Raw genomic sequence first — 108241 nt, forward strand, 5'->3', positions numbered from 1 at the left:
TGCAGCACCTTCGGCAGCACCGACTTCATGCGCTTGCCCGCGCCAGCGGCGAGGATGATGACGTGCAGGGGTTGGGTCATGGAAACGGCAGTCCGTGGTTCGTTGCCGATGATTCTAGAGCGTGGGCCGTTAACATGTGCATCCCACCTCCTTCACCGCACTGATGGGCCTCGTCCGCCAGGGAAGCACCTATCTCATCATCGGGCTCGTGCAGCTGCTGCTCGACTGGCTGGTGTTCGTCGCCGCGACCGCGCTGGGCCTGCCGGTGGTGCCTGCCAACATTGCCGGTCGCCTGGCCGGGATGCTGCTGGGCTTCTGGCTCAACGGCCGTTACACCTTTGCCAACGCAGGTGATGCGCGCCTTGGCTGGCGTCGATTTTCACGCTTCTTCGGGCTGTGGCTGCTGCTGACCGCGACAAGCACGTTGCTGGTGAGCCTGGTCGACCACGCGCTGGGCCTGCAGTACACCTGGCTGGCCAAGCCGCTGGTGGAAGGCGGGCTGGCGTGCGTTTCCTTCCTGCTGATGCGCTACGTGGTCTACCGCTGATACGGCGCTGGGATCGGGATCGGTAGAGTCGACTGTTGGTTGACTGCTCTTCCATCAGACTGCGGAAATCCCGCGCTGCGCGCGATAGTCGACTGACAGTCGACTCTGCCCAGCCGACACTCTACCCCGCACAAACAAAAACGCCGGCACAGGGCCGGCGTTCTCGTGGATGCAGCGCGAGAAACCTCAGTGCTTGAGGTTCTTGCGCAGGCGCTCCAGCGCCTGCAGCTGGACGACGGCTTCGGCCAGCTTCTGCTGGGCTTCAGCCACTTCCATCGCTTCGCCGCGGTTGGCCAGGATGCGCTCGGCTTCTTCCTTGGCCTTGCGGACCGAGGCTTCGTCGATGTCCTGCGCGCGGATCGCGGTGTCGGCCAGCACGGTCACCACCTGCGGCTGCACTTCCAGGATGCCGCCGGAAATGGCGAAATCCAGCTGCTCGCCGTTCGGCGTGGTCACCACCACCTTGCCCGGCTTCAGGCGGGTGATCAGCGGCGCGTGCTTGGGCGCGATGCCCAGTTCGCCCAGCTCACCGGTGGCCACGACCAGGGTCGCTTCGCCACGGAAGATTTCCTGCTCGGCGCTGACGATGTCGCAACGGATCGTGCTCATGCAAATCTCTTCGCTGTTCGCGGCGGCGCAATGCCACCGTGGGAGTCCACCGGCGCGGGCGGTTGCCCGGCGCCGGCGTCAGGTCGGGCAGGATCGCTCCCGCCCGTCCCGGATCAGGCCTTCTCGGCCATCTTCTTGGCCTTCTCGACCGCTTCTTCGATGCCGCCGACCATGTAGAACGCCTGCTCCGGCAGGTGGTCGTACTCGCCATCGACGATGGCCTTGAAGCCACGGATGGTGTCCTTCAGCGGCACGTACTTGCCCGGCGAACCGGTGAACACTTCGGCCACGTGGAACGGCTGGCTGAAGAAGCGCTCGATCTTACGGGCGCGCGACACGGCCTGCTTGTCCTCTTCGGACAGCTCGTCCATGCCCAGGATCGCGATGATGTCCTTCAGTTCCTTGTACTTCTGCAGGGTCTGCTGGACGCGCTGGGCGGTGTCGTAGTGCTCGTGGCCGATGACCAGCGGATCCATCTGGCGGCTGGTGGAATCCAGCGGATCGACGGCCGGGTAGATACCCAGCGAGGCGATCGAACGCGACAGGGTGACGGTCGAGTCCAGGTGGGCGAAGGTGGTCGCCGGCGACGGGTCGGTCAGGTCGTCCGCGGGAACGTAGACGGCCTGGATCGAGGTGATCGAACCGTTCTTGGTCGAGGTGATGCGCTCCTGCAGAACGCCCATTTCCTCGGCCAGGGTCGGCTGGTAACCCACGGCGGACGGCATGCGGCCCAGCAGTGCCGACACTTCGGTACCGGCCAGGGTGTAGCGGTAGATGTTGTCGACGAACAGCAGGACGTCCTTGCCCTTGCCGTTTTCGTCCTTCTCGTCGCGGAAGTACTCGGCCATGGTCAGGCCGGTCAGGGCGACGCGCAGACGGTTGCCCGGCGGCTCGTTCATCTGGCCGTACACCATCGCCACCTTGTCGAGGACGTTGGAGTCCTTCATTTCGTGGTAGAAGTCGTTGCCCTCACGGGTACGCTCACCCACGCCGGCGAACACGGACAGACCGCTGTGCGCCTTGGCGATGTTGTTGATCAGCTCCATCATGTTGACGGTCTTGCCGACGCCGGCGCCGCCGAACAGGCCGACCTTGCCGCCCTTGGCGAACGGGCACATCAGGTCGATGACCTTGATGCCGGTTTCCAGCAGCTCGGTAGCCGGGGACTGGTCTTCGTACGACGGGGCCGCACGGTGGATTTCCCAGCTGTCGCTGGCGGCCACCGGGCCGGCTTCGTCGATCGGACGGCCGAGCACGTCCATGATGCGGCCCAGGGTGCCAGCGCCGACCGGCACCGAGATGCCGCGGTCGGTGTTGGTGGCAACCAGGTTGCGCTTCAGGCCGTCGGTGGAACCGAGGGCGATGGTACGCACCACGCCGTCGCCCAGCTGCTGCTGGACTTCGAGGGTGATTTCGGTGTTGTCGACCTTCAGTGCGTCGTACACCTTCGGCACCGACTCACGCGGGAATTCGACGTCGACGACCGCGCCGATGATCTGAACGATCTTGCCCTGACTCATTGCTGCATCCTCTAAATGTGTGCTTTGAACGAACGCGGTCAGACTGCTGCCGCGCCGCCGACGATTTCGGAGATTTCCTGGGTGATCGCTGCCTGGCGTGCCTTGTTGTAGACCAGCTGCAGCTCACCGATCAGCTTGTTGGCGTTGTCGCTCGCCGCCTTCATCGCGACCATGCGTGCGGCATGTTCGGAGGCAACGTTTTCCAGCAGCGCCTGGTACACCAGCGACTCGATGTAACGCGTCATCACGTGCTCCAGCACGGTCGCGGCATCGGGTTCGTACAGGTAATCCCAGTCGTGGTGAGCGACCTGCTTCTCAGCCGGCGGCAGCGGCAGCAGCTGATCGAAGCTGGCCTTCTGCGTCATGGTGTTCACGAAGCGGTTGTAGACCAGGTACACGCGGTCGACCTTGCCTTCGGTGAAGGCGTCGAGCATGACCTTGATCACACCGATCAGCGATTCCAGCTTCGGCACGTCGCCGATGTGGGTCACGCTGCCGACCATGTTGACCTTTACGCGGCGGAAGAAGGTCGATGCCTTCTGACCGATGGTCACCAGGTCCACTTCCGCGCCCTTGTCCTGCCATGCCTTGGCTTCGCCCAGCATCCTGCGGAACAGGTTGTTGTTCAGGCCGCCGGCCAGGCCGCGATCGGAGGAGATCACGATGAAGCCGACCCGCTTGACCTGCTCGCGCTCGACCAGGAACGGATGCTGGTAGTCGGTGCTGGCCTGGGCCAGGTGACCGATCACCTGCTTCATCGCCTGCGCGTACGGACGCGAGGTCTTCATCCGATCCTGCGCCTTGCGGATCTTGGAGGCCGAGACCATTTCCAGGGCGCGCGTCACCTTGCGGGTGTTCTGCACGCTCTTGATCTTGGTTTTGATTTCGCGTCCGCTTGCCATCTCTTGTTTCCCGTGGCGCGGGGCTGCTGCCCCGCGTTGTTCAACCGTTTGTCATCTGGTCCAGCGGAGCCAGAGGCTCCGCTCTACAGGACCGCGATTACCAGCTGCCGGTGGTCTTGAACTCGGCGATGCCCTTCTTGAAGGCACCTTCGATGTCGTTGTCCCAACCGCCGGTGGCGTTGACCTTGCTGACCAGTTCGCCCTGGGTGTTGGCGAAGTGGGCGTGCAGGCCTTCTTCGAACGCCAGCAGCTTGTTGACCGGCACGTCGTCGAGGTAACCCTCGTTGACGGCGTAGATCGACAGCGCCTGGTTGGCGATCGACATCGGCGCGTACTGCTTCTGCTTCATCAGCTCGGTGACGCGCTGGCCACGCTCCAGCTGCTTGCGGGTGGCTTCGTCCAGGTCCGAGGCGAACTGCGCGAACGCAGCCAGCTCGCGGTACTGGGCCAGCGAGATACGGATGCCGCCCGACAGCTTCTTGATGATCTTGGTCTGGGCCGAGCCACCGACGCGCGACACCGAGATACCGGCGTTCACGGCCGGGCGGATGCCGGCGTTGAACAGGTCGGTTTCCAGGAAGATCTGGCCGTCGGTGATCGAGATCACGTTGGTCGGAACGAAGGCGGACACGTCGCCGGCCTGGGTTTCGATGATCGGCAGCGCGGTCAGCGAACCGGTCTTGCCGGTGACCTTGCCTTCGGTGAACTTCTCGACGTATTCCTCGGACACGCGGGCTGCGCGCTCGAGCAGACGGGAGTGCAGGTAGAACACGTCACCCGGGTAGGCTTCACGGCCCGGCGGGCGCTTCAGCAGCAGCGAGATCTGGCGGTAGGCGACGGCCTGCTTAGACAGATCGTCGTACACGATCAGCGCGTCTTCGCCGCGGTCCATGAAGTACTCACCCATGGTGCAGCCCGAGTAGGCGCTGATGTACTGCATGGCAGCCGATTCGGAAGCAGTCGCGGCCACCACGATGGTGTGGGCCAGCGCGCCGTTCTCTTCCAGCTTGCGCACGATGTTGGCGATGGTCGAAGCCTTCTGGCCGATCGCAACGTACACGCACTTGATGCCGGTGCCCTTCTGGTTGATCACCGCATCGATCGCCATCGCGGTCTTGCCGGTCTGGCGGTCACCGATGATCAGCTCGCGCTGGCCACGGCCGATCGGGATCATCGAGTCGACCGACTTGTAACCGGTCTGCACCGGCTGGTCGACCGACTTGCGCCAGATCACGCCCGGAGCAACGCGCTCCACCGGAGCGGTCAGGTCGGTGCCCAGCGGGCCCTTGCCGTCGATCGGCTCGCCCAGCGCGTTCACGACGCGGCCCAGCAGTTCCGGACCGACCGGCACTTCCAGGATGCGGCCGGTGGTCTTGGCGACGTCGCCTTCGCGCAGGTTTTCGTAGTCACCCAGGACCACGGCGCCGACCGAGTCGCGCTCCAGGTTCAGGGCCAGGGCGAAGGTGTTGTTCGGCAGTTCGATCATTTCGCCCTGCATCACGTCGGCCAGACCGAAGATGCGCACGATGCCGTCGGACACGCTGGTCACGGTGCCTTCGTTGCGCGATTCCGCGGCCAGCTTGACCTTCTCGATGCGGTTCTTGATCAGTTCGCTGATTTCGGAGGGGTTGAGCGTGGTTGCCATCGTCAAGTCCTAGTGCCGGCAGCGGGGCCGGACGTTAAATGAATTCAGTTAGCGAGCGCGGTCTGCAGACGGGCCAGCTTGCCCTTCAGCGAACCATCGATGACCACGTCGCCGGCGTCGATCACGGCGCCGCCGATCAGCGAAGCATCGACCGCGGTGGTCACGTCGACCTCGCGGTTGAAGCGCTTGCGCAGCGCAACCTTGATCGCGTCCAGCTCTCCGGCCGACAGCTCGGAAGCCGAGGTCACCGTGGCCTTGACCACGTGCTCGGCTTCGGCGCGCAGGGCGTCGAACATGCCGGAGATTTCCGGCAGCAGCGGCAGACGATGCGATTCGGCCAGGATGGCCAGGAAGCGCGAGTAGGTCTCGCCGTGGGACACCGGCGCCAGCAGGGCGACGGCGTCGTCACGACCCAGCTCCGGGTTGGCGAGCAGGGCCGCCACGCGCGGATCGGCGGCGACGTGGGCGGAGAACGCCAGGGCGTCCGACCACGGCGCGAACGCGCCTTCGTCGCGCGCGGTCGCGAACGCGGCGCGGGCGTACGGGCGGGCAAGCGTGAGGGCCTGGCTCATCCTTAGATCTCCGAGGCCAGCTCGTCGAGCAGCGCCTTGTGGGCGTTGGCGTCGATTTCGCGCTTGAGCAGCTTTTCGGCACCGGTCACGGCCAGCGCAGACACCTGCTTGCGCAGATCTTCACGGGCACGGTTGGCGGCGGCGTCGATTTCAGCCTGGGCCAGTTCCTTCTGACGGGTGGCTTCGGTGATCGCTTCGTTACGGGCAGCATCAACGATCTGGTTGGCACGTGCGTGGGCCTGATCGATGATCTCGTTGGCCTTGGTACGTGCTTCCTTCAGCGCTTCGTTGACCTTCTCCTGCGCCTGGGCCAGATCTTTCTGGCTGCGGTCGGCAGCAGCGAGGCCTTCAGCAATCTTCTGCTGGCGCTCTTCGATCGCGTTCATCAGCGGCGGCCAGATCTTGGTCGCGATGATCCAGATCAGACCAGCGAAGGCCAGCGCCTGCGCAAGAAGGGTGAAATTGATATTCATGGTTAGCTCGATCGCTGGTTTCGGGGTGGACGCGCCGCCGTAGCGGCGCATCCGGCCTTCATCCGAAACCGGGTGCATCAGCACCCGGTCGTCTCAAACCGCTGTATCAGCCGGCCAGAGCCTTGGTGACGGCGCCAGCGAAGGCAGCCGACAGCGGGTTGGCGAAGGCCAGCAGCAGGCCGACGGCGACCGAGATGATGAACGCGGCGTCGATCAGGCCGGCGGTGATGAACATGCGGACCTGCAGGACCGGGATCAGTTCCGGCTGGCGGGCGGCCGACTCCAGGAACTTACCAGCCATGATGGCCAGACCCAGACCGGCGCCCAGCGCGGCCAGGCCGATCATGATGCCGACGGCAAGGGCGGTGGAGCTCTGAATCTGCGCGAAGTTGGTCAGGACGGCGAAGTACATGGTTATCTCCAGGAACTTAAGTTGCTAAGGGTGATGAAACGGATGAAGGTTGAAACGCGTTGAAGCTTGAAACTCAGTGAGCGTCTTCCGACAGGCTCAGGTACACGATCGACAGCATCATGAAGATGAAGGCCTGCAGCGGGATCACCAGCAGGTGGAACAGCATCCAGCCGAGGCCGAACACACCACCGGCAATGGCACCGAAGAAACCGGCACCACCCAGCACCCAGATCAGCAGGAACACGATTTCGCCGCCGAACATGTTGCCGAACAGTCGCATCGCCAGCGAGATCGGCTTGCTCAGCCACTCGACGATGTTGAGGATCAGGTTGAACGGCATCATCCACTTGCCGAACGGCGCCGTCAGGAATTCCTTGATGAAGCCGCCCAGGCCCTTGGACTTGAGCGCGAAGAACAGCATCAGGAAGAACACGCTGATGGCCATGCCCAGGGTGGCATTGACGTCAGCGGTCGGGACCGGCTTCCAGTAGTGCACGCCCACCCATTCCAGCGGCTTGGCGATGAAATCGGCCGGGATCATCTTCAGCAGATTCATCAACAGGATCCAGAAGAAGATCGTGATGGCGATCGGCGTGACCAGCTTGCTCTTGCCGTGGTAGGTGTCCTTGGCCTGGCGGTCGACGAACTCCAGGCAGATCTCGACGAAGGCCTGCCACTTGCCCGGCACGCCGGCGGTGGCCTTGCGGGTGCCCAGCCAGAACGCGACAACGATCACCAGGCCCATCAGGACCGCGGTGAGGAAGGTATCGACGTGGATATGCCAGAACATACCCTCACCCTTGCCGACCGGCGCGGTCAGGTTGTGCAGGTGATGCTGGATGTAGCTGGTAGGGGTTAGAGCCTCGCCCGCCATGTGTCCGGAACCTTCAGTTAATTGAATTCTGTCAACGCCTGGCCATCGCCAGGACCTGGAACATCAAGCCGACGGCGATACCAGCCAATAGCGCCAATGCAGGCAGCTTGAAGACCAGGAACCCCACCAGCAGGACGCCGAAAACCACCACCCACTTGGCCACGATCGCAATGATCAGGCGAGCCATCGCCGATCCTGCGGCCAGTGCCCCACCGCCCAGTGCCATCCGTGCCGCCACCCAGCCACCGGCCGAAATGGCCACACCGGACGCCAGCGCGCCGAGGGCATATTTCGGACCTACCAGCAGGAAGGCCAGGGCCAGGACAGCCACTGCGGCCAGCGGGTAGACCGCGGCGCGCAGCATCAGTCGCCGACCCGCATCAACGGAGTTCAGCACAGGACGTCCCGCGTGGTTGCAAGTGGAGGGCTGAGGCGACTACAGCAGGGGGGGCCTCATCGAGCCGCCAAATTATAGCAATGGGACAATTTGCGAGACAACCGCTCCCTGTTCATCCCGGGAGGCCGCAAGTTGCGGTAACGGTTACATTTTTGCGTGCCACCCAGGGGACAATGACGTCCGTATGATGTTGCAGCGCAGTATTGAACTTTGGTCGCAGGCCGCGGAACTTTCACCGAATGCGCCGGTCCGATCTTTCGACCTGCCTGCAGCAACCTCGTCGACGCTCCGCCCCGCAGGTCCCACGATGGCCCCGAAGCCCGGCTCCGGGGCCATCTTTTTGCATCGTCGCGACAGCGCTGAACCGTGCACACTTCGTGGACCATACGTTCACGGATGGTGGACGGGCCTGTCCGGCACAGTGGTCTTCATTCTGATGAACCACTGCAAGGACTCTTCGATGCGCCCCGTACCCACCCTTCTCGCCCTCTCCCTGCTCGCCGCCGGCGCTTCGTTCGCCACTGCCGCCCACGCCGCTGAAGGCGACGACCGCTTCGCCCTGCGCCTGGGTGCGATGAACATCGACTCGGACAACACCCTTCGCGGCAAGACCAACGTCGCCGGCCAGGACATCGGCTTCTCCGAGGACTTCAAGCTGGGTGGCAAGGAGTGGGAACCGCGCATCGACGGCATGTTCCGCATCAGCAACCGCCAGCGCCTGCTGTTCAACTACTTCAAGTACGACAAGGACCGCCGCGAGACCCTTGGCCAGGACATCTCCTTCGGTGACGTCAACGTGCCGTCTGGCAGCTTCGTCAAGGGCGAACTGAAGTACCAGGTCGCCAGCCTGGTCTATGACTACTCGGTGGTGGACACCGATACCTTCGACCTCGGCCTGCAGCTGGGTGCCGAGTACGCCAAGGTCAGCACCAAGGCCTACGCCGATCTGGGTACCGTCTACGAAGGCCAGTTCCTCAATGAGAAGACGGACGGCGTGGCGCCGGTGGTCGGTGCGCGCCTGAGCTTCACCCCGTCGGAAAAGTGGATGATCACGCTGCAGGGCCAGTACCTCAACACGCGCTGGGGCAGCTTCGATGACTACAAGGGCGACCTGAGCCGCGCCAACGCCATCGTCGATTACCGCTTCACGAAGAACTTCGGTGTGTTCGCTGGCTACGACTGGTTCAAGCTCGACGCGGACAAGAAGGGCAGCGACGGCACCATCGGCCTGAAGCAGGAATTCAAGGGCCCGGTGGCCGGCGTCAGCTTCGTGTTCTGATCCCCCGCCCCTTCCACGGCACACTCTCTCCTGGCGCGGCCTCCGGAACATCGGGGCCGCGCTTTTTCTTTGCATCGTCGAGCAGAGAAGCAGGTTGGTCGAGCGCTGGGGGAAGAGGGGCTTGTGTGCGAATGTCCCCCGGCACCGGCCTGCGGCCGTCACCTCCTCCTTTACTTCGCACGCAAGCCCCTCTACCCCCGCGTGTCAGGCATCCAGGCGGGCCAAGCTGTGGCTCTCGACTATCCGCAAGCCGAGCCGCTGCGCGGGTGGCAGGCGCTTGGACAAAGTAAAGGAGGAGGCGACCGCCGCAGGCGGACGACGGGGGACATTTGTCCAGACGCCTGCCACCCGCGCAGCGGCCCCACCGCTCGCAAAAATCCGGAGCGGAGAAACAAAAAACCCCAGCAGATGCCGAGGCTTCTCGTTCGCGAAGGCGCGGGCGCCTTACTTCTTCTTCGGCATGTACAGATCGGTGATCGTGCCGTCGTAGATTTCCGAGGCCATCGCCACCGACTCGCTCAGCGTCGGGTGAGCATGGATGGTGTGGCCGATGTCTTCCGCCTCCGCACCCATCTCGATGGCCAGGCCGATCTCGGCCAGCAGGTCACCGGCGTGCACGCCGACGATCGCACCACCGATGATGCGGTGGGTCTCTTCGTCGAAGATCAGCTTGGTGAAGCCCTCGGTGCGGCCGATGCCGATCGCGCGGCCACTGGCGGCCCACGGGAACTTGGCCACGCCGACCTTCAGGCCCTTGGCCTTGGCTTCGGTCTCGGTCACGCCGACCCAGGCGATTTCCGGGTTGGTGTAGGCCACCGACGGAATCACGCGGGCCACCCACTCCTTCTTGTGGCCGGCAGCCACTTCGGCAGCCAGCTTGCCCTCGTGCGTAGCCTTATGGGCCAGCATCGGGTTGCCGACGATGTCGCCGATGGCAAAGATGTGCGGCACGTTGGTGCGCATCTGGCGGTCGACCGGAATGAAGCCGCGGTCGGTGACCTGCACGCCGGCCTTCTCGGCATCGATCTTCTTGCCGTTCGGCGAGCGGCCCACGGCCACCAGCACGCGGTCGAAGGTGCCCTGCGCCAGGGCCGGCGACTGGCCTTCCTCGGCGGCGTCGAAGGTCACGGTGATGCCCTTGGCATCGGCGGTGACGCCCGAGGCCTTGGTCTTCAGGTGCACTTCGATGCCCTGCTTCTTCAGGCGGTCAGCCAGCGGCTTGACCAGGTCCTTGTCGGCGCCCGGCATCAGCTGGTCCATGAACTCGACCACGGTCACCTTGCTGCCCAGCGCACCGTACACGGTAGCCATTTCCAGGCCGATGATGCCGCCACCGACAACCAGCAGCGAGCCCGGCACTTCGGCCAGCTCCAGCGCGTCGGTGGAATCCATCACGCGCTTGTCGTCCCACGGGAAGTTCGGCAGCTTCACCGCCTGCGAACCGGCAGCGATGATGCACTTCTGGAAGCGCAGCAGCTGGGTGCTGCCGTCAGCGGCAGTGATTTCCAGCTCGTTGGCCGAAACGAATTTGCCAACGCCCTGCACGCTGCGGACCTTGCGCTGCTTGGCCATGCCGGCCAGGCCCTTGGTCAGCTGGTTGACGACCTTTTCCTTGTACTCGCGCAGCTTGTCCAGGGTAATGGTCGGCTTGCCGAACTCGACGCCGAAATCACCGGCGTGGGCCACTTCGTCGATGACCGCTGCAGCGTGCAGCAGCGCCTTGGACGGAATGCAGCCCACGTTGAGGCAGACGCCGCCGAGGCTGGCGTAGCGCTCGACCAGCACCGTATCCAGGCCGACGTCGGCGGCGCGGAAAGCGGCGGTGTAGCCGCCCGGGCCAGAGCCCAGCACGACCATTTCGCATTCGATGTCGGCAGGCTTGCCGCTGGACAGCGCCGGCTTCGGCGCAGCCGGTTCAGCCGGGGCGCGGTGCGACGGGGTCACCGGCGGCTTGCTGGCCGGAGCGGCCGCTGCCGGGGCCGGCGCGGCGGCCTTGGCCGGGACTTCGGCGGCACCTTCGGCGTCCAGCACCACGACCACGGCGCCTTCGGACAGGGTGTCGCCCAGCTTGACCTTGATTTCCTTGACCACGCCGGCAGCCGAGGACGGCACTTCCAGGGTGGCCTTGTCCGATTCCAGGGTCACCAGACCCTGATCCTTCTTCACCGTGTCGCCGACGGCGACCAACACTTCGATCACCGGCACATCGCTGTAATCGCCGATGTCGGGAACCTTGACTTCAATCGTGGCCATGGTGGGTTTTCCTCGTGCCCGCGCGGCGGTACCGGCGGGCTGTCACTGCATCTGTTCACGCGGCCGCGCCAGGGGCGGCGGCCGCACGGTGGGGGCGAAGCGGTGCCTTACAGCAGCACGCGGCGCATGTCGGCCAGTACCTGCGACAGGTACGTGGTGAAGCGTGCGGCCAGGGCGCCATCGATGACGCGGTGGTCGTAGCTCAGCGACAGCGGCAGCATCAGCTTCGGTGCGAATTCCTTGCCGTTCCAGACCGGCTGGATGGACGACTTGGAGACGCCGAGGATGGCCACTTCCGGTGCATTGACGATCGGGGTGAACGCGGTGCCGCCGATGCCGCCCAGCGAGCTGATCGAGAAGCAGCCGCCACTCATGTCGGCCGGGCCGAGCTTGCCGTCGCGCGCCTTCTTGGCCAGTTCGCCGGTTTCCTGCGCGATCTGCACCACGCCCTTCTTGTCCACGTCGCGGATGACCGGCACGACCAGGCCGTTCGGCGTGTCGGCGGCAAAGCCGATGTGGAAGTACTTCTTCAGGGTCAGGTTTTCACCGCTGGCATCGAGCGAGGCGTTGAACTCCGGGAACTTCTTCAGCGCCGCGGCGCTGGCCTTGATCAGGAAGGCGAGCATGGTCAGCTTGATGCCGGCCTTCTCGTTTTCCTTGTTCAGCGCCACGCGCAGGCCTTCCAGGTCGGTAATGTCGGCCTGTTCGAACTGGGTGACGTGCGGGATCATGGCCCAGTTGCGGGCCAGGTTCGCACCCGAGATCTTCTTGATGCGCGACAGCGGCTGGACTTCGGTCTCGCCGAACTTGCTGAAGTCGACCTTCGGCCACGGCAGCAGGTTCAGGCCACCACCGGCAGCAACAGCAGCACCGCCGGCAGCCGGCACGCCACCGCTGAGTGCGGCCTTGACGAACTTCTGCACGTCACCCTTGGTGATGCGGCCACCCTTCTCGGTGCCGTTGATCTGCAGCAGGTCCACGCCCAGTTCGCGGGCGAACACACGCACCGCCGGGGTGGCATACGGCACCTTGGCCGGCAGCACGCCATCGGCGTTGAACTGCACCGGCGGGCTGGACGGGGTACCGGCCGAGGCGACCTCGCGGGCCGCCAGCTTGTCCGGCTGCGCCGGCACAGCGACCGGCTCGACCTTGGTGGCGGTCTCGGCGGCAGCCGGAGCGGCAGCAGCGGCTGCCTTGGTCGGCGCCGGCGCGGCAGCGCCCTCGGCCTCGATGATGGCGACCACATTGCCCTGCGACAGAGTGTCGCCGACCTTGACCTTCAGTTCCTTGACCACGCCAGCCACCGACGACGGCACTTCCATGGTGGCCTTGTCGCTTTCCAGCGTGACCAGGCCCTGGTCCTTCTTGACCGTGTCGCCGACGGCGACCAGCACTTCGATGACCGGAATGCCGGAATAGTCGCCGATATCCGGCACCAGCGCTTCAACCGCACCACCGCTGGCAGCCGGAGCGGCCGGCGCAGCTGCGGCCGGGGCCGGCGTGCTCTGGGTGGCAGCGGCCGGCGCTGCGGCCTTGGCCGGTGCCGGGGCGGCAGCGGCCGGCTTGGCAGCCTCGCCTTCAGCCACTTCGATCAGCGCCACGACCTTGCCCTCGGACAGGGTGTCACCGACCTTGACCTTGATCTCCTTGACCACGCCGGCGACGGCCGACGGCACTTCCATGGTCGCCTTGTCGCTTTCCAGCGTCACCAGGCCCTGGTCCTTCTTGACCGTGTCGCCGACGGCGACAAGCACCTCGATTACCGGGATATCGCTGTAGTCACCGATATCGGGGACAAGTGCTTCCTTGATTTCGGCCATGGGGATAACTCCGGCAATCTGGTGTAGGGAAACGTCTATTGTGCGGCCAGCGGGGGCCAGCGCCAACCGTTACAGGTGTTTTCAGTACTCACGCAGCCGGGACACGCTGTTGCTCATGGGTTGCGGCCGCGACCAGTCGGTAGCGTATTGTCCGGACGATGTCCGCTTCATGTCGCCAGTGCGTCGGCTACCGGCTGCCAGGCCTGGCGCAGCCGCGGCAGTGACCAGGCCGCGTTGGCCGGGCTGGTGGACGGCAGCGCCAGCAGCCTTGGCGGCGCCTCCAGGCCGGGCAGCACCCAACGCTGGAATGCCTTCAGCGATGCCGCACCGTTGCAGCCGATCAGCTCCAGCTCAGGAAGCGAAGCGATCAATGCCGGCAGCGCATTGGGTACTTCCGTGCCACGCACGATGTCGGCATCCAGGCTGCCACGCCGCTCGCACTGACCGATCACATCCCACAGACCCACACCGGCTGCCTGCAGTGCGCGCAGCCGTTGCGGGTACGCCAGGGCCACATCGAAGCCACAGATATCGGCCAGCACAGGCCAGAAGCGATTGCGCGGATGCGCGTAGTAGCGCTGCTCCTGCAATGACGCAACGCCGGGCATCGAACCCAGCAGCAGCACCCTGCAATCCGCCTTCACCTGCGCTTGCAGGCCGATGCACACCGTTGCTTCGCTCACATCTTCTCCAACTGCATGAATGTCGCCGAAGGCCGAAAAGCCCATGAAAACAGGCTTTTCGCTCCAGTCGCTGAACAAGGGAAACTATTTTTTAACGTGCGTCGGATTCGATTCATGTTGGGGCGACTACGGTGTGCTCGCCCCGCAACCGGGGGCCCAAAACAAGAAACATTAGGAGATACCCCCATGCGCTCCATCCGTATCCTGAGTCTCGCCCTGCTGACCTCCGCCGCCTTCGCGCCGGCCGCTTTCGCCCAGGACAGCAGCAGCACCGACACCGCTTCGGGCAAGCATTTTGCCGTTGTTGGCGGCATCTCGCTGCTGGAACCGAAGAACGACCCGATCACCGGCGTCAAGAAGACCGATGGTGGCCCGGCGCCGACCGTCAGCTTCAGCTACTACATCAACGACAACTGGGCCGTTGAACTGTGGGGCGCTGCCGACAAGTTCGACAACAAGTTCAAGGGCCCGAACAACGCCCGCCTGGGCTCGGTCGAGCAGCAGCCGATCGCGCTGAGCGGCCAGTACCACTTCGGTCAGGCTGACAACGTGTTCCGTCCGTTCGTGGGCGTGGGCTACTACCAGTCGAGCTTCAGCAACGAGAAGCTGGGCAACGGCGCTGACACCGACATCCGCTTCAAGGATGCCAAGGGCGTGATCGGCACCGTCGGCGTGGACATGAATATCAACTCCACCTGGTTCGCCCGTGCTGACGCCCGCTACATGCGCGCCCGCCCGGACGTGAAGGTTGGCGGCGAGAAGATCGGCGAAGCCAAGATGGATCCGTGGACCGTCGGCTTCGGCATCGGCGCCCGCTTCTGATCCAGGCTGCAACTGCTTCACTGATGTAACGCGACGGGCCCTTCGGGGCCCGTCGTCGTTTCCGTCACCCGCGTTCTGTAGAGTCGAGCTTGCTCGACTGCCTTTCGTAGAGTCGAGCTTGCTCGACTGCCTTTCGTAGAGTCGAGCTTGCTCGACTGCCTTTCGTAGAGTCGAGCTTGCTCGACTGCCTTTCGTAGAGTCGAGCTTGCTCGACTTTTGCAAGAGCAGTCGACTGACAGTCGACTCTACACACAGGATGCGGAGGCGCGATGCACGACGTCGACCTGCTGGTGATCGGTGGCGGTATCAACGGTGCCGGCATCGCCCGTGATGCCAGCGGCCGCGGCCTGCGCGTGCTGTTGTGCGAGCAGCACGACCTCGCTGGGCATACCTCCAGCGCCAGCAGCAAGCTGATCCACGGTGGCCTGCGCTACCTGGAACAGCGCGAGTTCGGTCTGGTACGCAAGGCCTTGGGCGAACGCGAGGTGGTACGCCGGCAGGCACCCTATCTGGTCCGCCCGCTGCGTTTCGTGCTGCCGTGGGAACCGCACCTGCGCCCACGCTGGATGCTACGCGTGGGACTGTGGCTGTACGACCACCTGGGCCCACGCAGCCCGGCATTTCCCGCCTCGCGCGCCCTGGACCTTCAGCATGATCCGCTCGGCCCCTGGCTCTCCCCGGATCTGCGGCAGGCCTTCAGCTACGCCGACGCGCAGGTCGATGACGCGCGTCTGGTACTGCTCAATGCCCTGGATGCTGCCTCGCGTGGCGCACAGGTACATGTGCGCAGCCGCTGCATCGAACTGCGCCCTGTGCAGGGCCGTTGGCAGGCCGTGCTGGAATCCGCCGATGGCCAGCAGCATGTGACCGCGCGCGCCGTCGCCAATGCGGCTGGCCCATGGGCCGGTGGTCTGCTGGAGCAGATGGAGGCCCGCAGCGGCGGCCCCGCGCTGCGGCTGGTACAGGGCAGCCACATCGTGCTGCGCCGCCCCTGGCCCGATGACAGTGCCTGCCTGCTGCAGCAGCCCGATGGCCGCGTGGTGTTCCTGCTGCCGTTCACCCACGATCATCTGCTGATTGGCACCACCGACACCGACTACCGCGGTGACCCGGCGCGCTGCAGCGTGCTGCCTTCCGAGGTGAGCTACCTGTGCGCGGCCGCCAACCGCTATCTGCGTGAGCCGATCACTCCGGAAGACGTGGTCTGGCAGTTCGCCGGTGTACGTCCCCTGCTGGCCGACCCGGACCCGCGTGCGGCAACGCTGAGCCGCGACTACCGCCTTCAGCTGCAGTCCAACCCGGCGCCGGCGCTGCATGTGCTGGGCGGCAAGCTGACCACCTACCGCGTGCTGGCCGAGGAAGCGCTGAACCTGCTGTGCCCTGCCCTGCCACAGATGGGACCGGCCTGGACGGCAGGCGGAGACCCGCTGCCGGGCAGCGACTGGGGTGACGCCACACAGGCGCGCTCCCGCCTGCAGGCGCTGGCACCGTGGTTGCCCGTGGAGATCGCACGGCGTTGGGCCGAAGCCTACGGCAGCCGCAGCGCCGCCCTTCTGCAGGGTGCACGGGGCATGGACGATCTTGGAGAGGACTTCGGCGGCGGCCTGCATGCGCGGGAAGTGGCTTTCCTGCGCGACCACGAATGGGCCTGGGACGCCGAGGACGTGCTGTGGCGGCGGAGCAAGCTGGGGTTGCGGCTGGATGCTGCGCAGGTGGCGCGGCTGCAGGCGTGGATCGATAGACGGTAGAGTCGAGCTTGCTCGACTGACATGAAAAGCAGTCGAGCAGGCTCGACTCTACCAACACCATCGCTACCGGAGACGCTGCATGACGCCCCGCTACGTGCTGGCCATCGACCAGGGCACCACCAGTTCGCGCGCGATCCTGTTCGACCGCGCCGGCGACATCGTCGGCAGCGCGCAGCGCGAATTCGCGCAGATCTTCCCGCAGCCGGGTTGGGTCGAGCATGACCCGCGCGAGATTCTCACCAGCGTCTATGCCACGCTGACCGAACTGCTCAGCCGCGGGCAGATCGACCCGCGCCACATCGCCGCACTGGGCATCACCAACCAGCGCGAAACCACCGTGGTCTGGGACCGTGCCACCGGACAGCCGATCCACAACGCCATCGTCTGGCAGTCGCGGCAGAGCCACGCCATCTGCGAGCGGCTGAAGTCCGAAGGGCATGAGGCGCTGATCCGCGAGCGCACCGGCCTGCTGATCGATGCCTATTTCTCCGCCACCAAGGTGCGCTGGATCCTCGACCACGTGGAGGGCGCGCAGCAGCGTGCCGAGCGCGGCGAGCTGCTGTTCGGCACCATCGACAGCTGGCTGGTCTGGAACCTCAGTGGTGGCCAGGCGCATGTGACCGACTACAGCAACGCGGCGCGCACGCTGCTGTTCAACATCCACACGCTGGACTGGGATGACGACCTGCTGGCGCTGCTGGACATCCCGCGCGCGATGCTGCCGCAGGTGCGCGATTCCAGCGCGGTGTACGCGCATACCCGGCCGCAGTTCTTCTTCGATCACCCGATTCCGATCGCCGGCATCGCCGGTGACCAGCAGGCGGCGCTGTTCGGCCAGGCCTGCTTCCAGCCGGGCATGGTCAAGAACACCTATGGCACCGGCTGCTTCATGCTGATGCACACCGGCGCGCAGGCGGTGCGTTCGCGCAATGGACTGCTGACCACCATCGCCTGGGGCCTGGACGGGCGCGTGGAGTATGCGCTGGAAGGCTCGATCTTCATCGCCGGCTCGGTGGTGCAGTGGCTGCGCGATGGGTTGCGCATGATCGAACGCGCCAGCGACAGCCAGGCGCTGGCCGCGCAGGTGCCCGACAGCGGCGGTGCTTACCTGGTACCAGCATTTGTCGGCCTCGGTGCGCCCTATTGGCGAAGTGATGTGCGCGGCGCGATGTTCGGCCTGACCCGTGGCACCCGCAAAGCGCACTTCGTGCGTGCCGCGCTGGAGTCGATGGCCTACCAGACCCGCGACGTGCTCGATGCGATGCAGTCCGATGCCGGTATCGCGCTGACCGAGCTGCGCGCCGATGGCGGTGCGATCGGCAACGACTTCCTGGCCGGATTCCAGGCCGACATCCTTGGCGTGCCGCTGCTGCGGCCGCGGCTGACCGAGACCACCGCACTGGGTGCGGCCTACCTGGCCGGCCTGGCGGTGGGGTTCTGGACCAGCCGCGAACAGATCGCCACGCAATGGGGCCTGGACCGGCGCTTCGAGCCACAGATGGAGGTGGCGCGGCGCGAGAAGCTGTATGCGGGATGGCAGCAGGCCGTGGCGGCCACCCTCGCCTTCCACGTCGACTGACGGTAGTGCCGGCCGCTGGCCGGCAACCCTATGATGTTTGGGGGCGCCTGGAGATTGCCGGCCAGCGGCCGGCACTACCACATGGCCAGCGGCCGTCAGAACGCCGGCAGCACCGCGCCCTTGTACTTGGTCTCGATGAAGGCCTTCACCTGCGGGCTGGTCAGGGCCTTGGCCAGCTTCTGCACGCGGGCGTCGTCCTTGTTGTCCGGGCGTGCGACCAGGAAGTTCACGTACGGCGAGTCCTTGCTCTCGATCGCCAGTGCATCCTTGGTCGGGTTGAGGCCAGCGTCCAGTGCGTAGTTGGTGTTGATCAGGGCCAGGTCGACCTGGTCCAGCACGCGCGGCAGCATCGCCGAGTCCAGCTCGCGGAACTTCAGGTTCTTCGGATTGGCGCTGATGTCACGCTGGGTCGACAGCGCGTTGGTCGGATCCTTCAGCTCGATCACACCGGCCTTGTGCAGCAGGATCAGTGCACGGCTGTTGTTGCTCGGGTCGTTCGGGATCACCACGTCGGCACCTTCGCGCAGCTCGGCCAGCGACTTGATCTTGCGCGAATACGCACCGAACGGCTCGATGTGCACGCCGATCACCTTCACCAGATCGGTCTTGCGATCGCGGTTGTAGGCATCCAGATACGGCTCGGTCTGGAAGTAGTTGGCATCCACCTGCTTCTGCACCAGCTGGTCGTTGGGCTGCACGTAGTCGTTGAACACGCGCACGTCCAGGTCCACGCCTTCCTGCTTGAGGATCGGCTTGACCACTTCAAGGATCTCGGCATGCGGCACGGCCGTAGCGGCCACCACCAGCTTCTGCGAGGGCTCGCCGGACTTGCCGCAGGCGGTCAGGGCCAGCGCAGCGGCGAGCAGGGGCAGCAACAGGGTCTTCTTCATGGGCGGAAGGGTTCTCGGGGGGAGTGTCAGGAGTTGTCGTAGTTGCTCAGGGCGAGCTCAAGCAGCGCCTTGGCCTGCTCGCGCAGCATCACCGGTTCGACGATCTCGGCATCCGAGCCGTAGTGCAGCACGTCCATCAGCAGCTCGCGCGAGACGCTGTACGGCACCTTCAGTTCATAGCGGCCATCGGCCAGGAAGCGGCCCTGCTGCTTGGAATGCCAGTGCTCGTCGGCCACCCAGCGGGCGGCCTTGGCGCTGAACAGGATGGTCGCCCAGCCCTTCGGCGCACCGGAGAAGATGCCGTAGCTGGCCCCGAGCTGCTCGTCCAGCTCGCTGTCGGCCACGTCGCGGGCGGTGCTGTCGATCACCCGCGCCTTGTGGATGCGATCCACGGCAAAGCTGCGCAGCGCCTCGCGGTCATGGTCCCAGGCATCCAGGTACCAGTTGTCGCGATAGTGGGTCAGGCGCTGCGGCGAAACGGTGCGCTTGGTCGGCTCGTCGGTGGAACGGGCGCGGTACTCGAACGCCAGCTGGCGGCGCTCCAGCACCGCCGAAGCCACGCTGCGGAAGCTGCCTTCATCGAACTTGCGGCCACGGTGCGGAATCACCCGCACCCGGTCCACCGGCCAGCTGGAAACGCCAGCCTGGGCCGCCAGCAGGCTCTCGATGCGCTGCTGCAGCGGTGCCAGCACCGAGGACAGCACGCCGCCGCCGGTCCGCGCCAGCAGGTGCTGCGAGGCCAGCAGGGCGTGCAGTTCCTCCGAACTCAGCCACAGGCCGGGCAGCTCGAAGCGGTCGCTCTCGTCGGCCTGGTAACGGAAGCCGGCTTCGCCGTCGCCCTCGATCGGTGCCATCAGCGCATCGCGCAGGAAGGCCAGATCGCGGTAGACGGTGGCACGGGAGCAACCGAGCTTGTCCTGCAGGGTCACCACCGTCACCGGATAGCGTGCGGACTTGAGCAGACGATGCAGGGCGGTGATGCGTTCGTATCGGTCCATACCCCCGATTATGTCCGAGTCGCGGGTCTTGTGTGGGACGTTTGGGCTATCGTGGTCGCCCCCACCCCTCTGGAACACCCGATGCGCCGGTTGCCTGCCCTGTCCCTGCTGGCCTGCCTGCTGCTGGCCGCCTGTGTTCGCGCGCCCGCCCCGGCCAGCACCGAAGCGCCCGTGCCTGCGGCGGATCCGGCGCTGGCGGTGCTGGGCGCCAGCCAGCGCTTCTCGGCCCTGCGCAGCTTCCACGCCGAACTGGAGGTGCTGGGCGCGCCGCAGCCGGTGCGCAGCGCCATGGACTTCGTCGCCCCCGACCGCTTCCGGGTGCAGACCCCGGCCGGTCCGCAGACGATCATCGGCGACACCATGTTCCTGCAGGCCGACGACGCGATCCGGCAGGTGCCGACCCCGCCGGGCCTGCTCGAGCAATGGCGCAACCCGCTGCCGGCCGATGCCCTGCCCGCCGATCTGCAGGCCGAAGACCTGGGCAGCCAGTCGCTGGACGGGGTCGAGACGCGTCACTACCGCCTGCGTGGCGCGCAGCCCGGCGAACGCCTGGAGTACTGGGTGGACGCGCAGGGCCTGCCGCGGCAGATCGTACGCAGCGGCAGCAGCAATGGCCGCAGCTTCCAGCTGCGCCTGCGCTATTCGCGCTTCAACGACCCGGCATTGCGCGTCGATCTGCCCTGAATAGGCGATCGCGGCAACGCCTGCTGAAGAAACCGTTTGGATCGATTCGGACCGCCATCACGCTTCCAGTATCATCACCGGCTGTCAACCGCTTCGGAGAAGCCCCGATGTCCCTGCGCGTGTCCCTGCTGATCCCCCTGCTGCTGTGCGCACCGCTCGCGTATGCGCAGGATGCCTCCGAACTGGCGGCGATGTCCTCGCCGTGGAGCGGCAGTGGCGGCGAGCTCGGTTTCGCTTCGGCACGCGGCAACAGCAGCACCGAGAGCTTCAACGGCCGCCTGCGCCTGCGCTACACCGATGGTGACTGGGTGCACAGCATGGATCTGGCTGGCCTGCGTTCCAGCTCCAAGGTGATCGAGACCCGCGACGACGGCTCCACCAGCCGCCGCAACAACACCACCGCCAACCGTTATACCGGCAGTGCCGGCAGCGCGCTGCAGCTGGGCGAGCACCGCCAGCTGACGGCCACGGTGCGTACCGAGCGCGATGACTTCGCCACCTACGACCGCCAGAGCTCGTTCGGTCTGGGTTACGGCACCCGCCTGTGGAACACCGAGCGTTTCTCGTTCGACGCGCAGATCGGCCCCGGTGTGCGCCGCACCCACAGCACCGAGGACGACCGCACCCGCACCGGCATGATCGGCCGCGGCCTGTTCGACATGAAGTACTCGCTGACCGACAACACCGACCTGGTCAACACCCTGCTGGTCGAGTCGGGTTCCTACAACACCTTCGGCCAGAACGACTTCGGTGTTTCGGTGAGCATGAACGAACATCTGGCGCTGAAGGCCGGCTGGCAGGCGCGTTACAACAGTGACGTGGCCGAGGACAAGCGCAAGACCGATTCGCTGACCACGATGAACGTGGTCTACAAATTCAAATAAGGAACGGGCGCCAAAGGCGCCCGTTCTTCTTTCGGTAGTGCCGGCCGCTGGCCGGCAACTGCATTCAATCGGAGCACGAGGTTGCCGGCCAGCGGCCGGCACTACCTGCGATGGCTCAGACGTTCAGCAGTTCGCCGGCACCGGCATCCAGCAGCATCTTCGCCACGCGCTGGCCCAGTGCTTCCGGGTCACTGACCGGGCCGATCGCCTCGGCACGCACCGCACGACCATCGCTGGCACTGCCGACCAGGCCCTGCAGGTGCAGGTCGGTCCCCTGCCACTGCGCGATCGCCGCCACCGGCACGTGGCAGCTGCCATGCAACGCACGGTTCATCGCTCGCTCGGCTTCCACGCAGGCACGGGTTTCCGCGTCATCCAAGCCCGCGAACAGCGCCATCAGGCGCGCATTGCCACCGTCGCACTCCACCGCCACCGCGCCCTGCGCCGGGGCCGGCAGCCACTGCGGCGGTTGCAGGCGCGCGACGATGCGCGCGCCCAGGCCCAGACGCTCCAGGCCGGCCACGGCCAGCACGATGGCGTCGTAGCCACCGTTGTCGAGCTTGGCCAGGCGGGTGTTGACGTTGCCGCGCAGGTCCAGCAGTTCCAGGTCCGGGCGCAGCGCGCGCAGCTGGGCCTGGCGGCGCAGCGACGAGGTGCCAACCCGCGCACCGATCGGCAGCGCATCCAGCGAGGCGTACAGGTTGGAGACGAAACCATCGGCCGGATCGTGGCGGGTCAGCATCGCCGGCAGCGCGAAGGGTTCATCCAGTTCCATCGGCACATCCTTCAGCGAATGCACGGCGCAGTCGGCCTCGCCACGCAGCATGGCCAGCTCCAGCTCCTTCAGGAACAGGCCCTTGCCACCGATGGCGGCCAGCGAACGATCGAGCACCTCGTCACCGCGGGTGCTCATCGGCACCAGTTCCACATGCAGGCCGGGGTGGGCCTGGCGCAGGCGATCGGCGACGTGTTCGCTCTGCCAGAGGGCGAGCGGGCTCTTGCGGGTGGCGATGCGGACGGTTTCCATCCGGTCATTATCGCGCCTTCGGCGCGGATACGGCCAACGGCGGAGCCCCTCGTGGCTGGTGCGTCGGCTGGATCTATCGCGCTTGGCCGGACGGGGTGGGTTCGCGGGGGACGCCGTGAATCCGTCCATGGAGGCTTGGCCGCGGCATCCATGCCGCGGACACCCCCGCGAACCCACCCCGCCCGGCCTATGACAGTTTCCGTGCGCGCCAGCCACGGAAGATCAAAAGAAGAGCAGAGCAACAGCGGGTCGCTTCGCTCTGAGTCGAGCATGGCTCGACTCTACATTTCTCTCCCCACCCGATAACAACAATGCTTTTGCTGTCCGATGCAGTGGAGAACGAGAGGGTTGGGCCGGGGTGGGGTGGCGGGACCGTTGGCGCCATGGATGGCGCCATCGAGCTTACAGGGATGTACTTGCAGCGTGTCCCGCCACCCCACCCCGGCCCGACCCAGCACGTAGAAATACCGAGCCATGACCCGCTGTTGCTGTTGATCTTGATGTTGATCTGTAAGCAGTCGCGGCCGCAGGCCGCGCGGACACCTCACAGGTGCCGCAACTCCTGCTTCAGCGTCGCCACGCAGCGGCGGCTGACTTCCAGCGGTTGCTTGCCATGGCGCAACATCGCCTGCACCTGCCCACCCGTGCCACGACGCAGCTCCACCAGCTCATGGCGTGCCACCAGGCAGTTGCGATGGATGCGGATGAAGCGGCTGGCGAACTCTTCTTCCAGCGACTTCAGCGACTCTTCGATCAGGTCTTCTCCGCGCGCGTGGTGCACCACCACGTACTTCTCTTCGGCCTGCAGGTAATGGATGTCGTCCAGCGGAATCAAGCGCAGGCTGCCGCGCAGGCGCGCGCACAGCATGCTGCGCGCCTGTTGCCCGCGGTGGTCCTGTGGCTGGCCATCGCGGCCGGCAAGGAACGTGCGCGCGCGCGCGATGGCCGCGGCCAGACGCTCGGCGCGTACCGGCTTCATCAGGTAATCAATCGCGGCCGCCTCGAACGCCGACAGCGCATGCGCATCGTAAGCGGTGCAGAACACCACCGCCGGCCGTGGCTCGAAGCTGGCCAGGTGGCGGGCGGCTTCCAGGCCATCCAGCCCGGGCATGGCGATATCCAGCAGGACCAGGTCCGGCTGCAGCTCCGCGCACGCGTGCAGGGCCTGCTCGCCGTTGCCGGCTTCGGCCACCACATCCACGCCGTCCTGCGCGGCCAACAGGCTGCGCAGGCGCTCACGCGCCAGCGGTTCGTCATCGGCGATGACTACCCTCACGATCGCTCCCTCACTGGATCGGCACTGTCACCTGGCAGGCATAGTAGCCCTCGCTCCAGCCAGCCGTCATCCGCGCGGCGCTGCCGAAGCGCCAGGCCAGCCGATGGCCGATGCTGTGCTGGGCATGGCCGGCACCGCGCGCCAGGGCCAGCCCGGGGGCCTGCGGGTCGGGCGCCGGATTGCGCACGCAGATCTGCAGTTCATTACCCTCGCGCATCAGCTGCAACTCGATGGTGCCACCCTCGGGCAGCCGCGAGATGCCATGCAGCACGGCGTTCTCCACCAGCGGCTGCAGTACCAGGCGAGGCAGGGGAAGATCCCAGGGCAGCGGTTCGTCGCGCTGCCAGCGCACCTGCAGGCGCTCGCCCAGGCGCAGTGATTCGATCGACAGGTAGCGCTCGGCCAGCTCGCATTCGTCACGCAGGGTGGAATCACCCTCGCCCGCCCCCAGCGCGGCACGGAACAGATCGGACAGGTCCAGCACCGCACGCTCGGCCACGACCGGGTCGCGATGCAGCAGGCTGGCGATCAGGTTCATGCTGTTGAACAGGAAGTGCGGGCGGATCCGCGCCTGCAGGGCATCGGCCTGTGCGCGTGCGTTGGCCTGTACCTGCGCGGCCCAGCGATCACTCACATAGAAGTAGCGCAGGGCCAAGGCAGTGATCAGCGCCGTCGTCGCCGCGCTGCCCAGCGTGAAGCGCCAGAAGCTGATGCCGCGGGCGAAGCTGTCGCCAAGCACCGCGTACAGGGCATGCACGATGCCCGCGCAGACCACCGCGATCAGCGTCGCCAGTGCGATGGCCGAGACCGCCCCCAGAACCTGTGGCAACCTCGACAACGCGTTCCGCAGCAGGCACAGGCTGGCCGTTACGGCCAGCGCCAGCCACAACGCGAAACCACTGGCCGACAGCAGTTCGCCCACAGTCCAGTGGCGGCTGCCATCCGGGGCCAGGGCCAGCACCACCACCACCAGTTCGGCCAGGCCGAGCATCGCCGCCAGCCGCGGCAGGCGGCACAGTTCCGGCATCCAGGGCGGGGCGCTGGCCGGCGGCATGGGTCAGGCAGCGCCCAGGCGTTCCTGCAACCACTCACCCAGCGCCTGGATCTCTTCGGCGCAGACCTGGTGGGCCATCGGGTAACTGTGCCATTCCACCTCCAGGCCCAGCGCCTGCAGTGCCTGCGCACTGTGTGCGGCCACCGCCTGCGGAATCACCGGATCGCTGCTGCCATGGGCCATGAACACCGGCACCTGCACGGCGCCTTCAGCGCGCTTTGCGCCGTCGGCTTCGGGCAGGTAGGTGGACAGCGCGATCAGGCCGGCCAGCGGCGCAGTGCGTGACAGCGCGGCGGTCAGGATGATCGCGCCCCCCTGCGAGAAACCGGCCAGGAAGATCTTCTCCGGCGCGATGCCACGCTCGATCTCGCGCGCGATCAGCGCATCCAGCTGCACCACCGATTCCTGCACGCCCACCATGTCGGCGCGCGATCGGAAATCCATGCCGACGATGTCGTACCAGCCGCGCATCGGCACGCCGTTGTTAATCGTGATCGGCCGTACCGGTGCATGCGGGAACACGAAGCGCAGCGCCGGCCAATGCGGACGCACCAGCTCCGGCACGATCGGCGCGAAGTCGTGGCCATCGGCACCGAGGCCGTGCAGCCAGATCACCGACCACTGCGGCGAGGCGCCGGTCTCCTGTTCCACCGTTTGCAGCATGATGCGGCTCCTTCAAGTTCGAGCCGCATTATGCCGCTGCCGCGGGACGATCAGTACAGCGGCGGTTGTTCGGCCGCTTCCCGGCGCAGCTGCGCGGCGCGTACCAGCACCGGCGGCGGGATGTTCTCCTCGGGGATATCAAGCAGGCCAAGACGGTGCAGGAAGGCGCCGGGGCCACGCGAAGACGTCAGTGCCACCACCGGTACCGCCAGCACCATGCCGATCACCACCGGCGCCATCCACGCGGCCAGCGATGACGACACCGCCCAGGCCAGCATGCCCATGAAGGCGCCGAACACCCCCAGCCCACCGTAGCCACGGATCAGCGCCAGCCACGAAATGCCACCATCGTCACGCTGCTGCGCGTCCCAGCCCGAATCGCGGCCGGACAGCACTTCGGCCACGCCGCGCGACTGCACGTACATCACCACCGGCGCCATCAGCGCGGCCAATACGGTTTCCACCAGCATCGAGACGAACGCGCGCAGGGCACCGCCACACCCGCGGCGGTCGACCGGGTCCAGCAGCATCGCCAGGTAACCCAGCACCTTGGGCAGCAGCAGCACCGCCATGGTCGCCGCGAACAGGCGCACCACCTGTTCCTCGTCCTGGGCCCGCCAGTACACGCTGGGCGACAGGTGCAGCAGCGCGTTGAAATCGATGCCTTCCTGGAACAACGGGATGGCGATGCCGATCAGCATCAGCATCGCCCACATCGGCGCGGTGAAGTAATGACCGATGCCGATCAGCATGTGCATGCGGCTGATCCAGTGCAGGCCACGGCTGCCGACCACCTTGCCGTGCTGCAGGTTGCCCTGGCACCAGCGGCGGTCGCGCACCAGCAGGTCGGTCAGGGTCGGCGGACCTTCTTCATAGCTGCCGCCCAGGTACGGCACCATGTGCGCGGCCCAGCCGCCACGACGCATCAGCGCCGCTTCGACGAAGTCATGGCTGAGCACGTGGCCACCGAACGGCTTGCGCCCCGGCAGCGCCGGCAGCCCGGCCTGATCGGCGAAGGCGCGGGTGCGGATGATGGCATTGTGGCCCCAGTAATTGCTCTCGGCACCGTGCCACCAGGCCACGCCACGGGCGATCACCGGACCGTACACACGGCCGCCGAACTGCTGCATGCGCGCGAACAGGGTGCGCCCGCCGATCACCGACGGCAGGGTCTGGATCAGGCCGACGTCGGCGTTGTGCTCCATGCCCGCGACCAGGCGCACGATGCTGTCGCCGGTCATCAGGCTGTCGGCGTCGAGGATCAGCATCTGCGGGTAGGCACCGCCGAAGCGGCGGACCCAGTCGGCGATGTTGCCGGCCTTGCGCCCGCTGTTGTCGCCACGGCGGCGGTAGAACAGCCGCGCCTGGCCATCGGGCACGCGCTCGCGCAGTTCGGCGAACACCTGCTCCTCGGCCCGTGCGATGTCTTCGCGCCGGGTATCACTGAGCACGAAGAAGTCGAACCGGTCGAGCTGGCCGGTGGCGGCCACCGACTCGTAGATCGCCTGCAGGCCGGCCAGCAGCCGGCGCGGATCTTCGTTGTAGGTCGGCATCAGCAGCGCGGTGCGGCTGTGCACTGTCGGCAGTGGCTTGTCCGGGTCGATGCCGAGGCGATACCCCCGGTCGAACACGGCAGTCAGGAAGCCGGCCACGGCGCTGGCGAAAGACAGCGCGATCCAGGCGAACAGGCCGACAAACAGCACCAGCAGGCAGGCCTCGAGCACGCTGATGCCATTGGCCGACAGCACCCGCCACATCATCCGGGTAGCGATGGCGGTCATCGCCAGCGTGCCGCCGAAGATATAGAACCGGCGCAGGCCGATCAGCCGCGGCGAGGTGCGGTGGCGGCGAACCTTCAGTTGGCCTTCGCGCAGGGTCTGCTCGGGCATCTGCAACGGCGATTCGGCCGGCAGCAGCGTCCAGCCGGCATCAAGCCGGGACGTATCTGCTTCCGCATGGATGGTCTGCACCTCCATTGCCGCCTACTCCGCGCAGTCGGCACGGCCGGCCATCCCGGCCGGGCTGCATGCACCAAGGTTCCCGGCGCGCTTTCCCGGCGCCCGCACTTGTCCTGGCTGCGTCGGCGTCACGCCACGCAGTCGCTGTCTGTCACTACCGGAACCCACACGATCTCCAACGGGGCGGAATCGAAAATGCGGCTCAGTCTAGGGCGCCGGATGTAAGCCGAGTGCGAAGGTCTACGCCGGGATTTGTCCCCATTCAGCAAACAGCAGGCGAGTGCCGGGGCAGGGGAACGGATGTCACTTGGTCGCCCCAGGTACTGGATCGTAACAAACGCGAACGGTTATCATTTCATTAACCAGGCAGGTCACCGTCTTCCGCACGGCCGAGACCCACCCAGCTGCGCCGGTTCCAACCCAGCGCCCAACGACCCATGGAAGGGGGCTGCCTGCTGTCTGCGTGCGCCTGCTGCTTCCACCGGGTCCCCCTCCTCCGATGGAAGCCGTCATGTCCCTGTCGTTCCGTACCCCTTCCGCGCGCCTGCCGCGCACCCGCCTGGCCTGCGCTCTGGCCACCGCCTGCCTGCTGGCCCTGCCCGGCCTGGCCGCCGCAGAGGCCAGCGCCGATGCCTCCACCAAGGATCTGGATACCGTGGTGGTCACCGCCTCGGGCAACCAGCAATGGATCAAGGATGCACCGGCCAGCATCAGCGTGATCAGCCGCGAGGACATCGAGCGCCAGCCGGTGCACGACCTGGCCACCCTGCTCAGCCGCGTGCCGGGCGTGACCGGTGGCCTCAGCGCGGTCGGCGAGCAGTCCAAGATCAAGCTGCGTGGCATGCCGTCCAATTACACGCTGGTGCTGGTGGACGGCAAGCGCATGGGCAGCTCGGCCTCGACCAACTACCGTCCCGACCTCGGCCGCCAGGATCTGAACTGGATCTCGCCCGACCAGATCGAACGGATCGAGGTGGTGCGCGGACCAATGTCGTCGCTGTACGGCTCCGACGCCATGGGCGGCGTGATCAACATCATCACCAAGCGCATCGGTGATGACTGGAACGGCAGCGCCACCCACAGCTATACCCGCCCGGGTGATGGCAAGCGCGGTGATACCCAGCAGATCGGTGCGACGTTCTCCGGCCCGCTCGGCGAGCGCTTCGGCCTGCGCATCGGTGCCAACAGCATGCGCCGCGACTCGGACCGCTCCAACGGTGGTGTCTATGGCAATGCCTACGCCGGCGAGAAGGACCGCAATGTCGACGCGCTGCTGCAGTGGAAGCTCAGCGATGCGCAGGAACTGTCGCTGGAAGCCGGCCACGGCGTGCAGCAGGCCTTCATCGACGCATCGCTGGAAAAGCAGGACGAAGGCGCCTGGGGTGCCAGCGAACTCAAGCGCAGCTCGCTGGCACTCAACCACGATGGCAAGTGGAGCTTCGGCAACTCGAAGCTCAGCGCGTACTGGACCGAGTACAAGAACGACATCGGCGCCACCGGCCGCTCCGAGGCGACCGATACGATCATCGAAGGCAGCCTGACCACGCCCTTCACGCTGGGCGTTGAACACCAGTTCGCCGTCGGTGGTCAGTGGAAGCGCCAGGAACTGACCAACACCGATACCATCGGCCGCGCGCCGATCGACTATGCCGGCAATGCCGTCAGCGGCTCCAACCTGGAAGTGGATACCTGGGCACTGTTTGTCGAGGACGAACTGAAGCTGCACCGCACGCTGGCGCTGACCCTGGGCGCACGCCTGGATCATCATGAGAAGTTCGGCAGCCACGTCAGCCCCCGCGCCTACCTGGTCTGGCACCCGGCCGAACAGTGGACGATACGTGGTGGTGTTTCCAAGGGCTTCCGCGCGCCCAGCCTGACCGAGAACTCGCCCAGCGCGGCCACCCAGTCCGGCGGCCGCGGCTGCACCTCGCTGATCCCGCTGGGCTATACCCGTGGCGGCTGCTACATGGCCGGCAACCCGGACCTGGACCCTGAAACCAGCACCAACCGAGAGATCGGCATCAGCTTCGACAATGACCTGTTCGATGCCGGCCTGACCTACTTCCATACCGACTTCAAGAACAAGATCGAGTACGCGCCCCTGGGCAAGTTCAACGGCATCTGGTGGACGCGCATGAGCAACGTGCAGCGCGCGCGCACCAGTGGCATGGAAGGCAACTTCAATGTCCGCTTCGGCGAGCAGTGGCGCTGGCGCACCTCGGCCACCTGGATGAAGGAAGCCAAGAACCTGAGCACCGGCAGGAACCTGATCGATACGCCGGAGTTTTCCGGCTATTCGTCGCTGGACTGGACGCCCAACACGGTGTTTTCCAGCAGCCTGTCGGCGCAGTACACCGGCAAGCAGACCGGTACGGCCACGACCTTCCTCAAGGCCTACACCCTGTATGACCTGACCGCTGCCTGGAACGTCAACGAGGTGCTGACCCTGCGCGGCGGTGTCAGCAACCTGGCCGACAAGAAGCTGTATGCGGAAGGCTCCACCGACTACTTCGTGGCCGGGCGCAGCTACTTCATGAGCATGACCGCGCGGTTCTGACCGGCGGCGCGCGCCGCGATCGCGCTGGCAGCACGCCAGCGCGATCGGCGGTGTTGCGGATTACTCGCTTTCCAGCGCGGCCGCGGCCGCGTTCTGCGTAGCGGCCGTGCGTGCACGGTCCATCGCTACCGCCAGTTGCTGGCGTGCGAGCAGTTGTTGTGCCTGCACCACTTCAGGTGTCGGCAGGAGCACCGGTCCCGGTGCGTTTTCCGGTATAGCAGGTGTGGTCATGCAACCTCCATGGACATCCCGCCGCCGCCCGGGTTCAGCTGGGGCGGCAGCGGAACTGCGCACCCTATCCTAAAAACAAGGCGGATGGGTGACGGTGCGGCGCCCCGCCGCAGGCCTGCACATGCCGGGCGCGTCACATTTTTGACGGCTGAGGGTAGTTTCCTGAACCGTCGGCCTCGTATCATGTAACCGTTTTCCTACAAGGACGTAATCGTCAATGAACGCCGTCGACCTCTCCCGCTTCAGCCCGAAGTGGCAGTTCCGCTTCAATTTCTTCCAGCAGCACGGCGCTCCGAAGGAGCCGCGCTTCAAGGAAGCCTGGAAGGCGCTGTCCTTCGGCGACCGCCTCAAGATCAACATCAACTTCTTCGCCTTCTTCTTCGGCTTCATCTACCTGTTCATTCTGGGCATGTGGCGCAAGGCGCTGGTGGTGATCGGCATCGGCCTCGTGCTGGGCATCGTGTCCCTGTTCCTGCCGGACATCATCGCGCGCCCGCTGTTCATCGCCATGAACTTCCTGGTTGCCGCCAGCACCAACTACAGCTACTACCTGGAGCAGGTGAAGGGCAAAGCCAGCTGGAATCCCTTCGAAGGCATGTTCTGACGCGATGCTGCCGCCGCACTCCGGCCTGGCATAGCATCAAGCAGACATGAAGACGCCCGGCCTTGGCCGGGCGTCTTCATGTGCGCGCAACAGGATCAGGCCGCGCGACGGACCGTAGCCACCGGCTCGGCCTGCAGGCGGAAGCGCGAGACCGCCACCGCAAGCTGCTCGGCCTGTTCTTCCATCGCACGCGCGGCGGCACTGGCCTCTTCCACCAGTGCGGCGTTCTGCTGGGTGGTCTCGTCCATCTGCACCACGGTCTGGTTGACCTGCTCGATGCCCGCCGACTGCTCGCGCGAGGCTGCCGAGATCTCGGCCATGATCTCGTTCACTCGGCCGACCTGGCCGACGATTTCCTGCATGGTGCGGCCCGCGCCGTGCACCAGCTGCGCACCGGCACCGACCTGCGCCACCGAGGCGTCGATCAGCTCCTTGATCTCCTTGGCCGCGCCTGCCGAGCGCTGGGCCAGCGCACGCACTTCGCTGGCGACCACGGCGAATCCGCGGCCCTGTTCGCCGGCACGCGCCGCTTCCACCGCCGCGTTCAACGCCAGGATGTTGGTCTGGAACGCGATGCCATCGATTACCGAAATGATCTCGGCAATGCGCTGCGAGGAGGCCTCGATCTGTTCCATGGTCTGCACCACCTGGCTGACCACCTGCCCGCCTTCGCTGGCCACGCCCGCTGCGGAGCCGGCCAGGGTGTTGGCCTGCAGCGCGTGGTCGGCATTCTGGCGCACCGTGGAGGTCAGCTCTTCCATCGAGGCCGCGGTCTCTTCCAGGTTCGCCGCCTGCTGCTCGGTGCGGCGCGACAGGTCACTGTTGCCGGCGGCAATCTCACCCGCCGCCAGGCGGATGCTGGCCGCCGACTGCTGGATCTGGCCAACGATCTGGGTCAGCTGCTGCACGGTGCTGTTGGCATCGTCGCGCATCACCGCGAACACGCCGTGGAAGTCGCCCTGCATGCGCGCGCTGAGGTCGCCTGCGGCAATCGCGCGCAGCAGCGTCGACAGCTCGGCCAGGTTGTGGTCGCTGACCTGCATCATGGTGTTGAGGGTTTCCACCATGCGGCGGAAGTCGTGGTCGAAACGCAGCGTGTCGCCGCGCACCGCAAAATCGCCGGCGGCGGCGGCAGCGGCCAGCTGCTGGATCTGATCGTTGATCGCAGCCAGGTTGCTCTTGGTAGTGGCCATTGCAGCGGTGAACACCGCCTTCTCGCCCGGCAGCGCTTCCATGTCCACGCTCAGGTCACCCACCGCATAGCGTTGCATCACGTCGACCAGGCGCTGGGTGACGGCGTTGCTGGAGGCCACCAGCTTGTTGCTGTCAGCCACCATCCGGCCGTACTCACCCGGGAACGCCGAGGCGTCCATGCGGTAGCTGATTTCACCGGCGTCATGGCGACGCGCCATTTCCGCCTGCGCCGCCATCACCGACTGCAGCTGCCCCCGCATGCCCTGCATCGCGTCCAGCAGGCGGCCCACTTCGTCGTTGCTGCGTGCCGGCAGGGTGCTGTCCAGCTTGCCCGCGGCGACGTCGCCGGCCACGCGCACGGCTTCGGCCAGTGGGCGGATCGCCAACCGGCGCAGCAGCACATAGACACCGGCACTCAGCGTCAGCGCGGCCACCACACCAACCAGCAGGGTCAGCCACAGCAGCTGGCGCGCCTCGGCCACGATCACCGCGTGCGGCATCACCACACCCAGTGCAAAGCGCTGCGGCGCATCGCCCACACGCAGCGGCACGTATACGCGCACGTTGCCGGCGGCATCCGGAGTGAAGGCTTCGAACCGGCGGTCGGCGGCGATGTCTGCCAGCATGCTGCGGGTCAATGCGTCGCCACGTGGCTTGCCGATTTCGGCGGCATTGGCCGAGGCCAGCACCACGCCATTCGGCGAGAGCAGTTCGACGCGCCCGGCGCCCATCGGCTTCAGCGTGGCCAGGTGCTTCTGCAGCGCCGCCAGCGAGAAGTCCACAGTGAATACACCGAGGAACCGGCCGTTTTCGATGATCGGCGTGCTCAACGTGCTCATCAGCACCTGCTGGCCACCGATGTCGTAGGCATAGGGCTCGCTTACCTTCGCCAGCTTGTCGCGGCTGGGCACCATGTACCAGTCACCGGAGCCACTGGCCGTCTCGGTGTAGTCGGTCATCGTCGACTGCTGCGGCTTGCCATCGTGCCAGGCCCAGTAGCTCATGTAACGACCGGTGGCATCGTGCGCTTCAGTGTTGACGAACTCGGCATCCTTGCCATCGAAGGCGTCGGCCTCCCACATGGTGCTCTTGCCCAGCCACTCGGGGTGGGTGCGCAGCTGCTCGCCCAGCACGGCAGCCAGGCTGGCACGGTCCGGAACATCGCCGCGCGCGCGCTGGGCGAGCACGGCCTCGACCATGGCGTCGTTGCTGGCAAAGGCGGTGCCCAGATCGGCCGCGACCTGGCGGGCTTCGGCGGTGGCTTCGCTGGCCATGGTCTGGCGCGAGGCGTCGATCAGGCTGGCGCTGGCCTGGCGGTAGATCAGGAACGCAGTCAGGCCGAAGCACAGCAGCGCGATCGCAGCTGTGCCCAGCATCAGCTTGTGGGCGATGCTGCCCGGGCGGCGGGCAGCGGCGGAACGGGGAGAAGGCATGGAAGGATCCGCAAGGCAGTTCAGGACGACCGGCACCGCGAGGGCACCGCGCAGGTGCGCGATCCGTCGCGCAGGCCACCGGCCGCCGGGACACGCCCGGCGCTGGAAGCGCACCGGGTTAGCGGCCGCCTGCGAACGAGGTTGAGGCGGTCCATCTGCACATTCCTGAACCTGCTCAGGGTCGGGTCAGGAACCCGCCCCGCTGCCGCCCTATTCGGCCACGCGGTCCTTGATCCATTCCGCCCGCGGCAGCACCTCGATGCTGCCAACCGCGTACTGCTGCAGCACGTCGTCCGGGCCGAAGCGCGGCTGCCAGCCCAGTGTGCTGCGCATCAGTGCACTGTCGTAGACGCGGTCAATGCTCAGCGGCAGCGGCCAGCCACGGCGCTCGAACTCGGCCAGCAACTGCGGGGCGCGGCGGGCCAGCACCCTGCGGGGCTGGGTCGCCAGTTCCAGGCAATCCTCACGCAGGAACGGCGTCGGTGCGCAGGCAATGTAGCGTGCGAAGGCAGCGCCCTCATCGTGCAGCAGCGCGGCATGTGCGCTGGCCACGTCGCGCGCGTCGATACCGCGGTGCAGGCGGAACATCGCCATCCGCTCCGGTGGCTCGGGGAAACAGCGGGCCATGCGCAGCACGCGCACGCTGAAGCCCGGCGCCGCAGCGGCTTCAGCCAACGCCTCGGCCTGCAGCTTGCTGCGATGGTAGATGGTGCGTGGCAGCGGCTCGGTATCTTCATCGATCCAGCGGCAACCGCCCGCCACCACCGCATGGCCATACAACGCCGTGGTGCTGGTCAGCACGAAGCGGCGTGCACCGGCCTCGCGGGCAGCCTGCAACAGGTGTGCGGTCGCCTCCACATTGATCTGCTGGAATACCGCATCCGGCACCAGGCCGACATGGGGTGCGTGCAGGGCGGCGGTATGGATCACCGCGTCGACGCCCCGCACTGCCTGCTTCACGGCCTGACGATCGGTGACATCGGCAATGATGCGGGTGGTGGCGAATGGGCTGCGATCCAGCCCCACCACTTCGTGGGCCGCCGCCAGCGCGCCGAAGATTGCACGCCCGATCCGCCCGGAACTGCCGGTCAACAGAATCTTCATTGAGTCCATTCACTCGAAGCGCCCGGGAACTACCGGGATGCATCGATTCTAGGCACGCTGCATGTCGTCTGCGATAGGGCGCGGTTGCAATTGTGCGTTCATTCTGGCGATGCCGATCGGGCGAGCAGCTGGCGGGCGACGAACAGCGGATCGTCACCGCCTGCTGCATCAGGCGTGACGCCGGTGCGTTCCCAGTTGGTTCCGGTACGGAGGTTGATCGGCTGCCGGTCGGGAATGCTGATCTGATAGCCATCCGGCAGCAGCACAGGATCATCGAACATATGTGCCGCGCCGCCACTTCGACTACCAACGACACGTGCCCGCCCCTGCGCCTGCAGCGAGTACGCGACGAATTCGGCGGCCGACCCGGTGCGGCGGTCGATCAGCACCACCAGCGGCTTCAGGTACAGCCCCAGGCTCGCCGGTGGCAACGGTACCGGACGGCGCTGGCCACGGCGTTGCAGTGACTGCACCTGGGTGATCTCCGCCGCCAGCAGGGTCCGCACCAGCAGGTCCGCACTGCCGTCATCGCCACCACCGTTCTGGCGCAGGTCCAGCACCAGGCCATCGGTGTCGGCCAGCAGGGTGAAGGCTGCGGCCAGCTTCGGCCGGGCCAGATCGAGCGGATAGAAGGTGCTCAGGCGCAGGTAACCGATGTTGCCTTCCAGCACCCGCACCTCGCGCACGCCCGCACCATTGCTGCGCGCATCCGCGCGCCAGGCCATCAGCCAGTCGTCCTGGCCGGCGCGGGCATCCACCCGCTCGACATGGAAGTGGCCATCGAACACGTCCAGATCCTGGTTCAAGCGTGCGCTGAACGCCTTGGGGTCCGCGCAGCTGTCCACATAGCGCTGCTGGGTGGACCAGCCTCGAACGGCCTCGGCAATGTGCGCGCCTTCGGCCACGTCCAGGTACTGCGCCTGTATCGCCGTGGCCGCCGCCTGCAGCACCGCGTCCTGGGCCGGGCAGGACGCCGCCAGCAGCGCGCCCAGCATCCACGAAACCGCCATGACCGCACCCCATGTTGATGATATATAAGTGCTTACATATCATCGCCACCATGGATCTCCAACATGCCACCCTGGGAACACTGCTGCGGGCCCTGCTCGACCAGCTGGACCCGGCGGTCGAGCAGGCCTACCGCGACCTGAAGCTGGACTACCGGCCGCGCTACACCCCGGTGCTGCGCACGCTGATGGCGCAGGGACCCTGCCGCATCAAGGATCTCGCACTGGCCTGCGGGCTCAGCCATTCGGCGCTCAGCCAGACGGTTTCAGCAATGGTGCGCGACGGCTGGCTGCACGCTGCGGTCGGTGAAGACAGCCGCGAGCGCATCCTGCAGCTGAGCCCGCGCGCGTTGCAGGCGTTGCCGGCGCTGCAGGCGCAGTGGCAGGCCACGGCACGCGCGGCGCGCAGCCTCGATGCCGATCTTGGACAGTCATTGGAGCAGGTGCTGCGCGAGGCACTGCAGGCACTTGAACAGCGACCGTTCGCGCAGCGACTGCGCGGCACGCCCCAACGCTGAGGCGCTTACTGCTCGACCGCCATCTCGATTTCGCTGAGGAACGTCCAGCTGCCATTGGCCAACCGCAGCTCCAGCGTGCGGCACTGCGCGGCCAGCGGCGCGGCGTTGCCCAGCACGTATTCCTCTCCGGTCGAACCGCTCAGTCCGGCCTGGGTGAATGGCGCCGACAGCACACCGATCTTCACCGCAGCGGCGCCCGGCTCGGCACACATCACGTCCACAGCTGTCGGCGTGACGATGCCCCACGCCGGGCGGGTCATCGTATGCAGGCCGATCCAGTCCACCCGCCGGCGCTGGCCCAGGTCGATGGTGATGCTGGCGTTGCCATGCACGCCTACCCAGCCTGCATCCATCGGGTTGCGCGGATCCCCCACCCGACGATCGAACAGCTCGTGGCCACTGCTGTCCGGATAGTTCGCATCCGGTGCCACGCTGTAGCTGTACGTGGTCTGCACCGGATCGACGAGGTAGGACGCGCCGAGCCCATACAGCCCGCGATAGGTGTTCATCAGCCGCGGCGATTCGGCATAGCCCTGGCCGGGGCCGACCACCTCGGACATGTGGTACTGGTTGAGCCAGGCAACGCGCTTGCCGGCCGAACGCGCGCTCCACAACTGCTGGTTGATGCGCTGCACCGACGCGGAGCGATAGGCACCGGACAATCCGTTGCCGGTTTCCAGGAATAAAGGACTGCCATGGTTGAACAGTTCGATGTCGGCCCACAGGCCGCTGGCCCCCAGCGCCACCGACAGCGCCTCGTAATACGCCTCGGTCGAATGACCCGGGCGATCCCACTGGAACAGGCGTGCATGCGAGGCGGCGCCGATGCCGTCCTGCCAGATCTGCACATCCACGCCGGTGGCCGTACGGAACTGTGCAGCAGCCCGGCCCACGCTGGCCGGATCCACGCTGGATGACGCCAGGTAGGGGGCCACCATCACCGGCCGCGAGGGTGTACTGCCTTTGAGCGCCGTCACGATCGCACGGTAGAACGGCGCGCGATCAGCCGGCACCTGTGCTGGCTCGTCGGTGATGTACCAGCCAGCGAACGCCGGATGCGATCCGTACTGTTGGCCCAGCTGGGCCAGCGACTGCGCCGCATCCTGTGCCACGGCCGTTGCGTTCTGCCCCTGCCAGAAGGTGGCGCACTGCCCCGAGCTGTAGGTGGTGCCGACCACGACCTTCATGCCGCGCGCGGCCGCCGCATCGAGCACGGTGCCGAGCTTGCCGGGAAAGCCGGCAATCCATTCGAAATCCTGCACGCCGCTGGCGCAGCCGACGCCGGCACGAGTGGCACGCACCTGACCGAGGATGATCGTGTCGTTGCCCAGGTCCTGCAGCTCATCCAGGAACAGCGGCAACTGCGCAGCCGGTAGTTGTTCGTCGGTAGCCGAATAGCCGACGTGGACAAAGCTGCCGGACAACAGGGGGCTGGCTGCATGGACCGGAGCGGTACAGGCCAGCACTGCGATCAATCCAATCCTGTTCATGTTCTACTTCCCTGTCGTGGCCAAGCGAGTGGCGTTGTTGCGCATCCTATCAACAGCGACGGTGGCCCCATCATGATCATCGACAACGCTGCGCAATCGCCGACTTCAGCTGCCCCCGCAGCAGCGCACGTGCAATGCCGATTCAAGCGGTTGATTCATTCAACTGCGTAATCGAGCCTGCGCGCTCCTTCCCCTGGAATACTCCTCATGCGCACGCCGCCCGCACCGCTCAGCCTGATGGAACGCGACCGCCGCTGGGCCCTGGCCCGCGACCTCATGGCCAGTGAACGCCTCGATGCCCTGGTTGTGCATGGCGACCGGGAAGCCGCCGCACCGGCCGGGTTCTCGCCGGACTGCTACTTCACCAATGACCGGCCCGGCTCGATCGTGGTGTTCGTCGGCGACCAGCCGCCACGGGTGTTCACCTTTGCCTCGCTGATGATTGCCGACCACCTGCAGGCCTGCCTGCGCGGCGACCTGCAGTGGATTGCACCCGAACAGCTGTGGGTTGGAAAATCCGGTCTGGAGGTTGGCCGCTGGCTGCAGCAATGTGGCCTGCACACGGCACGTATCGGCGTGCTGGGGCTGGAGCCCTATCCACCGTTCTACTTCGACGGCGCGATGCCCGCGCGCACCCTGCAGGGCATGCAGGCGGCGGTGCCGAACGCGGAATTCGTACCGGTATATCGTGCGTTCTTCCAGCGCGCCTCGGTAAAGAGCCAGGAGGAACTGGCGCTGATTGCGCATGCCGCCTGGATCGGTGAATCCATGAGCGAGGCGCTGCGTGCCACTGCTCGCCCCGGTGTTTCGGAAGCCGAACTGGTTGCCGCAGTGACCGCCGACTGTTTCTCGCTGGGGGGCTATACCGCCGAGGTGTTGCTCGGCTCGGGTCCGGAGTATGTGGGCTGGGGACCACCCGCCTGGCAGTATCGTGCGCAGCCGCCGCGCATTCTGCGCGATGGTGATCTGGTGTTGTCGGAGATCTTCGCACTGTACGGGCTGATGGAAACCCAGCATCAGGCCGCGGTTGCCATTGGCGAGGTGCACGACGACATCCATCGCGCCGCTGCCGTCGCACGCAGCAGCTACGAAGCAGGCCTGTCCGCACTGCGCGTGGGCAATACCTTCGGCGATGTCGTCGACGCGATGGAAGCGCCCCTGCTGGAGGCGGGTGGCTGGCACGTGCACCCGTTGGTCCACAGCCTCAACCCCTATGGACCGATTGGCTTCGGCCGTGCACCGGGCATCGAAGCGCTGCCGGAGGCCGCGCGCTATGCGCACATCGCGCCGCTGCCGACTGTCGGGCGCGAACTGCCCCTTCAGGCCGGCATGTGCTTCGCCTTCGAACCGAACTGTGCATTCGGCCGGCACATGGCCAACATCGGCGGTACGGTCATCGTCGGCGCTGACGCGGGTACCGCGCTCAATGAAAACTCGACACGGCTGATGCAGGCCGATGCCTGAGTTCATCGCCCATCTGCAGACACCGGCACGGCGGCGCGCGGCCGAGACGCGCAGCGGGCAGACCCGAGCCCGACTGCTGCACGCGGGGCTGCAGCTGTTCAGCGCGTTCGGCGTGGAGGGTGTGCGTACCCGCCAGCTGGTGGACATGGCCGGCTGCAGCCAGTCAGCCATTCCCTATCACTTCGGTGGCAAGCAGGAACTGTATGCCGCCGTACTGCAGCGCTGCGCTCAAGCCATTGCCGAGCGATTGCCGCTGCCGGCAACGCCACCCAACGGCGCGCGGCAGGCCGCGCAGCAGCTGCAGCAGTTGATGCGGGCATTCGTCCAAGCCTTGCTGTCGGCGCCGGATGCGGGTCCACGCACGCTGCTGTTGGCGCGCGAACAGATCCAACCGACGGCCGCGTTCGCCAGCGCCCACCGTACGCTGTTCGAACCCTTGCACACCACGCTGGCCGCGTGCGTAGCGTGCCTGCGCGGCAGCGAACCATCCAGCGCCGAGACGGTGCTGCGTACCCACGCCCTGCTCGGCCAAGCGATCGTCTTCGCGGTCTCCCATGGGGCTCTGCAGGCGCGACTGAACCAGGGAGCTCCCTTGGCAGACGTAGAGACGATCGCGTCGGTGGTCAGTGGCATGGCACTGGCGGCAGCGAAGGCAGCACCTGACTGAATGGCTGCGTGATCAGCCCCGTGCGCAGGGCGCGTGAAAATCGTGGCCAAGATGGCGACCTGGACTTAGCGTGCGATGGCCAAGCATGGATGCCGTCGTCTACGAAGGCGACGCCCACACCGCAGGAGATTTCACATGACTGAGCAGAACCCGCGCAGCTCCAACCGGGGTTTCGCATCAATGGACCAGGAAAAGCAGCGCGCGATCGCTGCCAAGGGCGGGCGCGCCGCACATGCCTCCGGGAACGCGCATGAATTCAGTCCGGCCGAGGCACGTGTCGCAGGCCGCAAGGGCGGCGAGGCGATCAGCCGCAACCGCCAGCACATGGCCGAGATCGGTCGTGAAGGTGGACACGCTCGCCACGCCAATGCGCGCCAGCAGCAACAACAGCCTCATGAGATCGAACGCACGGCAGCGGGTCCGCAACGCCAGCAGGGCTGAATGCAGCGCGTCAGGCCGGTGCGCGCTGCCGATACAGCCCGAGCGCCGCAAGCAGGGCCAGCGCACCGGCCACAGCCATCGCCCATCCGAAACCACTGGCCATCGCACTGCGATACCACGTCAGCATCTGCGGCGTGGCGTGCATCGAGCCCGGTTGCAGGATCAGTTCGCGTGCCTGTGCCACCAGCCCCCGCTGCCCGGCCGCCTGCGCGGACGCGGCGAACTGCTGCACGGCGCGCTGGCCCATCAGGCTGCCCAGCAGCGCGATGCCCAGGCTCATGCCTGCCTGACGTAACGCGTTCATCGTGGCTGAGGCAATACCCGCGCGCTCGACCGGCGCGCTGGCCATGACCGCCATGCCGGTCGCCGGCACTGCCAGCCCCATTCCAATGCCAAGCAGCACCAGCACAGCACTGGAATAGGCGTGCGAAGTAGCCGGTTCGAACGTGGCCATCGCGCACAGCGCCGCCCCGGCCAGGGCATAGCCCAGCACCAGCGCGGCGTGCAGCCCGAGGTGGGCGACCAGACGCCCGAACAACAGCGAGACGGCACCCATCAACAGGAACTGCGGGGCCAACTGGGAGCCTGCCAGCGCAGCGTTGTGCCCCTGCGCCTGCTGGAAGAACAGCGACAGGAAGAACAGGCTGGCATAGGCAGTGAAGCCCAGCACGAACGAGGCCAGGTTGAACATGCCGAAGCGGCGGTCGGCAAACAGGTCCAGCGGCAGCAATGGGCGTGCCACCCGGCGTTCGACGATGCCGAACAGGATCAACCCGGCAGCTGCCACGCCCAGCGCCAGCAGCGTCACCGGGGCCAGCAGGCCATGCGCGCCGATCGCGATCAGGCCATAGCTCAGCGCACCCAGCGCGACGACGCTGAGCAGCTGCCCGGCAGGGTCCAGCGCAGCGTGCTGCGGATGCCGCCGCTCCGGAATTCCCCAGGCGCCCAGCGCCAGTGCGAGCAGGCCCAACGGCAAGTTGATCAGGAAGATGCTGGGCCATCCGACGCGCTGTACCAGCACGCCGCCCAGCAACGGGCCAAGCACCAGGGCCAACGCACTGAACGCCGACCAGCCACCGATCGCCCGCGCGCGCTGGCGCGGATCAGGGAATGCATGACTGAGAATCGGCATCGCGCTGGGAATCAGCAGCGCGCCCGCGATGCCCTGCACCGCGCGTCCAGCCACCAGCGTCGCAAGATTGCCGGCACAGGCACAGAGCAACGAGCCAAGAGTGAAGGTGGCGACGCTGAGCAGCCACATCCGCCGATGACCGTAACGGTCCCCGAGCGGCCCCGCCGACAGCATCAGCGCCGACAACGCGATCGCATACGCATTGATCACCCACTGCAGGCCGGCCATGTCGGTATTCAACGCCTGCTGCAGGGTCGGCAGCGCGACGTTGACGATGCTGATGTCCAGCGAGGCGAGGAACGTGCCGAGGTAGGCCGCCAGCACCAGGGCCGGACGTTGGAAACGCTGCATGGGTGGATCCCGGGGGAGGACGTCCGCGCATCGTAGCCATTGACTGACCGTCGGTCAATGACTGGCGGTCAGTCAATGCCGTAGGACAGCTAGAATGGCCACCGTCGCACCCGGACCTTGCCCACCATGCAGACCCCAGCTGTCGCCAGGCCTCGCACCAAGCCCGCGGAAACCCGTCAGGAAGAACTGATGGACGCCGCGCAGGCACTGTTCCTGTCAAAGGGGGTAGACGCCACCACCATCAGCGACATCGTCGCCGCGGCTGATGTGGCCAAGGGCACGTTCTATACCTACTTCGCCTCGCGCACCGAGATCCAGCAGGCGCTGGCACAACGCTACACGCGGCAGTTCATGGAAGCGGTCGACCAGACGGTGCAGCAGCAGCCCGACGGCGATGGCGTGGCACGCCTGCGTGCCTGGATCCGCGCCAACATCGAGCTCTACGTGCGCACCCATGCACTGCACGATGTGGTGTACGCCAACCATCACCACCACCAGCGCGGCAATGCCGAACGCAATGCGATCCAGCAGCAACTGCTGGGCATCCTCGAGGCGGGCAACGCCGCTGGACTGTGGCAGCTTCCAGCGCCGCAGGTCACCGCCTCGCTGATCTACGCCGGCGTGCACGGCGCCGCCGACGACCTGATCGCCACGCCGACACAGGATGCCGATGCGTTCATCGAAGCCGTGCAGGCCGATTGCCTGCGCATGGTCGGCGTGCCACCAACCGGTGCCAAACGTCGCTGACGGGCTTTCTGCTGCTCAGATGTGGGCGAGGATGTTCAACAACCGCCCGAACGGGTCACGGACGAAGAAGCGGCGCACCCCCCAGGGCTCATCGGCGGGGCCATATTCCAGCGGGATGCCGGCCGCGCGCATGCGCTCCAGTACCTGTTGCAGATTGTCCACTTCTATCGACAGGTCCGGCACTGCGGTGCCGGATCCCCCTTCAGTGGCAAAGCTGACCTGCGCCAGCGCGCTACCCTCGCCGCCATGGGTGACGATCCAGCCGTGGTCCATCACCACCGGCATGCCCAGTAGCTCGCCATAGAACGCTGCGGCACGCGCAGGGTCAGGCGTGGCGATGTTGGCGACGACACGTTTGACGGCCATGTGCGGCGGCTCCGATGCGATTCCCCATCCTCGCCGCTGCGTGCATGGCCTGCAAGCGTGCTCAGCCCAGATGGCTCATCGCAAGCTGGGTGATCGCGCTCTTCGGCAACGCGCCAACGGTGCGGGCCACCGGCTTGCCATCGCGCACCACCACCATGGTCGGAATGCTCATCACGCCGAACTCGTTGGCCAGCGCCGGCGATTCGTCGATGTTCACCTCAGCGAAATGAACCAGTCTGTTCAACTCATCCGCTGCCTGCTCGAACATCGGCTGCATCACCCGGCATGGGTGACACCACTCGGCCCAGAAACGGATTACGTGCACGCCCGGCGCGTTGCGTACGGCCATGTCGAAGTTGCCGCTGGTCAACTGGCTGATCATGTTCAAACTCCCTGCATCAGTTATGGAATGTACGCTCCATAAGTTGAGTGCCACCGGCTGACTTGTCAATGAATTCTGGAATGACTAGTCTTTAAGTCATTCCCCTGACCCTGGCTTACTCATGGCGCGCACTGGCCGCCCCCGCGAATTCGACCGCGACGACGCTGTGGAACAAGCGATGCTGTTGTTCTGGGAACGCGGCTACGAGGCAACCACGCTCAACGACCTGCGCAGCGCGCTGGGAGGGCTTTCGCCTGCAAGCTTCTATGCGGCGTTCGGCTCCAAGGAGGCGTTGTTCGGCGAATGCCTGTCGCTCTACATGCAGTCCTGCGGCCAGTTGGCCACTTTGCTGGCGGACACCACCGACGGCCCACGCGAGGCGATGCGACGCACCCTGCATGCCGCTGTGACCGCACAGACCTCGCGCACCCGCCCGCGCGGCTGCATGGCGGTACTGTCCGGCCTGAACTGTTTCGAAGGCCATGAGGACATCGCCGCACAGGTCGAGCAGGCGCGCCGGCAGACCAGCCAGGCCATCACCGCCTGCGTGCAGGCTGGCCGTGATGTGGGCGAACTTTGCCCGGACGTCGACTGCACCGCGCTGGCCACCGCCTTCGACGTGTTCCTCAAGGGCATCGCCATCCAGGCCCGGGATGGGCGCCGTGCCACCGAGCTGCATGCTGCCGTGGATGCGCTGATGGCGATCTGGGACTGCAACGCACTGCGGGCCGCGCGCCAGCACTGATCGCAGGCGTCCGTTGCACTGAAACAGAAGAGCCCCGTCAATGACGGGGCTCGCCATCAGTCCTGCGTTGCCACTGCTTACACGGCGCCGCAGCGATCCATGACGCAACGATCGTATTCGTACTGGCATTCCATCGCGTCACCGCCACCGGACAGACAGGCCTGGTAAGCCTTCCAACAGGGAAGATCGCATGGCGGAATCGGCCCAGCCACAGCAACCGAACCGCTGCAGGTCAAGGCGAACACCGCACCCACGATCATTTTCCTGAAAGTACGCATCGACATCACTCCTTGATAAGCCTGGTGAGCCCAGGCCGGGCCACGGTAGCGAGGCCCTCGGGAGATGGAGTGAACGCCCGTGTCACGGAACATTAACCTGTTCATTAAATTTCCTTAACACCACTGGGGGTGATCGGCGCGCTGCGGGGTTAACGGCCTTGTTGTCCGTCAATCAAGGAAGTTGTCCGATGAATCACCCGCTGCACGGCCGTTCGTCCCACTCCCGTTCTCCCCTGCACAGCCGCCTCGCGCTGGCGGTCACCAGCACATTGCTGCTTGCCAGCACGTTGCCCGCCATGGCCAACGACTCATTCGAGGTCTGGCAACAACAGCGCCAGTTGCAGGCGGCCTGGGCGCAACCAGGCGTCGGCGCGTCCGCAGCACCGACGGCCACCACGCCAGCGGCGGCCAACACGTCCGTTCTCGGCAACCCCGGCGATGCAGCCAGTTGGCGCAGCGATGAATTCAACGCTGACTGGGGGCTGGGTGCGATGGGGGCCGATTACGCCTATGCACGTGGACTGACCGGCCAGGGCGTACGTCTTGCCCTGTTCGATTCGGGCTCGGCACTGGCCCATCAGGAATTTGCGGGGCGCAATACGTCCAGCATCACCATCGGCGCGGACTGCGCCACGCCAGGCGTGGTGGCCGGTACCGGTGCCTGCGAACAAACCCGTGGCGAGCAGCCAGGCTACAACTACTACGGCCTTGGCCCCGGCGTTCCCGCCGCACTGGCCGCACGCCTGATCGCGGCAGGCCAGCCCTATGGCTTCAGCTACGCCGACCACGGCACCCACGTGCTGGGTACCATCGGTGCCAACCGCGATGGCAAAGGCATGCATGGCGTAGCATTCGGTTCGAACCTGACCGCAGCCCGTGTGTTTGGTGATACCTACTATGAGTGGCGCCTGGATCCGGACAACTTCTATCGTCCGCGCGCGCTATATCGCACCGATCCCGATGACACCGCTACCTTGGATATGTATGCGCAGATCCAGGCGCAGGGCGTGCGCGCCATCAACCACAGCTGGGGTATCTCTACCCGCAACATGACTGCTGCCGCGCTGGATGCACAGTATGCAGCGATCGGTGACGGCTACGGCGTGTATGGCAGCATCTACGCCAACGATGGCGATGCCCCCTCCTCCACCCTCATCCAGGTGTGGTCGGCTGGTAACGGCAGTGGCGCCGTCGCCGGAATCACGGCCGCCATGCCGCGCTGGAGGCCGGAACTTGAACCGTACTGGCTGGCCGTGGCCAACGTCCGCCGGCCCAACGCTGCTGCGGGCGAAACCGACTACGTGATCGATGGCAGTTCCAGCATCTGCGGCGTTGCCGCCAACTGGTGCATCTCGGCACCGGGCACCGACATCCTGAGCACCATTGTGTCCGGTGATATCCAGGGTCGCGTCGAGAACACTTCCGCCTATGTCCGCCTGATCATCGACAGCGAGAGCACCCAGTACGTCTATGGCACCAAGACGGGCACGTCGATGGCGGCGCCACACATCACCGGCGCGCTCGGCCTGCTGATGGAGCGCTTCCCCTATCTGGACAACGCCCAGGTCCGCGACGTGTTGCTGACCACCGCACGCGACCTGGGTGCAGCAGGCATCGATCCGATCTACGGCTGGGGCATGGTCGACCTGCGCAAGGCCATCGAAGGCTACGGCTCGCTGCGCGTGGACACCAACGTGGTGATGAACCAGAAGGCCGGTGGCCTGAAGGTGTGGGAAGGCGATGCCTGGGATGACTGGACCAACGACATCGGCGGCCCCGGCAAGCTGACCAAGTCCGGCATCGGCTGGCTGCGCCTGAGTGGTGGCAACACCTTCAACGGCGCAGTGCTGCAGGACGGCACGCTGGAATTGAACGGCACCAACACACTCACGTCAGCGGTCGAAGTCCAGGGTGGCCAGTTCCTGCTCAACGGCTCGCTGGTCTCCACCGCCCTGAACACCACTGGAGGCGTGAGCACGGTCAGCAGCAGCGGCCTGCTGAAGGACAGCAACCTGACGGTCAACGGTGGCGTGGTGTCCTTCAACGGCACGCAGACCGGCGGCACCACCACGGTCGGTGCCAACGGCCTGCTGAAGGGCATCGGCACGCTGGGCAACACCCGTGTGGACGGCATCATCGCGCCCGGCAATTCGATCGGCACGCTGACCATCAACGGCAACTACGTGCAGGGTGCAACCGGCGTCTATGCCGCCGAACTTGCCCCGGGCGGCCGCAGTGACCAGTTGCACGTAACCGGCACCGCCACTCTCGGCGGCACCCTGGTCGCGCTGCCGGAGCCGGGTACCTACTACCTCGGCGAGCAGTTCAATTTCATCCGCGCCGACGGCGGTGTCAGCGGCCAGTTCGCGAAAACCGACTTCAGCGCGTTCTCGCCGTTCCTGCAGTTCAGCCTGGCCTACGGCGCCAATGGCACCCGCATCGACGTGACCCGGGGTGCCTCGCTCGCCAGCGCCGCCACCACGCCGAACCAGCGTGCGGCCGCGGCGGTGGCCGATGGACTGGCGATCAACCAGGGCCTGCCCAAGCCGCTGACCCAACTGTTCCCGCAACAGGTGGGTGGCGTGCTCGATGGCCTCAGCGGCGAGCTGCATCCGGCCACGGCGCTGGCCCTGGTCGAGGGCAGCCGCTATGTGCGCGATGCCGCACTGTCACGTCGTGCCGGTGCCACCGCACCCGGTGCCGATGCGGGTGATGCCACCGGCGCCTGGGTGCAGGCACTGGGCGGCAACAGCAAGCTGGATGGCAACAGCAACACCGCGCGCACCGACGCCAACAGCAACGGCCTGCTGGTCGGCATCGACCGCGAGTTCGGTGGCTGGCAGATCGGCGTGCTGGCCGGTACAGGCCGCACCGACGTGAAGCAGCAGGAGCGTCGTGCCAAGTCGAAGATCGACAACACGCACTTCGGCGCCTATGCCAGCCACACCTGGGGCGGCTTCGGCCTGCGTGGTGGCGTGGCATGGAGCCGCAACGAAGTGAAGAGCACGCGTGATGTTGCCTTCGCCGGCTTCAGCGACAGCCTCAGCGCGCGCTACAACGCACGTACGCGCCAGGCCTTCATCGAAGCGGGCTACCGCTTCGGCAATGCGGAAGGCGGGCTGGAGCCGTACCTGCAGGTCGCCCGCGTGGAAGTGGACCTGAAGCAGATCAACGAGCGTGGCGGCGCGGCCGCACTGCACGGCAAGGTGGACGACACCGGCACCACCATCGCCACCGCTGGCCTGCGCTTCGACAAGGGCCTGAAGGCATCGTTCCAGCAGGACAGCTGGCTGCACCTGCGCGGTGGCGTGGGCTATCGCCGCGCCTCTGGCGACCGCAGCCAGGTGGCCAACCTGGCCTTCGCCAACAGCAGCAGCACCTTCGCGGTCGAGGGCGCACCAATTGCCGACAACGCCGTGGTGGCCGAGCTGGGCCTGTCGGCGTGGCTGACCCCGCGGCAGCAGCTGGAGCTGGGCTACAGCGGCCAGTTCGGCAGTGAAAGCCGCGACCATGGCGCCACCGCACGCTGGTCTGTGCGCTTCTAAACACGTGCTCTCTTGACGGGTTGGGGCGGCCTTGCGGCCGCCCCCTTTTTTGCCCGCCACCCAGCGTTATGCGCGATGCCGCAGCGCGGCGGCACCTGCCAGGCTGGCAAGTGGCAACAGCAACCCATAGGCCACCAGCGGCCACACTGTATCGCCGGGCAGCACGAGGGTAACCAGCGTGCCGATGCCTGCCACGATCAGGCTCTGCACGGCGTAGTACAGGGCCACCGCCGTACCTGACGCATCGGCGAAATCACGCAGCGCGCCGCTTGCAGCCACCGAAACCACCATCACCAGCCCCACCGCGATGCCCCACATGGGCAGCACCACTCCGACGAACGAGGGAGGCCGCGCTGCGGCCAACGCCATCAGCAGTACCCCGGCCACCATCACCCACAGGCCACGCAGGAAGGTACCGCGCACGTTCCAGCGGGCAATGCACACGTTCGCCATCCGCGCCGTGACGATCATCACCAGCGCCACCGTGGCGAAGGCCAGGCTGAACGACAGCGGCGAGTACTGCATGCGCCCGACCAGCAGCCGGGGCGCGACCGAGAAGAACACGAAGAACGTGCCCATGCCCGCACTGAAGCCCAGCGTGTAGACCCAGAACGCGCCGCTGCCGAGGATGCGTCGTACCGCGGGTCGCGACGCGTCCCGGCACTGCGGGCGGGTTTCCTGCCAATGCCGTACCGCGCGCATGCCGGCGATCATGCCCAGTACGCCGAGCAGAACGAAGATCGCGCGCCAGCCGAAGGCGCCTGCCAGCAGCGCGCCGAGGATCGGTCCCAGCGCCGGCACGAAGGCCAGCATCGAGGCAAACAGCCCGTACAGCGACGCGCCTTCGGCTGTATCAGCATACACATCACGCACCGTGGCAAAGGTCGCCACCAGTGCCGCCGACGCCCCCACCGCCTGTACGGTTCGCCAGGTCAGGAATGCCGCGCCACTGCTGGACATGGCCAGCGCGAACGACGAAAGCGCGAACAGCAACGCCCCCAGCAACAGGACCGGCCGCCGCCCGATGCGGTCGGACAACGGGCCGAACAGCAACTGGCCGAGGCCAAGTACCAGCAGGTAGATGCTCAAGGTGAGCTGCACCAGCGTCGGTGATGTCTGCAATGCCTGCGGCATCACCGGCACCACAGGAAGATAGATGTCCATGGCCAGCGAGGCCAGGAGGTCGAACGGCGCCATCAGCACAATGGCCGATGGCAGCGGGTGGGCCCAACGCGGGGCCTGTCGATTGAACATGGGGAGTCTCCGCCCAGAGTGAATCCGGCGGTGATCCATCCAATTCGCGTGCATCGCAGGGATGATCACCGCAACAACGTCTGCATCGTTGTTGCGGCTCAGCGAACTGTCTGCGGACCGTTCCCGTTGTTCATGGTGTCCATCGAATGCGAATGCAGGTGGCACCAGTGTAGCAATCGTCCACCTGCCGCGCGGCGCTCAGGCCAGGGGCAACATGTCGATGCGCCTGCACGGTGTATCCTTCACCTGCTCGATCAGCCGCCGCACCACTGGCGAAGTCTCTGCCCGCCGGTACTGCACAGCGATGGTCGAGACGATGGTGGGGCCCGCCAGTGGCAGATAGATCATTCCGGGCAGCACCAGCGTGCGTTGCAGTACCGATGGCACGATCGCCACCGAACCAACGCCGACCGACACCTCGGCCAACACCGCCGCCAGATGCCCGGGCTGGGAACGGATACGTGGAATGAACCCGCCGCGGCGCCCGACTTCCATTGCGCCCACCGGCTGCTCCGGCATGACGAAACCCTCCCGGGCCAATGACGCCGGCTGCACCGGCGACCGGGCCTGCGCCAGCGGATGGGTTTCCGGCAGGGCCACGCAGAACTGGTCTTCGACCAGGGTGTGTTCGCCGAAACTGTCGGGCACATCCATCGGAGGCCGGCAGAACACCACATCCACCCGTCCTTCCTGCAGCAGCTGCGGGAGCTCGCCCATCGGCCATTCGCTCACCTGCAGTTCCACGCCCGGGTAGCGGCTGCGGAACCGGCTGAGCTGATCCTGCAATGCTCCGGCATACAGCGCCGAGCCGACGTAGCCGATCTCGATCTTGCCGATTTCACCCCGCCCCGCGCGCCGGCCCAGGGTTTCGGCCTGTTCGAACCGGCGCAGCACATCACGGGCTTCCGCCAGGAACACCTCGCCTGCCGAGGTCAGCAGCACCTCGCGCCGGCCGCGGTCGAACAGGCGCGTGCCGAGCCGACGCTCGATGTCCTGGATCTGCACGCTCAGCGTGGGAGTGGCAATTCCCAGGCGCAGGGCCGCACGACCGAAGTGCAGTTCCTCGGCCAGGGTCACGAAGTACTCCAGGTGACGGCGTTCCATGGGCGGCATTTCGTTAGGTTAAAGCTAACGTAACCAGAAAACACCGAGAATGAAACAAACACCGATCATTGATGGAATGGCCGTCCTCCCCTTCCTGCGAGTGACCGGTGCCGCCCTCTCCTCCCCCTTCGCCTGCACGGCACACGCTGCCTGACGCGGTCCTGCTGGTGGCCTCGCTGGGCTGCACGATGACCGTGCTGGAGACCAATGCCGTCGCGGTCGCATTGCCCAGCATCGCGCGTGACCTGCACGCCGGATTCGCGGATATCGAGTGGGTGATCAGTGCCTACATCCTGTCCTTCACCTCACTGCTGCTGCCCGCCGGCGCTGTCGCCGACCGCTACGGCCGCCGCCGGGTGCTGCTGATCGGCATCAGCCTGTTCGCCCTCACCTCTCTGCTCTGTGCACTGGCGCCCGGTGCTGCCCTGCTCTACCTGGCGCGGGCTCTGCAGGGCATTGGCGCGGCCTTTCTGCTGGCACCCTCGCTGTCGATCATCGGCCACACGTACCACGAGGGGGCCGCCAAGGACACTGCATGGGCGTTCTGGGGCACAGCCATGGGCGTGATGATGGTGCTCTCACCGCTGATCGGCGGCGTGCTGTCCGCACTCTGGGGCTGGCGCGCGGTGTTCGTCGCGATCCTGCCGTTCCTGGGCCTGCTCGGCTACGGCACGCTGCGCTGGATACCCGAGTCGTCAGACAGCGTGGTCCGCCCGCTCGATCCACCCGGCATCATCACGTTCAGCGCTGCCATCTTCGGCATCGTGTTCTTCCTGGTGGAAGGACTGGCAGAAGGATGGTCATCGGCCCCGGCGCTGATTGGGCTGGGCCTGGCCATCATCATGGCTGTTGCCTTCGTCATCGTTGAACTGGCACGGTCACATCCCATGGTCGATCTCGGGCTGCTGGCCAGTCCGCGTTTCGTCGGCGCACTCATTGCCATGGTCGGCTATTCGGTCAGCGCACAGGTGATGGCATCGATGCTGCCGCAGTACCTGCAGAACGGCATCGGCCTGAGCGTACTGGCTGCCGGTGCTGGCATGCTTCCGTTCGCTGCGGCGATGCTGCTGTTTCCCAGCGTGGGCCGGCGGCTCGGTCGCCATCTGACCAGTCCGGCGGTGCTGGCGATCGGGCTGTCGGTCACCGCCGCGGGCAATGCCGTGGCCGGACTGGCCGCGTGGCAGCACCTGCCGTGGCTGGCACTCGTCGCAATGGTGGTGATCGGTGCCGGCGGCGGCATCCTCAATGGCGAGACATCCAAAGCCATCATCGGCGCGGCACCGCGCGAGCGCGCCGGCATGGCCTCCGGCATCAGCGCGACCACGCGCTTTGTCGGCATCCTGCTCGGATTCACCGTACTGTCCAGTGCCTTGAGCCTGGGCATCCGCAGCGCACTGTCCGCGGCGGTTCCCGCGCGCAACGTACTGCCCATGGCCGATGCGATCGCTACCGGCACCTTCGCCGATGCGCGCACCGCCGCCTTCGCACAGGCGATCTACAGCCATGGATTTGCCAGTGCACTGTGGACGTCGGCCATCGCCGCGCTGCTGGCCAGCCTTGCGGTGTTGCTGCTGGGCCGTAGCACCACGCGGCGATGATGTTGGAGCGCTGGTTGCAAAGATGGCCGGGGCAGCCACGCTGCCCCGACCGTGGCGGCCCCGGGGAGAAGGCCGCCGATGATCGTCAGGCCGCCTTCATGGCGTGCTTGCGAGCACGCATCACGTTATGGCACTCCTGCACTTCAGGCAGCAGCTGGGTGACTTCCTGGCGCACGGCCGGCGGCAGTTCGTTATCCTTCAGCACGTCCTTGAGCGCGCCAAGCAGCCGGTCTTCGGACTCTTCCAGCTCGGCCACGTAACCATAGTTGGTGTCGCCGAATGCAGCGCGGACCTTGCCATAGAACTGCTGCATCGAACCGACCACGGTGCCGTGCTCGGCCGGCTTGCCACCGCTGGCAGCAACGGAGCCACTCAGTGCGGCGACGATGCGGCCCTTGACGCCGGCAATACGAGTGAACAGGGCCGACAGTTCGGCATCCTTCACCTTGGTCGCAGCTTCCTCGTAGAACGACTTTCCGTCGCGGGCGATCTCGATCAGATCGTTGAGGCGGTGTTCGATGGTGGACTGGGTGCTCATGGAATCGCTCCTGTGTGCTCGATGGTCTATGGAGAATGACAGCGCGAGTGCGTTGCCTTCGGGACCACTGTGGAGGTTTGAATGTGCCGATTGGGTGAGTACGAATTGATGCATGCATCACCACCCTCAACGCGCCCTGACTCCTTCATCCCGTCGCATTTCCGCGTTCACGGTACCTGAGCAGAACGCCGACGATTCACCATGGCGCGATGACGATGATCAGCGTCACCAACAATGCGATGGCAAGCACCAGCAACAGCACATGCCACTGCTTCCACGTGGGTCTTGGTTTGCCGGGGGTATTCATCGGATGTCTCCTGGAGTCTGTCATCAGCCCGCAGCCAGACTGAAGCAGAGCACCCTTGGTGCGCGTCGCGGTTTCGTGCATGGCCTGTGCATGAACGCTGTATCCGGCGCGCGACGATAACGCGTCCATAACGTAATCGAGTTGTAAACGGAGTGTTAGGTTCCTTCCGATTCCGCACAGCGGGATTTCAGATCGGTTTCCACGCAGCGATGCGGAAACCCATTCAACTGGATTTGGAGAGAGCCAAATGCACTACAAGTACACCCTGCTTTCCCTGGCAGTGGGCACGGCCTTGGCCGCGGCCTGGTCACCGGCCGCGCATGCGCAGGATGACAGCGATAGAACACCGAAGAACCTCGATCGCATCCAGGTTACCGGTTCGGCCATCCGCAGCGTGGATATCGAAACGCAGCAGCCGATCATCGCCATCACCCGCGCGATGATCGAGCAGCAGGGCTTCACCACCATCGCCGACCTGCTGCAGAACCTGACCTCCACCGGCGCGCCGACCATCTCGCGTGCGCGCGCGTTGGCGTCCGGCGAGAACGTTGGCGGCTACTACGTCAACATCCGCAATCTGGGTGCCACGCGCACCCTGGTTCTGGTCAACGGCAAGCGGCTCGGCGCGACCACCAGCGGCCTGCAGGATCTCAGCCAGATTCCGATGAGCGCGGTGGAACGCATCGACGTGCTGAAGGACGGCGCCTCCTCGCTGTACGGCTCGGATGCAATCGCTGGCGTGGTCAACATCATCACCCGCAAGAACTACGAAGGCCTGGAAGTGTCCATGCAGCACGGGCAGTTCAGCCAGGGCGATGGCAAGGACAGCACGTTCTCGCTGGTCACCGGCGCCCGTGGGGAGCGTGGCGGGTACACGCTCGCACTGGAATACCAGAAGTCAGACCCGGTGTTTGCCCGCGACCGGGAGTTCTCCCGGTACGGCGGCGCCGGCCCCAACTACCCGGGCGCGGACTGGAGCAACATCAGCCAGAACGGTTCGTGGTGCGACCCGGCGCTCTACAAGTGCAATACCGGTGATGCCGTATTCAAGACCCTCAATCGTGGCGGCGATCCGAAGAACCCGAACGACTACCACCCGATCACGCCGGCCGAGTTCGCCAACGGCAACGACCAGATGCACCTGCAGACCGGCATCGAGCGCCGCTCGCTGTTCCTGAGCACGGACTATGCGCTGACCGACCAGATCAAGTTCACTGCCGACATCGGCTACAACGAGCGCACCACCGACCAGCAGATCGCGGGCTACCCGTACCAGTCGACCAAGTTCGGCACGCCCCTGGACGCGGCCAGCGTATTCAACCCGCTCGACCACGGCATCGCGTTCAATCGCCGCCTGTGGGAAGTGCCGCGCACGACCGAAAGCAAGCTGAAGTCGCTGCGGGTTGCACCCAGTCTGTCCGGCTACTTCGAGCTGGGCACCAAGACGTACGACTGGGAAGTCGGCGCGTTGTTCAACCGCAATGAAGTTACAAAAACAGGCCGTGGCGACATGAGCCTGATCGCTTCCCGGCAGGCATTGGGGCCCTCCTACCTCGATGCCAACGGTGTGGCCCGGTGTGGCACGGCGGCATCGCCGGTCTCGGGTTGCCTGGCCTGGAATCCTTTGCTGCCGTTCGGGGTCGCGGGGGCTGGCTCTCTCTCCGATCCCGAACTGCAGCGCTTCTTGTTCCCGACGTTCAACGATACCGGCATCACCAAGACCCGCAGCTACTTCGCCAACATCTCCGGCCCGGTGATCGAACTGCCTGCCGGTGACCTGTCCGTCGCCCTGGGGTATCAGTACCGCAAGGAAGAAGGCCGCTTCGTGCCCGATGCCTTCGCCCAGTCGCGCCAGAGCACTGCACTGGGCGCATCCACCACCGCCGGTGACTACAGCCTCAACGAGTTCTTCGCCGAAGTGAACGTGCCGATCCTGCGCGACCTGCCGTTCGCCAAGGAACTGACCGTGAACCTGGCTACGCGCTACTCCGACTACAGCAACTTCGGCAGCACCACCAACTCCAAGGCGAGCTTCGCCTGGCGTCCGATCGAAGAGCTCATGATCCGTGGCACCTTCGCCGAAGGCTTCCGCGCACCGAGCATCTCCGATCTGTATGGCGGCCTGGGCACCAGCTTCGAAACCTATGTCGACCCGTGCGGCATCGGCGCCACCAACAGCGTCAACGGCAATGCCGCCTGCAACGCCGCCGGCGTCCCGCTGGGCTACCAGCAGCTGAACCAGAGTCTGAAGCCCTGCGCCAGCTATCCGTGCGCCACGCCTGACGAGTTCACCACCGGCTCCGATCCGAAGCTGCGCCCGGAAGAGTCCAAGAGCAAGACCGTGGGCGTGGTCTGGAGCCCGCGCTGGGTGGACGGGCTGGACATCAACCTCGACTGGTACAGCTACAAGATCACCAACATGATCATCCAGGACAGCGTCGACCGCATCCTGCGTGACTGCTACGTGCTCGGCAACGCTTCGCGTTGTGGCAGCGTCAAGCGCGCTGGCGATGGCCACATCACCAGCATGTTCTACGGTCTGGCCAATCTGGGCTCGATGGAAACCGAAGGCTGGGACCTGGGTATCCGCTACCGCCTGCCCGAGTTCTCGTTCGGCCGCTTCACCATCGACCTGCAGAACAGCTATGTCTCCAAGTACGACGAGGAGAACCAGAACTCGGCCGGCGATACGATCATGATGGGCCGGATCGGCCAGCCGGGCATTTCCCGCCTGCGCTCGAACCTGGGTGTGAACTGGCAGCTCGGCAACTTCAGCACGCAGTACACCGTGCGCTACTACTCCGGCATGGTTGAAAACTGCGTACCGAACCGTCCGTGCACCCTGCCCGACCGCTACGCCTACGGTGAACCGGATGCCCTGCGCAAGGTCGGCTCCAATGCCTTCCACGACATCCAGGTCAGCTACAAGCTGCCGTGGGACGGCACCGTGGCGCTGGGTTCGAACAACGTGTTCAACCACCAGGGCCCGATCATGTTCTCCAAGCCGTCCAGCTCCTTCCCCTATTACGGCGGCTTCGATATCGGCCGCACCGTGTACGTGAAGTACTCGCAGCGCTTCTGACGGGCAGGTCCGTGCTCGTGGCCGGCGGAAGGGGAGTCCGCCGGCCACGATGCACACCGCCTCCACCCAATCTCCATCGTTTTTCGACGGAATCTCCAAGGTTCCCGGCAACACTTGATGTCATGACGGCTAAGGAGCAGGACCGCATGGATCGCCACGCGCCCCGACACTGCACACCCGTCTCCAGGTTCACCACTGAATGTGACGGTGTGGCCGGGTTCCGATCTTCCGGACATGCCGCCGCAAGGGAAGTACGAGATGACGACGGCAGTTCGCACCGGCCTGACCGACCTGGTCGCTGACGCGCAGCGGTACCTGCGCAGGATTCTCCCCGGGCTCGCCTCGGCAGTGCATCCACTTGCTTCATTGCATGCCATTCCCCACGCGATGGCATCGCGCTACCACCTCGCCGGGCTGATGCTGTACGGGGAAACTCCCGCCATGCTCGCCGTGGCCCGCGAGCCGGGCGAATCCAGCACCCGCGTGATCCAGGATGTGCGCTGCCTGCGCTCTGCAGCGAATGCACTGGTGCTGTACGTCTCGCCCTATCTCACGCCGACCCAGCGCCGCTTCCTGGTCGAGAACCACATCGACTTCGTGGTCCCGCACACCCAGTTGTTCGCGCCGAGCCTGGCCATTGAGTTCCGCGACGACCCCGATCATGAGAAGAAAGCCATCTCGCTGCTGCCTTCGGCGCAGGCCGTACTGATCCACGTGCTGCTGAGCGGCCAGTCGCGCTGGTGGTCGCCGCGCGAGATCAGTGCCGTCGCCGGCTACACCTCGATGACGGCGTCGCGCCTGTCTGCCGAACTGGTCGGTCGCGGCCTGGTTGAACGCTCCACCGGGGGCCGCGAGCGCTTCCTGAAGCTGGCCGGCAACCGCGACGAGGTCTGGGCCAGGGCACAGCCGTTCCTGCGTTCCCCCATCCTGAAGGAAGTGGATGTCTGCTGGGGCCCGACCGCCGAGGCACTCCGCGATGCGGGGCATCCGGCGCCGACGGCTGGCCTCGATGCGCTTGCTGAAACGTCACCGCTCCCGATCGGTGGCACCCGCGCACTGCACATCGATGCGTGGCGGTTGCTGGGCGCACTTCCCATGCCCGGCCCGGACTGCCTTCAGAGCGCACGGCTGCAGATCTGGGCCTATCCGCCGGCATTCACCAGTATTGGCGATGTGGTGGACCCGCTTTCGCTGTATCTCAGCCTGCAGGGCAAACGCGGCCATGATGCAGACGCGCTGCAACAGCGGGTGGAACAGGCGCTGAGTGGAGACACGTATCCCGCATGACCGAAGCCCTATGCGGGCTGCTCGCTCGGCACTGCGGCGGTGCGTCTGGCGCTGTACTCAGCGAACACCACGCCGGACACCGCCAGCAGGCCACCGCCCAGTACCCAGCCACTGAGCGATTCTCCCAGCAGCAGTACAGCCAACGCGGCGGTCACGATTGGCACCAGGTTGAAGAAGCCAGAGACGCGCGCAGCGCCCAGGCGTGACAGTCCGGTCATCCAGGTCAGCGGCGCCAGGATCGAAGCGCACACGGCGGCGAAGCCGATGCAGCCGACCGCCGTGAGGTTGTTCACCCCGGTGCCGACCAGCAGCTGTACCGGCAACAGGATCAGCGATGCAGCGATGGCCTGCAGGAACAGCGACTCCAGCACCGACAGCGGAATCTTCCAGCGCTGCATCAGCACGTTGTAGGCGGCGAAGGCCAATGCGCCGATCAGCATGATCGCGTCGCCGCGGTTCAGGCCCTGCGCCGCCAGCCGTGCCAGGTCGCCCTGCGAGACCACCGCCACCACACCGGCAGTGGAGATCACCGCGCCAAGAATGGAAGTGCCTCGCACCGGATGGCCCATGAACACGCGCGACAGCGCCAGCGCGATCAACGGAATCAGCGCCTGGATCACCCCCATGTTGGTGGCCGAGGTGAAGTGCGCCGCATAGTAGGCCAGGCACTGGTACATCACCCCACCCAGGCAGCCCAGCACCAGGAAGCGCCCGAGATTGGCGCGCACGGTCGGCAGGTTTTCGCGCAGACGTGGCAGCGCCAACGGCAGCAGGACCACCGCCGCGACCAGCCAGCGGAAGAAGCCGATGTCGATGGGACCGACCGAGCCCGAAGCAAGCTTGGTAACGATGGTGTTCGCGCCCCACAGCAGGCAGGCGAGGATCGGGAAAAGATAGTTCACGGAACGCGGGTGTACGTAGGGGAATGGCCAGCGTACGCTTGGCGCATATCGAGGACATCCCGAAAATGCGCCACACCGACCCCGGCTTGCGGCAACCGATGGAGCCAATCCCCACCTTCCACAAGCTGCCCGGTCCGATCTACTTCCGGCAGGGTGCGATGGAGCCCACGGACTGGGGCACGCACAGCCATCCGTGGGGCCAGTTCAACTTCGTCGCGCAGGGTGTGATGGAGATGAAGATCGACGGCGAATGGATGGTGTCCCCGCCGCACTACGCGATCTGGATTCCACCGGGAATGGCCCACTACTCGCGCAACCGCTCGCAGCTGGCCTACCGCTCGGCCTATCTGTCGCCGGCCTTGTCACGCCGCTTGCCTGATCGCTGCCGTGCACTGGAAGTCAGCCCGCTGCTGCGCGAGCTGCTGCACGAACTGGCACGACAGGGCGTGACCGATCCGCAGACCCCGGCCCAGCGGCGCATGGCCGCCGTGGTGATCGACCAGATCGTCAATGCGGCCGTACTGCCCAGCTTCCTGCCGATCGCCAGCAGCGATGCGCTGAAGCAGGTGATGGCGTACATGGAGAAACACCTGTCGATGGCCGAATCGGTTGCCGAAATCGCGCTGCGCCACCACATGAGCGTGCGCAAGCTCGAACGCCTGGCACGTAGCGAGCTGGGCATGTCGCTCGGCGACTGGCGTGGACGGGTGAAGTTCGTGCGCGCCACCGAGGCGCTGTGCACCCGCAGGCCGATCAGCCGGATCGCCGAGGAGCTGGGCTATTCCGGCGTCAGCGCCTTCGCCGAGATGTTCAAGCGGCACGCGCAGTGCACGCCGGACCAGTACCGGAAACTGCATCGGGCGGGGTGAGGCCGGCCTAGAGAGCGATCAGCAGGTCCACAAGCAGCCTCGGCAGGAACAAGGCGGCCAGAACGCAGGCGAACAGGATGAGAATGACCTTTGCCGTCAATGGGCGACGGCGGGGATTGCTGAAGTAGAGGTGCAGATCGCGCAGTTCATCTTCCAGTCCCCTCCGCACGCCTGCGCTCTGTGTACCGGGCTCGAGCAGCTGGCGCTCAAGCGCCTTCAGGCGCTTCATCAGCTCACGCGGTGGTGTAGCCCGCAGGATCAGCTGATTGAGCTCCTGAAGCCGGCGCGCCTGCGGCGTCAGCGCTGCCACGAGATCATCCGGCGGAAGCTGTGAGACCCATCGCTGGGCGTCAGCATCCATCTCAGCCTGCAGCACATCGCGTTGCTGCTGCAGTTCGGCCAGGGAAGTGCGGCGCTGCCACATGAGGAGGCACAGGAGTGGTGGGTGGCGGGCAGTGTATCGCCCGCCGTCCCGGGAAGGGTGTCGATTTCCCGCCCCGTGGTTCGTCGGAACAGGAAAGGCAGGCCCTTCGACCTGCAGGAGTGCCACGATGTGCCCGATCCTCACAGCCTTCGCCACTTCCCCGGACCGCGGCCAGGGCCTGGCCCGTGACATGCGCGCACGCTGGGCGCTGGAGGAGCTGGCCGTGCCCTATGACGTGCAGCTGCTCGGCTTTGCCGAGCTGAAGCAGCCCGCGCACCTGGCGCGCAACCCCTTCGGGCAGATCCCCACCTGGCAGGACGGCGGCCAGGTCCTGTTCGAATCCGGCGCGATCGTGCTGCACCTGGCCGAGCAGCATGTCGGCCTGCTTCCTGCTGATCCAGATGCACGCATGCGCGCGATCATGTGGGTGTTCGCTGCATTGAATACGGTGGAGCCGCCCATCGTCGAGCGCTCGATGGCCTGGGTGCTGGAGCGCGAGCAGCCCTGGTATGCGCAGCGTCTGCCGATGCTCGATGAGCGCGTGCGTATGCGGCTGTCACAGCTGTCCGCCTGGTTGGGATCGGCGTTGTGGCTGGAGGGCGAGTTCAGCGCTGGCGACCTGATGATGGTTTCGGTGCTGCTGCGCCTGAAGAGCAGCGGCCTCCTCGATGAGTACCCGCAGGTGGTGGCCTATGTGGGCCGTGCAACGCAGCGCCCCGCCTACCAGCGTGCGTTTGCTGCGCAGCTGGCGGTGTTCCAGAACGCCTGACGCTACGCCCGTGGGCAGGCTTCAGTGCAGACTGCGCCGACATGCGGTCTGCACCAGCATCAGCTGCGCCACCAGGATCAGCATCGCGCAACCTGACAGCAGCCACGGGTCGATATACCACTGCGCGTTGAAGCTGAAATCTCCGGCGGAAATACGCTTCCAGCCGTTGAAGTGCTGCATCGCCGCGACCACGAATGCGAAGCCGCCCGCGGTATACGACAACCACGGCACGATGAAGCCGCCCGGTCGCGCGAACAGCGTCAGCACACCCAGCACGCCGATGACCGTGCGCTGCACGCGGCAGTACGGGCAGACATAGGCCATCCCGCTCCATTCCACCGCCCAGGCCAGCAGGCTGACCAGCACGGCCGCGCCTGCGGCTGTGTACAGGACTTTCGGCGTGATCGTCATGCCACCCTCGTGTGCCATCCCGTGCTCCTTGGTTGAAAGACCCGGGCAGGGTAGCAGTGCCGCAGCCTCATCCCTTCTTGATGACGGTCCGCTTGCCGATGGTGCTGGTCTTGCCAGCGGTCGGCCTGGCCAAGCCAGGAATCAGGAAATCGGTCGCCTTGTGGCCCATCGACACCTTGGACGCCAACCAGCGCGGCATGCGTCCGCGACCGGTCCAGGTCAGGCGCTTGTATTCCGGGTCGCGATACTTGGGCGCGACTTTGCCGGATTTACGGCGGGCGGATTTGCGGGCGGGCGCAGGTGTTTCCGAGGCTTCGCCACCGAAGAGTTCTTCGAGGGTGTAACCGGCTTCGGCCGCGGCGGCCTTCAACATCCGCCGCACCGCGCTGGCCGGGCGGCGGCTGGAAATGAGCTGTTTCCGCTGTTCAGCGGCAACCACCAAGGCGCCCAGCTCCCGAAGGCTGAGCGATTCAATATCAATCGTCATGGGAGAAAGGTCTCCTGCGGACGGCCAGCTGTCAAGGCGCCTTGCCCTTGGCGTAGACACGGGCTTCACTGCCGGTGGGCTCCGATCGCCTTCGCCGGCCATCTCCGAGGACACCGACGTGAGCCACTCATCCCATTCGCTCGCTTACCTGCTTGCACGCATCCTGCTGATGGCGCTGTTCCTCATCTCCGGCCTGGGCAAGCTCGGTGATCTCAGCGGCACCCAGGGCTACATGGAAGCGATGGGCGTGCCCGGCATCCTGCTCTGGCCCACCATCGCCTTCGAGATCGGCAGCGGACTGTGCATCCTGTTCGGCTTCCAGACCCGGCTGGTGTCGATCGTGCTGGTGGGTTTCAGCCTGGTCACCGCTTTCATCTTCCATCACAACTTCGCCGACCAGACCCAACAGATCATGTTCCTGAAGAACCTGGGGCTGGCCGGTGGCTTCCTGCTGCTGGCCTGCACCGGGGCCGGGCGGTACAGCATTGATGGCAGAGGGCGGCGCGGGTAAGCGCCGATCGGCGCCCCCCACGCGCTAGCGCCGAAGCTCAGCCTCCGGCGCCAATGTGTGGATCACCTTGCCCTGCGCATCGAGGAACTCGATCGCACCGTAGCCTTCCGCAGTGACAGTCAGGCGCAGTCGCGTGCGGTCTGCCTTGTCGTTCAAGGCGATGGCCGGCGTGCCGTCAGGCCCGACCACCAGACCGATGCGGGTCGGTGCTTGCACCCCAGGAATCAGCTTGTTGCCCAGCGCAGGCTCGCGGATCAGCTTCGGCGCCTGGTTGATCGAAAAACTCACCGCGCCGTCCGGCGATACCCGCCAGCCGATCGCATCCATCGCCGGATGGTCCAGCGCAAGCACCGCCATGCCGCCGTCGACATCGGCGGTGCCGAAGCCACCGCGTTCGCTGCCCTTGTCGTCGTACAGCACCATGCCGGCCACGTTGAAGGCGCGCTTGTACTGCAGGCCATCGATGATCGGTGCCGGTGTCTTTCCGGACAGCGTCATGCGGATCACCCCCGTGTCATCGACGATATCGATGCGCCGTGCGGTGATGCGCTCGTGGTCCGGTGTTGCTACGCGCGTCTGCGGTGCCTTGTCGACGATCAGGCGTTGCAGGGTGTCAACCGACGGGCGCCTGGGTGAGTCGGACGGCTCTGCAGCGGCAGGCAGTGCCGCAAGGGTAGTCAGGGCGACGAACATACGGGCACTGCGCTTCATGCGGGCTCCTTGTCGTACGGATCGGCGGAAGCCGCATCATGCCACCCTTGCAGCGCCCTCTCATGAGGGAGGCGGAGTTTCCGGCAGCTGGAGCCCCTGCGCCAGGGCGAATGCACGTGACGCGCGCCAGTACGCCTCAGGCGGCCTCTGCAGTTCGGGCCGGCTCCAGTAGTCATTGATGTGCAGTACGCTCATCACGTCGACCCATGCAGCGCGCGCATCGTGGACGCACATGCGCCAGCGATGATGCGGCGGAAAGTACGCGTAGTACTCAAGCGCCTGCCGCTGTGCCTGCTCTTCGTCAATCCCTGCCTGATGGATCAACGTCCACGCATGCATATGGCGCGCGTGCGCAAGCGCACCGAGATACTCATCCTCATCCAGCAAGGGAATCGGCTCGCCGCGCGCCAGGCACAGCGCGTCCGATTCGGTGTCGTACTCCAGCGACGGCTGCAACAGTTCCGGGTTCTGGTGCCAGTACCCTTCGCCCAGCACATGCAGCATCGCCCAATGCCAGGGCTCGTCGTGGAAGAGCAGTTCGTGCTCGTATTCGTGGCCGGCGGCCTGGTCCGGATAGCGTTCGCGTGCCTGTTCGATTGCCAGCGCTTCGGGAATCTGGCCGTAGCGCACCAGGCACCAGGCGAACAGATGCCGGCTGTCTTCGATTTCAGTGGTGAAGTCTTCCACCGGGGGGCGGGTGTCGGGCATGTTCGATCCTTGCGTGTGGATCAGATGTTGCCTTGAAGGCAGACCAGCAGCCGTTCATGCACGCTGGGTTGGTGGGCCCACCAGGATTCGAACCTGGAACCAAGGGATTATGAGGCCTCTATAGAGCTTCCACGAGTTTCCATAGGCGTCCCGACTTTAAGCTAAGTCGTTGATTTTCTCAGGCTGTGCGACCACCTGCGCCCATCATCGTCCACCACTTTCCACGGACAAACGGTCACCGAGCGGTCACCAATGGGCGCAATGAAGGGAATGCTTACAGCGAAGGGACTGGCCGCATTGCCGGTCGGCGAATGGGCGTCAGATCCGGCCCCACGCGGCGCGGGTTGCCTGGATGTGCGCAAGCTGGCGGGCGGGCAGCTACGGTTCTACTACCGGTACACGAAGGCCAACGGCCAGCGTGATCGTCTACTGATCGGCACGGGCTTGGCGCTGACCGCAGCGCGCGAAGCGGCCGCGGCATTGTCTCGCCGGTATCAGGCCGGCGACCGGGATCTGCGCGACGCTATGGCCGCCGAGGCTGCAGCAGCTGAGCGCGCGAAAGCGGAGGCGCTGGCCGAATCGACGCGCCGATCCGGCGCGACCCTGGGTGCGCTGATGTTGGCCTATGCCCAGAGTCTGGAGGATGCTGGCAAGGTCTCTGCCGCCGCAACCCGCGCTTCCATCAAGCGCCACATCGAAGAGCCGTGGCCAGCCCTTTGGACCCGCCCCGCATCCGAACTCGAGCTGGATGACCTGCTCCCAATCCTGTCACGCATGGTGCGCGCTAAGAAGTTGCGTGAGGGCGGCAAGATACGGTCCTACTTGCGCGCGGCCTACGCGGCTGCAATTGCTGCGAAACAGGACGCGGCCGCCCCCGACGCCCTGCGTGCGCTTAACGTGTCCAGGAACCCAGCACGCGACCTCGCCACGCTCGACAGCGGGCAGCCACGCGACCGGGTCCTTTCTGTGGCTGAGCTTCGCGCCTATTGGCGCAGAATCGAGGGCATGCCTGGGCGGGAGGGCGCTCTACTGCGCTTCCACCTACTGACCGGCGGGCAGCGCATCGCCCAGTTGATCCGGCTGCAGTGGTCAGATCACGATCACGACGCGGACACCGGTACCGGATCCGTCCGTTTGCTCGACATCAAGGGTCGTCGGCGCCTACCCCGAGTGCACCTGGTGCCACTTCTCCCCCAGATTGCTTCGGATCTCGCCACCTTGCGCGGCGACGACGAAGACAACGACGCCGGCGCCAGGCCGCACCTTTTCTCGCTTACCGCCGGGAAGGCGCCGGCCAGCTATGACGTGTTCCGGGGAATCATGGATCCGGTGGTGAGCAACATGGTGGCCGCTGAAGAGCTCGCATCGCCGTTCACACCGGGTGACCTACGCCGCACGGTGGAAACGCGGCTCGCGGCACTGGGGCTGTCGGAAGAAGTCCGCGGTCACCTGCAGTCTCACGGCCTCAGCGGCGTCCAAAAGCGGCATTACAACTTCTTCGAATATGACGCGGAGAAGCGCGCCGCGGTGGAGGCACTGCACCAACTGCTCACCGGTGCAGGTGCAACGGTAGTGCCGATGCGAAAGAGCGCGGGCTCTTAGAACGGCAGATCTTCGGGCAAGTCCAGGCCTGCCAACCGGCTGGCGGCGCGCTGATGGCCACTGGCCGCCTGCCGAAGCCGTTGCGCACTTCGCTGCCGGCGTGCGCGGGACCGCCAGCTACCGGAGGCATCCTGTTCAAGTGCCGATGCCTGCTGCAGCTTGGCCGCAGCCTGGGCCTCCAATGAGGCCTGATCCTTGTGCCATTTCGCCATTGCTGCAGGATGCCCGCCCCTTGTCGCGGAGGCCGCGACTGGCGCGCCGGCGGCGTTACTGAAGCGGAACACGTTCAGCAACCAGCCGATCCTCACTCACGGCTAGCCGTTAGTAATTGTACTAATATGCGTGCCGTCTCGACTCGTGAGACAAGCCGCTCCCAGAGTACGCCCATGCAGTCCCTCCCCTTCCCCCACACCCTGGCGCGGCCCATTGGGCCGGCCTTGATCGACGGCCCGGCGCAGTACGTGCCTCTGGCCGCAGCGCGCGCGCGGCTGGGCTTCCCGTCGCCGGCCGACGACTTCATGGACGATGCGATCGACCTGCATCGCCTACTGGTGCGCAACCCCGCCGCCACCTTCCTGTACCGAGCCGATGGCTGGTCCATGAGCGGCGTCGGCGTCAGCGACGGGGACATCCTGGTGGTGGATCGGTCGGTCACGCCGCTGGCCGGTGACCTGGTCATTGCCATCTGGGACGGGAACCAACCCACCTGCAAGGTGCTGCAGCTGTTCGAGAGCCACATGGAGCTGCACTCTGCCAATCCAGACTTCCCGCCGATCGTGCTCGAGCAGCCCACCGAGGTGGAGGTGTTCGCCGTGGTCGGCGTGGTTCGCCAGATGAAGCGCCGGGGCGGCAATGTTCGGACTCGTTGACGGGAACAACTTCTATGCCAGCTGCGAGCGCGTGTTTCAGCCGGCGCTGCGCGGCGTGCCGCTGGTGGTGCTGAGCAACAACGATGGCTGCGCGATCGCGCGCTCGGCTGAGGCTAAGGCCTTGGGCATCAAGATGGGCCAGCCGGCCCACGAGCTGAAGCACCTGGTGCGTCGCCACGGACTGCAGATGCGCTCGGCCAACTTCGGTCTGTACGGAGACATGAGCGCACGCGTTGTGGCCATCTTGCGTGAAGCCGCGCCGCGGGTGGAGGTCTACAGCATTGATGAGAGCTTCATCGACGTGGAGGGCGTGCGGGACCGCGAGCGGTTCGCCCGGGATCTGCGGCAGCGTGTGCACCGATGGACCGGCATCCCCAACTGCATCGGCATCGGGCCTACGAAGACGCTGGCCAAGCTGGCCAACAAGGTGGCCAAGAGCGCCGACGGTGTGATCGACCTCGGGGACGCCGGCTACCGCGACGCCGTGCTGCGCACCTTCCCTGTAGGGGATCTGTGGGGCGTTGGCCGCAGGCTGGCGCCGCGGTTAGAGGCGATGGGCATCACCACTGCAGCCGCGCTGCGCGACGCGCCGGCAGACGACATCCTGGGCGCCTTCGGAGTCACGCTGGCGCGCACCCAGCGTGAGCTGCAGGGGCATCCCTGCATGGAGCTGGAGGAAGTAGAGCCGGACCGCCAGCAGATCATGGTCAGCCGATCATTCGCTGATCGAGTCGACGACCACGAAGCCGTCGCCCAGGCGCTGGCCACCTTCGCCGTGCGCGCGTGCGAGAAGCTGCGTGCCCGGGGCCTCGTCGCCGCCGGCATCTGGGTGTTCGCCCATTCCGACGTGTTCCGGCCAGAGCTGCGGCAGCACAATGCCAGCAGGACTGTGGGCTTGCCCGCGTCGACCGCAGACACCACCGTGGTGTTGGGCGTCGTGCGCAAGCTGCTACGCGGCCTGCTCCGCGACGGGATCGGATACAAGAAGGCAGGCGTGGCACTGCTCGACCTTGCCCGGCCGGATGAGCTGCAGGCGGATCTGTTCGGACCGACTGTGGTCGGCAATGAAAAGCTGATGGCCACCATGGACCGGATCAACCAGAAGTTCGGCCGCGGCACTGCCGGGCTGGGCGCATCGGGTTGGCAGGCACGGCCGGCCTGGGGAATGCGACAGCATATGCTGTCGCCAAACTACACGACGTCAGTGCACGAGATCCCGCCGGCTAGGTGCTGACTCCGTTGTAGCCGAATTCACTGATGATCCAAAAGGTCGACCCCGTTGTCTTGTACATCGGGTTTACCCACGAACAAATACTTAGTCTTGCCGTCTCCTACTTGAGTAGTTCGAACGCGGACCGTGGAGCGCTTATGCAAAGCCTCGTGAACTGTCTCCAGCGCACCAACTGAACGGTCCACTTTGCCACGTATGACCTCAGCGTTCGGGAGACGAAATTCAAGAGTTCTCGTCACAGGGAGCACGCCAATCAGAACCCCCGAAAGGGTCTGCTCGTCCTCCAGGATGTTGGCGTCCTCAAGTCGGGTCACACTCCTTACAACTTCAAGACTGTTAGAGAAACTAAAAGTTCTATGCGCAGTAGCGACTGTGCACAACGCTCCATGCTGATGCAAAATTTCAGCAAAGGCCCTAACAGTGGCAATCGCACGTCGATCGAGGTCTACAACCGCTTCCGCAAGGGCGTCATCTTCTTCCTGTGATGCAGCCTCCAGTAGAATTTGCGCTCGCTCGACAGCCTCTGATACGGCACCACCTTCTACCAACTCACGATTCCTGCTCTCCAGCTCGAAGCCAAAAGAGCCAACGGCAGTCCCCGTTATCAGCATTTCAAAATCAGGGCGGTCAGGTAGTGGACCACGCGCCGCAAGCACCCCTCTCAAAGAGGCACCGACTGCGGATACTGCGTCTGAAAACGCTGTCATCGCTTTGGCGCCAAACGAAGCGGAGATACCGTAGCTACCTACTACCGGCGAACCTTTGAAGGTTACACGCGACTGAAAGTGATTTCCTGGATCTTGATCCTGCTGTGTCGTGAGCTCCTTAAGTCTGCGCTCCAACCCTATCCGGGTAAAAACATCCTTGGGACCCGCCAAACGCAACAACCTTGAAACTTCCGCGATTTCACTTTTGAGAGAATTCTTTTCAAAAGTTCTCATTGGGCCACCTCGGCTGCCTGCAGCATGTCCCTTGCGAGCCCATCGAATTCCGGGTCAAGACTCACTTGCAAAAAGCCCTTCCAAGTGCCACTCCTAGTGTGCCCCCATACGCTCGACCAATACGCAGAGTTTGCGATCAAGTACTCCGGGGTCGCGCCATTCAATTCAACAAAATACGCGTCACAGGAGTAAGCCTCTCTCGGCTGCAAGAAAAGGTCAGGCTTGGCTACGAACGCCGCCTCGTGATCCATATCCGGAGGCGTATCAAGGAACGTCACAAGGTCGATATCGCTAGGCGCTCTTCCTTCAAGCGTCTCCACGTCGGTACAAAAACTGCCGTCTATCCATTGAAAACCAGAGGTGAACCCAAGCGCGTGAAGGTCCGCCCTGTAACGGAGAAATCCGTCGGCGATCGCGCAGCGTTGAGGGGTGGTAGACAGCTTAGCGATGATGTCTGCAACCGTGACCTCATAGGGCGAGCGCTGCCGAGACACTGGGCTATCCACATCATAGGGCGGTAGTACCCCTGCCCCGTTCCATTCTGGCACAGTCATTGGAGACGTCCGGTGTCAAACTCTGTGAAACGCGAACGTTAAGGCATGTCGGGGGGTGACGGCAAACCCTGATCGTTAGCAGCAATACTAATGAATGGGATTCTCACTAGCTGAGATACCGCTTTCTTCCAGATACAGGCAAATACTTCACGTTGCGAGGACCAGCCGGGAGGGACTGGCAAACCGCCCCAACTTAGGCAGCCTCGGCGATAGGCTGAAGTAGCGAGGCATGCAGCCCCATCGCAGTCTCCGGCGCCACGCCCAGACGGCCGTCACATTACCGCAAGCATCAGGCCGCCAGTCGGTGCTCGTAGAACGGGTGCCGCTTGTCGTCAAAGATCCGGTACAGCGCGGCCAGGTCGGCCGGGTCTGGGTTCAGCCAGGCGTCGACGTGCTCGGGCTTGATGTTGATGATGGTCCGGTCATGGCCGGCGGCGGCCACCTCGGGTTCCGGATCGTCGGTGATCGCGGCGAAGGACAGAAGATCCGGCTCCTTGCCGGCCGGGTCAATCCAGTGCGACCACAGGCAGGCCACCAGCATCGGCTCGCCCGTGCGCGGGGTGAACTGCACCACCTGGTTCTTGCCCTCCGGCCCCTCCACGTTCTCGTAGAAGGTATCGACCACCATCAGGCCGTGGGTGTGACCGAAGACTGGCGCCCAGAACTTCTCCAGGCTGTCGCGGCGGGCGTTGTAGGTGCCCGGGAAACGCTGATCGTAGTTGGCCGGCTTCCCGGCCAGTCGGCATTGATAGCGCATCGGCTTGATCGTCAGCTTGCCGCCGTCGGAGACAATCACCGGGGCGTAAACCCCGGGGAAGATCCGGCTGTCCCGGTCCTTGCCTTCGGCGCGCTTGAGGTCGGCCAACTTGCCCATGGCGCGCTCGATCTTGTTGCCGGCGATCCGCACGTCTTCCCGGGCCTTCTTCGTCTCCTTGGCCTGCAGCGATCGCTCCGCATCGGCCAGGCGCTTGCGGTTGGCGAAAAGCTCCTGTTCGAGAATGGCGGCCTCGGCTTGGTTCCACTGCTGGATTTCCGCCCACACGGCCCGCTCTGCTGCGCTGGTGCCGCCACGGAACGCATCATCCATCGCCTTCGGAGTCTTGGGCCGCTTCTTGCCCGGGTCGTGGGCGTAGAGCGCGGCGAACTCCTGCAGCGACACGGTGGCGCCGGTCATGCGGACCAGCTTCTGGTAGGCGGCTTCGATCTGGGCGGAATAGCACATGGCGAAAATGAAGCCTCACGCGGCGTTGCTGCCGCGTGAGGATCAGTCACCCGAGAACCGATTCCACCAGCACCTGGCCGTACCGCGCGAACTCCGCCGGGCCTGGATGGTTGAACAGCGCGGCAGCCCCCAGCGAGTCCGGACTGGCGCCCATGCCGCCCAGCTGCTCGTCCATGACGATCCAGTGCTGCGGGGCAAACGCTGCCCCTGCCTCGACTGCAGCACGCCACAGCGCCCTGTTGGTGTAGTTCCAGCCGGACAGGGCCGGTCCATCCACCACGTTGCGGCGCGGCACGGACATGATGACCACTTCCATACCGGCCGACTTCGCTTGGCCGACGATGCTCTTGATGTTGGCCAGCGTAGTGGTCTGTCCCAGCTCGTTCATGCCGAAGTGCAGCAGCAACACGTCCGCCCCGGAATCCAATACCGGTTGCAGGCGAGCGGGCCAAAGCCCGTTGTGCAGGGTGTTGGCAGAGGTCGACCCGCCGCGCCCGAAGTTGAGGTACTCGACCTGATTTCCGCTCAACATCTCCAACGCCGCAACCAGCGCCCACATGGCACTGATCTTCACGTGGACCTGCCCTGCGCCGTCGCCGAAATCGTGCCTGGGCAGTGCGGCAACCGTGTCCGCCGGCATGTTGATCAGGTAGTTCTCTGGTCGATCACGCGCTGCGCTGTTGGCTGTGTACGGTGGATCACCCAGCTGCACCGCGACAATGGAATCGCCGTAGCTGGCCACGGTCACAGGCTCCCCGTGCGCCGCCTTAGCCAGCAGCCGGCGCAAGCACGCGCGATTGTGCATCAGCAACTGCTGCCAGTCGGCTTCGCTGCCCCGACGCACCACTCCGCCCAGGAACTTGGAGGCGTTGATCGCGGTGACCGTGTTGCCCACCACATGCAGATAGCCAATCACCACGCGCCCAGCATCCGGCTCGGGCCGATACTCGATCGCATCAAAGTCGCGCTCGGTACCGGCCTTAACCGTAACAACCTGCGTCTGCGGGTCGATCTGCACCAGGTCGTATCGCTCCCGCTTGTAGCTATAGCTCGCATCCACATCGTAGGCGGCGACGTTCAGCAGGCCGCGAATCTTGCCGTTTACGTGATACGCATAGTCGGTCCCGAGCGTCAGTGCCGCACCGTTGTCACTGCGCACGGCGGACACGCCATTGATATGCCGGCGGCCCAGCCATGCCCCCGCGATGCTTGGGAACACCGTGTCGGTGTCATAAATGAGGCTGTAGCCCTCCTTCGTTTCGGCACCCGACGTCGCTGCAGCGACGGACAGTGCCGCGTTGACCCCGACCCTACGGCCATCACCATAGGCAGACCCATGAACGAAGACCGACAGCCCAGCGATTCCGATCTCGAGGTCGTATGCCTCCAGCAAATGCATGCTGCCGTCGTCGCTGTCATCGGACGCGACCCTGTAGACATCGCCACCCAGCCTCCAGGCAAGCGCCGAGCCAGCGGCGATGGCTGACGAACCTCGATACCATCCACGCTGCTGCTGGTTGTAGCCGTTGTCCGCTGCACGTGTAATGCCGATGCCCACCGGGGTAGACGCGTTGGTATATCCCCACAGCTCGAACAGGTACGTCTGCCCGTCGACCGTCTGGATGGCGGGGAACGGGAAGCGAAGGTCCTGCCACAAGCCGGCCACCGCCTCCAAACCAAGCTCAGCCACGGTCATGATGCCGCTATAGAGCAGCGTCGCCGTGCCATCGCTCGCCGGGTAGATCCCGGCGGTAACCGAATCTGTGGGGCGAGACCACACTCGCAGGCGCATGCTCGCGACGTCATTGGCCAGCTCGACCATCAGCGCCAAGGTGTCGATGGACGCGCCGGCGGCGACGTCTTGGCCCGCGCCGGCCTGTGCACCAAACGTCCAAGCGTAATGTCCACCGCTCTGCGGATAGGTCTGCTCGTTGGGCTCACGGGCTGCCGACGCGACGAACCCTCGACTGAAGCTGCGGTCCAGGACGCTGGCCTGGCTCTCCAAGGCGTTGATCTGCGGCGCCAGCGCGCTTGCCACCTCGCGGAAGTACGCCTCGAAAGCCAGCTGATTGGGAGCACCGACCAGCTGGCTTGTGCCGCCTGCATTGCCGAACCAGCCCCGGCGGAACTGTGTGACGCCGCTGGCGTCGTTGCGCATGCCCATCGACAGGCCGCCGGCGGTGCTCAGCTTCCAGACAAGCAAGTCCAGTCCGGTGACAGTCACGGCGTGCGGGAGGCGGATCTCCACGTACTGCCATGCATTGCTGTCGGCAAGATCCGCACCGTTGACCGTCACCGAGGCAAGTAGCGTGTCACTCGCGGTCGGCGGATAGGCAGACGTGCCGCCCTGCACACGGCGGTAGACCTCCAGGGTGATATCGCCCAAAAGCGGAACGTTCTGCATCCAGAAGCGATACGCGTTGACCGGCAGTCCGGCTGCAGCCTCCGATGCCGAATACACCGCTCGATTGGAAACGGCCAAGAACTCTGCATTGGGCACCACACGAGTCACCGAGCGCTCAGTGACGGCCACCTGGGTCAAAGCATCGTCGGCGTCACGAGCCGCATTGGCGATGCCGTAACGTGTTGGAATCCTATCGGCCTTGTTGACCAGCAGGTCATCGGCAATCTTGACCCACTGCGCACCATCCCAGCTGTACTGACCTACGAGCGGAACAAAGCCGCCCTGCCCCACATAGGTGCCCGGCGTGGCCTCCAGCTCGGCAAGGGTCGCCTTGTAGACGGCACTGGTCGACTGACCGGCCTTCAAGGCGTCAATCTCGGCCTGGGCGGTCTTCGGCGTCGGCAGGTCCAGCACAGGGAAGGTGGCCAAGGAATCCGAGGAGCGCACCACGCCGATCAGCGCGTCATACCTGCCCGCCCCCCTCTGAGGAAGATCGGCTGCAGGAATGATCTGGCGCCCATCAATCATCGTCATCATCTCTCTCCTACAGAACGGCCGAGGCGTCCACGGCCCCGGTATTGATGGTGGCCAGCGCCAGGGCCTGGCGAATGCTCACGTCCAACAGCACCTGCTCCGACCACACGACCAGCAGCGGGGCCTCGCCCAGCAGGGCGAGCAGCACGTCTCTGGCGACCTCATCGGCCTTTGCCGGCCGGGGATCGCTGTGCTGGAATTCGCGCTCGATGTGCTTGCCATCGGCACCTACCAACGCTGCCCCCGTGACGGTTACGGCTCGTGCGTGGCCACGGAACAAGATCTGTCCACCCTGAAGGGAACGCGTGCAGACAACCGCCACCAGGTCCCCGGTGTCCAGCTCGACCACGGTCTGTCCGGCGTCAACGGCGATACCCTCTTTCTTTACGTAGCTCATTCGATCATTTGCTCCTGATTTACAGGGTTCCGCGAACCACCGCTCCCTCCGCCGCCACCAATGCTCCCGCCGCCGGTGCCGCTGGCTCCGGCAGCAGGAAAGGTGATCTGTAGGGCACTGATCGCCACGTTGCCATTGGCGTTGGCCGTCTCCACCACGTTGGTGGTAACCCGCAGCTGTCGACTTCCTCCCTGCAACTGCGGATCGTAGTAGTAGAGGTAGACCGTGACCTTCTGCCCGGCCGTGCCGGTCAGACTGGCGCTGCTGGCCGCATAGACGACCTGGACTGAGCCGATAACCAAGGTGCCAGCGGTGACGCTGATGGTGGCCACCGAGGCGCCCTCGGCGTCGCTGGACGCTGCAAAGGTGACCGAGGTAGCCATGTCCCACATCGACTGCTGGTTCCCGACGTTGGGCAGGGCGGCTGCACCGACGCGATTTGTGTCGGGCACGTTCACTGCCACGTCCACCCATTCCGAGGCTCTCCCGTTGACGCCGATGGACCGCATCTGCAGGTCGTAGGGAGTACCACGCTGCAGCTCACGAACGACAAACACCTGCCCGGCGACCTGGCTGCGGTACTGCCACGCCGTGTCCGGTGCTCCTACTTCACGGAACCGCAGCTCATACGAAGCGATCGCAACCGTCACTGGAGCATCTCCACTGTGTTGTAGCCATGGCGCGGAGCGGTCCCGATTCGAACCACCGCAGTGGGAATGCCAGCGTCGTCAACCTCATCATTCACCGGGTCCGACACCGCCACAGTGACCTTGGGCGCTGCTGGAACTCCGTAGTTGCGGCCGCTGATTTCGCTGACGATCGCTTCGGGCGGGTTTTTCCAGTAGGAATCCACGCGCTCGTCATACGTCACCGCGGTGAACGAGGACGACAAGTCTTCCGAGTAGCGCACACCGGTGATGATCAGCGTGGTCATCTCCAGGCCGCGCTCACCCACAACCACACGATCGCCGACCACAGCTCCAGCGAGCCTGCCGTCCGTGTAAAACGTGTCGCTGAACGCGCTGTGCGGCCGGCAGTTCACCTTCCGTTTTGCACCGCCCGCCGTGCGCGTCTGTATTCCGTAGAGCTTCAAGGGATCGGTGTAGATCTCCGTGTCCAGCCTCACGGTGGCGCCGTCATTCCCTTCCGGCGTACCGTTGACCACGCTCAAAATGCGGCCCCAGCCGGTGCCCCACTCGGCCACGTCGTGTGCCACATCCACGATATCGCCACGGACGATCCCAAGGCCAGAGATGTCGGTGGTGAAGCTGTACACCGTGTTGCGATATAGGCCCTGCGCCAGGTGGTAGCGAGCTACCCTCCATGCCTGCTTCGCCAGCATGGCCCATTCCAGCCGCAGGGTTTCGAACAGGGTCGCCGCCGGCTCCGTGGAGGGATTTCCCCGTGCGTCCACACCGCGATAGCTGTAGCCGTCTTGGACCACGATGATCTCGTCGTCCTGCCAGTCCGCATCCGGGTTCTTGAATTGCACGCGCAGCGCGTGCGGCATCTTGATGAACTGCCGGCTGCCGCTGAATTCCTTGATATCCAATGGGGATAGCTCCTCAGTGGCCGAGGAACTGTTCCGGTCGAACACCACGCAGTAGCGGCCATCCCTGTTGCCGATGTCACCCAACCCGCAGGCAAGCACTTTGCTGAGCAGGTCGCGCGCGGTCACCTGGGCATCTACAACCATCCGGCATTCCAGGCTGTTCGCCGAGCAGTGCGCCGCGAAGTCAGCGAACGAATTCAGATCGATTCGGGAGGCAGGAACATGCGTCGCCAAGGCCTGGCACCGCGTCATCAGCCAGTATGCAATCCATGCCGGATTTCGCGTGTACTGATTGCTCCAGGCATTGGTATTTCGGTTGTAGACGGGCACCATCGACCTGGCCAGCACGCTGAAGGTCTGCAGGGTTCCCGACAACTGATCCGTGCCCTTGACGCGCACGTTGAGCTTGGAAGTGCCGGTGGTGCTGGGCGAGGTGTAGCGGATGCTGCGGAAAGAGGTCCAGATTGCGCCGTCGGCCCAGGTCCGGTTCGTCTGATCCTTGCGCGCCACCCGCGTGACCCTTACCTCGTACTGCCCGCCATCCACGTCCCAGGCGATGCCGGAGGCGAATGGGTCACGGGTCTGGTCCCAGGTAAGGTACAGCCCCGGTGCCGGTGGGGTCGTCGGATACTCGTCGGCTCCGGCGGTCCACGTGCTGAGCAACTTTGACAAGCGCGGACTGGACGGAGTGAGCCAAGTCGGCGACCCGACGGGGCGGTACTCGACGCGCCACAGCACCCACATCGGCCAGCCCTTGTTGAGGGAATCGCCGAACACCTTCAGGCCGTTCGAGAACAGCAGATCCAAGCTGATGGCGTCCACGCCTGGCGCGGTCGTGCGCAGCACCTGGTCGCCCTCAGAATTCATGGTCGCGTTGACGGCCTGCTCGTCAATGTCATTGGTATACAGCTTGGCCGCCGCCCCACCCGGCCATGACAGCTCCCACTGAAAGTCATTGAAGTTCTGCGCGGGCGTGTCGCCAATGCGCAATTCGGAGACGTTCAGCGCGCCAAACCCAAGGTCGAACATGCAGCACTGATAGGCGTCATACCCCAGCACATCCGTGTAGGGGATGGCAGCATGCGGCGGGAAGTATCGATGCTCACCCAAGATCAGCGGGATTACGCCGTAGGGGTTGATCTGGTTGGAACTACCCGTCAGGGCGTTCCATGAGCGCTGGGCTTCCGATCCACCGTCAGTCGCCATGGGAACGGCGACAAGAGCGTTCACGGCAAGCGACGCGGCGAGCGTGATGCCCGACGCGATCGCGTTGCCTGCAGCGGCGCTCCAGCCTGCCCCCTTGGCCAGCGAAGCGCCCCACCCCGGTGCGTAGTAGGCCACCACGATCATCGCCACCGTAGCCAGTATCTGGCGCGCACCGCCCTTGGCCAGGCCCTGCCGCAGAACATCGACGCGCACACCGGCCTTGGGCCTCAGACGGCCCCATGCCTCACGCGGCACCGCATAGCCTCCGACCCGAACCACAACGTCGGCGGAGATCTCAGCTCCGCCGGCGGCCTCCTGCAGCATCTCCTGAAGCGTCTGGCCCGGGCTGGCGTACACCACGCCGGGGGCATCGAATTCATGGCCGCGCAGGTGCAGCGGAACCTCATTCATCTCTTTTCCCCATGTACCGATAGAAGCCAGCGATGCGCGTCTCCCACATGGGTGAGCCAAGCCGCTCGATGCGGCTGGTGCGGCCCAGCTCCACGTGCAGAAATTCACCGCTGCCCATGCACACGCCGACGTGCCACGGTCTGCCGGCGCTGTTGAATACAACCACGTCGAAACGCTCCGGGATCTTGACCTCGGCCCAGCCGGTCGCATCCGCAGGAGCCGCCACATCGGGCATCGGGATGCCCTGCTCCGCCAGCACCAAGCGGGCGAACTCGCGGCAGAATTTCTCGCCCTGGTAGGGGATGCCGATCCACTTCCTCATACGAACAGCCCGGGCGAGTTAGAGGGCGTGTAGGTCTGGGCGGGCACGCCCTGGTTGAGGAAGTCTTCCTGGTATCCGATCTGCACACCCAGCTCCATGATGTCGAAGTCCACCTGCAGCACGGAGAAGTTGAACGGCCCCATCTCCACCACGCTGGGTTGGCTCGCCAGAACGGCTTCCAGGCGAATTTGCGGGCGCGGCCCCTGCAGCGCCTTGATCTGGCGGGTGATGTCGCGGTCGACGTTATCGATGCGCAGGGAGACGTTAGGGGTGGCGTCGTCGGTGTCGTCAGGGAACGATGCCTCGAAGGGGTATGGCTGCCAGACGGTACTTCCCCGCGCCACGGGTTCGGTGTTGTTGACGATCCGGATCGTCTGCAGATCCGGATGGGTGATTGTGAGCAGGCACAGCCAGGTTTCGGCGGTGTCCTCCGCCAGAATGGATCTGGCGGCTGCGGCTGAGAGGACGCGTGGCATCAGGTTGTCGGCCAGTTGTTGGTGTCGTAGATGTCGAGCAGGAACTGCCCCTCATAGCTGGCAACGATCAGCAGGCTCAGTTCCGCCCGCCACATGTCCTGCCATTTGACGTAGCTCGGCCGCGCCATGAACTTGTAGGTGGCCTGGCTCTGCCCGGCGCCGGACCAGCGCCAGTCCCACCAGTAGAACGGGAGCACGCGCCGGGCGCTGATGTTGTAGAAGTCCATCAGCGTCTTCAGTTGCGCCGGGCTCAGATACAGGCGGCACTTGAACGTCTCGAGGGAACCGGTCCGGACCGGGCGCGTCTTCGTCCCCGCGCCCATGGTCGATCGCATGACGTCCTCACCATGCGGCGCGAACTCCAGGCTTTCGTTTTCAGGGTCGGGAATGCTCGATGGCATGTAGAGATCAACCACCTCGGTTCCCCCTGTAGGTGAGCCCGTATCGGCTACGGAAGTCGTTGTCGAACGCTCCGCCGCGGATCTGGCTCCGCATCAGCTCGCGGAGGGAGACGCTGATATCGAGGTCGCCGGAAGTGCCAACCTCGGCCTGGGCGGCGCCGGAGTCACTCTTCACACCATCGATGTAGACGTTGACGTCCCCGCGTGCCATTCCCGCAGCTGCAGCGCGCGGAGCGCCCACAACGCCACCATTCGCGTACCCGCGCAGGCCAAGGCGCATCGCCTCTACGATTCCCACGCCACCCGCGCGGGCGATATCGGCCTGTGACCAGACCACCTCGCCTGCATGCACGATGCCGCGCGGATCATGCTTGGCGCCGTCTCCCGTGTAGCCGCCGTCGGCCTTGCCGTTCCGCATTAGTCGCTGAAACAGCTCGTCGTTGATGGTCGACGTGCCTTGGGTGACAGCGGTGTTGCCGGCGGTATTGATGGAGCCGGACTGCGCCGCGATGGAGCCGCTGATCCAATTGCCGATGCCGACGATGGCCTGCTTGATCTGGATGCGGGCCAAGTCGGCCAGCACCGACTTCGTCAGGTCCGAGAAGCTCAGCTTGCCGGTGGTGGTGAACCGGACCCAGGCATCCTCAAACCCACCGATGACGGTGGTGACCGTGTCGCCCATCTGCTGGGCGTAGTTGCCCGCTTCCTGCTGGTAATTGGCCCAAGCCGCGCCGGCACCAGCCAGCCAGTTGCCTTCGGCCAGGCGCAGATCCTCGTAGCCATCCTTGATCAGCTGCAGGCGGTCGATGGTCTTGGCCATCAGCGTGGCCCTACGCTCTTCAAACTCCGCCCCCGTCAACTCGCTGGCATCCCTCTGACGGGTGAGCTCTCGCAGCTTATCCACCTGATCGGCGTAGGCATCATTGATCCGCTGCTGAATCTCGTACTGGCGATCCCCCATCCCAACGCCGGCAACCATCGTATCGAGCTGCCTCTGGAGCGCCGCATTGCTTGCATCCAGTGCATCGCCATAGGCCTTCAACGCATTTTCCCGGGCCTTGGCAGTTTTCTCTTCTTCCTTCTTCAGCAGTTCGAGCGCCGTCGCCCCTTCAATTCGCAGCCTGGCAAGCCGGGCTTCAAGCTCACCCAACTGACGGTTGACGGTGATGGCCTCCTTGCCGTTGACGGACTGCTCTTTCAGATAGTCGATCTGCTGCTGCACCGACTGTGCCTGAGCATCCATCCCCTGCTGCGCCAGCTCCCGCATGCGGCTGTAGTATTCAGAGGCGGTAATCTCACGAGCAGAGAATTGGGCGCGCAGGAGTTGCGTACTGGCGGTTACTTGGGCCTGTTCCGCCACCAGGTCGTCCTTGTAGCCTTGCAGGCCAGCTGCCCGCGTTGCTGACCCTGTGCCACCACCAGCTTTCGGCTTCTCGGCGTACTTCTTCTCGATAGCGGCGACAGCTGCAGCGCGCCTTTCCTCGATCTTCTTCACCTCTTCGACCAAGCCGGCTGCCTGTGCCCTGCGTCGGGCCACTTCGGCTTCGCCATTGATGCGTCCGACCTCTTCCCGCTTCTTTCCCTCCTTGCTGGCCTGGGCGGCAATGATGGTGTCCATCTCAGCCACAAAGTCCGTGGATGCAGCTTGGGATGCCTTCACCTCGGCGTCCTTCCGTTCCTTGATCAGGTCGGTAGCCAGCGCCTTGATCTTGTCCGATCGGTCCTTGATCGATTTTTCCATCGCCGCGAGAGCGATGGGATTCCGCGCCAGCGGCAGGCCCCTCTGGTCACCGGACGCCAGTGCATTCAGCTTCGCAAGCTCGCGCTGATTCTCCGCCAGAAGGTGCTGCATCTGCGCTGCGGCTGGCCCGAGGCCCACGTTCGACTGCATGGCGGACCACGCACGGGTGGCTTCGACCCACAAGCTCTTGAAGCCGCTGATCACCGGGTTCTGGCTGGCACGAACCTTGGCCAAGGCCATCACCGTCTCATCGGCAGCGGCACGGGTGATCACCGTCACCGCGTCCTGGTTGCGTCCCTGCTCCTGCAGCGCCTTCACCTGCTCGTACAGCGCCACGGTCATGAAGTTGACCTGCTCGTTGAGCTTCTGCGCACCCTTGACCGGGTCTTCCGCCAGCTTCGCGTAGAGAGCGATGGTGTCTTCCAGCGCCTGGCCGCTGACCTCCTTCATGGCCACAGCCGCATTGGCGACGGCCTGCAGGTTCTGTGCGGCGATCTTGCCGTTCGATCCTACCGCCTGAGCCGCCTCCGCGCCGGCCCCTGCAGACACCTGCAGCGCATCACTGGTCTTCTTGGCCATATCGACCAGCGTCAGCGTCGTCGCGGCCGCCTCGTTGCGCGACAGCACCAGCGCCTTGGTATAGGCCTGGGCCTGCTTCTCTGCGTCGTACCACGCGAACACCACCAGACCCACGGCGGCCGCCGCTACCGTGAAAGGATTGACCATGCCCAGCAGTGCTGACGAGACGCCCTTCAGAGCCGGCTCGACACCTCCGAAGCTGTCCTTGATCTGGCCACCCTGCTGCACCAACACGGTGAAGAAGGGCATACCACCCTGCAGGCTGGTGAAGATGTCGGTGAACTGCGCCGGCAGCTGTCGCATCGCCTGCGCGGTCTGGCCGGCAGAAACGCCCAGATCACTGATGTTGTTCTTTGCCGGCAGCGGGCGAGCAGCCTCGGTGCGCACCTCGCGCAGCTGTCGGGTGAGCACGCCCAGGCCCTGCCGGATGTCGGCCAGGTCGGCACTGATACGAACGCGCAGATTCGCTGAAGGCTCAGCCATGGGTCGTGGTTCCTTGTTTCAGCTGCACAGGGGCCTTGCCGCTCAGTGCGTCCAGGTAGTTCTTCCAGTCGCCCTGATCTGCCCACATCGCCGTGCGCATGGCGTCGGCAAGGTGGATGGCTCGCGTCCGCTCGCGCTCACGCTCGTCATAAGCAGCGGCGGCGGTGAAGCCGCTGATCTGCGCGAGGGTGTACGTCATCACCTCGGCCCGACTATGGCCGCGGGCGATCAGGTACTGGGCAAGGTCGGCGAATCCAAGCTCTCGTCCGCCGGCGGCTTGGCCTGCAGCAGCAGGCTCCGCAGGCGACGGGCGAAAAAATCCCGGTTCAGCCCCACCACGGCCTCGAGCAGGCCCGCGATTTCGTCCAAGGTGCCCCCGGCAATCCACGCCGATCGGTTGCGCAGCGCTTCATCCAGCTCCGCGCCGGAGGTCCAGTCAGCTTCGGGGCAAGATGCCACTGCCAGTGCCGCGGCGAGATCGGCGCTGTCCTGCTCGAGCAGGTCCAGCAGAATGGCGCCCGTTGCAGCAGCCGGCGCACCTTCGACAGCGCCGACCATCATCGCCACGCGGGCGATGATGGTGCGGCTGGCCGTGATGAAGAGACCGATCTGCTGCAGGCGGAGGGGCGTCACCGAGAGCGCCTGGCCACGGAAAGGGACCGTGCGCGATGGCGGGGTGATCACGTCCAGATCTGCCATGGCTTACTTCTCCTGCTGCCAGTAGAAGTAGGCCGACTTGTCCGAGCCGGTCGCCTTGGAGGCGTCCTTCACGAGCTTGCCCGGCACGCTGCCGGCGCCGTACTCGTTGCCGATCAGTCCCATGCTCTCGATGACGCCGCCGGAGACCTTGTGCGCCACCATACGTACCATCTTGCCGCCACGGGCTTCGTTGGCGCCGTAGAACTGCATCTCGTAGAACTGCTGCGAGGTGACGGCAGCCTCGACGTGCCCCAGATCAGCGTTCTTGTAGGTGACCTTGACGTTGGGCGTGCCCGCAGTCGCGGGCGCCGCAATGGCCGAGCCAGCCGGAATGAACAGCATGCCGCGCTCGAAGCGGTAGTCCTTGCCGGCCACGTAGGTATCGGTGCCGGTGACGGGCTTGACCGAGGTGATTTCGCTGGCCAGGCGCGACAGCGGGGAGAAGCGCTCCGGCGTCGCCACCACAAGCTCGTCGGTCACGGTGCCGGCGGCGATGCTGCTAACCTTGCCACGGGTGGCGCGCGCGAAGTTCTCGGCGTTGAAGTCGTGGAAGGTGTAGTTGAGGTTGTAGCCGGTGACGCGATCGACGCTGTTGGCCGTGCCGCCGCCCGGGTTCTGGCTGTCGGCCAGCTCCAGGGTGGTGGTCTGGGGCGCGACGGTGTAGGCGGAAACGTTGCCGACTTCGAGGAAGGGGTCGTTGCTGTTCCAGAGGCGGATCAGGACGATGCCGCTGCCCAGGTAGCTGTAATCTTCGGCCATGGTGGCTCTCCAGTTGGGTTGCCGCTGTGCGGCGGGTTATTTCTTGGGGATGTGGGACTGGTAAGTGAGCAGCACGCCCACCCAGCCGGCGCTGGCCTTCTCCGGCATCAGCGGCTCCATGCCGACGTACACCGGCACTGAGATGCCGTCAGGGAAGTTCCGGGCCACCTCGCGGCTGTCCAAGGCCGCCTCGATGTCGGTCACCAGGTCGTCCAGCGCCTGCTGGTACGCCTCGGTATCGGAGGGAACCTTGGCGATGACGCTGACCGTGGTCAGCCGATGCGTGTGGACCTTCGACGGGCTCTCTGCCCGCAGCTGCTTCTCGATCACGGCCGTCAGCACGACTTGGGTGTCCTGGTCACCCGGTGCAGGCTCCAGCGTCCAGCCCGCGCCTGCGTTGGTCAGGTAGCCGTTGTCGGTGTTGATCAGCTGCAGCGTCTTGCCCATGGCCAGCAGCAGCTGCTTCCGTGGGCTGGGAGTGCGATCAGACATTGGCCACCTCCCACACCGCCGTCGATTCGTCGCCGCGGATCTTCTGCACCAGCTTCAGGCGGCGGCCGGTGCCTTCGATTCGCACCACACCACCTGCACGCGGCTCCACCTCGGACAGCTGCAGGGTCACCTTGTCGATGGTGGTGGCCACCGGCGCCAGGTCATCGGGCGTGAACTGCTCGACGCCCTCATCCAGCAGCACCGTGCACGGCACCTCCGCGCTCGCACCTGGCGGCAGGTAGAAGGCGCCATCTGCAACGCCGGCGGCGCGGAATGCGCCCATGGCCACGGCGTCGAACGCCTGTAGGAAAGCTTTCTGGTTCAAGGCAGCGGCCTCGCGGTTTCCATCGCCTTCTCCAGCTCGCGCTTCAGGAAGAACGGCATCAGCCGCTTCCAGGTGTCCTCGGCCATGCCGAAGATGTCGTAGCGCGGTGTGTAGGCGGCGGTGTTGGTGAAGATGAAGATGGATCGGACACCGGATCCGCGCCCGATCCGCTCATAGATGCCCGGGCGCAGCACGCCGCGGCGCTTGGTGATCACGAAGTACTCACCATCACGGTTGTTGCGCTTGCCCCGTCGCCGTTTCTGGCTGACGTTGGTCTGGTTCTGGTATCGGTCCCGCTGGGCGCCCAGCTGGGACAGGATCTTGGTCACCTGGCCGGCCGGCACGTTGCCGAACTGGTTGGCCTGGGCGCCGCGCCCCATCACCGCAAACTGCGTCGGAGACAGCAGGCCTCGGCTCTGCAGCAGCCGCTCGAAGCCCTTCCGGCGACGCTGACCACCATCCACTTCGGCCAGCAGGTACTTCGCCGGCGGCGTGCCCTTGAAGGCTTCGTCGCGGATGAAGATCTCTGCGTACGGCTGGGCCTTGGTGGCCTTGCGATACATAGCCGCATTGACCGTGAGCGGCGTCGGACGGTCGAACACCTTCGGTGCCTGGCGCTTCCAGCGCTCGCGGATCTCATACGCCACCTTGTTGGCGGCCTGCGAGGCGGCGAAGGGCAACTGCGACTGCTCAAGCTCCGTAAGTTGTCGCCCGAACACGTTGTCGGGGTCCACCCCGATCCTGATCTGGGCCATACACCCTCCTGCCCGGCCCGCCGGAGCGGGCCAGGCACTGCTGGCTTACTTCGCGCCGGCCTTCAGGCGGATCACCGCGTCCGGTCGGGTGTTGATGTTGAGCGGGTTGGACTGGCTTTCCAGCTGGATACCCTTGTCCATGCGCATCTTCGCGGTCTTGGTGTAGTACGGCAGGCCGATGCCGCGCACCGTTTCCAGATAGTCCGCCGGCGCGAAGCGGGTCAGGAACATGTCCGGCACACCCAGCGGGAACGCGATGGCTACGCCGTCGGCCAGGGCCAGATCGCCGCCGGTGTTGCCCTGCAGCTCTTCAAAGGTGATATCGCCGAACACGAAGCCCTTGCGGACGTCATCGCGCAGCGCGGCACCATCCTGCCAGCGCTCGTAGGCCTTCTGCACTTCCGGGTGGTCGGTCAGGGCGTCGAAGAAACCGGCGCTGCAGAACACGTGGATGCCGGTGTACGGAATGCCGCCCAGATTTTCCTCGATCGCGCGCTTGATGGCCATGCACTTGGCGCGAACCTTGGTGGCGTCCTTGTTCAGCTCCATGCCGATGACGGACTGGTCGACACCGAATTCTTCATAGAAGTCGATGATCACCGAGCCATCGGCATCGAGCAGCTTGCCCTGCAGCGCGCCCATACGGTGATACTCGATGGTGAAGTCCAGGTCGCGCTTGTGCACCACCTGAAGCGCGTTGACCACGGCGGCAACGTTGTTGCCTTCCGGATCTGCCGGGTCGTACACACCCAGCAGCTGGTCAGCCATGACCGTCGAATTCTGCGGCAGGTGGGTGGTTTCCAGCAGCTTCACCTTGCCACGCTCCAGGCCCTTGGGCTGGCCGGGCGCACCACGCGGCACGTTCGGGACCAGCACCAGCTTGGTGCCGTTGATACCAACCTTGACGATGGTGGTGCCGACCAGGCCTTGTTCCTGGAACAGGCGCATGTCAGCCAGCCGGGTGGAGATGCGCGGCAGGTTGTTGATGTAGGCGTTCAGGGCATCGAAGCTCAGCACGCCCAGCGCCAGAAGAATCTGCAGATCCATGGTGATTTCTCTCTCGAAAGGGGATACGAAAAGGCCCCGCCGAAGCGGGGCCAAGGGTCAACGGGTGAAAGGGGCTCTGCTCGGCGGTCAGCCGCCGGCAGCTGCGATGGTGATGGTGTCGCTGACGGCTTCGTCCAGATCGGTGGCGGTCACCTTGAGGGTGTAGTCGCCGGCGGCGCTCAGCGTCGCTGCATCCCAGGTGATGACGCCGCCCACGGCTGCCTTCGCACCGCCACCGGCCAGGGTGCCGGTGCCGGTGGCCTTGGCCAGGGTGGCGCTGATCGTGCTGCCCGTGACCAGGGCGCCGAACACGTCCTTGACGTGCGCCACGATCGGGCCCAGCGCTTCACCGGCAGTACCGGTCAGCGGGGCCGACACGAACACCAGGTGATCGGCAGCGTTCGATGCGATCGGCTGCTGCGTCCAGCGGGTGATGATGCCGGACTCGGCCAAGCTCAGCGCGGCCAGCAGCTTCTGATCAGCGGTGACGCCGCTGGCCCACACCAGCTTTTCGCCGAACACTTCAGCGTCGCGCGCGATCGCGGCGCCCTTGACGGCCAGCGCCGAGGATTCGGTACCGGTGTCGATCGGGCCGTACAGCACCTTCACCGCGTCGGTGCCGTTGGCGGCGACGGTGTTGTCTGCCTTGAGCAGAGTGCCGGCGGACAGCATGCCCTGCCCGGCCGGCAGGCGGATCAGTTCGCGGCTGCGCTCGCCGCCCGCTTCGGACAGCAGGAATTCGCCGGTACGGGTGCCGGCCAGGGAAATTTCCATCGTCAGTTACCTCGTTGCTTGTAGATGTGATTGGGATTCAGCTTCGCCTTGTTGTCGGCGGCGCGTTGATCGGCCATGGAAGCCGGGTGTGCGGTGACGACCTGGGTGCTGCGGCCTTCCTCCGCTTTCATCGACAGCAGCTGTGCACGCACCGTGTCGAGGTCGGTGTTCTTCTCGATGAAGCTGGCAGCGAGGGTGTCATCGCCACGCAGCGCCGCAGCGCAGGCGTCCTGCACGTCGGTCGCGTACTCAATGGCGCTGGCAGCCGGTTCACCCTCCTGCAGCGGGCGCCGCAGCACGGCCACCGCGAGCGCCGGCGGCAGCTCACTGGATGCGATCGCAGCTGCCAACGCAGCTGCCGGGTTCTCCACGACGGCTGCAGGCGGTGCGGGTGCGGCCTCGGGCACCGGCGGCGTTGCCGCTGCCTCCGGCTCGTCGTCCGGATCAGGGTTGCCCGGCGCGGGCGGCGCTGCCGCTTCGGCCGCGCCGAGGTGCGCGATCAGGTCGTGCCAAGTGCCGATCCGGGTAGCGAAGCCCACCGCAACGGCGGCCTGGCCGCGATAGCAGGCCGCCTCGGTAGCGCGCACGGTTTCAGCTTCCATACCGAGGTTCCGCGCCACGGTGTCGACAAACATCGTGCGCATGTCCTCCAGATCGGCCATCGCCTCGGCATGCGCTTCCTCGCTAAGCGGGAAGTTCGGATTGAAGTCGACCTTGCGAGCACCGGCGAACAGCGGGGTTACCTTCAGTCCGATCTGGGCGTTGTTGCCGCTCCAGTCGTGGTGATAGCAGACCACGCCGACCGACCCGACACCGCCGGTGCGGCTGATCCAGATCTCATCGCACGCCGAAGCGAGGGCGAAGCCGGCGGAGTAGGCATGGTCATCGACCAGTGCGTACACCGGCTTCCGGCCACGCGCCTGGAAGATGTGGTCGACCAGATCGAAGCAGCCCGACGCCATACCACCCGGCGTATCCAGCCGCAGGATGATGGACGTCACCGCATCGTCGTTGACCAGTTCATCGAAGGTGTCGCGCACCGCGGCATAGCTCACCGGCCCAGGACCGCTGGCGCCCGGCATCGGCCGGTTGACCATCGCACCAGACAGGTTGATCACACCGATCAGGTTCTGGGTGACGCCAACCGGCTGCCCATCGGGGCCGGACACTTCGAAACGGTCGGCCTTCAGGACGCTGTCGTCGCTGGTGACCTTCCCTTCCAGATATCCGCCCACCAGCGCTTCACCGATGGCCGGCTGCACCAGCAGGGGCTGATTGAGGACCGCGGCAGCGAGCGAGGCCACCACGGGCGCACGGCTGCCGCGACCCAGCATTCGGGCCAACAGGCCAGGCTTACTCGTCATCGTCATTCCTTTCATCGTCGTTGGCGCCAGGGGCGCCGGGTTCGTCGTCCTGCCGGGCACCGGAGGCGTTCGTTCGCCTCGGGTCGCTGTCGTAGCGAAGCCCGGCCGCGTCTGCGCGCTCGTTGTCCAGCGCCTGCTCGGCATCAACCTGTTCGGGATCCTCGCCAGCGCTCAGCACCACCTTGCTGCGCGACTTGAAGCCCGCCCGCACCGCCTTGAGTTCTGAGGTCACGTCCTGCACCGGATGGCTCCAGGGCCAGCCTTCGGGCACCCACAGGGTTTCGGTCACGTCATCACGCAGGGCTGCATAGCGCGGCACCTTCAGCAGACCCGACAGCACTGCCTGGTCGATGAACGCGTCGCGCACCCGCTGGCAGAACATGGGGATCATGAAGAGCCACTGGTCCTGCTCGATCACCCGGCGGAACTCGTTGAGGATCAGGCGCAGCGCGCGGTCGGATACGTTGCGCAGGTCGCCGGTGAGCACCTCGTAGGGCACGTCCTGGCTAGCGCATATCGCCAGCAGGTGCCCACGCAGAAACTCGGCATAGTCCGAGCCGGCGCTGGGCGGTGCGGCAAAGGTGACCTTGCGGCCCGGTGGCAGCTCCTGCATCGTGCCCGGCTCGAGCCCACCGAGGGCCGTACCGTCTGCATCCTCACCGGTGATCAGGTCGCCGATGGCTTCGCCCTCTTCCCCATCCGCGTTTGCTTCGGTGGTGATGAAGCCTGCGAAGAGGTTGGCCAAGGCCTGCCGTTCCAGCACCGCGTCATCCAGCCGGTCCAGGTTGAACATGCGCAGCAGGGCGGGAGCCGAGCCCGGCACACCGCGCATCGCACCGGCTCGGTTCGGCCGGTACAGGTGCAGCACCTGCTCGGCCGGAACGCGCACCAACTCGTTGCCGTTGACGGTCAGCTGCAGGTCGCCGGGGTGCTCCCGGTACATCCAGTAGGCCACGCGGCGGCCGATGCTATCGACCTCGATGCCTTGCCGGATCACGTTGCCGTTGCTGGCCACGCCGTTGTAGTGCTGCGGGCACTGCTCTGATTCGATCAGCTGCACCTGCAGCGGCACAGGCAAGCCGTCCTCGGGCCGCCGATACCGGATGCGGGCGAACACCTCGCCGGCCTCCTTCCACTCGCGCCAGGCAAGCGCTTGCAGGCCGTCCCAGCCAAGCACGCCATCGGCATCAGCGTACTTGCCCCAGCGCATCCACAGCTTGGTGACCTTCTTCTTGTGCTCCTTCGTGCCCCAGATGGGCTTTGCCTGGATGCCGGTGGCGATGCCGTTGGACACGCTCTTGTTGAGCGCGCTGACCATCCATGGGTCATTTCGGGCCAGGTGCCGGGCCCGTGCCAGCAGCGTCGGCAGACCCAACAGCGATGCGTTGGGCCCGAGCGACGTCGGCCGGAAGGTGCGCAGGCGGCGGCCGTTGCCGGCGGCGCGGTAGCTGCTTTCGGCGATATCAGACATTGCCCGTCCCCGATTGGTAGAGGCGCACGATGCGTCGACGCCGCGGTGCACCTGCGGCTTGGCCCAGTTCGTCGCGCATCTGCTTCAGCAGACGGCGCATCTCCACCAGGCTCTGGTAGGTCACGGTGCGGTCGGCATATCGGACGCTCAGCACGCCGGCCGCGATCGCGGCCTCCAGTTGCTCAACTTGCTTGTTGGTGAATGCCATCTCAGCGTCCCAGGTACTTGCTTCGGATGACGCGGCGGGTGCGCGCACGCGGCATTGGCGCCGGTGCGGCGTCGTCTGCCCTCACGTCAGGGTTGTCGTCCCACGCCGCAGCCCATGCAGGCGGCGCGGTCCAGTTGATGGCCGGAACCTTCAGCCACAGCGCCATGCCCTCTGCATAGCCGCACAGGTCGAACGCCTCATTGCGTCGCTTCGCCAGGTTCTCCCAGCCCTTTGCCGTCCGCGATTCGGCTGTCAGCTCGGCGTAGAACGCCTCTGGCAGCCAGTCGGGGAAGTGGTAGTAGCCCGGACCGGGCTCGGCCCGCTTCACGTTGGCGTCTACCGTGTCCTTCAGCCTGTCCACGTTGAGCAGCAGCTGCGGCACATCGCCCTTCGACCCTGATTTGCGATCCCGGCGCTTACTGCTGTCAGGGAAGGTCTCGCGGAACAGTCCGCCCTCGCGGCGCGCATCGCCCTTGATCAGCCTGACCCTGGCATGCAGCTTCCGGGCCTTGAGCGAACGCCAGAACTCCAGCGCGCGCACCGAGGTGCCCGACTTGCCACCCCAGTCGATGCCCACCGCGTGCACGGGCATGCTGCGGCCGGTGGCGTCGTCCAATGGGTAGCGACGGCTGATGACCTTCTCGACTAGCCGCTCCCAGTCTTCCAGGTACTTCGGCGGGTCCAGCGGCAGGAAGCCGCCTGAGCCGTCTTCGCGCTTGGAGGTGCGCAGGGTGAAGGAATCCACTATCCAGCGTTCCAGTTGGCCGAACTCGTTGATTCCAAATCCCAACACCAGGATGACGAAGCGGTTTGCCTGGACGTCGACCTCACCAAGGAGGAATCGGACGCCCGCAGGCACAGCGCCCTTTGTCCAGACCTCTGCACGCTCCTGCATCTCGCCCGGATCGCTGGCCGAGCGTGCCGCCATCGGCACGTAGTTGATTGCGCCGTCCACGTTGTGCGTGGTCTTGAGGGGCCGCTCTTCGCCGGTAGTGGCGAAGGTGCGCAGCGCCTGGAGGTAGCGCTCGATCAGCGATTCCCAGGACTGGTAGGCCGCAGCAACACCGCCCAGCCAGTAGCTGGCGATGCGCGCCTCAGGCCTCTCACCGGTGACCGTTCCGTCGGCGTGCACGACCTGGCCCTCTGCAGCCCAGACGCCAGCGCGATTCATCCCATCCTTCCACCGGTGCTGCAGACCAACCCCACAGTGCGGGCAGTGCAGCAGCGAGTAGTGCCGCGCCATCTTCTGCACGTCGTCCAGCACCACCCGCTCGAGCAATTCCTCCATCGGCGGCAACGCGAAACCGTCATAGCCCGGCGCGGCCTGAAACCGCTCCCCGCACTCCGGGCACGGCCAGTACCAGCGGCGCCGGTCGCCACGCGCATACAGCGCGGCGATACCGGCTGCCGGTGGGCCTTGGTGTGGGTGCAGCGGCTTCCAGGCGCCGTCGGCGTAGTCCGTTGCCGGGCTCGACTCGGCCACCACCATGCCGGCTGACATGTAGGTCTGCGTGCGCTTCAGGCCCAAGCCGAAGCATTCATCAATGGTCAGGTCGCCGGTGTAGTTGTCAACGTCCGTCATCAGGACGTCGTGGATGTCCTTGCCCGACAGCACCGACACCGAGGGCCAGCCCATGCGCAGCGACATTCCCGAGCGGAAGAACTTCAGCAGGATGTTGTCGTCGTGGGCACGCGGGCTCAGCCGGGAGCGTAGTTCCGGACTGGCGGCGATGCTGCGGGCGATACGCGTCTTGCTGTAGTCCTCGGCCGCATCCTTGGACATCTGCACAACCATGGCGTCAGCCGGGTTGCAGGTGATCAGATACGCGAGCCGTGCATCGATCAGCGAGATGGTCTTGCCCGACCGCGCCGGCCCTACGAACACCACCGCCTCGTAGTGGCGGCTGCCGGTCGTATCCAGCGGCTCGACCATGTAGGGCGTGGTGTCCGGATCCCAGCCGCCGGCGGCGCCAGCGGCATTGGCCACCTGCAGCACCCGCGCCCCCTCGCTGACCCTGATGCGGCGCGGCGGCCGGATCATCTCGGCAACGCCTTGGCGCACGCTACGCGCTGTCGCGTACGTCGTCATCGGTGATGCCCTCGTACATGGATTGCCGGACGCGATCGCACTCGTCCTGGACCTTCACGACTTGCTCTGGCGTGAGCCCGGCCTTGCGCTCGAGCACATCAGGCAGCGTGTCGAAGAACTGCACGACCTTCTTCACCAGCTCGGCGTAGTCGGCCTCGACCTCAGCCGCCGGCACCAGCTGCCCGATGGTCGACTCGACCTTCAGGCGCTCGTTCTCCGACTGGTAGTAGGCGCGGCGCTCCATCGGCGGCAGGTCGCGCGGATCGACCACACCCTCCGCGCCGAACGCCGCGGCACCCGGATTCACCAGCGCAGGGGCTGCATCGGCCAGGCGATAGACGTCGTGCCCAGCGCGCTTGGTCAGCGGCGGGACGCCGGCCTCCTTCAGGCGCTTGCTGGCCGTCCGGCGGTCCATCCCGAACTCATCCGCCAGCCTGGCCACGGACCAGCCTTTGGTGAATTCGTGGATGTCAGCCATGTTCTACCCGATGCACAGCCTATTCAGGCCAGAAAATGCGGTTTCTCCCGGCAAAAACCGCCAAATGCGTGGCCTGTGGTGGAGCACCCTAGAGGCCGAAATACTGTCTTTTACCGGGGTCCGAATTCCCCCCGGTTGCTGTGGATAACCCCAGGGGCCCCCTCGTTCGTGGAACGTGACCCGTGAAACATCATGCCCGCATGAAGCTCCACGGGTTCAGCTCCCCGTCTCCGCAGCCGGCTTGCCCTGCACCTGGTTGATCGCATCGAACTGCGCCTCGTACTGCACCAGGCAGCGCTTGCGGCCGTTGCTCACATCGAACACTGCCGAGGGCTTACCGTCCCGCACCCAGCTACAGCGCTTGGTCAGGGCGGCATCGATGGGGACATAGGTAGCCACCGGAACCTTGATCAAGGCAGGCGCAGGCGGATTCGGCTTGGTAGGCGCGGCTTGGCATGCAGCCAGTAGCGCAGCTGTGACAACCACGATGACGCGCATGTCAGTACCCCTTCAAAGCTGGGCAGGCGGAATCAAGCAGCTCCAGCGCCGCCTTGCAGGTGTCGGGCCGCTGCTCATAGCGGCTGCGCCAGGTGGACGCTTCCTTCTCGGACGCCTCGATCTTGCCGGCGAGTGCCTGCAGTGCCGCCGCGCTCTCTGCCTTCAGGGCTTCCAGCTTCTCGGCCTCTGCCCTAAGCGCGGTGGCGACCTCGGCCAGGCGCTGATCGCGGGTGTCCACGTCGGCCTGCAGTCGAGCCGCATCTGCGTCCCAGTCGGCCCGGACCTTGATCACTTGGGCGCTCAGGTCGCGGATCTTCTGCTCTTTCTCGTAGGCAGTCAGCCCTGACACCGCGCAACCGAAGGCCAGCACCGCGCATACCACCTTAATCTTGCTGCCGGGCTTGCTCAGCCACTGCAGTGCGTCGGCGGCCGCGCCAATGACCAAGCCCCACGCGGCACGAAGGAATCGAATCAGTACGCTCATGGCTTATCGCCTCCGATGGCGCCGGTGGCTTTCTCCACCATGCGCACGTAGCCGGGCAGCAGCCGGCGGATCAGAACGCCGGAGATGCCCGCCAGCGGCAGCTGCGGTGCACCGGCGAGCTGGGGCCAGATCCATGCCGCGATGGCCACCACCCAGGCTGCAAGAACTGCGTACGCTGCGACCGCAACGGCCAGCGCGGCCCAGCGAGCTGCCGTTTGCAGCAGCCGATGCCGGCGGAGCCTATTGGCGTCTGCCGCCACCCGCCCAGCGTCCTTGTCCGGAAGGATCAGCACACCGATCAGCGCGCCGGCCAATGCAAGCAGCAGTACTGACTGCGGAACGCCGAGGATGATTCGCTCTGCCTCACGTAGTGCGTCTGCGGTTGCCGGTGCCACAACGGCGGCGGTGAACGTCCCGACGACGATCTTGAAGGTGCTCACGGGCTCGGTCACGGCGCGACTGCCCCGCCAGCCTTGCAGTATGCAGTCAGCAGCTTCTCGACGGCGTGCTCCGGCTGGCCGTAGCCCGCACCCGGCAGGCTCGCCCAGATGTTGCGCACGGCCCGAATGGCGTCGGTGATGCGCCCCGCCTGGATCAACGGAAGTGCGCGGCGTTCGCGGATCAGCTGGATGGCCCAGAGATCCTGCGAGAGCGGCCCGAAGTCCGGCAGCTTCAACAGAGCGCGGTAGTGGGCATAGTCCTTCAGCATGAACTGGTAGCGACCAGATGCGTTGGAGGTCAGGCCCTTGCGGTTGATGGCCTTGGATTTCCGCCCCCGGGAGAACGGGTGCACCGAGTAGTCGGTGAAGATCTCCGGCACACGATCGGCACCAGTCACGATCACGTCGTAACCCTGATTCTTCGTTGCGGGGCTGGTGCTGGTGCCCTCCGACCACGCCAGCATGTCCAGGAAGGCAACGACATTCGTACCGCCTGCCTGTTGAGCGGTGATCTTGGCCATCGGAGATTCCTGCTGAAAGGCGCCCGCCCCGCTGCCGGCTAGGCGCGAGGGTTGATCCGGTCGGGGAACGGGCATAGAGAACGCTGGGCCGTGGCCCAGCTACGTGGTGTAGATCAGTTCAGTGCGTGCTACCCCAGCACCGCCGCCGACTGTGTATCGAATAGGCACGCTGACGCGGTGGAATCGATCGAACAACGCGCGCATCTGAGGGTGGTCGTTGATGGTCAGGATCGCCCTACCCTTCAACGCGCCCATCACGGCGGCCAGCTGCTCGTACTCTTGCAGCGGAAATGCCTGGCCATAGCCTGTGGTCTGCCAGTACGGCGGATCAAGAAAGAAGAGCGTCTCGGGCCGGTCGTACTTTTCAATGCACCGCTGCCAGGTCAACTGCTCGATCACCACTCCATGCAGCCGCAGATGGGCATCGCTCAGGTCCTGTTCCAACCGGAGCAGGTTGATGCGCTTCGTGCCGGTGGGGCCCACTCCAAGCGTCTGGCCTTCCACCTTCCCGCCAAAGCTGAGCTTCTGCAGGTAGTAGAACCGAGCAGCGCGCTGAATGTCGGTCAGGGTGTCGACGTGCTGCAGCTGTGCCCACCTGTACATCTCACGACTGGTAAGGGACCAGCGGAAGTGTCGAACGAACTCGTCCAGGTGGTTCGCCACGACACGGTACAGCCGTACCAGTTCGCCATGGGTGTCGTTGAGCACCTCGATCTTCGCTGGCGAGCGCTCGAAAAGCATCGCTGCACTGCCGGCGAAGGCTTCAACGTAGCAGGTGTGGTCCCTCTGATTTATCAGGGGAAGTAGGTGTTTCACCAGGCGCGTTTTACCGCCCGGCCAAGGGAATAGGGTCTTTGTGTTCAAGTCTCAGCTGTTGCGACATTCGTTAAGCAAACTGCTCGCGCTCTCCGGAGGGCGGCAGGGCTTAGGCCAATGGCACGCGGCTGAAACGCGTGTACTGCGGCGACGCCCCGGTGCTGGCAGGCATCGGGGCGTCGCTCTGTTTGATGGTTGGGCTTCGCACCCCAGAAACGACGAACCGCAGGTCACTGGACCTCCCGAGTCCAGGCCTGCGGCCGTTGAGTGCGGGTTGATTGGAACCTCGCCCACGTTATCGATTGGACAACAATCCTGGTTCCCAATGCAACTGCGGTAAGGTTCCTTACCGCAGTCGGGCGAATGCGGTAAGGTTCGCGGCGACTGCGGTAATGTTCCTTAATATTCTCCGCTCTATCACCTACTGAGGAATTGAGTAATGGGTCAACTCGTTGTGTTCGAGAACCAAGTGATTTCGACAGATGCCGTCGCATCGTTCCAACTCCACGCCAGTGCCGCAACAATTGAAGTGCTCTTGAAGTCCGGCCACGAGTTGAAGCTGGTGTTCAGCAGCGACGAGAAGGCACGAACCGCTTTCGATGACTTCAAGCATGCGTTTGCAGTGATGGGAACTCCCATTAGCTACCTGAATTCTTAACATAGAGTGGGGGGGCGCGCTGGTCCCCCACCTACCTATTGAATACCCTGCCGCTGAACTCCTTCCGCCCATCTTCCAGCGTCTGTCGCAGCGCTGCGGCAGCGATCCCGTACACGCGCAGGTAGTCCCCCTTCCGCATCTTTGCCGCCTTGGCAGCATCCTGTGCGGCGATCTTCCCTTCGGGCCACACCAGGTCGTTCACCGCATCCTGCAGCACCAGCCTCATGCGCCAGCGGTCAGCCGGGTCATCCATTCGCAGCGCTGGCTTTGTGCCGTAGCGCCGCTGCCACTGGATCTGCCGCATCACCCGCCTGGCCAGAGAGCGCCCCAACGACGACAGAGACACCCCCTGCCCGCGCAGCGCCACCGCCAGCACGACCTGCTTGGCGACTGAGTCGCGCATCATGCCGACCGCGCCGGCGATATCTGCCGCCGTCAGGGGCGGCATGGTTGACCGGCCGTCCGATGGCTCCCGGAAACTACCACCGACCAGCATGCGGGCGATCAACTCGAGCGGGTCACGCACCAGGGTTGGCTCCGGCACCGGCACCCGGCCACGCACCACCCCGGCCGCCGGCGGCGCTGGAAGCACGTGGGGCTTGTGCCCCCATGCATGGGCCGCATGATCTTCTGCATATGCGCCTACGCACAGCTCACCATGGGCACTGCAGCGCGCGCACACCACCTGCGCGCTGCGGCGGCTGCCGGCACTGCCCCGCGCGCGCATGCGCACGTCGTCGCTGCCGCAGTTGCCACACGGCGTCAGGTCCACCGCGGGCGCGGCCACTGCCGACATCAGACCACCTCGCAGTTGCTGACCCAGCGGGACCGGCCGTCCTGCCAGACCTCCCACAGGCTGCCGTCGACCTGGCACCTGATGGGGCCCTCCTTTCCTTCCAGGTACAGGTGGTGGGTTGCCTCGTCCAGGCTGAGGAATTTGAGAATCATCGGGAGGTCTCCATGGTTGTAACGTTGGTTGTTTCCAGGGCCGCGCCCTGCTGTTGAAGGAACTGCTGGGCCAGCGCGCGCAGCTGGTTCTCGCCTACGTCCAGACGCTCCACCAAGTGTTCCCCCGGGCTGCGCACGCCCTCGATCTGCTCCCGCTTGACCCCGAGCACGTCCGACACGATCGGGTCGCTGCCGCTGTCGGAGAGCAGGAAGTACGCCATGACTGGCTCAGTCTGGCCGTCGCGGTGCACGCGGCCGATGCACTGCTCATGGACGCCAGGGGACCAGTCCAACTCACCGAACACTACGGTGCTGCACACGTGCTGCAACCCGTCGATGCCGGCGCCAGACCGGAGGCTGATCAGCATCACCTGACTGTCGCCGGCGATGAATGCCTCCTTCGCTGCCTGCTTCTGGCTCGGCGACTCGCTGCCGGTGTACATGACAGGGTTGTAGTCAGCCAGCTTCTCCTGCCAGATGCTGTAGACCTCCCGGTGCCACCCGAACAGCAACACCTTCTGGCCGCTCTCCAGCAGCAGCCTGACGAACTCGGCCACGTAGGGCGCCTTGGCCACGCCTGTCGCCTGTCGCAGCAGCCGGTCGAACTCTCCGGCTGCCTGCATCTTCTCGCCCCGGTACTGCTCGTTGGCCCGGAGGATGATCCGCGCCAGCGCTGCGGCGTCACCGGTGATGGCGTCCAGCGCTTTGGCATCGGCCTCGACCTCGTGCGATATCTTCGACAGCGCCGGCAGCTCGCGCCCCACTTCCTTTCGAGTGCGGCGCAGCATGATCCCTTGGCGCCGCAGGTACTGGCCGAACTGCTCAGCGTCCTGAAGCTTGGCCTTCTCCCCCGGGGCAGAGATGCACCACTCCCGGAGGAACTCGTCATAGGTGCCGAGGCAGCCCGGCAGCAGCGGGTCGACTACGTGGAAGAACTCGCACCCGTAGTTGTAGATCGGGGTGGCGGTCAGCCCCATACGCAGGCGCGCGCGGTTGGCCAAGTAGCGACAGGCGCGGTGGATGCTGCTGTCTGGGCTGCGCAGCTGCTGGCATTCTTCGAACACCACGTACTGCGCGATCTCCCCCAACGTCTCAGCCCACCCGCGGAGCTTGTGGTAGCTGATCAGGATTACGTCTGGCAGCGTGTCCCACAGATCCTTGATCCTCTGCTTCGGCTGCAGCACGAGCGGGTACGGCGCCCCCTTTCTGATGTGGTGCACGCGCAGCTGAGGCGCGAACTCGGCCAGCTTCTCCGGCCAGTGGTTCGGCAGCGCCGCCGGGTATACCACCACCGCCGGCAGGTTTCCCGGAGCGGCCATCGGACAGATGCCGGTGACCGTCTTGCCGAGGCCCAGATCATCCGCCAACAGCAGGCCGCCACGGATGGACAGCTGCGCCCCCGCCACGCGTTGGTACTCGCGCGGCGGCTTGGCCAGGGTGAACTCCGGGATCTGCACGCGGCCGGCCAGCAGGTCGCCCAGGCTGCGCTCCATGTCCACATGCTCATCGGCCAGCAGCTGCAGCGCGCGCTGGGTGTCAGCATCCATCGACAGCGGGTAGCGCTGGGTGAACCACTGCAGCTCCCGGCTGTTCTCTGGCGTGGCCGACAGGTCGATATGCTCTGCGGCATGCTGGCGCACCCTGGGAAACACGCGCTTCATCCGCGCGCGCACTTGCGGCTCGCAGATCACCCGCCAGGTGCTGTGGGAGGCGCTGTACAGGAGGGTTCCGTAGGTCGTCTGCATTACAGCGCCTGCCTCTTCAGGCGAATGATGTTGAACGGCTTTCCCTGCCAGGCCGGCCGGGCCACGAGCGGTCGTTCGCCCCAGCGTTCTGTGGTCGCCAGCAATACGCCGCGCACTTGCGGGAGGGTGATGTAGCGCCCGACCTGCCGCAGGGCATCTGCGAGCGAGCCGGCCACCTTCACCTCGATCACCAAGCCATCCAGCCAGAAGTCAGCGCGGTTGCTGGCGTCCAGACGGTACTCACGCAGGTGCGCATGGCCCGCCTGGTCCAAGACGGTGGCCAGTGCCTGGTGCAGCTGCACCTCGGATCCGTAGCGATACCCGAACCCAGCCAGCAGCCGGCCAATTCCCTTCAACTGCAACTGCTCTTCCATGGCGGTGCCCGGCTTCACAGGTGCCACCTCCCGCTGCGTGATGATCGGTCCACCCATCATTCGGCCCCTTCCATGCGTGGAATGCGCCGCCTGCTCTGTGCTTCAGCTTCGGCCTTTGAGACCATTTTCACCGCCGTACTATCGTGTGCCTCCGGGCGACCGGCGATCGTTGCCATCTCGACCATCTCGGCAGCCTTGATGTAGGCCGTGCGCGCCATCGGCGTGGCAGCACTGGCCAGCCTCCGTATCCGGGTCGCGGCAACCAGGACGGGGCGCTCGGGGATGCAGCCTGTGGGCGGCGTGAGGGCGGCGATGATGGCGTTGATCGCGGCCTGGTCGTTCCTGTCGACGTCAGCACCGCAGCCAACGTGGTAGGCGTCCTCGTGTAGCCCAAGCTTTCGCAGCTCGGTGTCCAGCAACTCCCGCGCCCGCTTCTCGATAGCGTCCATCAGGAGACCTCCGCTGCCAGCTGCAGCCCGGTCGCGGCGTCAGCCTGGGCCCAGGTCATCTGCCCCCGGTCGATGCTTTCGGCCAGACGCGACAAGCCCTTGGCCGTGACCAACACCTGTTCGTGCACGCGCTCCTGCTCGCCCTCGGTCCGCTGCACGCAGGCCTTGTGCACCAGCACCCCCTGCTGAAGACGGTTCTGGTAAGCCAGCCAGTTCTTGCTGCCGGCGCGGCGGTAGATCCAGCCGTGCTCGGCCAGCCAGGCGAACAGCTGGCGCGGCTGCACCTGCAGCATCTTGGCCGCGGTGCTGATGTTGAAGGCGCCATCTGCCTGGGTCAGGCGCAGCAGCGCGCGGACCTGCGGTTCTTGGTACTGCACGCGCGCCTCGAGGATCTCGGCCTTCTCGCTGTAGGACAGCAGTAGCGCGCGAAGCGTCGCCGGATCGGTCAGCGCCTGCATCGGGTCAGGTGCGGGAACACCGGCGGCCAGCGCGTCGTAGGCGCGGATCACCTGCAGGCTGAAGCTCGGGCTGATCCACATGGCGTAGGCATAGACCAGCTCGCGCACCACGTAGCTGCCGCCGTAGCGGCCGGCCACCGAGTGCACGGGGTAAACCCGGGATTCCCCGGAATTGACCAGCTCGGCCACCAGTTCCTCGGTCTGCTTCAGGCGCTGCCAGTCGCTGGGTTGGTGCCGCTTGGCGCCGCCGGCTGCCTGGTGCAGATCGTTCAGGCAGAACCTGCCCACGTCGTCGCGGCGCACACTGGCGCCGCCAATCATCATCGCGTTCAAGAGAACACCTCCGTTTTCCAGCCGCCGCCTTCGGCGCGCTGGACTGCCAGGAATCGGAATGGGTACATCGCAGCGGCAACCTTCACCTTCACTCGGGCGTCTTCTTCCCAATAGCCCTTGACCTCGTGGGCCTCCAGTTCGCCGGCCGCCGTCATCACGAAGAAGTCGATGGTCAGATGGGTCTTCTCGGCCAACTTCAGCTTCACGGACTCGAATCGAAACCAGACGACCGCGCCTGCATGCAGCTGCAGCTGCAGGTGCTCGGCATAGGCGGCCTCGGTCTGGTTCATCACGCCAGGCACGTGGCGAGGCCGGCCACGCGCGACCTTGCCTGCGGCATTGCCGCTGCCGGAAGGCTGAGCGGCCGACGGCGGCCTGTAGGCTCGCGGCGCGGCCGGCGCCGGGGCGGAGGCAGCCGTGCTTGCCTGTATTAGACGGCGCATGCCCTCCGGCATGTCCTGCGTGGTGGCGTAGCGCAGCGAGCGGCTGGACGTCTTCTTCGGCGGCATCAGGCGGTTGCCTCCATAGCGCCCCACACGCGCATGGCGCGCTGGCGGAATGCTTCGAACTCGTGCCGGGCGCGCTGCTGCGCGGCCTGGTGCTCCCGGTCCATCTGCTCGAGCATGCAGTCGAACTCGACATTGAGCAGACCCATCAACTGCTCCATGGAAATGCCGCCCCGCGTGCGGTGGGTCGGCGCCGGCGCCAGCTGCGGCATCGCCAGCTGCTGCTGGCCGGACGGCGGCAGCGGCATGCTGTCCACGCGGCCGGCCTCAGTGACCGCCCATGTGGCTTCCGGTCGGCCATGCCGCATGCTGACGCGGTTCTCGCAGCGGCACACCAGACCATCGCGGTCCAGCTCGCGGAGCAGGCCGGCGGCGGCCGCGGTGGTCAGCAGCATGGCCTCGCGCGGCGCCCCGCCCTCGAGCGCGGCGTTGCCCATCAACTCCAGCGCTTCCGCTGCGGTGCTGTCACCGTGGATCCCCAGGCAGAACAGGATCAGCTGGCGCTGGTAGGCGCGGATATCAGCCGGCTCCATGCGCGCCTCCAAAGCCTAGCTCGGCAGCCGCGAGCGCCATGGCGCTACGCGCGGCATCGCGATCGCGCACCACCTGCGGCTCCGGCTTCGGCGCGGGCAGCGCGGCCGCCGGCGCGGGAACGGCGCCGCCGTCCATGACGTGCTTCACCGCCCGCTCGTAGGCGTTGGCCAGCATGCGCTGCTGCAGCGCGCCGCTCTCCGCAGTGCGGTAGGCGTGCAGGTCCAGCTTCGACCGCACCAGCACGGTGAACCCGCTGTGGTCCTGGCCGGGCCGCATCTGGCCGTCTACTTCGGCCAGCGCCGGAACGCCCAGGCACATGGCGCGGAACTGCCCGGGGTTCGGTGGCCACTGCAGCGCGCTGCGAAGGCAGTTGGCGAGACCCTCGGCCATCTGGCGCGGGGTGATACCGGACATCACCTGGAACCACAGTTCACCGGCGGTGGTCAGGTTGCCAGCATTGTTCACCGGGGCAGCACCATTCTCGCGTACCCACTTCCCGGGAAACATGCCGGCCATGCGCTCCCACACGGTCCACAGGGCGCTCACCGCACGCTGGTCCGGGTCAGTGTTGGACGTATTCGAACTCTGCATCGATGACGTCTCCGCCTGTTCCGCCAAGGCTGCCAACTGCCGTGCGCTGTTCGAATTTGCGTCGCTCCTCGGCGACGTGGTCGGCAGAACCGAGTTGAGGGTTTGCATTGGGGCCTCCGGTGTTGGTGGTGTTCGTCGGCGCTGCGCCGGCGGCGTGTCGGTTGCGGGCGGTCCTGATTGCCCAGGGGAACGGGTTCGTAATCGGTGGCGATCGCGCCAGCCCTTCAGCGACCGTGTGCCCCAGCGTCTCCGGGGTCACACCCTCGGCCAGCGCAGCCAGAAGGTCGGGATGGCTGGGGTTGGTCGAATGGCAGCCGGCCTTCCGCATCAGCAGGCACGCACGCCCCGCATCAGTCACACCGCTCAGAGATCTCTGAGTGTGCAGTGATGTATCTGGAGTAATAGATATGGGGTCTGGGGTCTGGTTACCCGTGTTCACACCTGTGTTCACGCCCCCTGTCACGCGTGACTGGCGTGACATGTCACGGCCTGTCACGCGTGACAAAGATGCATTTGTCACGCTTTCGCTGTGCGTGACATGCGTGACATGGAGCGCCTTAAGTTCAGCCATTGATGCCAGCCCCTCCGGCACGACCCCGACACGCCGCAGATCCTCGAACAGCATCGTCCTACGTGCACGGGTTCGTGCTTGGCGTTCCGTTTCATTGCTCTTCTTCGCATCGCGTCGCCCTTTACCCTCGGCAATACGGCCTTGGGCTTTGGCGATCTGCTCGTCACAGCGCTTGCTGTGACGCAGGCCATCCTCACCCACCGGGAAGTAGCGCTCGGCGACCTTCTTGACCGCTGCCTTGTCGCCTGCGCTGATGGCGCCGGCAATGATGTAAAGCTCAGCCGGACTCTCCGGCAGCGCCTGTTCTTCGGCGTAATAGGCGAGCATCAGCTTGAAGTAAGCGCCGTGCTCGATCAGGGACAGCCGTGTGGTGTCCTTGAGGTAGTCACCGGGGTACATCTCGAAGTAGATCATCAGGGTTCCCCGGCGCCGTGCTTGCCGCGCGCTGCAGAGCCAGGGCTTCCAATCCTGATCAGCTCATACTCGTTGGGCGGCAGCGTCTCCAGCCGGTACGTCTCGCCCAAGCTGTTGCGCCAGCGATATGCCGTGGCGCGACTCACGCTGAAGTGCCGGACAATGGCCTCCACGGTCGGGAACTCGCTGCGCTCGACCGCCCAGCGCATGAACTCCATGACGATCCTGGTGGTGTTGTAGCCAGCAAGCGCATGCTGAGGAGCGCTACGCCGCGGTTCCGTCGCAGATGTCACGGCGGCTATGGGGGCTACAGCCGGTTCGCGCTCGGCCGTCGAGGTGCAACGCGCAGGGCCACAGCGCAGCCCGAGGGTTGGACTGATGTTCATCCCGTCGCCCCCACATGGCCCGATGCGGGAACCTCACGTCCCAGCGCGGTACTCAACTGCCGCAGGCTGGGAAGCCGCCGCTTCGCGGCCGCTGGATCGTTCAGGTCCTGCAGCGCCAGCAGCCAGCGGTAGGCGGTCGCGCGGGACAGGCCGAATCGTTCTTGCAGCGCGTCGACGCGTAGCGGCTGCGCCTGATCCTTGGCCCACAGGACCACCTCCACCATGGGTAGCAGCGGCACCACACTTTCCGGGATCCGACGGCCAGCACTGTCGAACTCGCCGACCACGGCAATCGCCCAGCTCACCATTGCACCGCCGCTCATCGCTGCAGGCCCTGCACCGCGCGCGGCGCCAGATCCTGCAGGTGGCCGGTGACGTACTGCCTGGCGGTGATCAGCTCGGCTTGCAGCTGCCCCATCTCGTCCAGCGCACGGCGCATCTCCGGGATGTCCTTCGGGCAGATGCGGCCATCGGCCAGGATGTTGGTCAGCGCCTCCAGGGTGAGACCGAACTCCACTGACAGGCGAGCCACGGCCAAGACGCCGGCGTGCGGCTCCATCATCGGAATGCGCGCACCCAGGAATCCGTAGCGCTGAGCCAGCTCGCGAGCGCAGGCATCGCGCCACTGCGCCGGCAGCGCGCGGACCCACGATTCCTCCAGGTCCACCGGCATCTTGACCGTGCCGTTGCGATATCGGCCGATCAGCTGGGCGTTCGCCTTCAGCGCGCGCTCGATGCTGTCGGCATCAGTGCCGGCATGAAACTGGACGATGCGCTCGGTCGGGGCCACATCCGCCAGGTACTGCTCGGCGATGGCCTGGGCCAAGCTGGTGTCGGTGTGACCGCTGTTGCGGATGGCGTCGGTCGTGTGGCGGAACACCACTGCAGACCGGGGTTCTTGGTACTGAGGATCTGGCTTCATTTACGCACCTCGGGAGGCGATGCAAAGTGGTCGCCATGGACAGGACGACCGATATCAAGGAATTGGGTGTCGCCCTCCCTGCGTTAAGCTGGATGTGCGAACAACACAGCCCGCAGGGAGGTCGACATGGAAACTCAGTTGTTAAGGGACATTCGAGCGCTTCTGATTTCGAAGCGAGCAAGGGAGCTGCAGGCGTATCCAGAACTGGCAAAGGTGGAAGGCGACGTGCAGGTGACCATCGACATTGGTGGTCGCGAAGTGCGCATGCTCACCTTAGAAGCGGCGTTGCGGATGGCCGTCATCGAGATGGAGAGCGCGCGCGAAGTCATCGACGAGTACTCAACGACTTAAGATCGGGGCGGCATGCAGCGGCCTGGCGTGCATCGATCCGCTCGAGCACCTCGGCGATCCTGAGCAGCAGGACATCGACGCTATGCCCCGCCGAGACTGCGGGCACCTCGCTATCGGTTGCCGTGGGCGATGAATTGATCTGCATCGCCTGCATCAGGGCTTGCCTGGAGGCTGCGTGCTTTCGTGCACGTTCAATGGGGCATTCGGCCAACTCTGCTTCGAGAGCAAGTTGCTGGCTGCGCAGCAGATCCAATTTGATCTGCAGCTGTTCCATGGTCCCGAGGCGACGCATCTTTGAACGGGCCATGGCTCAGGCGCCCTCAACCGGAACGATGCGGTCAGCGTCTGGATCGTTCGTCGGCGGATGATGGAGCGCCTGGAAGTGCGCCGGCATCAGCACGAATCGCAGCTTCAGTGCCCACAGATCATCAATTTGACCGTCAGGCCATTGGTACACAGCCGACGGCGTGATGCCGAGAGCGCGCGCAAGCGCGGCGGCATTGCCGTCGTAAGCGGCGATGGCTTCTTCCTTGGTAATCCGGGGCATGTTCATGCCCACATATAAGCACGCTTCTACTCTTCGTGCAAGCACACTAACTTAACGGACTAATAAGCTGGCTAATATGACTACTGCCCTTGCCACTCGCCTAAAGCGTGCCCGCACCGAGTGCGGCATCACCGAACCAGCAGACGCAGCGCGACGCGCTGGCATCACCGCTTCTGCCCTCTACCAGCTCGAAGACGGCAAGACGAAGTCACTCAGCGGCGAAACGGCGGTGAAGCTCGCGCGTGTCTACAAGCCTTTCAGGGTTGAGTGGCTGATCACCGGTGAACTACCTGAGCGCTGGGACGAGTCTCATGGGTCTGCGATATCAGGCAGTGAGACACCCGCCGGGTATGTTCGCCTCCGAGTGATGGAAGGCGAGGCTTCAGGGGGCTTTGGCGCAATGAATCAGGATTACCCGGATGTCGTCCGGGAACTAGACATCGCAGAGTGGCAGGTTCGCCAACAGTTGGGCTTCGTGCCTGAAGGTGATCGGGTACGCCTGGTCACCGTGCGCGGGGATTCCATGTATCCCGACATCAAGAATGGAGACGTAGTCTTTGTGGACGTCGCCAAGGACTACTTCGATGGCGACGGCCTGTACCTAATCAATCTGCACGGGCTGACATACGTAAAGCGCTTGCAGCTTCTGCGGGACGGCCTGCACGTCATCAGCACCAACCGTAAGTATCTCAGCGAAGTAGTGCCTGCCCAGGAAGCCGATCAACTCCACGTGGGCGGCAAGATCCTTGGATTGGCGCTGCTCCGCAGCGCACAGGAAGTTTGAAGCTCAGAACGACGCTGCGTCACGCGCTGCTTCTTTTGAAGCGCGTGCGTAACCATCATTGCTGTACACCTTGATGAAGCCACGGGTGACCTGGCTACTGATCCCAACGAATTCCGCCCGCCCAGTGGGTAAGATCCATACGGCTTCGATCGAATCAAACTTGGCACCGACAGCAGAGATCACAGGACTTCTGCGCACCGAGTCCGGTTTGCCGAACTTTACTTGGAGCTGGTCAAAGATCTGCTCCTGATGTGCAAAGCCATCAGTCCTGACTGTTACGGCCTCGACCCGGCCATTCAATACAAGGGCCGATACGTCACTTGTGCCCACAGGACGCTTGTTCGTCGGCGTATGGACCGATAGCGCGTCTTGATCGCCATAGTAGTGCCGCTTCCTTCTCGGATCGTCGTTCAGATCTGAGTCGATCCAGCATGGCAATTCAAAGCGCTGCGATTCGATCTCTTCGATTGCACAAGATGTGCCCAGGTCGCCGCCAATTTGAATTCCCATGAAGTCAAAAGACGGGCTTCGCGCTCCAATTTCCGCGCGGCTCGGCGGCAACACCGCCTCACGGGTCACCCCCGCAGTTGTGGCATCACTATCCGGCGCAGGCAAGAGCCCGGCCATGCACAACAGCCAAACCACCCTGATCATGGCGCTTCCTTCATATCTGATGAGGAAAGCGTAGAAGCACGCTGAATAAGCGTGCTTGCATTCGCAGTATTAGCATGCTTTTATATTCCGTAGCCGGCTTCTGCCGCTAACGGAGAGAAAGCAATGCACCTGACCACCATCAACCTGCGCTCGGCCCGCCTCGGCCTTGTCGCCCTCGCCTGTTTCATCGCCCTGGCCGTCGCGGCTTGGGCCTCGCCCGCCGACGAGCCGACGGCTGATGCCGCTGGTGGCGCCCCGGATGGGCTGGTGATCACCAGCCCGCGCATCTGCGCCGCCCTGGCCGTGTACGAGATGGCAGCCCCCGACGACTGGGGCCTGCGCGCCACCGTTGCCAATACCAGCCTCAACGCCTTCCGCACCGCAGAGCGCGTGCCCGACTGCGCGCCCGGCATCACCAAGGCCCTCACCCACCGCTTCCAGCCCGAGCGCTGGCAGCTCGCCCTGGACGCGGCCGATGCCGTGCTGAGCGGCTCCTACCAGGTCTCCCCGGCAGCATGCGTCCGGGCCAATGCGGTTGTCCCCCTGTCAACTGCAGACGGCAGAGAGCCGAGCACTTCCCCCGTGCTGGCCCGGGCGCAGTGCGTGATGTACGACCTGGCCTTCATCGAGGTGGCACCGTGATCGCCGGCCTGCGCACCGAGCCGCGCGCGGCACTGGTCGGCGGCCTCCGCCTGCCGCTCAGCCCCACCGAGTCGAAGGTTCTGCAGCTGATCATCGAAGCCGGCGACACCCCGGTCAGCCGCGCGGCGCTGGAAGAGAAGCTGTACGGCGCCGCCGGCTGCAAGTCGAACACCGTGCAGGTGACGGTCTGCCGACTGCGCCAGAAGCTGATCCAGCACGGCTACAGCATCAACGCCACCCGCAGCCGCGGCTACACGATCAGCAAGGAAGGTGCCGCGTGATCGCCGCCATCAGCTACCCGCTGGCCGAGCGCGCCGCCGGCGCTGCAAGGGCCGTAGCCGCCGCTGCCGCCGGCATGGGCTTCGCACCGAACCAGGTGGCCGCTGCCGCCGACGTTGCAGCCTTCGCCGTGCTGGACCGTCGCGCCAGCGCAGGCCGCGCCATCGCGGACGTGCGCAAGGCTCTGCGCAGCATGCATCGCGCCCAAGGCGGTGCTGCATGAGCGCCCCGTCCAAGATCGCAGCTATCCGCCACGCGGTGAGCGCGCTTCATGGTGCCGCTGACGACGGCGCAGACACCCGCCGCTACGCCGACGCGCTGCAGGAAGCTGGCGAGGCCATTGATTCGCTGGTTGCGGCAGATCAGGACTACGACCAAGCGCGAGACCGGTGGCTCAACTCGCCGAGCGATCACGAATCGTTCGAGGCGGCGCGGGAAGCCTGGGGGCGGCGCGCCATTGCCCTCGCCCGCGTCAAAGGCGGTGCCGCATGACCGATCCCGACTTCTTCGCCGCCATGGCCGTCGGCCTTCCGCCAATCGCCCGGCCGGCAGTACCGGCAGCGCATCGCTGTGAATGCGCCCCGACCAACAACCACGTATGCGACGACTGCGAAGCCGTCGACCACGCGCTACGCCAGCACGCGCCGAGCGAGGACCACGCCGAATGAAATCCCCTGGCATCAAGCTACCGGCACCGGCCCTGACCCCGGACCAGCGCGCGGCGCTGGACCGCGCCAAGAAGCCGCGCCGGCACCCGTACCGCGTCCACCAAGGCAGCGGTCAAGAGCAGCGCGAAGCAGCAGAGCGCCGTGAGCGCATCGCGCCGGGCGTGCACAGGATGGTGCGCTGATGGCTGGCCTGCACCCAATAGGCGGGGGCCTGGACGCCGTGATCGTAGGAACGGCCGCACCGACGCCCGAAGAGAGGCTACAGCGCTACGCGGCGGCTGTTGCTGCCCACCCGTGCAGATGGTTCTCGCTGCGTGTGCAGTTCGGCCGAATCCTGCAGCGCTCGCTGAAGAACGGCATCCGGGTGGGCTATGCAGCGTGGCAACGGCAGATGCCGGCTCTCTGGCCGCGCACTTACCTCCGCTGATGTTCCGCCGGCGGCATCCATGGACCACCGCAACCAGCTCGACATTTTCGACCACGACCCAGCCCGCCTGGCCAAGGCCAACCGCGCCGCCGCCGAGCACGCACTGACCGACCCGTTCTTCTCCGCTCAGGTCCGACAGGACCGGCACGACTACTACATCACCGAAGCCAAGCGTCTTGAACGCCTGGCAGCCATGGCCGAGAAGCCGGCCACCACCGCAGCCTGAGATCACTCCCGATGAAACAGCCTCAGCCCAGCGTCGCCAGACCTGAATCCACCATTCCAGACAGCGCGATCGAAGCATTCCGCGCTGCATACGCCGCCCACGGCTCCCAGAAGGGCTACGCCGATGCCATCCGCGCGGGCCTCGCTGCAGCAGCGCCATTGGTCAGCCAGGACGCAATGCTCTCGCTGGAGCAGGAATCTCACAGCCACCTGGTGCGCCAGCTCGATATCGCCCTCAACGGCAAGGCATCGGCAGCGCGCGCGCCGGTGCTGACTGATCTTCTGAGCCAATGCCAGCAGGAAGCCGCCCGCCGGCACGGGCCGGTGCTGGTGACGATGCCCGGCGCTGCCGCTGACCACGTGCGCAGGGTCTACATGGCCCTCGCCGACAGCGCCCGCACGCTCAGCGACTCTGCAATGGCAATGAGCGACAAGACGGTCCGCGAACTGGTGGCGATGGGGATCACTGAATCCCACCTGCTGCCGGATACAACGCCGGAGGCCACCCCGTGACCGTCTACAAGATCATCAACCCGTCCGACCCCTATCACCTGACAGCAGATGACCTGGTGCTGGCAGGAATCGCCATCTGCATGCTTGGCAGCGGCAAGTACGCGCTCGATGCCCAAGACGGTAGCGACGGCGTCCCTATGTTCATTTTCGGGGGGCATGACGAATGGTTCGCCGCCCATGGTGCGCAGAGCTTCGAATCCGCCCTGGAGGCGGCAATGGACCAGCGCGCGGAGGATCTGGCAAGGATCTTCGACAGCGTCACGCTGGTGGGCACCCGCTCGTCGCTCAATGACATCGGCGCGCGCGCGGCGAAGTTTGCGACTGGCATCCGCGAGCAAGCAGCCCAGCAGGTGGCCCGCCATGACTGAATCTTCGAACAGCGGCCAGAAGCCCGCGGATGCCCCCTCCAACTCCGAGCTGCGCCGCAATGCCCATGTGCTGGTGCTGCAGGAGATGCGCGCCAGGTTCACCAATACCGGCAGCCCGTCGCGCACCGCCGCACTGGATGCGGCTATCTGCGCACTCGCCGCCCAACAGCCGGTGACCGATCAGCACCCGGACGACCTAGCCGTCGATGCGTTCGCCGCCGCTATGAAGGCCAGGATGACCGAAGCGCGCGCCAAGGGCCGTGGTGGCTGGGAAGATCCCGCGCAGTGCACCGCCGATGATCTGTCACTCATGCTCCGCGAGCATGTCGAGAAAGGCGACCCGCGCGACGTAGCGAACTTCTGCATGATGCTGCACCTGCGCGGTGAGTCGATCGTCCCGCAGGTAATGCAGGTTCCGGACAACGAGATTGTTCGCCACATCCTCGGCCGTCCAAACTTCGGATGCATCGAGCTGGCCGGAATGCTGCGGATGCGCGGGGACGATATCCCGCACCGTGCCGAGAGCGAGCAGGCTGCTGTTCTGCTGTTTCTGCTTAACAGCTACCTCGAACTGCCCGAACGCTGGCGCGACAACGTTCGAGACAAGCTGCGCAGGATCGACAGCCAGGCCCTGGATCGTGAGCCGATTAGCGAGCGTATTCGGCTCACCGGGACGGCGCAGGACTGCAGCCAGGAGGTGGGCAAGTGAGCGCGCCATCTCGTACCGGCGTCGTCAGCTTCGGCGATGCAAGCCTCAACGTCTGGGAAGAACCAGGCATGCCCCTTACTTTTGGCAACGCCTGGGAGCGCCAGTTCAAGGCAGACGTATTCGGGCGGATCATCCAACAGCTGAACCGGATGGGCTGGGTATGCGAGGTGCCCGCCGAAATGATCGAACGCTATGGGATCAACTTCGCGCGACGTGACCGCTACTGCCGAAAAGGTGATCTGCACGCGCAGCT

123 protein-coding genes (2 of these 123 running past the window's edge) are annotated in these 108241 nt (G+C 65.4%); 39 read left to right on the forward strand and 84 right to left on the reverse strand.

All coding sequences use genetic code 11. The features are described 5' to 3' along the window. Positions 1-80 carry the 5' end (the start) of a bifunctional UDP-N-acetylglucosamine diphosphorylase/glucosamine-1-phosphate N-acetyltransferase GlmU gene (gene glmU / locus ACZK2R_RS20185; RefSeq protein ID WP_107433287.1) on the reverse strand. The gene continues 1288 nt to the left of window position 1, outside the view, so the window shows 80 of its 1368 coding nt (coding positions 1-80); its start codon is at positions 78-80; its stop codon lies beyond the left edge, outside the window. A gap of 83 nt (positions 81-163) precedes the next feature. On the opposite strand from glmU, the gene ACZK2R_RS20190 reads away from it, so the two are divergent. Continuing rightward, positions 164-547 (forward strand): GtrA family protein, encoded by a 384-nt coding sequence (locus tag ACZK2R_RS20190; RefSeq protein ID WP_164080126.1) that lies wholly within the window; start codon positions 164-166, stop codon positions 545-547. A 186-nt stretch (positions 548-733) separates the two neighbouring features. Here ACZK2R_RS20190 and ACZK2R_RS20195 read toward each other — a convergent pair whose 3' ends face one another. The 9 genes from ACZK2R_RS20195 to ACZK2R_RS20235 form a co-directional block, all read right to left on the reverse strand. After that, entirely contained in the window at positions 734-1156 is a 423-nt protein-coding gene (locus ACZK2R_RS20195) for a F0F1 ATP synthase subunit epsilon (protein ID WP_005419509.1), read from the reverse strand. 113 nt (positions 1157-1269) lie between these two features. After that, complete coding sequence (gene atpD, locus ACZK2R_RS20200; RefSeq protein WP_032129045.1) at positions 1270-2676, reverse strand: F0F1 ATP synthase subunit beta; 1407 nt, start codon at positions 2674-2676, stop codon at positions 1270-1272. Positions 2677-2714: 38 nt separating this feature from the next. Further along, positions 2715-3578, reverse strand: a complete 864-nt coding sequence (gene atpG, locus ACZK2R_RS20205; protein WP_032129046.1) for a F0F1 ATP synthase subunit gamma — start codon at positions 3576-3578, stop codon at positions 2715-2717. Positions 3579-3675: 97 nt separating this feature from the next. Beyond that, a complete protein-coding gene (gene atpA, locus ACZK2R_RS20210; protein WP_032129047.1) occupies positions 3676-5223 on the reverse strand; it encodes a F0F1 ATP synthase subunit alpha in 1548 nt (515 codons plus the stop codon). Positions 5224-5267: 44 nt separating this feature from the next. Beyond that, entirely contained in the window at positions 5268-5795 is a 528-nt protein-coding gene (locus ACZK2R_RS20215; protein WP_032129048.1) for a F0F1 ATP synthase subunit delta, read from the reverse strand. 2 nt (positions 5796-5797) lie between these two features. Continuing rightward, a complete protein-coding gene (locus tag ACZK2R_RS20220) occupies positions 5798-6268 on the reverse strand; it encodes a F0F1 ATP synthase subunit B (protein WP_005419512.1) in 471 nt (156 codons plus the stop codon). Between the two features lie 106 nt (positions 6269-6374). After that, the gene (gene atpE / locus ACZK2R_RS20225; RefSeq protein WP_005411133.1) at positions 6375-6680 is read right to left on the reverse strand and encodes a F0F1 ATP synthase subunit C; all 306 of its coding nucleotides are present in this window, start codon (positions 6678-6680) and stop codon (positions 6375-6377) included. 73 nt (positions 6681-6753) lie between these two features. After that, complete coding sequence (atpB, locus tag ACZK2R_RS20230; protein ID WP_010481316.1) at positions 6754-7554, reverse strand: F0F1 ATP synthase subunit A; 801 nt, start codon at positions 7552-7554, stop codon at positions 6754-6756. A gap of 31 nt (positions 7555-7585) precedes the next feature. Continuing rightward, complete coding sequence (locus ACZK2R_RS20235) at positions 7586-7951, reverse strand: hypothetical protein (RefSeq protein WP_006394654.1); 366 nt, start codon at positions 7949-7951, stop codon at positions 7586-7588. Positions 7952-8411: 460 nt separating this feature from the next. Between ACZK2R_RS20235 and ACZK2R_RS20240 the strand changes: the two genes are divergently transcribed. Next, positions 8412-9230 carry a hypothetical protein gene (locus ACZK2R_RS20240; RefSeq protein WP_010481314.1) on the forward strand — a complete coding sequence of 273 codons (819 nt, stop codon included), beginning with the start codon at positions 8412-8414 and terminating at the stop codon, positions 9228-9230. A 444-nt stretch (positions 9231-9674) separates the two neighbouring features. Here ACZK2R_RS20240 and lpdA read toward each other — a convergent pair whose 3' ends face one another. The 3 genes from lpdA to ACZK2R_RS20255 all read right to left on the reverse strand — a co-directional run bounded on the left by lpdA (position 9675) and on the right by ACZK2R_RS20255 (position 13986). Further along, a complete protein-coding gene (lpdA, locus tag ACZK2R_RS20245) occupies positions 9675-11483 on the reverse strand; it encodes a dihydrolipoyl dehydrogenase (protein WP_125893388.1) in 1809 nt (602 codons plus the stop codon). A 107-nt stretch (positions 11484-11590) separates the two neighbouring features. Next, positions 11591-13303, reverse strand: coding sequence for a dihydrolipoyllysine-residue acetyltransferase (gene aceF, locus ACZK2R_RS20250; RefSeq protein ID WP_049399181.1), 1713 nt, complete (start codon positions 13301-13303; stop codon positions 11591-11593). Between the two features lie 167 nt (positions 13304-13470). After that, entirely contained in the window at positions 13471-13986 is a 516-nt protein-coding gene (locus tag ACZK2R_RS20255; protein ID WP_049460894.1) for a DNA-deoxyinosine glycosylase, read from the reverse strand. Between the two features lie 186 nt (positions 13987-14172). Here ACZK2R_RS20255 and ACZK2R_RS20260 point away from each other — a divergent pair, with 186 nt between their 5' ends. From ACZK2R_RS20260 to glpK, 3 genes are all read left to right on the forward strand, one after another. Beyond that, entirely contained in the window at positions 14173-14808 is a 636-nt protein-coding gene (locus ACZK2R_RS20260; protein ID WP_032129052.1) for an OmpW/AlkL family protein, read from the forward strand. A 269-nt stretch (positions 14809-15077) separates the two neighbouring features. Beyond that, on the forward strand, positions 15078-16556 hold the full coding sequence (gene glpD, locus ACZK2R_RS20265) for a glycerol-3-phosphate dehydrogenase (protein ID WP_180837279.1): 1479 nt from the start codon (positions 15078-15080) through the stop codon (positions 16554-16556). Positions 16557-16635: 79 nt separating this feature from the next. Beyond that, positions 16636-18135 carry a glycerol kinase GlpK gene (gene glpK, locus ACZK2R_RS20270; protein WP_180837281.1) on the forward strand — a complete coding sequence of 500 codons (1500 nt, stop codon included), beginning with the start codon at positions 16636-16638 and terminating at the stop codon, positions 18133-18135. A gap of 95 nt (positions 18136-18230) precedes the next feature. Here the strand turns inward: glpK and ACZK2R_RS20275 are convergent, their stop codons facing one another. Together ACZK2R_RS20275 and ACZK2R_RS20280 are read right to left on the reverse strand one after the other, a co-directional pair. Continuing rightward, positions 18231-19025 carry a MetQ/NlpA family ABC transporter substrate-binding protein gene (locus ACZK2R_RS20275; protein WP_049399178.1) on the reverse strand — a complete coding sequence of 265 codons (795 nt, stop codon included), beginning with the start codon at positions 19023-19025 and terminating at the stop codon, positions 18231-18233. A 26-nt stretch (positions 19026-19051) separates the two neighbouring features. Next, positions 19052-20023 (reverse strand): helix-turn-helix transcriptional regulator, encoded by a 972-nt coding sequence (locus ACZK2R_RS20280; RefSeq protein ID WP_180837283.1) that lies wholly within the window; start codon positions 20021-20023, stop codon positions 19052-19054. A gap of 81 nt (positions 20024-20104) precedes the next feature. On the opposite strand from ACZK2R_RS20280, the gene ACZK2R_RS20285 reads away from it, so the two are divergent. Both ACZK2R_RS20285 and ACZK2R_RS20290 read left to right on the forward strand, forming a co-directional pair. Further along, positions 20105-20707, forward strand: a complete 603-nt coding sequence (locus tag ACZK2R_RS20285; RefSeq protein ID WP_180837285.1) for a LolA-like protein — start codon at positions 20105-20107, stop codon at positions 20705-20707. A 107-nt stretch (positions 20708-20814) separates the two neighbouring features. After that, positions 20815-21591, forward strand: coding sequence for a DUF481 domain-containing protein (locus ACZK2R_RS20290; protein ID WP_180837287.1), 777 nt, complete (start codon positions 20815-20817; stop codon positions 21589-21591). Between the two features lie 115 nt (positions 21592-21706). On the opposite strand, the gene hemC is transcribed toward ACZK2R_RS20290, so the two are convergent. The 5 genes from hemC to mdoH all read right to left on the reverse strand — a co-directional run bounded on the left by hemC (position 21707) and on the right by mdoH (position 27587). Further along, complete coding sequence (gene hemC, locus ACZK2R_RS20295) at positions 21707-22618, reverse strand: hydroxymethylbilane synthase (protein WP_180837289.1); 912 nt, start codon at positions 22616-22618, stop codon at positions 21707-21709. A gap of 544 nt (positions 22619-23162) precedes the next feature. After that, the gene (locus ACZK2R_RS20300; RefSeq protein ID WP_010481294.1) at positions 23163-23894 is read right to left on the reverse strand and encodes a LytR/AlgR family response regulator transcription factor; all 732 of its coding nucleotides are present in this window, start codon (positions 23892-23894) and stop codon (positions 23163-23165) included. Positions 23895-23904: 10 nt separating this feature from the next. Then, positions 23905-24948 (reverse strand): sensor histidine kinase, encoded by a 1044-nt coding sequence (locus ACZK2R_RS20305; protein ID WP_177179491.1) that lies wholly within the window; start codon positions 24946-24948, stop codon positions 23905-23907. Positions 24949-24951: 3 nt separating this feature from the next. Next, the gene (locus ACZK2R_RS20310) at positions 24952-25611 is read right to left on the reverse strand and encodes an alpha/beta hydrolase (protein WP_180837290.1); all 660 of its coding nucleotides are present in this window, start codon (positions 25609-25611) and stop codon (positions 24952-24954) included. A 50-nt stretch (positions 25612-25661) separates the two neighbouring features. Continuing rightward, a complete protein-coding gene (gene mdoH, locus ACZK2R_RS20315) occupies positions 25662-27587 on the reverse strand; it encodes a glucans biosynthesis glucosyltransferase MdoH (protein WP_180837292.1) in 1926 nt (641 codons plus the stop codon). Between the two features lie 493 nt (positions 27588-28080). On the opposite strand from mdoH, the gene ACZK2R_RS20320 reads away from it, so the two are divergent. Continuing rightward, a complete protein-coding gene (locus ACZK2R_RS20320; protein ID WP_180837294.1) occupies positions 28081-30126 on the forward strand; it encodes a TonB-dependent receptor domain-containing protein in 2046 nt (681 codons plus the stop codon). Positions 30127-30186: 60 nt separating this feature from the next. On the opposite strand, the gene ACZK2R_RS20325 is transcribed toward ACZK2R_RS20320, so the two are convergent. Further along, positions 30187-30357, reverse strand: coding sequence for a hypothetical protein (locus ACZK2R_RS20325; RefSeq protein WP_165929944.1), 171 nt, complete (start codon positions 30355-30357; stop codon positions 30187-30189). 217 nt (positions 30358-30574) lie between these two features. Between ACZK2R_RS20325 and ACZK2R_RS20330 the strand changes: the two genes are divergently transcribed. Next, positions 30575-30961 (forward strand): DUF2628 domain-containing protein, encoded by a 387-nt coding sequence (locus ACZK2R_RS20330; protein ID WP_071227807.1) that lies wholly within the window; start codon positions 30575-30577, stop codon positions 30959-30961. A 95-nt stretch (positions 30962-31056) separates the two neighbouring features. Here ACZK2R_RS20330 and ACZK2R_RS20335 read toward each other — a convergent pair whose 3' ends face one another. From ACZK2R_RS20335 to ACZK2R_RS20345, 3 genes are all read right to left on the reverse strand, one after another. Beyond that, positions 31057-33588 carry a methyl-accepting chemotaxis protein gene (locus tag ACZK2R_RS20335; protein WP_180837297.1) on the reverse strand — a complete coding sequence of 844 codons (2532 nt, stop codon included), beginning with the start codon at positions 33586-33588 and terminating at the stop codon, positions 31057-31059. A gap of 210 nt (positions 33589-33798) precedes the next feature. After that, on the reverse strand, positions 33799-34692 hold the full coding sequence (locus ACZK2R_RS20340; protein WP_180837299.1) for an NAD-dependent epimerase/dehydratase family protein: 894 nt from the start codon (positions 34690-34692) through the stop codon (positions 33799-33801). A 98-nt stretch (positions 34693-34790) separates the two neighbouring features. After that, positions 34791-35702: a S41 family peptidase gene (locus ACZK2R_RS20345; RefSeq protein ID WP_049423765.1), complete on the reverse strand. Its 912-nt coding sequence runs from the start codon at positions 35700-35702 to the stop codon at positions 34791-34793. A 50-nt stretch (positions 35703-35752) separates the two neighbouring features. Here ACZK2R_RS20345 and ACZK2R_RS20350 point away from each other — a divergent pair, with 50 nt between their 5' ends. Further along, positions 35753-36217, forward strand: a complete 465-nt coding sequence (locus tag ACZK2R_RS20350; protein ID WP_049423760.1) for a MarR family winged helix-turn-helix transcriptional regulator — start codon at positions 35753-35755, stop codon at positions 36215-36217. Positions 36218-36222: 5 nt separating this feature from the next. Here the strand turns inward: ACZK2R_RS20350 and ACZK2R_RS20355 are convergent, their stop codons facing one another. Beyond that, on the reverse strand, positions 36223-37707 hold the full coding sequence (locus ACZK2R_RS20355; RefSeq protein ID WP_125892348.1) for a DUF4434 domain-containing protein: 1485 nt from the start codon (positions 37705-37707) through the stop codon (positions 36223-36225). Between the two features lie 207 nt (positions 37708-37914). Between ACZK2R_RS20355 and ACZK2R_RS20360 the strand changes: the two genes are divergently transcribed. The 3 genes from ACZK2R_RS20360 to ACZK2R_RS20370 all read left to right on the forward strand — a co-directional run bounded on the left by ACZK2R_RS20360 (position 37915) and on the right by ACZK2R_RS20370 (position 40279). After that, positions 37915-39171, forward strand: a complete 1257-nt coding sequence (locus ACZK2R_RS20360; protein ID WP_180837301.1) for a M24 family metallopeptidase — start codon at positions 37915-37917, stop codon at positions 39169-39171. Next, positions 39164-39838, forward strand: a complete 675-nt coding sequence (locus tag ACZK2R_RS20365; RefSeq protein WP_180837303.1) for a CerR family C-terminal domain-containing protein — start codon at positions 39164-39166, stop codon at positions 39836-39838. The genes ACZK2R_RS20360 and ACZK2R_RS20365 overlap by 8 nt, the downstream gene beginning before the upstream one ends. 135 nt (positions 39839-39973) lie before the next feature. Continuing rightward, positions 39974-40279: a KGG domain-containing protein gene (locus ACZK2R_RS20370; RefSeq protein ID WP_180837305.1), complete on the forward strand. Its 306-nt coding sequence runs from the start codon at positions 39974-39976 to the stop codon at positions 40277-40279. Between the two features lie 10 nt (positions 40280-40289). Here the strand turns inward: ACZK2R_RS20370 and ACZK2R_RS20375 are convergent, their stop codons facing one another. Further along, positions 40290-41762, reverse strand: coding sequence for an MFS transporter (locus ACZK2R_RS20375; RefSeq protein WP_180837307.1), 1473 nt, complete (start codon positions 41760-41762; stop codon positions 40290-40292). 126 nt (positions 41763-41888) lie between these two features. Here ACZK2R_RS20375 and ACZK2R_RS20380 point away from each other — a divergent pair, with 126 nt between their 5' ends. Then, positions 41889-42509 carry a TetR/AcrR family transcriptional regulator gene (locus tag ACZK2R_RS20380; protein ID WP_125892340.1) on the forward strand — a complete coding sequence of 207 codons (621 nt, stop codon included), beginning with the start codon at positions 41889-41891 and terminating at the stop codon, positions 42507-42509. Between the two features lie 15 nt (positions 42510-42524). Here ACZK2R_RS20380 and ACZK2R_RS20385 read toward each other — a convergent pair whose 3' ends face one another. Then, the gene (locus ACZK2R_RS20385; RefSeq protein ID WP_049423747.1) at positions 42525-42875 is read right to left on the reverse strand and encodes a VOC family protein; all 351 of its coding nucleotides are present in this window, start codon (positions 42873-42875) and stop codon (positions 42525-42527) included. A gap of 61 nt (positions 42876-42936) precedes the next feature. After that, the gene (gene trxA, locus ACZK2R_RS20390; RefSeq protein ID WP_125892338.1) at positions 42937-43257 is read right to left on the reverse strand and encodes a thioredoxin; all 321 of its coding nucleotides are present in this window, start codon (positions 43255-43257) and stop codon (positions 42937-42939) included. Positions 43258-43378: 121 nt separating this feature from the next. Here trxA and ACZK2R_RS20395 point away from each other — a divergent pair, with 121 nt between their 5' ends. Beyond that, entirely contained in the window at positions 43379-44002 is a 624-nt protein-coding gene (locus tag ACZK2R_RS20395; RefSeq protein WP_125892336.1) for a TetR/AcrR family transcriptional regulator, read from the forward strand. A 77-nt stretch (positions 44003-44079) separates the two neighbouring features. On the opposite strand, the gene ACZK2R_RS20400 is transcribed toward ACZK2R_RS20395, so the two are convergent. After that, the gene (locus tag ACZK2R_RS20400; protein WP_125892384.1) at positions 44080-44280 is read right to left on the reverse strand and encodes a hypothetical protein; all 201 of its coding nucleotides are present in this window, start codon (positions 44278-44280) and stop codon (positions 44080-44082) included. A gap of 188 nt (positions 44281-44468) precedes the next feature. Between ACZK2R_RS20400 and ACZK2R_RS20405 the strand changes: the two genes are divergently transcribed. Beyond that, entirely contained in the window at positions 44469-47825 is a 3357-nt protein-coding gene (locus ACZK2R_RS20405; protein ID WP_180837309.1) for an autotransporter domain-containing protein, read from the forward strand. Between the two features lie 66 nt (positions 47826-47891). Here the strand turns inward: ACZK2R_RS20405 and cml are convergent, their stop codons facing one another. Both cml and ACZK2R_RS20415 read right to left on the reverse strand, forming a co-directional pair. Then, complete coding sequence (gene cml / locus ACZK2R_RS20410; protein WP_180837311.1) at positions 47892-49079, reverse strand: CmlA/FloR family chloramphenicol efflux MFS transporter; 1188 nt, start codon at positions 49077-49079, stop codon at positions 47892-47894. Positions 49080-49277: 198 nt separating this feature from the next. Next, entirely contained in the window at positions 49278-50183 is a 906-nt protein-coding gene (locus ACZK2R_RS20415; protein WP_180837313.1) for a LysR family transcriptional regulator, read from the reverse strand. 107 nt (positions 50184-50290) lie between these two features. Here ACZK2R_RS20415 and ACZK2R_RS20420 point away from each other — a divergent pair, with 107 nt between their 5' ends. Then, complete coding sequence (locus tag ACZK2R_RS20420) at positions 50291-51781, forward strand: MFS transporter (protein WP_343205445.1); 1491 nt, start codon at positions 50291-50293, stop codon at positions 51779-51781. Between the two features lie 85 nt (positions 51782-51866). Here the strand turns inward: ACZK2R_RS20420 and ACZK2R_RS20425 are convergent, their stop codons facing one another. Next, positions 51867-52319, reverse strand: coding sequence for a PA2169 family four-helix-bundle protein (locus ACZK2R_RS20425; protein WP_478487548.1), 453 nt, complete (start codon positions 52317-52319; stop codon positions 51867-51869). Between the two features lie 554 nt (positions 52320-52873). On the opposite strand from ACZK2R_RS20425, the gene ACZK2R_RS20430 reads away from it, so the two are divergent. After that, positions 52874-55708 (forward strand): TonB-dependent receptor, encoded by a 2835-nt coding sequence (locus ACZK2R_RS20430; RefSeq protein WP_125892328.1) that lies wholly within the window; start codon positions 52874-52876, stop codon positions 55706-55708. A gap of 258 nt (positions 55709-55966) precedes the next feature. Next, positions 55967-56995, forward strand: a complete 1029-nt coding sequence (locus ACZK2R_RS20435) for an IclR family transcriptional regulator (protein WP_180837315.1) — start codon at positions 55967-55969, stop codon at positions 56993-56995. Positions 56996-57003: 8 nt separating this feature from the next. Here the strand turns inward: ACZK2R_RS20435 and ACZK2R_RS20440 are convergent, their stop codons facing one another. Next, the gene (locus ACZK2R_RS20440) at positions 57004-57897 is read right to left on the reverse strand and encodes a DMT family transporter (protein ID WP_180837323.1); all 894 of its coding nucleotides are present in this window, start codon (positions 57895-57897) and stop codon (positions 57004-57006) included. Between the two features lie 65 nt (positions 57898-57962). Between ACZK2R_RS20440 and ACZK2R_RS20445 the strand changes: the two genes are divergently transcribed. Continuing rightward, positions 57963-58766: an AraC family transcriptional regulator gene (locus ACZK2R_RS20445; protein ID WP_125892380.1), complete on the forward strand. Its 804-nt coding sequence runs from the start codon at positions 57963-57965 to the stop codon at positions 58764-58766. A 7-nt stretch (positions 58767-58773) separates the two neighbouring features. On the opposite strand, the gene ACZK2R_RS20450 is transcribed toward ACZK2R_RS20445, so the two are convergent. Beyond that, complete coding sequence (locus ACZK2R_RS20450) at positions 58774-59190, reverse strand: hypothetical protein (RefSeq protein ID WP_125892323.1); 417 nt, start codon at positions 59188-59190, stop codon at positions 58774-58776. 127 nt (positions 59191-59317) lie between these two features. Here ACZK2R_RS20450 and ACZK2R_RS20455 point away from each other — a divergent pair, with 127 nt between their 5' ends. Further along, positions 59318-59959: a glutathione S-transferase family protein gene (locus ACZK2R_RS20455; protein ID WP_125892321.1), complete on the forward strand. Its 642-nt coding sequence runs from the start codon at positions 59318-59320 to the stop codon at positions 59957-59959. A 21-nt stretch (positions 59960-59980) separates the two neighbouring features. On the opposite strand, the gene ACZK2R_RS20460 is transcribed toward ACZK2R_RS20455, so the two are convergent. Next, complete coding sequence (locus ACZK2R_RS20460) at positions 59981-60388, reverse strand: hypothetical protein (protein ID WP_125892319.1); 408 nt, start codon at positions 60386-60388, stop codon at positions 59981-59983. A 49-nt stretch (positions 60389-60437) separates the two neighbouring features. After that, entirely contained in the window at positions 60438-60857 is a 420-nt protein-coding gene (locus ACZK2R_RS20465; protein ID WP_006395620.1) for an H-NS histone family protein, read from the reverse strand. Positions 60858-60975: 118 nt separating this feature from the next. On the opposite strand from ACZK2R_RS20465, the gene ACZK2R_RS20470 reads away from it, so the two are divergent. Next, positions 60976-61368, forward strand: a complete 393-nt coding sequence (locus ACZK2R_RS20470) for a DoxX family protein (protein ID WP_032128569.1) — start codon at positions 60976-60978, stop codon at positions 61366-61368. 24 nt (positions 61369-61392) lie between these two features. Here the strand turns inward: ACZK2R_RS20470 and ACZK2R_RS20475 are convergent, their stop codons facing one another. Together ACZK2R_RS20475 and ACZK2R_RS20480 are read right to left on the reverse strand one after the other, a co-directional pair. Then, positions 61393-62079 carry a hypothetical protein gene (locus tag ACZK2R_RS20475; RefSeq protein WP_049401056.1) on the reverse strand — a complete coding sequence of 229 codons (687 nt, stop codon included), beginning with the start codon at positions 62077-62079 and terminating at the stop codon, positions 61393-61395. A gap of 60 nt (positions 62080-62139) precedes the next feature. Beyond that, the gene (locus ACZK2R_RS20480; protein WP_125892317.1) at positions 62140-62787 is read right to left on the reverse strand and encodes a hypothetical protein; all 648 of its coding nucleotides are present in this window, start codon (positions 62785-62787) and stop codon (positions 62140-62142) included. A gap of 261 nt (positions 62788-63048) precedes the next feature. On the opposite strand from ACZK2R_RS20480, the gene ACZK2R_RS20485 reads away from it, so the two are divergent. Continuing rightward, the gene (locus ACZK2R_RS20485; RefSeq protein ID WP_478487550.1) at positions 63049-64389 is read left to right on the forward strand and encodes a tyrosine-type recombinase/integrase; all 1341 of its coding nucleotides are present in this window, start codon (positions 63049-63051) and stop codon (positions 64387-64389) included. Here ACZK2R_RS20485 and ACZK2R_RS20490 read toward each other — a convergent pair. Further along, on the reverse strand, positions 64386-64682 hold the full coding sequence (locus tag ACZK2R_RS20490; protein ID WP_478487552.1) for a hypothetical protein: 297 nt from the start codon (positions 64680-64682) through the stop codon (positions 64386-64388). The two genes, ACZK2R_RS20485 and ACZK2R_RS20490, sit on opposite strands and share 4 nt — an antisense overlap. A 93-nt stretch (positions 64683-64775) precedes the next feature. Between ACZK2R_RS20490 and ACZK2R_RS20495 the strand changes: the two genes are divergently transcribed. Beyond that, positions 64776-65258: a LexA family protein gene (locus ACZK2R_RS20495; RefSeq protein WP_478487553.1), complete on the forward strand. Its 483-nt coding sequence runs from the start codon at positions 64776-64778 to the stop codon at positions 65256-65258. Continuing rightward, positions 65242-66492, forward strand: a complete 1251-nt coding sequence (locus ACZK2R_RS20500) for a Y-family DNA polymerase (RefSeq protein ID WP_478487554.1) — start codon at positions 65242-65244, stop codon at positions 66490-66492. Before ACZK2R_RS20495 ends, ACZK2R_RS20500 begins: the two co-directional genes overlap by 17 nt. 17 nt (positions 66493-66509) lie before the next feature. Here the strand turns inward: ACZK2R_RS20500 and ACZK2R_RS20505 are convergent, their stop codons facing one another. From ACZK2R_RS20505 to ACZK2R_RS20645, 29 genes are all read right to left on the reverse strand, one after another. Then, complete coding sequence (locus ACZK2R_RS20505) at positions 66510-67430, reverse strand: hypothetical protein (protein WP_478487556.1); 921 nt, start codon at positions 67428-67430, stop codon at positions 66510-66512. Then, the gene (locus tag ACZK2R_RS20510) at positions 67427-67984 is read right to left on the reverse strand and encodes a DUF6932 family protein (protein ID WP_478487558.1); all 558 of its coding nucleotides are present in this window, start codon (positions 67982-67984) and stop codon (positions 67427-67429) included. Before ACZK2R_RS20510 ends, ACZK2R_RS20505 begins: the two co-directional genes overlap by 4 nt. Positions 67985-68273: 289 nt before the next feature. Continuing rightward, positions 68274-69206, reverse strand: a complete 933-nt coding sequence (locus ACZK2R_RS20515; protein WP_478487560.1) for an SOS response-associated peptidase family protein — start codon at positions 69204-69206, stop codon at positions 68274-68276. A gap of 46 nt (positions 69207-69252) precedes the next feature. After that, positions 69253-72144 carry an SGNH/GDSL hydrolase family protein gene (locus ACZK2R_RS20520; protein WP_478487562.1) on the reverse strand — a complete coding sequence of 964 codons (2892 nt, stop codon included), beginning with the start codon at positions 72142-72144 and terminating at the stop codon, positions 69253-69255. 10 nt (positions 72145-72154) lie between these two features. Continuing rightward, a complete protein-coding gene (locus tag ACZK2R_RS20525) occupies positions 72155-72541 on the reverse strand; it encodes a hypothetical protein (protein WP_478487564.1) in 387 nt (128 codons plus the stop codon). Continuing rightward, complete coding sequence (locus ACZK2R_RS20530; protein WP_478487565.1) at positions 72538-73191, reverse strand: hypothetical protein; 654 nt, start codon at positions 73189-73191, stop codon at positions 72538-72540. The genes ACZK2R_RS20525 and ACZK2R_RS20530 overlap by 4 nt, the downstream gene beginning before the upstream one ends. Continuing rightward, positions 73188-75710 (reverse strand): TipJ family phage tail tip protein, encoded by a 2523-nt coding sequence (gene gpJ, locus ACZK2R_RS20535; RefSeq protein WP_478487566.1) that lies wholly within the window; start codon positions 75708-75710, stop codon positions 73188-73190. The genes ACZK2R_RS20530 and gpJ overlap by 4 nt, the downstream gene beginning before the upstream one ends. Further along, positions 75703-76032: an NlpC/P60 family protein gene (locus tag ACZK2R_RS20540; protein ID WP_478487568.1), complete on the reverse strand. Its 330-nt coding sequence runs from the start codon at positions 76030-76032 to the stop codon at positions 75703-75705. Before ACZK2R_RS20540 ends, gpJ begins: the two co-directional genes overlap by 8 nt. Beyond that, the gene (locus tag ACZK2R_RS20545; protein ID WP_478487569.1) at positions 76029-76508 is read right to left on the reverse strand and encodes a DUF1833 family protein; all 480 of its coding nucleotides are present in this window, start codon (positions 76506-76508) and stop codon (positions 76029-76031) included. The genes ACZK2R_RS20540 and ACZK2R_RS20545 overlap by 4 nt, the downstream gene beginning before the upstream one ends. Continuing rightward, positions 76508-76924 (reverse strand): hypothetical protein, encoded by a 417-nt coding sequence (locus ACZK2R_RS20550; RefSeq protein WP_478487571.1) that lies wholly within the window; start codon positions 76922-76924, stop codon positions 76508-76510. Before ACZK2R_RS20550 ends, ACZK2R_RS20545 begins: the two co-directional genes overlap by 1 nt. Continuing rightward, positions 76917-79712 (reverse strand): phage tail tape measure protein, encoded by a 2796-nt coding sequence (locus ACZK2R_RS20555; RefSeq protein WP_478487572.1) that lies wholly within the window; start codon positions 79710-79712, stop codon positions 76917-76919. Before ACZK2R_RS20555 ends, ACZK2R_RS20550 begins: the two co-directional genes overlap by 8 nt. Then, positions 79705-79911, reverse strand: coding sequence for a hypothetical protein (locus ACZK2R_RS20560; RefSeq protein WP_478487574.1), 207 nt, complete (start codon positions 79909-79911; stop codon positions 79705-79707). Before ACZK2R_RS20560 ends, ACZK2R_RS20555 begins: the two co-directional genes overlap by 8 nt. A 29-nt stretch (positions 79912-79940) precedes the next feature. Continuing rightward, positions 79941-80411: a hypothetical protein gene (locus ACZK2R_RS20565; protein ID WP_478487576.1), complete on the reverse strand. Its 471-nt coding sequence runs from the start codon at positions 80409-80411 to the stop codon at positions 79941-79943. 3 nt (positions 80412-80414) lie between these two features. Further along, positions 80415-81170, reverse strand: coding sequence for a phage tail tube protein (locus ACZK2R_RS20570; RefSeq protein WP_478487577.1), 756 nt, complete (start codon positions 81168-81170; stop codon positions 80415-80417). Positions 81171-81206: 36 nt separating this feature from the next. Continuing rightward, positions 81207-81662, reverse strand: a complete 456-nt coding sequence (locus ACZK2R_RS20575; RefSeq protein WP_478487578.1) for a hypothetical protein — start codon at positions 81660-81662, stop codon at positions 81207-81209. Next, positions 81655-81987 (reverse strand): head-tail joining protein, encoded by a 333-nt coding sequence (locus ACZK2R_RS20580; protein WP_478487579.1) that lies wholly within the window; start codon positions 81985-81987, stop codon positions 81655-81657. Before ACZK2R_RS20580 ends, ACZK2R_RS20575 begins: the two co-directional genes overlap by 8 nt. Next, positions 81984-82742, reverse strand: a complete 759-nt coding sequence (locus ACZK2R_RS20585; protein WP_478487580.1) for a hypothetical protein — start codon at positions 82740-82742, stop codon at positions 81984-81986. The genes ACZK2R_RS20580 and ACZK2R_RS20585 overlap by 4 nt, the downstream gene beginning before the upstream one ends. Before the next feature lie 45 nt (positions 82743-82787). Beyond that, positions 82788-83789: a major capsid protein gene (locus ACZK2R_RS20590; protein WP_478487582.1), complete on the reverse strand. Its 1002-nt coding sequence runs from the start codon at positions 83787-83789 to the stop codon at positions 82788-82790. Positions 83790-83876: 87 nt separating this feature from the next. Next, positions 83877-84563, reverse strand: a complete 687-nt coding sequence (locus ACZK2R_RS20595) for a head decoration protein (RefSeq protein ID WP_478487584.1) — start codon at positions 84561-84563, stop codon at positions 83877-83879. A gap of 2 nt (positions 84564-84565) precedes the next feature. Continuing rightward, the gene (locus tag ACZK2R_RS20600; RefSeq protein ID WP_478487585.1) at positions 84566-85927 is read right to left on the reverse strand and encodes a S49 family peptidase; all 1362 of its coding nucleotides are present in this window, start codon (positions 85925-85927) and stop codon (positions 84566-84568) included. Then, complete coding sequence (locus ACZK2R_RS20605; RefSeq protein ID WP_478487586.1) at positions 85917-87398, reverse strand: phage portal protein; 1482 nt, start codon at positions 87396-87398, stop codon at positions 85917-85919. Before ACZK2R_RS20605 ends, ACZK2R_RS20600 begins: the two co-directional genes overlap by 11 nt. Continuing rightward, positions 87391-87606, reverse strand: a complete 216-nt coding sequence (locus tag ACZK2R_RS20610) for a phage head-tail joining protein (RefSeq protein WP_070471463.1) — start codon at positions 87604-87606, stop codon at positions 87391-87393. Before ACZK2R_RS20610 ends, ACZK2R_RS20605 begins: the two co-directional genes overlap by 8 nt. 1 nt (position 87607) lies before the next feature. Further along, complete coding sequence (locus ACZK2R_RS20615; protein ID WP_478487587.1) at positions 87608-89647, reverse strand: terminase gpA endonuclease subunit; 2040 nt, start codon at positions 89645-89647, stop codon at positions 87608-87610. Positions 89648-89669: 22 nt separating this feature from the next. Then, positions 89670-90173: a DUF1441 family protein gene (locus tag ACZK2R_RS20620; RefSeq protein WP_008265668.1), complete on the reverse strand. Its 504-nt coding sequence runs from the start codon at positions 90171-90173 to the stop codon at positions 89670-89672. Between the two features lie 216 nt (positions 90174-90389). Then, a complete protein-coding gene (locus ACZK2R_RS20625; protein ID WP_478487588.1) occupies positions 90390-90671 on the reverse strand; it encodes a hypothetical protein in 282 nt (93 codons plus the stop codon). Position 90672: 1 nt separating this feature from the next. Beyond that, on the reverse strand, positions 90673-91155 hold the full coding sequence (locus tag ACZK2R_RS20630; RefSeq protein WP_478487589.1) for a hypothetical protein: 483 nt from the start codon (positions 91153-91155) through the stop codon (positions 90673-90675). Beyond that, on the reverse strand, positions 91152-91595 hold the full coding sequence (locus ACZK2R_RS20635; RefSeq protein ID WP_237760634.1) for a hypothetical protein: 444 nt from the start codon (positions 91593-91595) through the stop codon (positions 91152-91154). Before ACZK2R_RS20635 ends, ACZK2R_RS20630 begins: the two co-directional genes overlap by 4 nt. Positions 91596-91603: 8 nt before the next feature. Next, positions 91604-92116 (reverse strand): glycoside hydrolase family 24 protein, encoded by a 513-nt coding sequence (locus ACZK2R_RS20640; protein WP_478487590.1) that lies wholly within the window; start codon positions 92114-92116, stop codon positions 91604-91606. A gap of 99 nt (positions 92117-92215) precedes the next feature. Then, positions 92216-92980: a DNA adenine methylase gene (locus ACZK2R_RS20645; RefSeq protein WP_478487591.1), complete on the reverse strand. Its 765-nt coding sequence runs from the start codon at positions 92978-92980 to the stop codon at positions 92216-92218. A gap of 391 nt (positions 92981-93371) precedes the next feature. Here ACZK2R_RS20645 and ACZK2R_RS20650 point away from each other — a divergent pair, with 391 nt between their 5' ends. Beyond that, positions 93372-93590: a hypothetical protein gene (locus tag ACZK2R_RS20650; protein ID WP_478487593.1), complete on the forward strand. Its 219-nt coding sequence runs from the start codon at positions 93372-93374 to the stop codon at positions 93588-93590. 31 nt (positions 93591-93621) lie between these two features. Here ACZK2R_RS20650 and ACZK2R_RS20655 read toward each other — a convergent pair whose 3' ends face one another. The 13 genes from ACZK2R_RS20655 to ACZK2R_RS20715 form a co-directional block, all read right to left on the reverse strand. Beyond that, on the reverse strand, positions 93622-94386 hold the full coding sequence (locus tag ACZK2R_RS20655) for a hypothetical protein (RefSeq protein WP_478487595.1): 765 nt from the start codon (positions 94384-94386) through the stop codon (positions 93622-93624). Further along, positions 94386-94538 carry a hypothetical protein gene (locus ACZK2R_RS20660; protein WP_197597190.1) on the reverse strand — a complete coding sequence of 51 codons (153 nt, stop codon included), beginning with the start codon at positions 94536-94538 and terminating at the stop codon, positions 94386-94388. The genes ACZK2R_RS20655 and ACZK2R_RS20660 overlap by 1 nt, the downstream gene beginning before the upstream one ends. Further along, positions 94535-96283 carry an SNF2-related protein gene (locus ACZK2R_RS20665; protein WP_478487597.1) on the reverse strand — a complete coding sequence of 583 codons (1749 nt, stop codon included), beginning with the start codon at positions 96281-96283 and terminating at the stop codon, positions 94535-94537. Before ACZK2R_RS20665 ends, ACZK2R_RS20660 begins: the two co-directional genes overlap by 4 nt. Next, the gene (locus ACZK2R_RS20670) at positions 96283-96714 is read right to left on the reverse strand and encodes a hypothetical protein (RefSeq protein WP_478487598.1); all 432 of its coding nucleotides are present in this window, start codon (positions 96712-96714) and stop codon (positions 96283-96285) included. The genes ACZK2R_RS20665 and ACZK2R_RS20670 overlap by 1 nt, the downstream gene beginning before the upstream one ends. Beyond that, positions 96714-97106, reverse strand: coding sequence for a hypothetical protein (locus ACZK2R_RS20675; RefSeq protein ID WP_478487599.1), 393 nt, complete (start codon positions 97104-97106; stop codon positions 96714-96716). Before ACZK2R_RS20675 ends, ACZK2R_RS20670 begins: the two co-directional genes overlap by 1 nt. Continuing rightward, positions 97106-97888, reverse strand: a complete 783-nt coding sequence (locus tag ACZK2R_RS20680) for a phage antirepressor KilAC domain-containing protein (RefSeq protein ID WP_478488042.1) — start codon at positions 97886-97888, stop codon at positions 97106-97108. The genes ACZK2R_RS20675 and ACZK2R_RS20680 overlap by 1 nt, the downstream gene beginning before the upstream one ends. Before the next feature lie 5 nt (positions 97889-97893). Continuing rightward, positions 97894-98406 carry a hypothetical protein gene (locus ACZK2R_RS20685; RefSeq protein ID WP_478487601.1) on the reverse strand — a complete coding sequence of 171 codons (513 nt, stop codon included), beginning with the start codon at positions 98404-98406 and terminating at the stop codon, positions 97894-97896. Further along, positions 98406-98936 (reverse strand): hypothetical protein, encoded by a 531-nt coding sequence (locus tag ACZK2R_RS20690; RefSeq protein WP_478487603.1) that lies wholly within the window; start codon positions 98934-98936, stop codon positions 98406-98408. The genes ACZK2R_RS20685 and ACZK2R_RS20690 overlap by 1 nt, the downstream gene beginning before the upstream one ends. Continuing rightward, positions 98923-99528, reverse strand: a complete 606-nt coding sequence (locus ACZK2R_RS20695; protein ID WP_478487604.1) for a hypothetical protein — start codon at positions 99526-99528, stop codon at positions 98923-98925. Before ACZK2R_RS20695 ends, ACZK2R_RS20690 begins: the two co-directional genes overlap by 14 nt. After that, positions 99500-100513: a YdaU family protein gene (locus ACZK2R_RS20700; protein ID WP_478487605.1), complete on the reverse strand. Its 1014-nt coding sequence runs from the start codon at positions 100511-100513 to the stop codon at positions 99500-99502. Before ACZK2R_RS20700 ends, ACZK2R_RS20695 begins: the two co-directional genes overlap by 29 nt. Next, complete coding sequence (locus ACZK2R_RS20705; protein WP_478487606.1) at positions 100513-100731, reverse strand: hypothetical protein; 219 nt, start codon at positions 100729-100731, stop codon at positions 100513-100515. The genes ACZK2R_RS20700 and ACZK2R_RS20705 overlap by 1 nt, the downstream gene beginning before the upstream one ends. 164 nt (positions 100732-100895) lie before the next feature. Then, on the reverse strand, positions 100896-101204 hold the full coding sequence (locus tag ACZK2R_RS20710; protein ID WP_478487608.1) for a hypothetical protein: 309 nt from the start codon (positions 101202-101204) through the stop codon (positions 100896-100898). 14 nt (positions 101205-101218) lie between these two features. Beyond that, positions 101219-101821 (reverse strand): hypothetical protein, encoded by a 603-nt coding sequence (locus ACZK2R_RS20715; RefSeq protein ID WP_478487610.1) that lies wholly within the window; start codon positions 101819-101821, stop codon positions 101219-101221. Positions 101822-101947: 126 nt separating this feature from the next. On the opposite strand from ACZK2R_RS20715, the gene ACZK2R_RS20720 reads away from it, so the two are divergent. Next, positions 101948-102172 (forward strand): hypothetical protein, encoded by a 225-nt coding sequence (locus ACZK2R_RS20720; RefSeq protein ID WP_478487611.1) that lies wholly within the window; start codon positions 101948-101950, stop codon positions 102170-102172. On the opposite strand, the gene ACZK2R_RS20725 is transcribed toward ACZK2R_RS20720, so the two are convergent. Both ACZK2R_RS20725 and ACZK2R_RS20730 read right to left on the reverse strand, forming a co-directional pair. Next, positions 102147-102479: a hypothetical protein gene (locus tag ACZK2R_RS20725; protein ID WP_478487612.1), complete on the reverse strand. Its 333-nt coding sequence runs from the start codon at positions 102477-102479 to the stop codon at positions 102147-102149. The genes ACZK2R_RS20720 and ACZK2R_RS20725 overlap by 26 nt on opposite strands. A gap of 3 nt (positions 102480-102482) precedes the next feature. Further along, positions 102483-102719: a Cro/CI family transcriptional regulator gene (locus ACZK2R_RS20730; RefSeq protein WP_478487614.1), complete on the reverse strand. Its 237-nt coding sequence runs from the start codon at positions 102717-102719 to the stop codon at positions 102483-102485. A 76-nt stretch (positions 102720-102795) separates the two neighbouring features. On the opposite strand from ACZK2R_RS20730, the gene ACZK2R_RS20735 reads away from it, so the two are divergent. After that, entirely contained in the window at positions 102796-103503 is a 708-nt protein-coding gene (locus ACZK2R_RS20735) for a S24 family peptidase (RefSeq protein ID WP_478487616.1), read from the forward strand. A 3-nt stretch (positions 103504-103506) separates the two neighbouring features. On the opposite strand, the gene ACZK2R_RS20740 is transcribed toward ACZK2R_RS20735, so the two are convergent. Then, on the reverse strand, positions 103507-104157 hold the full coding sequence (locus ACZK2R_RS20740; protein WP_478487617.1) for a hypothetical protein: 651 nt from the start codon (positions 104155-104157) through the stop codon (positions 103507-103509). 123 nt (positions 104158-104280) lie between these two features. Here ACZK2R_RS20740 and ACZK2R_RS20745 point away from each other — a divergent pair, with 123 nt between their 5' ends. The 11 genes from ACZK2R_RS20745 to ACZK2R_RS20795 form a co-directional block, all read left to right on the forward strand. Continuing rightward, positions 104281-104799 carry a hypothetical protein gene (locus ACZK2R_RS20745; RefSeq protein WP_478487618.1) on the forward strand — a complete coding sequence of 173 codons (519 nt, stop codon included), beginning with the start codon at positions 104281-104283 and terminating at the stop codon, positions 104797-104799. Continuing rightward, positions 104796-105080, forward strand: coding sequence for a helix-turn-helix domain-containing protein (locus tag ACZK2R_RS20750; RefSeq protein WP_478487619.1), 285 nt, complete (start codon positions 104796-104798; stop codon positions 105078-105080). Before ACZK2R_RS20745 ends, ACZK2R_RS20750 begins: the two co-directional genes overlap by 4 nt. Then, on the forward strand, positions 105077-105301 hold the full coding sequence (locus ACZK2R_RS20755) for a hypothetical protein (protein ID WP_478487620.1): 225 nt from the start codon (positions 105077-105079) through the stop codon (positions 105299-105301). Before ACZK2R_RS20750 ends, ACZK2R_RS20755 begins: the two co-directional genes overlap by 4 nt. Next, the gene (locus ACZK2R_RS20760; protein WP_478487621.1) at positions 105298-105570 is read left to right on the forward strand and encodes a hypothetical protein; all 273 of its coding nucleotides are present in this window, start codon (positions 105298-105300) and stop codon (positions 105568-105570) included. Before ACZK2R_RS20755 ends, ACZK2R_RS20760 begins: the two co-directional genes overlap by 4 nt. After that, positions 105567-105746: a hypothetical protein gene (locus ACZK2R_RS20765; protein ID WP_478487623.1), complete on the forward strand. Its 180-nt coding sequence runs from the start codon at positions 105567-105569 to the stop codon at positions 105744-105746. The genes ACZK2R_RS20760 and ACZK2R_RS20765 overlap by 4 nt, the downstream gene beginning before the upstream one ends. Beyond that, positions 105743-105928: a hypothetical protein gene (locus tag ACZK2R_RS20770; protein WP_197600760.1), complete on the forward strand. Its 186-nt coding sequence runs from the start codon at positions 105743-105745 to the stop codon at positions 105926-105928. The genes ACZK2R_RS20765 and ACZK2R_RS20770 overlap by 4 nt, the downstream gene beginning before the upstream one ends. A 264-nt stretch (positions 105929-106192) precedes the next feature. Continuing rightward, complete coding sequence (locus tag ACZK2R_RS20775) at positions 106193-106399, forward strand: hypothetical protein (protein ID WP_478487625.1); 207 nt, start codon at positions 106193-106195, stop codon at positions 106397-106399. An 11-nt stretch (positions 106400-106410) separates the two neighbouring features. Next, complete coding sequence (locus tag ACZK2R_RS20780; RefSeq protein WP_478487626.1) at positions 106411-106911, forward strand: hypothetical protein; 501 nt, start codon at positions 106411-106413, stop codon at positions 106909-106911. Next, on the forward strand, positions 106908-107279 hold the full coding sequence (locus ACZK2R_RS20785) for a hypothetical protein (RefSeq protein ID WP_478487628.1): 372 nt from the start codon (positions 106908-106910) through the stop codon (positions 107277-107279). Before ACZK2R_RS20780 ends, ACZK2R_RS20785 begins: the two co-directional genes overlap by 4 nt. Then, positions 107272-107988 carry a hypothetical protein gene (locus ACZK2R_RS20790; RefSeq protein ID WP_478487630.1) on the forward strand — a complete coding sequence of 239 codons (717 nt, stop codon included), beginning with the start codon at positions 107272-107274 and terminating at the stop codon, positions 107986-107988. The genes ACZK2R_RS20785 and ACZK2R_RS20790 overlap by 8 nt, the downstream gene beginning before the upstream one ends. Further along, positions 107985-108241, forward strand: the 5' end (the start) of a protein-coding gene (locus tag ACZK2R_RS20795) for a UvrB/UvrC motif-containing protein (protein ID WP_478487631.1). Its footprint extends 670 nt past the window's final position; only the first 257 of its 927 coding nucleotides appear in the window; its start codon is at positions 107985-107987; its stop codon lies off the right edge, out of view. The genes ACZK2R_RS20790 and ACZK2R_RS20795 overlap by 4 nt, the downstream gene beginning before the upstream one ends.

The organism is Stenotrophomonas sp. 96582_Sma (genome assembly GCF_056480905.1).

Coding starts and splice junctions, on each gene's coding strand:
- ACZK2R_RS20190 (WP_164080126.1), top strand. CDS start 164: ATGGGCCTCGTCCGCCAGGGAAGCACCTATCTCATCATCGGGCTCGTG.
- ACZK2R_RS20195 (WP_005419509.1), bottom strand. CDS start 1,156: ATGAGCACGATCCGTTGCGACATCGTCAGCGCCGAGCAGGAAATCTTC.
- atpD (WP_032129045.1), bottom strand. CDS start 2,676: ATGAGTCAGGGCAAGATCGTTCAGATCATCGGCGCGGTCGTCGACGTC.
- atpG (WP_032129046.1), bottom strand. CDS start 3,578: ATGGCAAGCGGACGCGAAATCAAAACCAAGATCAAGAGCGTGCAGAAC.
- atpA (WP_032129047.1), bottom strand. CDS start 5,223: ATGGCAACCACGCTCAACCCCTCCGAAATCAGCGAACTGATCAAGAAC.
- ACZK2R_RS20215 (WP_032129048.1), bottom strand. CDS start 5,795: ATGAGCCAGGCCCTCACGCTTGCCCGCCCGTACGCCCGCGCCGCGTTC.
- ACZK2R_RS20220 (WP_005419512.1), bottom strand. CDS start 6,268: ATGAATATCAATTTCACCCTTCTTGCGCAGGCGCTGGCCTTCGCTGGT.
- atpE (WP_005411133.1), bottom strand. CDS start 6,680: ATGTACTTCGCCGTCCTGACCAACTTCGCGCAGATTCAGAGCTCCACC.
- atpB (WP_010481316.1), bottom strand. CDS start 7,554: ATGGCGGGCGAGGCTCTAACCCCTACCAGCTACATCCAGCATCACCTG.
- ACZK2R_RS20240 (WP_010481314.1), top strand. CDS start 8,412: ATGCGCCCCGTACCCACCCTTCTCGCCCTCTCCCTGCTCGCCGCCGGC.
- lpdA (WP_125893388.1), bottom strand. CDS start 11,483: ATGGCCACGATTGAAGTCAAGGTTCCCGACATCGGCGATTACAGCGAT.
- aceF (WP_049399181.1), bottom strand. CDS start 13,303: ATGGCCGAAATCAAGGAAGCACTTGTCCCCGATATCGGTGACTACAGC.
- ACZK2R_RS20260 (WP_032129052.1), top strand. CDS start 14,173: ATGCGCTCCATCCGTATCCTGAGTCTCGCCCTGCTGACCTCCGCCGCC.
- glpD (WP_180837279.1), top strand. CDS start 15,078: ATGCACGACGTCGACCTGCTGGTGATCGGTGGCGGTATCAACGGTGCC.
- glpK (WP_180837281.1), top strand. CDS start 16,636: ATGACGCCCCGCTACGTGCTGGCCATCGACCAGGGCACCACCAGTTCG.
- ACZK2R_RS20275 (WP_049399178.1), bottom strand. CDS start 19,025: ATGAAGAAGACCCTGTTGCTGCCCCTGCTCGCCGCTGCGCTGGCCCTG.
- ACZK2R_RS20280 (WP_180837283.1), bottom strand. CDS start 20,023: ATGGACCGATACGAACGCATCACCGCCCTGCATCGTCTGCTCAAGTCC.
- ACZK2R_RS20285 (WP_180837285.1), top strand. CDS start 20,105: ATGCGCCGGTTGCCTGCCCTGTCCCTGCTGGCCTGCCTGCTGCTGGCC.
- ACZK2R_RS20290 (WP_180837287.1), top strand. CDS start 20,815: ATGTCCCTGCGCGTGTCCCTGCTGATCCCCCTGCTGCTGTGCGCACCG.
- hemC (WP_180837289.1), bottom strand. CDS start 22,618: ATGGAAACCGTCCGCATCGCCACCCGCAAGAGCCCGCTCGCCCTCTGG.
- ACZK2R_RS20305 (WP_177179491.1), bottom strand. CDS start 24,948: ATGCCGCCGGCCAGCGCCCCGCCCTGGATGCCGGAACTGTGCCGCCTG.
- ACZK2R_RS20310 (WP_180837290.1), bottom strand. CDS start 25,611: ATGCTGCAAACGGTGGAACAGGAGACCGGCGCCTCGCCGCAGTGGTCG.
- mdoH (WP_180837292.1), bottom strand. CDS start 27,587: ATGGAGGTGCAGACCATCCATGCGGAAGCAGATACGTCCCGGCTTGAT.
- ACZK2R_RS20320 (WP_180837294.1), top strand. CDS start 28,081: ATGTCCCTGTCGTTCCGTACCCCTTCCGCGCGCCTGCCGCGCACCCGC.
- ACZK2R_RS20325 (WP_165929944.1), bottom strand. CDS start 30,357: ATGACCACACCTGCTATACCGGAAAACGCACCGGGACCGGTGCTCCTG.
- ACZK2R_RS20330 (WP_071227807.1), top strand. CDS start 30,575: ATGAACGCCGTCGACCTCTCCCGCTTCAGCCCGAAGTGGCAGTTCCGC.
- ACZK2R_RS20335 (WP_180837297.1), bottom strand. CDS start 33,588: ATGCCTTCTCCCCGTTCCGCCGCTGCCCGCCGCCCGGGCAGCATCGCC.
- ACZK2R_RS20340 (WP_180837299.1), bottom strand. CDS start 34,692: ATGAAGATTCTGTTGACCGGCAGTTCCGGGCGGATCGGGCGTGCAATC.
- ACZK2R_RS20345 (WP_049423765.1), bottom strand. CDS start 35,702: ATGGCGGTTTCGTGGATGCTGGGCGCGCTGCTGGCGGCGTCCTGCCCG.
- ACZK2R_RS20350 (WP_049423760.1), top strand. CDS start 35,753: ATGGATCTCCAACATGCCACCCTGGGAACACTGCTGCGGGCCCTGCTC.
- ACZK2R_RS20355 (WP_125892348.1), bottom strand. CDS start 37,707: ATGAACAGGATTGGATTGATCGCAGTGCTGGCCTGTACCGCTCCGGTC.
- ACZK2R_RS20360 (WP_180837301.1), top strand. CDS start 37,915: ATGCGCACGCCGCCCGCACCGCTCAGCCTGATGGAACGCGACCGCCGC.
- ACZK2R_RS20365 (WP_180837303.1), top strand. CDS start 39,164: ATGCCTGAGTTCATCGCCCATCTGCAGACACCGGCACGGCGGCGCGCG.
- ACZK2R_RS20370 (WP_180837305.1), top strand. CDS start 39,974: ATGACTGAGCAGAACCCGCGCAGCTCCAACCGGGGTTTCGCATCAATG.
- ACZK2R_RS20375 (WP_180837307.1), bottom strand. CDS start 41,762: ATGCAGCGTTTCCAACGTCCGGCCCTGGTGCTGGCGGCCTACCTCGGC.
- ACZK2R_RS20380 (WP_125892340.1), top strand. CDS start 41,889: ATGCAGACCCCAGCTGTCGCCAGGCCTCGCACCAAGCCCGCGGAAACC.
- ACZK2R_RS20385 (WP_049423747.1), bottom strand. CDS start 42,875: ATGGCCGTCAAACGTGTCGTCGCCAACATCGCCACGCCTGACCCTGCG.
- trxA (WP_125892338.1), bottom strand. CDS start 43,257: ATGATCAGCCAGTTGACCAGCGGCAACTTCGACATGGCCGTACGCAAC.
- ACZK2R_RS20395 (WP_125892336.1), top strand. CDS start 43,379: ATGGCGCGCACTGGCCGCCCCCGCGAATTCGACCGCGACGACGCTGTG.
- ACZK2R_RS20400 (WP_125892384.1), bottom strand. CDS start 44,280: ATGCGTACTTTCAGGAAAATGATCGTGGGTGCGGTGTTCGCCTTGACC.
- ACZK2R_RS20405 (WP_180837309.1), top strand. CDS start 44,469: ATGAATCACCCGCTGCACGGCCGTTCGTCCCACTCCCGTTCTCCCCTG.
- cml (WP_180837311.1), bottom strand. CDS start 49,079: ATGTTCAATCGACAGGCCCCGCGTTGGGCCCACCCGCTGCCATCGGCC.
- ACZK2R_RS20415 (WP_180837313.1), bottom strand. CDS start 50,183: ATGGAACGCCGTCACCTGGAGTACTTCGTGACCCTGGCCGAGGAACTG.
- ACZK2R_RS20425 (WP_478487548.1), bottom strand. CDS start 52,319: ATGAGCACCCAGTCCACCATCGAACACCGCCTCAACGATCTGATCGAG.
- ACZK2R_RS20430 (WP_125892328.1), top strand. CDS start 52,874: ATGCACTACAAGTACACCCTGCTTTCCCTGGCAGTGGGCACGGCCTTG.
- ACZK2R_RS20435 (WP_180837315.1), top strand. CDS start 55,967: ATGACGACGGCAGTTCGCACCGGCCTGACCGACCTGGTCGCTGACGCG.
- ACZK2R_RS20445 (WP_125892380.1), top strand. CDS start 57,963: ATGCGCCACACCGACCCCGGCTTGCGGCAACCGATGGAGCCAATCCCC.
- ACZK2R_RS20450 (WP_125892323.1), bottom strand. CDS start 59,190: ATGTGGCAGCGCCGCACTTCCCTGGCCGAACTGCAGCAGCAACGCGAT.
- ACZK2R_RS20455 (WP_125892321.1), top strand. CDS start 59,318: ATGTGCCCGATCCTCACAGCCTTCGCCACTTCCCCGGACCGCGGCCAG.
- ACZK2R_RS20460 (WP_125892319.1), bottom strand. CDS start 60,388: ATGGCACACGAGGGTGGCATGACGATCACGCCGAAAGTCCTGTACACA.
- ACZK2R_RS20465 (WP_006395620.1), bottom strand. CDS start 60,857: ATGACGATTGATATTGAATCGCTCAGCCTTCGGGAGCTGGGCGCCTTG.
- ACZK2R_RS20475 (WP_049401056.1), bottom strand. CDS start 62,079: ATGAAGCGCAGTGCCCGTATGTTCGTCGCCCTGACTACCCTTGCGGCA.
- ACZK2R_RS20480 (WP_125892317.1), bottom strand. CDS start 62,787: ATGCCCGACACCCGCCCCCCGGTGGAAGACTTCACCACTGAAATCGAA.
- ACZK2R_RS20485 (WP_478487550.1), top strand. CDS start 63,049: ATGAAGGGAATGCTTACAGCGAAGGGACTGGCCGCATTGCCGGTCGGC.
- ACZK2R_RS20495 (WP_478487553.1), top strand. CDS start 64,776: ATGCAGTCCCTCCCCTTCCCCCACACCCTGGCGCGGCCCATTGGGCCG.
- ACZK2R_RS20500 (WP_478487554.1), top strand. CDS start 65,242: ATGTTCGGACTCGTTGACGGGAACAACTTCTATGCCAGCTGCGAGCGC.
- ACZK2R_RS20505 (WP_478487556.1), bottom strand. CDS start 67,430: ATGAGAACTTTTGAAAAGAATTCTCTCAAAAGTGAAATCGCGGAAGTT.
- ACZK2R_RS20510 (WP_478487558.1), bottom strand. CDS start 67,984: ATGACTGTGCCAGAATGGAACGGGGCAGGGGTACTACCGCCCTATGAT.
- ACZK2R_RS20515 (WP_478487560.1), bottom strand. CDS start 69,206: ATGTGCTATTCCGCCCAGATCGAAGCCGCCTACCAGAAGCTGGTCCGC.
- ACZK2R_RS20520 (WP_478487562.1), bottom strand. CDS start 72,144: ATGACGATGATTGATGGGCGCCAGATCATTCCTGCAGCCGATCTTCCT.
- ACZK2R_RS20525 (WP_478487564.1), bottom strand. CDS start 72,541: ATGAGCTACGTAAAGAAAGAGGGTATCGCCGTTGACGCCGGACAGACC.
- gpJ (WP_478487566.1), bottom strand. CDS start 75,710: ATGAATGAGGTTCCGCTGCACCTGCGCGGCCATGAATTCGATGCCCCC.
- ACZK2R_RS20540 (WP_478487568.1), bottom strand. CDS start 76,032: ATGAGGAAGTGGATCGGCATCCCCTACCAGGGCGAGAAATTCTGCCGC.
- ACZK2R_RS20545 (WP_478487569.1), bottom strand. CDS start 76,508: ATGCCACGCGTCCTCTCAGCCGCAGCCGCCAGATCCATTCTGGCGGAG.
- ACZK2R_RS20555 (WP_478487572.1), bottom strand. CDS start 79,712: ATGGCTGAGCCTTCAGCGAATCTGCGCGTTCGTATCAGTGCCGACCTG.
- ACZK2R_RS20560 (WP_478487574.1), bottom strand. CDS start 79,911: ATGACGTACACCCTCGCGCAGATCAGCGGCTTCACCGCCGCCGCTGCT.
- ACZK2R_RS20565 (WP_478487576.1), bottom strand. CDS start 80,411: ATGGCAGATCTGGACGTGATCACCCCGCCATCGCGCACGGTCCCTTTC.
- ACZK2R_RS20570 (WP_478487577.1), bottom strand. CDS start 81,170: ATGGCCGAAGATTACAGCTACCTGGGCAGCGGCATCGTCCTGATCCGC.
- ACZK2R_RS20575 (WP_478487578.1), bottom strand. CDS start 81,662: ATGTCTGATCGCACTCCCAGCCCACGGAAGCAGCTGCTGCTGGCCATG.
- ACZK2R_RS20585 (WP_478487580.1), bottom strand. CDS start 82,742: ATGGCCCAGATCAGGATCGGGGTGGACCCCGACAACGTGTTCGGGCGA.
- ACZK2R_RS20590 (WP_478487582.1), bottom strand. CDS start 83,789: ATGGATCTGCAGATTCTTCTGGCGCTGGGCGTGCTGAGCTTCGATGCC.
- ACZK2R_RS20595 (WP_478487584.1), bottom strand. CDS start 84,563: ATGGAAATTTCCCTGGCCGGCACCCGTACCGGCGAATTCCTGCTGTCC.
- ACZK2R_RS20600 (WP_478487585.1), bottom strand. CDS start 85,927: ATGACGAGTAAGCCTGGCCTGTTGGCCCGAATGCTGGGTCGCGGCAGC.
- ACZK2R_RS20605 (WP_478487586.1), bottom strand. CDS start 87,398: ATGTCTGATATCGCCGAAAGCAGCTACCGCGCCGCCGGCAACGGCCGC.
- ACZK2R_RS20610 (WP_070471463.1), bottom strand. CDS start 87,606: ATGGCATTCACCAACAAGCAAGTTGAGCAACTGGAGGCCGCGATCGCG.
- ACZK2R_RS20615 (WP_478487587.1), bottom strand. CDS start 89,647: ATGATCCGGCCGCCGCGCCGCATCAGGGTCAGCGAGGGGGCGCGGGTG.
- ACZK2R_RS20620 (WP_008265668.1), bottom strand. CDS start 90,173: ATGGCTGACATCCACGAATTCACCAAAGGCTGGTCCGTGGCCAGGCTG.
- ACZK2R_RS20625 (WP_478487588.1), bottom strand. CDS start 90,671: ATGCGCGTCATCGTGGTTGTCACAGCTGCGCTACTGGCTGCATGCCAA.
- ACZK2R_RS20630 (WP_478487589.1), bottom strand. CDS start 91,155: ATGAGCGTACTGATTCGATTCCTTCGTGCCGCGTGGGGCTTGGTCATT.
- ACZK2R_RS20640 (WP_478487590.1), bottom strand. CDS start 92,116: ATGGCCAAGATCACCGCTCAACAGGCAGGCGGTACGAATGTCGTTGCC.
- ACZK2R_RS20650 (WP_478487593.1), top strand. CDS start 93,372: ATGGGTCAACTCGTTGTGTTCGAGAACCAAGTGATTTCGACAGATGCC.
- ACZK2R_RS20655 (WP_478487595.1), bottom strand. CDS start 94,386: ATGTCGGCAGTGGCCGCGCCCGCGGTGGACCTGACGCCGTGTGGCAAC.
- ACZK2R_RS20660 (WP_197597190.1), bottom strand. CDS start 94,538: ATGATTCTCAAATTCCTCAGCCTGGACGAGGCAACCCACCACCTGTAC.
- ACZK2R_RS20665 (WP_478487597.1), bottom strand. CDS start 96,283: ATGCAGACGACCTACGGAACCCTCCTGTACAGCGCCTCCCACAGCACC.
- ACZK2R_RS20670 (WP_478487598.1), bottom strand. CDS start 96,714: ATGGGTGGACCGATCATCACGCAGCGGGAGGTGGCACCTGTGAAGCCG.
- ACZK2R_RS20675 (WP_478487599.1), bottom strand. CDS start 97,106: ATGGACGCTATCGAGAAGCGGGCGCGGGAGTTGCTGGACACCGAGCTG.
- ACZK2R_RS20680 (WP_478488042.1), bottom strand. CDS start 97,888: ATGATGATTGGCGGCGCCAGTGTGCGCCGCGACGACGTGGGCAGGTTC.
- ACZK2R_RS20685 (WP_478487601.1), bottom strand. CDS start 98,406: ATGCCGCCGAAGAAGACGTCCAGCCGCTCGCTGCGCTACGCCACCACG.
- ACZK2R_RS20690 (WP_478487603.1), bottom strand. CDS start 98,936: ATGGAGCCGGCTGATATCCGCGCCTACCAGCGCCAGCTGATCCTGTTC.
- ACZK2R_RS20695 (WP_478487604.1), bottom strand. CDS start 99,528: ATGCAGAGTTCGAATACGTCCAACACTGACCCGGACCAGCGTGCGGTG.
- ACZK2R_RS20700 (WP_478487605.1), bottom strand. CDS start 100,513: ATGATCTACTTCGAGATGTACCCCGGTGACTACCTCAAGGACACCACA.
- ACZK2R_RS20705 (WP_478487606.1), bottom strand. CDS start 100,731: ATGGAGTTCATGCGCTGGGCGGTCGAGCGCAGCGAGTTCCCGACCGTG.
- ACZK2R_RS20715 (WP_478487610.1), bottom strand. CDS start 101,821: ATGAAGCCAGATCCTCAGTACCAAGAACCCCGGTCTGCAGTGGTGTTC.
- ACZK2R_RS20720 (WP_478487611.1), top strand. CDS start 101,948: ATGGAAACTCAGTTGTTAAGGGACATTCGAGCGCTTCTGATTTCGAAG.
- ACZK2R_RS20725 (WP_478487612.1), bottom strand. CDS start 102,479: ATGGCCCGTTCAAAGATGCGTCGCCTCGGGACCATGGAACAGCTGCAG.
- ACZK2R_RS20730 (WP_478487614.1), bottom strand. CDS start 102,719: ATGCCCCGGATTACCAAGGAAGAAGCCATCGCCGCTTACGACGGCAAT.
- ACZK2R_RS20735 (WP_478487616.1), top strand. CDS start 102,796: ATGACTACTGCCCTTGCCACTCGCCTAAAGCGTGCCCGCACCGAGTGC.
- ACZK2R_RS20740 (WP_478487617.1), bottom strand. CDS start 104,157: ATGATCAGGGTGGTTTGGCTGTTGTGCATGGCCGGGCTCTTGCCTGCG.
- ACZK2R_RS20745 (WP_478487618.1), top strand. CDS start 104,281: ATGCACCTGACCACCATCAACCTGCGCTCGGCCCGCCTCGGCCTTGTC.
- ACZK2R_RS20760 (WP_478487621.1), top strand. CDS start 105,298: ATGAGCGCCCCGTCCAAGATCGCAGCTATCCGCCACGCGGTGAGCGCG.
- ACZK2R_RS20765 (WP_478487623.1), top strand. CDS start 105,567: ATGACCGATCCCGACTTCTTCGCCGCCATGGCCGTCGGCCTTCCGCCA.
- ACZK2R_RS20770 (WP_197600760.1), top strand. CDS start 105,743: ATGAAATCCCCTGGCATCAAGCTACCGGCACCGGCCCTGACCCCGGAC.
- ACZK2R_RS20775 (WP_478487625.1), top strand. CDS start 106,193: ATGGACCACCGCAACCAGCTCGACATTTTCGACCACGACCCAGCCCGC.
- ACZK2R_RS20780 (WP_478487626.1), top strand. CDS start 106,411: ATGAAACAGCCTCAGCCCAGCGTCGCCAGACCTGAATCCACCATTCCA.
- ACZK2R_RS20790 (WP_478487630.1), top strand. CDS start 107,272: ATGACTGAATCTTCGAACAGCGGCCAGAAGCCCGCGGATGCCCCCTCC.